Raw genomic sequence first — 111,528 nt, forward strand, 5'->3', positions numbered from 1 at the left:
CCAGGCGCGGACGATGGTGACAGCGCGAGTCCTGTGAAGCCTGGGGCCTCGCAGACGCCGTCGGTCGCAGATTCCGCCCGGGAACAGGCGACTAACGCCTACCTCGGAATGTGGCACGACATGGCACAGGCAGCGAAGACGTCGGACTGGGAGTCGTGGCGCCTCGGCCGGTACGCCGCGGGGGACGCACTCGGCGCCATTACGCGTGGCATGTACGCCGATCGCCGCAACGGGCTGGTCACGAAGGGAAAGCCGAAGAACTCGCCGAAGGTCTCCGGGATGAAGCCGTCGGCAGACCCCACCACCGTGATGATCTCTGACTGTGGCGACTCTTCGCACTGGCTGAAGTACCGCAAGAAGAGCGGGGAGCTCGCGGATGACAAGCCCGGAGGGCGGCAGGCGATCACGGCCGAGGTGAAGAAGCAGGGCGACGGCAGTTGGAAGGTCACGCGCTTCGCGGTCGAGGGAGTCGGGTCGTGTTGAGGCTGCGGCGTAATTGTTTGGTCGCGGGCATGGCCATGGCGATGGTTGTCGCGGGCGCCTTGCCAGCCCTGGCCGACGGGGGCTGGGGCTCCGTGGACTGCTCGCAGAATCCATATCCGGGGTGTGAACTCGGGGCAGGGAAGGGCGGAAAAGGTGGGAAGGACGGGCGGCAGCGTGGTGTGCCGCGCCCCCAAGACCCTCACAGCCCCTCTCATCCCTCGCGGCCCGAGGGCGGCGGCGGAAGCGGTGGCAATGGCGGCGGCATACAGCAGCGTGATCCGAACCGAAGCAAGTGCTCGTACGTGCGCAGCGACTACAAGGCGCCGCCGGATGCCGTTGCGGCCGCCTACCAGAAGCCGCGAGAACCGGGAGGCCTTACAGGATCCACAGCGGTACCTGCCGTGTTCAGCGGACGGCTTGCTCCTGGCGCGTCCATGGCGGCAGCAGATCCCAAGCCGGGTGAGCGAGGGGCCTGGCATCTCTACAAGTGCTCCTCGGGCGCGATCCGGGACGCGTTCTACCGGCCGCCGGTGTGGATTCCCGACGCGAAACCAGGCGATGGAGACGATGGAGGACCAGCAGAGCCCCCGCCGCCGTCACCCGCGCAAATGGCGCAGCAGGCCCGCGAGCAGCTGAGGCTTCCGTCGCCGGACATCTCCATGAGCCCGGCAGGAGAGCAGCTGGTGAAGCTCCCGACATGGCTGTGGTTGGCGCGCGGGAGTTGGGAGCCCGTGTCGGCGACGGCCGCGGTACCCGGGGTCTCGGTGACGGCCGTGGCCCGCCCGGCGAAGGTCGTCTGGAAGTTGGGCGACGGCAGTTCAGTCACCTGCCGGGGGCCGGGGACCCCGTATGACGAGGGCGTGCGCAAGAAGGGCCCTGAAGATCCTGGCCGCGCTTCCCCGGACTGCGGACACACCTATCGCTCCTCGTCCGCAGGGCAGCCCGCAGGGGCCTACACGGTGTCCGCGACCATCCACTGGACGGTCACCTGGGCCGGAGCAGGCGACAGCGGGACGTTTCCCGGCATGACCACGACATCGACCGCGCAGGTGCGTGTCGCGGAGAGCCAGGCACTGAACACCCGGTAGTGAGGGCACGCGTGGGAGGCAGCACGTGAGTACTCGATTACGTACGCGAACGGGTTCTGCGACAGCGAGCAAGAGCAGCGGCAGAAAGCAGTTGGGGCGGGGCATCGCCAGCACGCCTCCGCGTATGACCAGCCCGCCACGCCTGCGGAGAGTCCCCTATCTACTGGTCGGGGTGCTCCTAGTCCTCGGATGCGCGACCGGAGGTGTGCTGGTCACCCTCCAACTCGGTGACCGGGAAACGATGTTGGCGCTTGCCCGGCCGGTGTCTGTCGGGCAGGAGCTCACCTCCCGCGATCTGCGGGAAGTGAGTCTCGCAACGGACAGCGGACTCGACACGTTCCCGGCCCGCGCCCGCGGGTCCGTGGAAGGGCGGCTCGTGGCATACAGCCTGCCGGAGGGGGCGCTTCTGACCGAGAGTGTGCTGGGTAGCCCGGAGACACCTCCAGTGGGACACGCGGTCACGGCGATCGGCCTGAAACCCGGGTACATGCCTTCCGAGCTGCAGCCGGGGAACCACGTCCGAGTCGTTGCGGCACCGTCCGAGGTATCTGGAAAGTCGCCCGCGACCTCGGATGGTGAATCCTGGAGGGCCACGGTCGTCGACGTAGAAGCCGATCGCGATGACCAGTTGACCGTAGTGACCTTGACGTTGGACGAGGACGATGCCCGGCGGCTGGCCGCCGCTCCAGAGGGCGCGATCCGCGTCGTCGTGGTGCACGGAGGGGACACCTGATGGTGCTGGTGGCGATGTGCAGTTTGAAGGGCTCGCCCGGAGTGACGACTGCTGCCTTGGGCCTCGCGGGGCAGTGGCCGAGCGGTCATCAGCCCGTAGTGATGGAGTGTGACCCCGCTGGCGGCGATCTGCTGGCTCGATACCGGTTGGCGACAGCACCCGGCCTGGTCACCCTGGCTGCCGCCGGGCGACGGAACGCCGAGCCGGGTCTCATTTGGCAGCACAGCCAACAGCTGCCGGGTGGACTGCGGGTGGTGCCGGGACCGCCAAGTGCCGGACAGGCGCAGGCCGCACTCGAGCAGCTCACCGGCGAGGAGACGACGATGCCGCGACGAGCGGCGGACCGGGCGGGTGTGGTCGTCGTGGCGGACTGCGGGCGAGTCGAAACGGCGTCGCCGGTCCTGCCGGTACTCCGCCAGGCCGACGTCGTGCTGCTGCTCGCGCGAGCGCGTGACGACGCGCTCGCGCACGTCGCCACCATGGTCGCCACCGTGGAGCGGTGGTCGTCCGAGCTGTACTTCGTGCTGGCGGGCGACGGCTACCGGACCCACGAGGTGGCCGACGAGTTGGGCATCGAGGTGCTGGCCCGACTCCCTGAGGACGTAAGAGGGGCGGCGGCGCTCGGGGGAGCCATGGGGCGGCGTGCTGCGCCTGCGCGTTCGGCTCTGGGGAAGGCGCTGGCGTCGCTGGCGGTTCAGGTTGCCGAACGGTCCGCGATGCCCAAGCTCAGCGTCGGTGCCATCGAAGCCGCCGGCCCAGACGAGCACGTCAGCTTCCCGGCCGCCGGATGGCCGGTCGCTGCCGCATCCTCCAGCAACGGACCTCTGTGATGGCCGGGACGACCGGAGGAGGCCTGCCTTCGACACGTCGCCTCGGCTTTCCCACCACTGAATCGAGCAACGGAGGACCCGTGTCTGTTCTGGGGTCGGGTGTCCAAGAGCCGTCCGAGCTCCCAGGTATGGGGCTGTACGAGCATGCCGGTGCCGACCACTTGCGACAGCACCTGCGTCGTGAGTTCTTGAAGCGGCTGCCCGACCGTATCCGGGAGCACGACACCGCAGAACAGCACCGGTGGACGGACGCGGAGCGCCGAGCTGAGGCGGACGCGATCCTGGCCAACGCCGCGGAGGAGTTTGCCCGGACCCAGCTCACGCAGGGCGGACGTGTCGTGCCGCCTGAAGTTGAGCAGCAAGTGATCGCGGCCGTTCTGAACGAGGTTTTCGGCCTGGCCGGGCTTGAACCGCTGTTGCGCAACCCCGACATCGAGAACATCAACATCAACGGCGACCGAGTCTTCGTACGCTACTCCGACGGTCGCCGCGAGCGGCTTCCATCGGTGGTGGGATCCAACGCTGAGCTGATCCAGCTCATTCGTGATCTCGCGGCCCGCTCGGGGGTGGAAGAACGTCGCTTCGACCGTGGCAGCCCTGGCGTCAACTTTCAACTTCCCGGTGGGGAAAGGGTCTTCGCTGTCATGGCCGTGACCACCTGCCCCTCCGTCTCCATCCGCCGGCACCGCTACAAGACCGTCTCCCTCGACGAGCTACGCAAAGTCGGCACCATCGACCGGGACCTTGCATCCTTCCTCGCCGCGATCGTCCGAGCACGCAAGAACGTCCTGGTCACCGGCGGCACCACCATCGGCAAGACGACCATGCTGCGTGCGCTGGCCGCGGAGATCCCGCCTTGGGAACGCCTGGTCACTGTCGAGGACGTCTTCGAGCTCAACCTGGACGCCGATGTCGAGGCTCACCCCGACGTGGTGGCGATGCAGGCGAGGGAAGCGAACATCGAAGGCCAAGGGTCCATCAGTCAGGCGGAGTTGGTGCGATGGGCGCTGCGGATGTCGCCGGACCGTGTGATCGTCGGCGAGGTACGCGGCCCCGAAGTGATCCCGATGTGCAACGCCATGAGCCAGGGCAATGACGGCTCCATGGGCACGCTGCACGCCTCCACCAGCCTTGGCGCTTTCACTCGGCTCGCGGCGTACGCCGTCCAAGGACCCGAGAGGCTTCCGCTGGACGCCACCAACCTTCTCGTCGCCTCCGCTCTGGATTTCGTCGTGCATCTGGAGCGCCCACGTGGCGAACCCGGGAAGCGTGTGGTGTCGTCCGTGCGCGAAGTGATCGACGCTGACGGTCGGCAGATCGTCTCGAACGAGGTCTTCCGGCCCGGACCGGACCTGCGGGCGGTGCCCGGCGTGCCCGTTCGCGCAAAGACGCTCGAGGACCTGGTGGTCGCAGGCTTCGATCCCGATCGGCTGCAGTACACAGCCCAAGGGTGGCCGTCATGAACGTACATGTGCTGCTGTCGGCCTTCTTCGGGCTCGGCGTCGGGTTCGGATTGGCCCTTGTGGTGCGGAGCTGGCGGGAGCGCGGACAGCCGGGTCAGTCATCGTCGAACTCGGACCGCAAGCGTCAACGCGCGCGGCGAGAGCACGCCGGCCGATGGCTTGTTGCCTCGCTGGCCGCCGGAATGGCCGGAGGAGTGTTCACTGGCTGGGTTGTTGGAGGCGTGCTCGTCGCCCTGGCCGTGTGGAGTGTCCCTGGGCTACTTGGTATGGGAGCTGCCGACCTGCGGCGGCTGGCGAAGCTCGAAGGGATCGCAGGCTGGAGCGAAATGCTGCGTGACACTCTCGCCGCCGCCGCGGGCCTGGAGCAGGCCATCGTGGCCACTGCTCGGGCCGCTCCCAAGTCGGTACGTCCTCACATTCTGGAACTCTCCGCCTGCCTCGAACGCGGCGAACGCCTCGCGCCCTCCCTGCGGCGCCTGGCCGATGACCTGGATGACCCGACCGCGGATTTGGTGCTGGCTGCCCTCGTCCTTGCCTCGCAGCATCAGGCCCGTCACCTGGCTCTGCTGCTCGGCGAACTCGCGGCGACGGCCCGTGCCCAAGTGGCCATGCGTCAGCGTGTTGACGCGGCCCGAGCCCGTACCCGTACGACCATGCGCGTCGTCGTCACCACCACGGTGTCCTTCGCGGCTGGCCTCATCCTGCTCAACCCCGTCTTCCTCCGCCCTTACGGCACGTTCGCCGGGCAGCTCGTCCTCCTGGCCATCGGGGGATTGTTCAGTCTCGCCTTCCACTGGCTACGGCGCTTGGCACGGATCGAGGGTCCTGAACGCTTCCTGAGCGTCGCCGATGAGCACAGCGGCGACGCCGGCGCGGGCGACGCAGCGAGCGCGCGTCAGGGGGTCATCTCATGAGCACGATCGTGCTGCTGGGAATCGGCACGGGCCTGGGGTTGTGGGCGATGGTGGTGTGGGTTCTCCCGCCGCGCCCGACCTTGGGTGAACTGATCACTCTGCTCCACACGCAACCGAAGCCGATCCACCAACTGACCACGCAGGAGGGTGGGTGGTCGGTCAGGCTCGGTGCGCCTTTCGCCTCGCTCCTGCGTTCCCTCGGGCTGCCGCACAGGAGCATGGAGAAGCACCTGGCCGTCACGGCGCGCGCGGCCGACACGCACCTTGCGGAGAAGGCGGCGCTCGGCCTGATGGGGCTGATGTTGCCCATGGCGATCGAGCTTGTGCTCACGATCGGTGGCCGACCGCTGCCTTGGGCGCTGCCTGCCGGAGGGGCGTTGGGGCTGGCGGTGGGTGGCTTCCTGCTTCCTGACCTGAGCCTACGGGCCGAAGCAGCACGTCGCCGGGCTGCCTTTCGCCACGCTCTCAGCGCCTACCTGAACCTCATCCACATCCTTCTCGCCGGTGGCGCCGGTGTGGACGCTGCCCTGTACGACGCGGTAGGCACCGGCCAAGGTTGGGCCTTCCAACAGATTCGCCGGTCCCTCGATACGGCACGCCTGACACGGAGTTCGCCCTGGCACGCTTTGGGACAACTCGGCGAGGAGTTGGAGATCAGCGAGCTGACGGAGCTGGCCGCCGCACTGTCACTCGCGGGCACCGAGGGGTCCAAGGTCCGTGACTCTCTGGCCGCGAAGGCTGCTGCCATGCGCAGCCGGGACGGGGCCGAAGCCGAAGGACAGGCCAACTCCGCGACCGAGCGGATGGCCCTGCCCGGCATGCTCATGGCTTTCGGCTTCGTCATCTTCGTCTTCTATCCGGCCCTTAACCAGATCACCGCCTCGCTATGAACCCGCGACGACGCCGTAAGGAGCCCGGCCATGTCCTCGCGCATCCTCGCTCGATTCCTGCGGATCCGCCTCAGCAGACTGCCCCAGAAGCTCGCGGAACTGGCCCGCGACGACCGCGGCGTCACAACGGAGCAGGTCATCTGGATCGCCTTCCTTGCCGGACTCGCCCTGACCGTCACGGGGTTGTTCGGGCCGCAGATCCTGGAGGCGGCGCGCAGTGTCACCTTCCGTTGAGGCGGCCGAGCCGATGGTCCGCGGATGGCGGTGCTGTCACAACGGAGATGGTGATCGGCATGCCCTTGGTGCTCACCGTCGTGCTGCTCTTGGCGCAGGCGGCCCTGTATCTACACGCCGATCACATCGCCCAGGCCACCGCCTCACATGCGCTCGCCGCCACCCGGGTCCAGGACGGTACTGCGGGCGCCGGGCAGAACGAGGCGGACTACGTCCTGGACCGCCTCGGCCGGGGACCACTGCGCGACGTCCACGTCACGGTGAACCGTGGGGAGGAGCACGCCGAGGTGCAGATCAGCGGGACCGCCAGCAGCGTCCTGCCGTTCCTACATCTACCGGTACGAGCGCGCTCCGCAGGACCGCTTGAGGAGTTCAAGCCCGGTGGGGGAGCGGCATCGTGAGTACCGGGCGGCGCCGCTGGTGCGACGCCGGATCCATGACGGTCGAACTCGTGCTGCTAATCCCCGTACTGATCATGATGCTGTGGTTCCTCCTCTTCTGCGGGCGCTCGGCCGACGCCCGGTTGCGCATTGAGGACGCCGCGCATCAGGCGGCTCGTGCAGCGAGCGCGGAGCGCAGCAGTGCGTCTGCCGTGGCAGCAGCCCGCGCCACGGCTGTCGCGGCGCTGAGCGATGTGGGCATCACCTGCCGGTCCCTCGAGGTCGACACTGCCAGCACCATGCGACCGGGCGGAACCATCACTGCCTCCGTCGCTTGCCGCGTCGATCTGCAGGACCTGGCGCTCCTCCAGGTGCCGGGCGCGACAACGCTCAAGGCCGAGTTCACCGCACCGATCGACGAGCACCGGGGAACCACGACCACGGCTCAGGGAAGCGAGGCACGGTGATGACGGGCGGATGCACATCCGTACGAATAGGTATGCGTGCTGACCGCGACAATGGACAGATCTCGGTCTTCGTCGTTCTCATCACCACCGCCGTGGTGATGTTCGCAGCGCTGGTGCTCGACGGCGGTCTGGCACTCGCGGCAAAGGTCCGTGCCATCGGCGAAGCGCAGGAAGCGGCTCGGAGCGGAGCCCAGGCCATCGACCTTGCCGCCTACCGCCGCGACGGCACGCTGAGGCTGCTCCCTGATCAGGCCCGGCGACGCGCTCAGACGTATCTCGTAGCTACCGGAGACAGCGGCACCGTCACGACGGCTGACGACACGGTCACAGTGACGGTCGCGGCACACCAACGAACCCAATTCCTCGGCCTGTTGGGCGTCGGCACCCTCAGCGTCACGGCCACGAGCAGCGCGCACGCCGTACGCGGAGTTGAAGCCCCCGAACCGTAGGCAGGTCATGCCATGAATGGTGCGCGATCCGGCTCGGCTCGACCTCAGAGCGGCTCGTTGGCCCGCCTCGCACGACGGATTGTGCTGCTGGTGCGCGGCGCCCTTGCTGTGGTTCTCCTGGCGGCAATGACGGGTGGCGTCCCTTGGGGGCTGTGGCGCTACATCGGGTGGCCTTTGCCCGACCACGTGCCGGCCCTGCAGGAGGTCGTGACTGCCCTGACCTCCTCTCTGAGCGCGTCCCTCCTCCTGAACACCTTTGCCTGCGTGCTGTGGGCGACGTGGGTACTGCTACTGGTTGCCGTCGCCAGATCCGCAGCTTCTGGCGTGCGCGCAGTCTCGTGGCCGCCGCCCAGGTTGGATAGCACCGGCCCGCTCCACGCGATGGCGACAGCTTTGGTCGGCGCGGTGCTTCTCGCGCTCTTGCCGAGCCGCGGCCCACAGTCCGCGGCGGGACACTTCCGTCCAGCCGCAGTGAGCACGGCTCCGGCCCATCCTCGTCAAGCGTCCGATACGGCGACGACCGAAGCAGTGGTGCGGGCCCCCGAGCACGGCGTTCACGACAGCCTGTGGAAGATCGCCGAGCGATGCTTGGGCGACGGGCGGCGATGGACGGAGATCTATGCCTTGAACCGTGACCGACCACAGGCGGACGGTTATACGTTGACCGACCCCAGGCTCGTACGGCCCGGCTGGGTCCTTCGCCTGCCGGAGAGGCGTCCCGAGCCGCCCGACGACAATGACCACGATCCTGGCGGCGGTGAGAGCCCACCCGATCCAGCACCTTCCCCAGACGAACCCTCCGCGCCGGCCCCGCCCCCAAGCCCGCCATCCGACCGCGATCACGACGACGGTGACCCTGGCGCAGGTATTGAACTCCCAGGCGGCGTATTTGTCGGGTTCGGTGTCGCAGCCGCGGTGGTGGCGGGCCTGGCGGTGGTACGTCGACGCCGAAGGATCCGCTACCGGCCCGGGAGCGGGGAGCGGAAGGACGTTCACATCGCTCCCGTGGTGAGGGCGCTGCGCTTGGCTCATGGACAGACAGCACAGCCTGCGGCGGGCTCTCAGCCGACCACGCCACCAGGCGAGCACGTGGTTGGCGTGAGGGATGGTCGGGCCTTGGCATGGGGCCTGGCACGAAGCCGTGGTCTTGGTTTCGTCGGGCCTGGCGCGTTGGACGCGTTGCGGGCCCTGTTGATCAGCCTGTTGTCCGAGCAACACGCTGGGAGGCGACGTGAGACCGAACTTGTTGTGCCGGCGCCTGATGCCTGCCGCCTTCTGGGAAGGGACGTCTCCGATCTGGTCCGCCTCCGAGGACTGCGCGTCGTGGCGGATACCTCTGAGGCATTGCAGATCATGGAGGCCGAGCTTCTCTCACGTACGCGATTCCAAGACGAGGGCGGCGACGTCGGTTTCGGCAGCAGACCGGAGATCGTGCTCATCGCCTCCGCGGTGGGACCGGAGGAACGACGACTGCAGGCAATCCTCGACAACGGATCAGCCCTTGGCCTGGCCGGCATTCTCATTGGACAGTGGCGCCCCGGAGGAACTCTGGGCGTGCGCCAGGACGGAAGCGTCTCGGCCACCAGTCCGTCCCACGCGCAAGTCTTCTCCGGCGCCCGCCTGTTCACTGTGCCGACCGACGCTGCTCAAGCGCTCCTCGATCTCCTGGCCGAGGCGCAACCCGCTGATGTCGACGAGACCGTCCATCAGAGCGCTGTGACTCCTTCATCGGCGGGGACGGAGCCGATCACTACGTCGAGAACTCGCCGTGATGCGGCACCCGCACGCCGGGTTGAGGTTCCGCAGCCGAGCGGAACGAGCCATCATCATGACTGCCGGCTCCGGATCTCGGTGCTCGGCCGCGTACGTCTCACCTACAGCGGACTCGGATCGGCCTCTGAACCGGTGGACATCACGGAGGCGTTGGCCCCGAAGCAGCGCGAAGTGCTGGCCTACCTCGCCCTGCACCGTGATGGTGTCCGCCGCGAGACGCTGACGGCGACCCTCTGGCCCGACGCGCCGCATGATCGTCCGTCCAACAGCTTCCACGCCACCCTGAGCCACCTTCGTCGCGCTCTGCGTGCAGCTACAGACAGTGGCGTCAGCGATATCACCCACCGAAGCGATGGGCTGTACGGCCTCGACCAACACCACGTCAGCGTAGACCTGTGGGGATTCCGAGAAGCGGTGAAAGGTGCCAGAAGGAGTGGCGAGGACGAGGAGAGGCGCCGGCTACTCCTGTATCGCGCCGTCGGCCTCTACACCGGAGACTTCGCGGACGACGTCCCGGCGGAGTGGGCCGAGGCTCCCCGCGAGACGCTGCGCCGTGAGTATTTGGACTCCGTGAGTGCGTTGGTCCGAGCCCTGCGCGCCACTGACCCGCGTGAAGCACTCGATCTGCTGGAGAGAGCCCGCGAGTTGGATTGCTACAACGAGGCGATCTACCAAGATATCGCCCGCATGCAGGCACGCATCGGGGAGTATGACGCAGTCCCGCGCACCCTCGAGCTGCTCAGGCGAACCCTGGCTGAGCTGGATGAAGTTCCGAGCCGTACGACGGCATCCCTCTTCGAGCAGTTGCAACGCGGATCTGATGAAGCCAATTCGACGGGCGAAGCGGAGAGGTGACGATCCCACGACACAGTGGCGCGCGTTCTACAAGTCAGGCCCTCCGTTCCGTCGTTGCTGCGCACGGACAAGCAGGCCTGAATGAAGCTCAGTCCACGCTGCAGCAGGTGCCATGACGGCGAGAAGCTCTCGTGCGGGCGGCGCCAACTGGTACGTCGTAGTGAAGGGGAAGTAGTTCGCCCGCTCTCGTTGGACAAGTTCCCCCTGCGTGAGGCGCAGCAGGGTACGGCTCAACGTGCCTTCCTGGAGGCAACTGTGTGCCCGGCCCGGCCAGTTGTTCACCGGAGCCTGTGCTCGGACTGCATAGAGCAGCTCCGTGTACGACAACGGGCCGTCCTGGAGCGCGACGAACACGTCCCAGTCCCACTCGCCGTTCAGTAGATGCAGGAAGTCGTGGATCCGCTGCAGATATCGCTCATCGCCCGGCGTCGGCCCTGCCGGGGATCTCCTTCGGAGGGACGGCAGTCGGAGCGGACGTCGATGTGACCACCTCCCAGTCACGGGAACGCCATTTCCTGAGAGATCTCGATTTTCCGGCACGGTGACCCCTTGGTCGGCATTCGCAGGCCAATCGCAAGAGAGAGGGTTTTGTTTAACGGTCAATTGTTGAGTGACGGTTCCATCCAGATTCCATGCGCATGTCGTGCTGCTTTCGAGGGGGAGGGCCTACTTCTTGTGGGGGAATCGCTTCTGTGGGCCGATCTTGCGCACGTCGCGGGAGTGTGTCAATCAATCGAGGAGGGGGGTCTTGAGCGTTGCAGGTCAAAGCTTCGATGTGCCAGGAGGGCGATCAACTATCGTGTATATGGCGAGAATTGAGTGGTAGTGAGATGGCTCGCCCTGGACTACGATGCCGCCATGTCCACTCCAAAGCCGGACACGTCCACATCGTCAATCCCGCCTCCGGTCCAGGACGCGGTGCTGTTCGGCGTACGGTTCAGTCGTTTGATCGGTGTCGTTTATCCAACTGCCCTTGGACGTCCGTACACGGACACCGAGATCGCCAAGCGGGCCGGTCTGTCCAATCAGTACGTCGGGAAACTCCGCAAAGGGCAGTCCGTGCCGAGCCTTTCGAATGCCGGCCGGCTGGCCAAGCTGTTTGGTGTGTCAACGGACTACTTTCTCAACTCCCCAGATCACCCGGCTGTCCGGTCCGTCGAGCGCAATTTGCGCATGATCGAGAGGCATCGGGCAGGAAAGGCACAGCGCGTCGGGCATCGATCCGCCGGCGGGGCAGCGGACGCTGATGACATTGCCCTCCTCTCCGACGACGAGGTGCGGCAGATTGCCGAGGGAGCAGCCGAACTGCCGCCCACTATGCGGGATTCGGTGAGCGCGGTGATCGACCAGCTGCGCAAGGCCATCGGCTTGGGGAAGGTCGAGGGGGCGGACGTACTCGACTGACGAGCCGCCGGGCTCTCAGACACCAGCGCGTGTATGCGACGCGATCAAGCAGGGGGACGTGAAGGTGAGCACCACCGGTGAGCCCATCGGGCCTCTGGCGACCCGCTGGCGACTTCCTCAAGGACAGGAGAATGCTCTCGTGGGCTTAAGAAGAGCTCGGCGCAAGTGCCGAGCCCTACTGGAGCAGGCGAACCTGCCGCCGTACACCACAGCGCACGAGCTGTGCGAACGCCTAGGTGCGCAGCGAGGGCGTCCCATAGTTCTGATCGCCGCGGAGCCGGAACCGGGTCAGGTGTCCGGGCAGTTCGAGCAGTATCTGACCGAGGACCGGATCTACTACCCCCTGCACACCAGCGCCGCTCACCAGGCGCACATTATCTGCCATGAGGTCGCGCATCTCCTGCTCGCCCACATTCCTGAACTCGACGCCCTGGACCCAGCCGTGGCCCGACTTGTCCTGGGGCGCTCTCACTACAGCGACCCGGCGGAAGAGCAGGCAGAGGTCCTCGGCACGCTGTTGTGGCAGCAGCTGGATCTGGCGGTCCCGTCCGGGCCGACGAGTGCCGCGGTGATCAGTTCGCTGGAACATCGTCGGAGCCGTCATGTATGAACGCGTCGCCGACTACGTCTACCTGGTATTGAGTGTCCTTCTGATCACCCTGTCGGCTTTCAAATTGCGGGCTTGGCAGCGGCAGCCCGCGCCGGCGCTCCTGGTCATGGCAGTGACAGCTCTGGTCTCCGCTGTATCTTTCCTGTGCTCGGCACCAACGGTCACTGACGTGATCAATGAAGGTTCCGGTATCAGCTTCCTGAGCCTCCTGATCGTCTACGTCAGCAGGTTGTTGTTTGGCGCTGGTGCGATCACGCTCGTGTTGCTCTGGGCGCCGCCCTCCAGGAGGCCGGGCCGGCGCGAGGCGTGGGCTGTGCCCTTCGACACGGTGCGGACATCGGTGTGGCGGAGAGTGGTGTGGGTGTACGGGGCGATCGTTGCGGCCATCCTGCTTCTGTTCGCGACCTTCCCCTCAGGGATGGACAGCTCGGAATCGCTCGACACGAACTACGCCAACGAACCCTCAGTGCTTGTCTATCTGGTGATCTACCAGGCGGGATTCGCCTGGGCACTATGGCAGTTGGGGCGGACGTCGTGGAGACACGCAGCTGATTTGGTCGACGATGAGGTGCTACGGCGGAACCTGAGACGCCAGACGATCGGATGCGCACTGATCGGCGGCTACTGCATCACCAAGATCGTCGCCATTGTCGGTGCGGCGGCGGACCAGCACGCTCTGGACTGGATGGGGTCGGTTGTCGGACCCGTCTCGGGCTGTGTCGGCTGCGTCGTTCTCGTTGTGGGGTGGGCGGGCGCCGCGGTCACCGCGTGGCGGCAACGACGCGCCGATTACCGTGCCTTGCACCCACTCTGGATGGCGGCGATGCAGGTTGACGGGCGTCTGGCCCTGGGAGCCCCGCTGCGGTCCTGGGCCGAGTGGCTGGCCACACGTGACCTTGAGTGGCGCATCACCCGCCGCACCCGCGAGATCCGCGACGGCCAGCTGGCCTTGCGCCCGTGGGTAGCCGAGGGCGTCGTCGAAGTCGCGCGTCGCCGCGCGGCAGAGCAAGACAGGCTGGAGCCGCAGGAGAGAGCAGCCGCGGTCGCGGCAGCGGCCTTCGCGGGAGGTGTACGTGCTCTGCACGCCAGGCAGCGTCCGGCTCAGTACTGCGAGCACACTCCGGGGACGGAGGTTGCTCCCAGAGACGAGCGGCGCCATCTCGTCCTGGTCGCCCGACATCTCCACGGGGACTTCGTGGCTGAAGTCCTGGCCGAGACGCAGTAAGCAAGCCCGAAGCAGAAGAAGCGAGGGAGACTGCCATGACATCCGCCTCTGAGGCACGCGAGGCCTTGTCACGGGCGGAGGCCGCCTATCGCCATCTCGCCTTCACCGACTTCGGTGAGGATCTGGCCTTCGGCCTCAACATCGGCTTCTACCGGACCTTCGCGGTGCCGGAGATTGCTCAAGTCCTGGCCTCCACCGGACGGATGACCGGCCAGACCGAGCTGCGTGCCAAGGCGACCGGGCAGATGATGTACCGCCTGTTCCGCCACGGACTGGACAGCGAGCAGGGTGTACAGGCCGTGGCTGCCTTGAACCACATCCACGCCCGCTGGGCCATCTCCAACGACTCGTTCCTGTACGTCCTGGCCTGCTTCGACATCGCCCCGATGCGGTGGTGCGACACCTACGCCTGGCGACCCACCACGAGGGCAGAGAAGACCGCCTCTCACCTCTTCTACCGAGGCCTGGCCGAGCGCATGGGCATACGCCAAGTCCCCGCGACGTGGGACGAGTTTGCGGAATGGACGGACCGCTACGAGCAGAGCCGATTCTCCGCGACTTCGGAAGCCGCGGCACTGTGGAATGCCACCCGAGACCTCCTTGCCAACCGCTTCCCCGCCGCACTCAGCCCTCTGATCCGCACTGTCGCGGACGCACTCCTCGACGAGCCGCTGCGCCAGGCATGCGGGGCCCACAAGACATCTGCTCCCGTTCGAGCTCTGGTGTCCGGCGCCATGAAGCTACGCGCCCGTCGTATCCGGCGTGCGCACAGCCATCCTGACTACCGTCCCGTCCTTCCGCCCTCGGTGCTAGACCTCGAGTGAACGCGAAACTGACGCTGTCAGCTGGCGCTTGCGGTCGGACCTCGCAACCCAGCAGGAGGCTACAGGCTCCATGTAACCCAGCGATCCGGCTCTCCCTTCGGGGCCACGCCCCTTCACACAGCGATCGTGACCGTGCCCCGGGTAGGACTCGAACCTGCGGCCAAGCGCTAAGAAGGGACGCGGTAATTTTATCGCGGCCACGCCTGTGACCTGCACTGTAAGGGCCCAAAGAGCTCGTAACACGATCACGATCCGGGCCTCTTGAGGCGTGTCCTTGCACACGCGGGTCGTTGACGGTGCGCGCCCCGAAGACGCGATGTCCTTCGGGGCGCGCGGCAGGGGTTCGGCTTCAGGCGTTGTAGCCGCCGTGGGCGTCCAGCACCGCGCCCGTGACGTACGACGCGGCGGGGTTCGCCAGGAAGGCGATCGCCGCGGCGATTTCGTCAGGGTGCCCCATGCGTTGCAGGGACAGCGAGCTGAGCAGGGCCTTGAGGGTGTCGGGGTCCGGCGGTTGCATGCCGCTGTCCATCAGCCCGGCTTCCACGACGTTGGCCGTGATGTCGCGGGGCCCGAGGTCACGTGCGACCCCCATGGTGTACCTCTCGATGCCTGACTTGGTCGCCGAGTAGTCGGCAACGCCCGGGACGCCGACCCGGGAGCCCAGCCCGGAACTCACCGTGATGATGCGGCCGCCCGTGCGCAGCACTCGGGAGGCGGCCCGGATGACGGCGATCACGCCGAAGTAGTTGGTGGCGTGCATCCGGTCCAGTGCGGCGGTGTCGGCGTCCGGGTCGTCCACCCTGCGGCCCTGCTCCACCGAGATCGCCGCATTGTTGACGAGGATGTCCAGGCCGCCGAAGTGCGCGACCACGTCGTCGATCAGCGCCGGCGCCCGGCTCGTGTCCGCTTGGTCGGACTTGAAGGCGACGGCCTTGGCTCCCTTGCCGTGCACCTCGTCGACGACGGCCTGCGCCTGCTTCTCGGAGCTGACGTAGGTGAAGGCGACGTCGGCGCCCTGCTCGGCCAGCAGTCGTACGGTCGCGGCTCCCAGTCCGCGCGATCCCCCGGTGACCAGGGCGACCTTGCCCGTGAGTGGCTTGCTCATTCTTCTCACCTCGTTGATTGACCCTTTCCGGCTGTCGCAACATTATTTGTTACGACAGCCTGTTGCAACTTTCACTGTTACGACTGCCGTAACATGAAGCGTTGTGACCGAGAGGAGGAGCCCATGAGCGCCAACAGCAGGCTGACCATCGCCGCCCACGCGCTGGCCTGGATCGGCCTCTACCAGCGCCAGGGCCATGAGGTCGCCACCTCCGAGCAGATCGCGACCAGCGCGAACACCAACCCCGTGGTGATCAGACGGCTGCTCGGCGAGCTGCGCAGGGCCGGGCTCGTGGAGTCCCGGCGGGGCGTGGGCGCGGGCTGGTCGCTGGCACGCGAGCTGGAGTCGATGACCCTGCTCGACGTGTACGAGGCTGTGGAACCCGGCCCGCTGTTCGCAATGCACCGCACCACCCCGGACCAGGGATGCGTGGTGGGTCACGGTATCCAGCCGGCCATGCAGAGCATCTACGAGGGCATCGAGGAGACCGTGAGACACGAGCTGGCCCGCGTCACGCTCGCGAACGTACTCCGGGACGTACTCGCGGCACCTCGCTAGCCTCTCCGTTACGTCCTGACATCACCAAGATCCCCATTTAAGCCCAGGCCAGCGAACAGCCTGGCAACCAGTCACGCCGAAGACGTTGCAGTATCAGACCGTGGCCTGCGAGCTCGTAACTTGATCTTGTTGCAGTGCCCTGGTCCGGCGTGACCGATGTGACGATTCCGCGGTTCGGGAGGATGTGAGCACCCGGCCATGGATCGTGGACGACGACTTGTGGGCGCTGATCGAGCCGCTGCTGCCGCCCTGGCCGGAGAAGTCGCCGGGCCCGCGGCCGGTGGCGGACCGGCTGTGTCTGCAGGGCATCCTGTACGTCCTGCACAACGACATAGCCTGGCAACTCCTGCCGCTGGAGCTGGGATTCGGTTCCGGGCAGACCTGTTGGCGGCGCCTGGAGCGGTGGCAGCAGGCCGGGGTCTTTGACCAACTGCACCGCATCCTGCTCGCCGAGCTGAACGCGGCCGGCGAACTCGACTGGTCCCGCGCGTGCGTGGACGGCTCCCACATCCGCGCGAAAAAGGGGGCGCCGACACTGGTCCGTCGCCGGTCGACCGACGGAAGACGGGTAGCAAGCACCACCTGATCTGCGACGGACGCGGCACCCCGCTCAAGGTCATCACCACCGCGGCCAACGTCAACGACGTCACCCAGACCCTCGCCCTGGTCGACGGCATCCCGCCCGTGGCCGGACGGCGCGGGCGCCCGCGCCGCCGCCCCGACTCGCTCCTCGGTGACAAGGGCTACGACTCCAACCCCAACCGCCGAGAGCTGCGCAAGCGGCGGATCTTGCCGGTCATCTCCCGCAAGGGCGCCCCGAACATCAAGGGCTTGGGCAAGCTCCGATACGTCGTCGAGCAGACCTTCGCCCTGCTCCACCAGTTCAAACGCCTCGACGTCCGATGGGAACGCCGACCGAAACCCACGATGCCTTCGTCTCGTTGGCCTGTAGCCTCATCTGCTGGAGACGCCTCAAGAAGGCCCGCCCATGATCGTGTTACGAGCTCTAAGGACCGGAGCATCCGCATCGGCGATCAGTCAGTTGACGGCCCGTACGCGACTCCCGAGCTGCACATCGGACGCAAACCGGGACCTCTGTCGCTTGCCCGGTACAGAGCCATCCCGCAGGGTGGGAGCCGTCGGGACCTCACGGGCAAGTACGCCGACGACGACCCCAGCGTGTACCTGAGCACCGAGAGCTGGGACAGGCACCTGACGGGCGCTGGGGACGTGATGGGCCGCCTTCGCGCCGACCGCCCCTCAGTGACCATCCGGACGGAGTTCTACAAGCCTGAGAAGGGCCGATACCTGCATCCGACTCAGGACCGCCCGATCACTCACTACGAAGCCGCGCTCATCCAGGGCTTCCCTGACAGTTACCGCTGGTGCGGATCGAAGATCCAGATAGCCCGTCAGATCGGCAACGCCGTGCCCGTGGGACTTGGGCGAGCCTTGGCCGGCGCCATCCACCAGCGCCTCACTACCGCGACGGACCGTGAGGCGGCCTAGCAAGGCAAGGCCAGAAGCCGCCCGAACTGCGCATTACGAGTTGTCCGATCTCGTTCCGGCGCAGTCCGGGAGCGTCCACCAGATCCGCGAAAGCCAAGGTTAAGCGGTTCGCCGGATGCCTTCGGACTGCGCTGGATCACCGTGAATGTCAAGCGAATCGAGACCACAACTGAGCTCACGCGAAGTGTCCCGCGGAACAGAGCCGAGGCTCAGACGAGCCGGTACATCCGGGCGCTGGCCCCAACACGGGCGATGACCCCGAGCGCTTCGAGGCGCTTCAACTGGTAGTGCACGGCCGACTTGCTCGTGAGCCCCACCTTTGCCCCGATCTCTTCGAGGGTGGGGCACTCACCCATCTCGGCTATCGAATCGCTGATGCAGCGAAGGATCTGGGCCTGGCGCTCAGTGAGACTCACTGTCCGGTTCCATCCGAGCGAGCACGCTGCCGCAGCTCGGCCCGCTGGGCAGGTCTCAACGGATGCCGCGCCAGAGCTATGGAGAGCGCCAGCAACCGGCGGCGTAGCGCAGTGCGGCCCGGCTGCTGGGCAAGCTGCCCATAGGTCGCGCGCCACTCCCTCTGCGTGCGTACCAGGTCATCGGGAATCGAAGGTTCCATACATTCAACTAGATCATGCGTTCGATTCTTTCGGCAAAGGATGAGCGCCCAGCGCCGATCCGCGGAGGCTGTCTCGGCACGGCGAACCGTGTGGGGCTCTCGCCAGGCCAGTGGGATTTGAACCCATGACTTCCTCGTCCCGAATAATGTCTGGGGGAGGATCGAGACCAGACCGGGGAAGCGATAGTGCAGGTCAGGCCGTTAGTGTGGCCGGATTGATCACGGCGCGTTCAATTCCCGAGGTGACCGCTCAGCTATTTGACCACGGGTTCTGCTACAGCCGGGAATAGTGGCAGCGTCGACAGCGGACGGGGTCAGCCATTTCTCGATCTGCTTAACCTCTGCCAAAGAGGAACTCGCTTGCGCTGCTAGCCGTAAGCGCCTCTTTTTCCCATGCAATTCCTCTTGTGTGGACCTCGTTCATTGCCTGGGGTATGTCTCGGCCTTCAAATATGGCGCCGAGCGAGTACCCTAGCACCCTGCCGGCGAGCTTTCGTGAGAACGGCGATACGCTGGCAAGAACCTGTTCGGTGACGGGTCCGCCATGCGTTATCGCGTTCCGAACACGCTCAAGCCGGTTGAGGGCTCGACACCATCTACCATTAAGGACCCTTCGGTACTCGCCAAGTTGGTAGTGTGTTGAAAATTGCCGGGCAAGGGCGTTGACCCTGTATCCAGTTATGTCGCCACTGGTAAACTCGGCAGCAAGCTGATCCAACAGAGCGAGGCCTACCTCTGTGTCGCAGTAGACCATCCCCTTCTCGCTCTTAGAGACGGAATTGATAATTTGCTGCACCCGATCTTGCGAACCATTAGAAAGGAGCGCGCTGAGCGCGTCGGCCTCGTCAAACCCCTTGCGTAGGGACCACAGCATTTCATTCAGGATCCACGCCGGCCTGAACCTGCGGCAGAAGGTGACCCAATCGATCCCGGAATCATAGGAACAAACGAGTTCGATAATGCGAACATTCAGAAGGACGGCCGATGCTCCGTCTAGCCTCTTGGCTCTATCCCAGATGTCGAGGGCCTGCAGCAGCTCATCGAGCGACTGATCAACCAGTGGAAGATGTGAACTGATCTTTGGTAGAACCTCGTCAATCCCGAAGGCTAGAGGATCGAGGTCGAAAGTTGGCATCGGCGTGTCTGGCCTGCGTGAAAATGTTTCACTGACGATGGACTCATTCATTGCATGAATATGAGATCCGGTGTCCCTCCACGCCTTCCCCTTGCCTCCCGAATGCAAAGAGGCTGCCAGTAGAACGGCGAGTGCTTGTTTTCGTGCCAGCTCGGGCGCGTCGGAAGTGGAAATATTCCCTAGATCCACTCTGGCAAGTACGTAGTCAGCGGACTTAGGAAAGTATTTTTCGTTTCTGTATCCCTTGAGCTCCGCTGGGATATTCGCTTCATCTCTTTGTTCGATGTTCCGGCGAAGTGTAGGGCCGTCGTAAAACTCCACCGGTCCAATTTTTACAACGTGACTATTTATCCGTGCTGCATCATAAATCAACCACACGATATGGCTGGCCTTCCGTGGCGGGGAAGCTATGATTCGCCCGCAAAGCTCCTCTCGTTCTTTATAAGGCATGCCCGCAGTCTTTCGTGCTCGATCGCGGACGGCCTGAGGCATCTGAGATGTATCTTCACCTAGTACTGTACGGGCTCGAAAGATGTTGCTAAGGTCGTCCGTCAGGATTCCATTAAGGAGTCCTTTCATCTCTCGCGGATTATGGTTATTGAATCGCACCATTGACCAGAATGAATCCCTGGCCATGGCGAGCCTGCGCATTGAGTAGTCAGAATTCTTGCATACTCGGATTAGGTCGTGCCAGCACGCTAGAAGTGCAGTCGGCTCTGCGAGCCTCGTCAGCAGGGCTGATAGGTGACTCCGCAGAGGGTCAATCTCTGGTGCATCCGGATCTGAAAGGCAGCTCTCAAGAGTCGGAGTCACTGCCGCAGATTCAATCGCAATTTCCTTTGCGAGATTGGTGCAACAATTAGTCAGGCAGTATTTTAGATCCTCAATCGCGTATTGCCACGCTGCGTAGTGAAAGGATCTTTTGTACGGCCGCTTGTCTTCGCTCCAGGCGAGTAGCTCCCGGGCTGCCGTGTTTAGACTTACAGTGTCATCGCCTGACCAATTGCCATTCTCGTTAGCGAGGCAATCGCACAGTAGCTGAACGTAGCCCGGCACTTGCAGAGAAGCAGGACCTGAGCGTTCCATACAGCTCATTGTGACAGCTTGAATGAGGCCTGGCATGCGTATTGGCTTCGAGGGTGGAGGCGGCTGATCTCCGCAACGGGCCGCTGTCGCAGTTCCTTCAGGGCGGCGGACCATCACCGACAGGAGGGTCTGCCCGCGTCGGATTTCAAGCCCGGACAGTCTGTCCGGGCTCTCCCATGTTCTGAATAGCAGGCTGGCTCCATCGGAGAGGGTAAGGGTCCTCTGCCGACGCGCTTGCCTCATCGGTACCGTGAAAGCGCCCCTACTCAACAGCGGGAGGCGGCATGCATGCGTGGTCTTGGAGAGCGTCTCAACAGTCACGGCCAGGAGCGGCAGGGCGATGAACACGAGGCCCAGGTGCCGGCGGTCGACGGGCAACTGCGGGCCAACAGATCCGGCGGGACATGCGGCGCACCTAAGCCCACAACAGCCGTGAGCGCTCGGCCAGTCACAAACGGGGCGGGCGGCGGTGGGTTGTGCCGTTCTCAGCGCGGCGCAGCAGCTCTGCGAGGCCGCCCTCGTCAGGGGTCTCGGGCAGGGGTTCGCTGTGCAGGATGGCACGGGCGGTGGCGCGGAAGTGCGCGGTGGCGGCATCGAGAAGTTTTTGTTCGCGCATGTGGGCGGTGATGATGCCGAAGAATGGGTCGCCGTTGCATCCGAGGGCGTGGCCGCCGAGGGCATAGCGGATCAGGTCGGTTGCGGTGCGGTGGGTGATCAGGTGGCGGGCGGCAGCCTGGTGCAGTGCCCCGCGGGCGTAGACGACGTCTCGGCGCAGCTCGTCGATGTGGCCCTCGGTCCATGTGCAGGTGCGGCAGCGGCGAAGGCGGTGGCCGAGGAATCCAAGGCGTTCGGGGGCGCTGTGGGATGCCGTGAGGGCGGCATGAGTAAGGCAGTCGGCGCAGTAGGCGGCGAGGGCGTCGCCGCGGAAGAGGTGCAGGCCGGCGACGGCCGCCGCCGCGGGTTCCTGGTCGGCTTCGTCGAGCTGCCCGTCGTGATCGTTGAGCCGAGCCATGGCCGCATTGATGTCGGTGGCGGTGCGGGCCTTGCTGATGCAGACCACGGTTTGGCTGTGGATGGCGGCGCAGAGCGGCTCGAGGTCGGCGGGGCCCTCGAGCTCGACCAGGCCGCGGGCGGCCTCAAGGTCGCTGCGGGCATCGCTCCGCCGGTCGGACCCGGTGTCCTCGGGGTCGGTGATGGCGGCGGCGCGACGGGCTGCGTAGGCGGCGGTCAGGTAGCGGCTGTAGACAGCGCGGCGGGCTTCGGTGGCGGCCTGGGCGTGGTCGGCTGCGGTCTGCTCGCGGGCGGCGTCGAGAGCGGCTGCGGCCTGAGCCTGGGCGCCGTTGATGGCGGCGGTGGCCTGCTCGCGGGCGGCGGCGATGGCCGCCTCGGCCTGGTGACGGGCACCGCTCGCCTGTATGTGGGCGCCGATGACGGTTCCGGCGACACCGAGGGCGACGCCGCCCAACCCGGCGGCGGCGGTGATGAGTTCGGATGGCATTCGGTGAGCGTACGGCCCGCCACCGACGGGCGGGAACTTCCCTACGCTCGCCAAGTATGGGCCACTTCACACCACTTGGGGGACCGCGAGTTGGACCGGGATGCCTCATTTCAACAAGATGTTGAACGCGTCTCAAGCGGAGCTACCCACTAGTCAAGAAAGGAGCACCTGTTGGCCGGCGAGATCACCGTCCACGTCCCCGGTCAGGGACACGCCGAGATAACCCGCGAGCGGATCCTCGGCGCTACCGCCGGCCGAACTCCACGCTCGATCCGCACCTACGCCACCGTCATCGACGGCGTGATCTGGCCCCGCGTCAGATCGTTTTCGCCGCCCTCGGACATAACGGCGCCGACGTCGCCCCCCCAACTAGTCAGCGCTGCATGGAGGCCCTGCACCGGGTGGGCTTCGACACGTTCGAGCGCACTTCCTACAACGACGACGGGTACCTCATCCTGCCCGACGCCCGCAAACAGGGCGACGACGAGGGCTGAGTAGCCTCCGCAAAGAGCGGCCCGCCCTCACGCGAATTGGGGACGGGCCGCTCCTCCCCCCAACCTCACAGAAGGAACAGCAAGTTGACCAACCTCGCCGGATGCGCCGACTGCCGAAGCTGCGCCACCTCAGGTCCGAAAAAGCCCGGCAGTAAGACCCGCCGGGTCAGCACCGCCCTCCTCACCTACGGCGTATCGGAAGTGGGACGGGATGTGCTCCCCGGCTGCCCCGGCTGTGGGCACAAGATGATCTACCACGGGCCAGATCCCAAGCCGCTCAGCTCCAAGACGAAGGCCGTGATAGCCGTCACCGTGTGCGCCCTGATGGCCATCGGCGCCGTCGCCAACCAAGAGGAAGAAGAAGCCCAGCGACAGGCCGACATGGTGACGGTGCCGGACCTGGTTGGCGAGATCCTGCAAGACGCGCAGGATGAGGCACAGGCCGCCGGACTGTGGAACCTGGAATCCGAGGACGCCTGGAACCAGGGCCGCGAGCAGCTGTGGGACCGCAACTGGCACGTGTGCGAGCAGAACCCAGCGGCCGGCGAGAAGGTCGACGAGGACACGCAGGTCATGTTCACCACCGCCAAGTTCGATGAGACATGTCCTTGAGCCACTCGCGCCACTTCGCTGCAGACCGCCCCCCAACCACACAGAAGGCGCAAGCAGTTGAGCAAGCAGAAACAAGAGGAACCAGGGCCAGGGCGAGGGCCTCGCCGCCCGCTGCGGATGCCTGGCCGTCATAGCCCTCGCCCTCGGGCTCCTCATCAACAGCTGCAGCGGCGATGACGGAAGCGACAAGGCGGATCCGACGCCCAGCACCCCCACCGCAGCCGCCAGCCCGACGCCGACCGTCAAGCCGCTCGACCTGGACGACCTGATCATCCTCGACAGTGACAAGGCATACGACAAAGCCGCCGGCGCCGGATGCAAGGTCGTCACACGGCTGGCCACCGACCCCGACACCACCATGGACGCCGACAAGTGTGCGTCGCCAAGTAGAAGTACACGGTCACCCTGTACAGCCTCGCGAAGGCTTTCGGCTGCCCGCAGAAAATCGGCGGCGAGGCCACGATCCTGCTGTGGGACGACGACGGCGAGGCGGAGCGAAACTAAAGCTGGGTGACCCGACCAAGGACCCGAACCCGCCCAAGCCCGAACCGAAGCCCGAGCCGACGAGCGGCGGCAGCGGCTCCCGTCGGGCTGGTCGGGCGGCGACTTCTCGGGCGGCGGCGGAGCGACCCCCTCGGTCGAGTTCGGGCAGGCTTGCTCGCCGGTCGGCTCCCTGGACTGGTCTCACGACGGCCGCCCCGCCGAGTGCTTCATGGGCAGCGACGGACGCGCCCGCTGGGGCTGCGACTCCGACCGCGGCTGACCGCCGCACCAGCTAGCAGGCAGAGCGCGAACTACGTCACAACGGCGGCTTCGAGTACCCGACTTCGGTGACCCGTGTCGAAAAGTGGGCCGAATCGCGGCCTCTTGGAGTGACAGAGCACTTCATGCATGAGGACCGAGAGGGATCGAGGATGACGCGAGGCCGTCAACCGTCTCTGAGGCACCTCGGGAATGGCTGGCTGACCTATGTGGTCATCGTCGTTGCTACCTACAACTGCCAGCCCCACGAGAGTGTGCTTGCGCTCGCAGCACACAAAGATGAGTGTGGCAGGGCCCCACTCCGGACCGAAACCGGAGGGGGAAGGGCGGGGTACGGTCGATCGGCCGCAGGATTTCGGCTGGCAGCGATTGTCGGCTCCGAGCCCAGGATGAGTGCCGCCCCCGGCGAGCGCCGGGCTTGGATTGACGGTGGACAGGCCGGCCGTTTGCCGCACTCCAGAAGAGGCGTTCTGGGCGGGATACAACGAGCCTTGCGAGCACGGTCTGTTGGACCCGAACGAATGCCTGCGCTGCCGACTGATCGATGCAGAGGTAGGCCGACTCGCTGTGCTGCACCGCAACTACCTGAAGGTGCATCTCAACGAGTCAGCTGCGGCCTGATTCGCTGCATGGATTCTGCTTCACGGCTCCGTCAACGTCGGGTGCTGTAGCCGATCACTGCGGCGAGGGCCGCGAGCACCGCGACGCTGGTGAGGGCGATGGGCAGGGTGAACCAGTCGGCCATGAATCCGATGGCGGGCGGTCCCAGGAGCATGCCGCCGTAGCCGAGTGTGGAGGCGGTCGCGACGCCGCTGGGGCCGGCCAGGGCGCCGGCACGTTCCACTGCGACCGGGAAGATGTTGGCGAGGCCGAGTCCGGTGATGGCGAAGCCGAGGAGCGCCACCCATACGGACGGGGCGAGTGCGCCCAGGAGCATGCCTGCGGCGGCCGTGGTGCCGCCGGCGACGAGTATCGCGGTCTGGCCGAGGCGTTCGAGCAGGGTTGTTCCGGTGAGTCGGCCGATGGTCATGGCGAGGGCGAAGCAGGAGTAGCCGGCGGCTGCGATGCCCGGGTGGGCGCTGAGGTCCTGTTCGAGGTGGAGTGCGCCCCAGTCGGCTAGTGCTCCCTCGCCGTAGGCCGTGCAGAGGGCGATGAGGCCGAAGACGATCACCAGGCGGCGGGTCCGGCTGTTCAGGCGGCGCGGGCCACTGTCCTCGCGGTGGACGTCGCTCGGCGGGGTCGGGGGTTCGAGGCGGAGCAGGGTGCGTCCTGCCACGGCGGTGACGATCAGGCCGATGACGGTGAGGCCGAGCAGGTGGTGCGTGGGGGACAGCGAGTCGGCGATCAGTCCGCCGAGGCCCGCGCCGACCATGCCGCCCAGGCTGAAAGCCGCGTGGAAGCTGGGCATGATCGGGCGTCGCAGGGCGGCGACCAGGTCTACGGCCGCGCTGTTCATTGCGACATTTATCCCCCCGTAGCCCGCTCCAAAGATCAAGAGCACTGCGCCTAGCGCTGTCGCTGAGTGGGTCAGCGGAGGCAGCGCCACGCTCAGCGAGAGCAGTACGCCGCAAACGACCGTTACGGGATGGCTGCCGAAGCGGCGGCAGAGCCGTCCAGTGAGCGTCATGGTGATCACGGCACCGGCTGAGACGCCTAGCAGCGCAAGTCCGAGGTCGCTGGCTGATGCGCCGGTCTGTTCCTTGATGGCGGGGATGCGGACGACCCATCCGGCGAAGATGAAGCCGTCGAGCGCGAAGAAGGTCGTCAGGACGATGCGGAGTCGGGTGAGGTGGTTGCCCGGTGCGGTGCTGTGTGGTGGCGCGGACACGGAGGGCGAGGTGCGCATGGACGTTCTCCTGGGGTGTGCGTGACCGCGGTCGTTCGCGGCCGCCCATGGGACCTGGGCTGGGTGCGGGCGTCCTCGTTTCGAGCGGCTCAGCTGGGCTGCGCACGCGAGGTCGCAACGGCCATGGCTCCGCCCCGTACCGCCGGGGCTAGAGCCCTTCAGTCAGTGAGCGACCGGGAAAAGTCTTAGTGGCTGCCACTTGTTGATCCCGCCGTATGCCGCCCCGAAGATCAGCAGCACCAGGCCGAGCGCCAGTGCCGAATGCGTCAGCGGCGGCAGCGCGACGCTGAGCGGCATCAGCACTCCGCAGGCCACCGTCACCGGATGGCTGCCGAAGCGGCGGCAGAGGCGTCCGGTCAGGGTCATCGTGACGACGGCGCCTGCCGAGACTCCGAGGAGTGCGAGCCCGAGGTCGCTCGCCGAAGCGCCGGTCTGGTCCTTGATGGCGGGGATGCGGACGACCCATCCGGCGAAGATGAAGCCGTCCAGCGCGAAGAAGACGGTGAGGGCGACACGGAGCCTGCGCAGGTCCGGGGGAGTGGCCCGCGACGCTGCGGACGTGGTTTTGTTTAGTAGCGGCACAAAGTCAGAGTAGGGGTGCACCCCGGTCGCGTACAAGGTCGTTCTTGTGGGTTCGGTGTCCGCCGCCTCCTGTCGGAAGTGCCAGGCGAGGGCGGCGGAGAAGTCAGGCAATGCCGGCGGAGACGTCAGGGAATGGCAGGGGAAGGGCAGATGGCGACTGGACGGCGAGGCCGCGTACGGATCATGGGAGACTCGCCCTCATGAACGGCAAGGCTGCCCCCCGTGCCGAGGGGGATCTGTCCACGCGTACGCGCCTGGAGCGAGGGCGCGGCGCGCTCGGTCCCGCCCTTGAGCTCGTCCACACCGGACGGGCCCCGACGCGTGCCGTGCTCACGGCCGAGCTGGGCGTCACCCGCGCCACGGCGGGCGCCGTCGCCGCCGAGCTCGAGGCGCTCGGCCTGATCAGGATCGACGCGCGGCCGAGCGCGCCCGCGGGCTCGCAGGGCCGGCCGTCGCACGGCCTTTCCATCGCGGACGACGGGCCGGTGGCGCTCGCCGCGCAGGTGCACTCCGACGGCTTCCGGGCGGCGCTCGTCGGGCTCGGCGGCCGGATCGTCGCCACCGCACCCGGCTGCGAGACGATCGACGCCGACCCGGCGCAGGTCCTCGGGTCCGTCATCGACGCGGGTGCCCAACTGCTGCGGGAGACCGGGCGGCGGTGCGTCGGGGCGGGCCTCGCGGTGCCGTCCGCCGTCGCCGAGCCGGAGGGCACCGCGCTCAACCCGCTGCACCTGGCGTGGCCCGCGGGTTCGCAGGTCCGCCAGATCTTCGCCGACTGCGTACGCGACGCGGGGATCGCGGGACCGGCGTTCGCCGCCAACGATGTCAACCTCGCCGCACTCGCCGAGCACCGGCACGGCGCCGGGCGCGGCGCCCGCGATCTGCTGTGCGTGGCGACCGGCCACCGGGGCGTCGGCGGCGCGCTCGTCCTCGACGGCCGTCTGCACACCGGCAGTTCGGGCCTGGCACTGGAGGTCGGCCACCTCACCGTCAACCCCGAGGGCCGCCCCTGCCACTGCGGAAGCCGCGGCTGCCTGGACGTCGAGACGGACCCACTGGCCTTCCTGATGGCCGCCGGCCGTGAACCCGGGCCGGAGGGGCTGCTCCTGCAGGCCCGCGGTCTGCTCCGCGACGCCGCCGCGGATCCCTCGGTCCGCGCGGCGGCCGAAGAGCTGATCGACCGTCTGGGCCTGGGCCTCGCGGGCCTGGTGAACATCCTCAACCCGGACCGGATCATCCTCGGCGGCCTGCACCGCGCCCTGCTTGAGGCCGACCCCGAGCGGCTGCGCGCCGTCGTGGCCGACCGCAGCCTGTGGGGGCGCAGTGGTGGCGTACCGATCCTGGCCTGCACCCTGGACCACAACAGCCTGGTGGGGGCCGCCGAGCTGGCCTGGCAGCCGGTGCTCGACGACCCCCTCGGGGCGCTCGGCTAGACCTTCGCGGGTTCCGCCGTCTCAACTGCGGCCGTGGCAGCGGCAGTTGGCGCTTCTCGCTGCCGCCGCCGCTTCAGGTCGGGCAGCAGGCTGACGAGGCCGAGCGCGGCGAGGGCGGCGCCGATCCACAGGGGCGCCCGCAGTCCGAACGTATCGATGGCGGGCCCGCCCACGGACGTCGCGATGATGATGCCGAGCGTGATGAACGAGGAGTGGACGGTGTTGACCAGCGGCCGGGCGTTGCCGACGCGCTGGACGCGGGTCACAAGGGCGGGGTTCATGGTGACTCCGACCAGACCGATGCCCATCATGAACACCACGGCAGGGACGGTGAGTTGGGCGAAGGAAGCGAAGCCGACGAGGAACGCCAGGTTGAGTATCAGCCCGATGAGCAGGACGGGGATGGTGTGCTTGTCGGCGAACCGGCCCACGACGGTGTTGCCGATGACGGTGGCCGCGCCGTACGCGATGAGCAGCAGCGGAACGGTCCCCGTGGCAAAGCCGGTGACCTCCGTGAGGATCGGGTTGAGGTAGCTGAACGCGGAGAACGTCGCGCCGATGATGAAGGTGCTGGTGGTGAGCGTCAGCCACAGCCGGGGGTTCCGGAAGGCGCCCAGCTCCTGGCGGAGGTCGCCGCCGTCGTCGGCTCGTTCCATGTGCGGCACACCGGTGATGGTGGCGAGCGCGGCGAGGACGGTCAGCCCTGTGATTGCCCAGAACGCGGCGCGCCAGCCCAGGTGTTCACCGATGACGGTGGAGAGCGGGAGGCCGAGAAGGGTGCCGAGCATCAGCCCGTTGAGGGCCACCGCGATGGCCCTGCCCCGCACTTCGGGGCGGGTGAGCCGCGCGGCGAGGGAGATGGAGACGCCGAAGAAGGCCTGTGAGGCGATCCCTGTGATCACGCGGGCCACCAGCATGGTGCGGTAGTCCGGGGCGAGGGCGGCGAGCACGTTGCCCGCCAGGAAGACGGCGAACAGGGTGGCAAGCGCCGACTTCTGACGCATCTTCAGCACGGCGACGGTGAGGAAGGGCCCGCCGATGGCCATCGCCGCGGCGAAGGCGGTGATGAGGTAGCCGATCTCCGGGATCGTGGCGTCGAGGCCTTCGGCCATCTGCGGCATCAGTCCGGCGACCACGAACTCGCTGGTCACCATGGCGAAGATGCCGAGGGCCAGTACGTATACGGCGCGGGGCATGGGTCTGCTCCTGTCGGAGTTCGGTTATGGATAGATCAGTACAAAACAAAGGCGTGCGAAAACGTGCGAGGGCGTCCAGGGCGTGCGAAAGCGCGCGACGGCGTACAGGGAATGCGAGGAAGCCCAAGTCGGGCCGAAGGAAAGCCGGTTGGTGCTAGCGGGTCAGCGCTTCGAGCGCCGTCTCCGTGATGGCCTCCAGGGCGGCCCGGTCGGCGCCGCCCTGCGCGGCGACCCGCATGCCGCCGATGACGGCGTTCAGGAAGCGAGCCAGGTCGGCCGCGTCCCGCGGCGATGTGATGTCGCCGCTGCTCTGTCCGGCGCGGATGGTGTCCTGGAAGGCGGCCAGGCGTACCGAGAGGTCGCGTGCGAGCAGTTCGGCGGCCGCGGGGTCGCGCCCCGCGAGTTCGACGGTCGTGTTGACGGTCAGGCAGCCGATGCTGTGCCCGCCCTCGCGGCACTCGAACTCGGAGTCGACGATCCGCGCGAACAGGGTGCGGATGCGCTCCATCGGTGAGCGTTCCGTGTCCGTCATGATCTCGATCTGGGTGGCGGTCATGGTGTCCATGTAGCGGGCCAGGGCCCGTTGGAACAGGTCGTGCTTGCTACTGAAGGTGTTGTAGATGCTGCTGCGGCCCAGGCCGGTGGCGTCGCACAGATCCTGGGTCGAGGTGGCCTCGTAGCCGTTCGCCCAGAAGGCGCGCATCGCCGCGTCCAGGGCCCGTTCCTCGTCGAAGGTTCTCGGTCGGGCCATGTCGGTACCGTACAGGTTTTGGAACGGCCAGTGCAATACGAGCAATCGGTACTGCGTTACCAGTTAAATAGGAGTACTGGTAACGTCGGAATCCGGGACGAGGCAGTGCGGCACGAACCCCTACGCGCGGGAGGCATCCGGTGACCTGGCAACTGGCCGACAAGTTCGAGACGTCCGACGGATACGTGAGGTGGGCGTCGTTCGGTGAAGGGGACCCGCTCGTCCTGCTGCACGGCTCGCCCTTCTCGTCGTACATCTGGCGCGAGATCGCCCCCGTCCTGGCCCGCACACGCAAGGTCTACGTCTGGGACCTGCTGGGCTTCGGCCGGTCGGAGCAGCGGGACGGCCAGGACGTCGGCCTGGCAGCGCAGGGCAGGCACTTCGCCAGGCTCCTCGCGCACTGGGGCTTGGAGCGGCCCAGCGTGGTCGCGCACGACGTGGGCGGAGCGGTCGCGCTGCGGGCCCTGCTTCTGGAGGGCGCCGCGTACCGGGACTTGACGCTGGTCGACGCGGTCGGCGGCGGCGCGTGGGGGACGGGCTACTTCAAGCTCATCCGCGACAACGCGCACGTCTTCGAGCGGCTGCCGGGGTACGCCCATGAGGCGTTGGTGGCCAGCCACCTGCGCCACGCCACGCACACCGGATACGGTCCCGGCGTCCTGGACGCCTACCTCGCCCCATGGCGCGGCGCGCGGGGCCAGGCGGCCTTCTACCGGCAGTACCGACAGTTCGCCCAGTCCCAGACGGACGAGATCGAGCCCCTGCTCGGCGAGGTGTCCGTGCCGACCCGGATCATCTGGGGCCGTGAAGACCGCCTGCTGCCGGGGGAGTTCGCCGCATTCCTGCGGGCGCGAATCCCGCACGCCGGGCTGATCTGGCTGGACGGCGCGGGCCACACCGTCCAGGAGGACGCGCCGGCGCGGCTGCTTGCGCATCTGGAGGCGGACTTCGGGCGGGCGGTCGGCTGAGTGAGAGCAGCGGAGGGTCACATGCCGGAGGCATTCCCGTACCGATTCGCGCACGATGTACGCACGGGGTCCTCCCCGTCCTCCGGTGCGGGTTCACGATGAGCCTCCTCCCACTGGCACTTCCGAGGAGGCCTCGATGCGTCGTCTCATCGCAGCCACCGTCCTCTCTGTACTGGCTCTAGGCGCCGCGACGGCCTGCGGTGGTGGCGATGTCGTCACCGAGCCGAAGTCCAAGTCGAAGCCGAAGTCGGCGGACGTCACGTCCGGTTCGAAGTCCAAGAAGCCGGCCGCGGACGAGCCGCAGGATTCCTCGGAGCGCTCGGGCAAGGCCAAGGTCGGTGACACCCTCGCGCTCAAGGGGCTGAAAGGCGGGTCGCGGCTCGACGTGACCGTCGAGAAGTTCGTCGATCCGGCGAAACCCTCCAGCCAGTTCCTCGAACCGGCCACGGGCAAGAAGTGGGTCGCAGCGCTGTTCAAGCTGGACAACAAGGGCGGCGAGGCCTACGAGGACAGCCCCATCAACGGAGCGCAGGTCGCCGACAAGACGGGGCAGCGCTTCCAGGCCACCATCGCGGATGTGACGGCCGGACCGTCCATGGCCGCGGTCGTCAAACTCCCGCCCGGCGAGACCGCCCGCGGCTGGCTGGTGTTCGAGGTCCCCGAGGACTCCGCGATCACCAGCGCGCAGTGGACACCCGATTCGGGATTCGCCGACGACACCGGGCAGTGGCAGATCCGGTGACACCGTCGGCGGTGCCGATGCCGCCTGCGGGTGCCGAGGTGCGCCCGCAGGCAGCCAGGTCGCGCGCAGGACCGGCCGGGCAGGTCCAGGGGCAAGAAGACCGGGATCGAGGAATATGCGGACATCCGGCGTAGCTGGTAATGATCACGAACCCTGCCCCAATAGAGGCTGTGCACCGGCACCAGCCCATGAAAGGGAAGAACTTGTCCACCAAGACCCTGCGCATACCCACCACCGACGGTCACGCCGACGCCTTCGCCGCCTTCCCCGACGACGGCGAGCCGCACCCGGGGGTGCTGCTGTACATGGACGCCTTCGGTCTGCGGCCCGAGCTGGAGGAGAAGGCCCGTGAGCTGGCCGGGCACGGGTACTACGTACTCGTCCCCAACCTCTACTACCGGCAGGGCCCGACACCGGTGATCGAGCTTCCCGAGCACATCGGCGACGACGAACGCCCGGCGATCTTCGCCCAGTTGATGCCCTTGATCGAGGCGCACACCACCGAACGTGCCCTGAGTGACGCCGACGCCTACCTCAGGTTCCTCACCGCCCAGCCAGAGGTCAGTGCCGGACCGGTCGCCACGATCGGCTACTGCATGGGCGCCGGCCTGGCGATGCGCACCGCGGCGGCGCACCCCGACCAGGTGGCCGCCGTCGCCGGATTCCACCCCGGCTTCCTGGTCACCGACGCGCCCGACAGCCCGCACCGCCTGCTCTCCGAGCTCACCGCGGAAGTCCACATCGGCCTCGCCGTGAACGACTTGTCGCCCGAGGCCCTCAGTGACCTCAACGGGGCCTTGGACGCCGCAGGCGTCGACTACACCACCGAGACATACCCCGACACTCTCCACGGCTTCACCATGTCCGACACCGACGCCTTCAGCGCCGCCGCACTGCAGCGCCACTGGGACCGCCTGCTCCCCCTCCTCGAGCGCACCCTGACCAAGGGCTGAGGGCTGCCGTTACGTCCACTCCGCAGCGAACGCACGCGCCGGGTTCGTCGTCAGGATCCGCTCCACCACGCCTTCTCCTGCCGCTAGTTGGAGGCGTGGACGTACCCGGCGCAGCAGATTCGGCATCCCCGGTCCGCCGTTGACCGACCGCGCCCCCGCCGTCGTCGTGTCGCCGCCCAGGAGCAGCTGATCGGCGAACCCGGCATCGGCCAGGGCGCGTACGGCGTCCGGCATCCGCCAGTCCGTGGCGTGGTGGGCGCGGGAGGGGCCGTCGAAGGCGAGACGCGCGCCTGCCTTCGCGGCCTCCCGGTGGACGGTGAGGTCGGGGGAGCGGTTCAGATGGCCGAGGAGCACCCGGCCGGGCGGGACGCCCAACTCCCCGCACAGCACGTCGAGTACGTCCAGGGCGCCGGTGCCGAGTTCCAGGTGGACGGCGATGGGCGCACCCGTCACCCGGTGGGCCTCGGCCGCGGCTTCCATGGTCCAGCGGGCGTGCGCGTCCAGGCCGTGGAAGCCGCCCGCGACCTTGATGAGCCCGGCGCGCACGCCCGTGTCACCGATGCCCTGTGTCAGTTCCCGTATGAACAGGGCGCCGAGGCCGGCGGCGCGCAGTCGGGCGAGCAACTCCGGTGCGTAGTGCGCCGCTTGGTGCAGTCCCGTCGCGGCGACGACCTGTACTCCCGTCGTGCGGGACAGCTCGGGCAGGTCTCCGGCGTGCCGCCCCATGCCGTACGGAGTCCACTGGACGAGGCTCCCGCCGCCGGCCGCCCGGAACGCCTCGAGTTCGCGCGCCGCTTCAGCGGTCGAGTCGAGCTCCTGGCCGGGAAGTTGAGGGCTGGTCAGGTAGAGGTGGTCGTGGGCGTCGCAGATGCCGAGCGACTCGGGGGCGACGTCTCCGAGGACCGTGCGGACCGTGCTCACCACTGCCGGCCCCGGCGAAGCAGGTCCCGCTCGGGTGCCGACAGGTGCAGCACCTGGAACACATCGCCCACCCCTTTGGGGGATTCGTGGTCCCAGACGGAGAAGTGCAGTGCCTCCCAGGTGCGTGGATCGATGGACACGGCCGCGTAGATGTTCCCGTCCTGGCGGGCCAACCGCTCGGCCTCGTGGGCGAGTTCGGCGGCCAGGGGGCCCAGGGGAGTGCGGTCGGGGATCCGCATCCGGCGGCGTATCGCGGCGCGGGCGGGAGCGGTGGACGCGATCCCCTCCGCGAAGGCCAGACCCGTCCAGTGCTGCACCTCGGGGCGGCCGAAGTCGTCGATGATGCCCTGGAATCCGGGGCCCCAGAGGAAGGAGTTCATGCCCTCGGGGGTGTTCCACAGGTAGAACGGCGCGTACTGGTTCACGGGGGAGTCGTCGACACCGCGCTCGCGGACCAGGTACGCCTTGGCGCCGAGGCCCGGACAGTCGTCCAGGAGGTGCCCCTTGGTGGCCACGCGGTCGCGGATGATCCCCATGTCGTAGTCGGCCGGCAGCGTGATCTCGTACTGCATCGCATGCATGGTCAACGGGTCCTTGTCCGCAGGAGGGAGAGCAGGCCCCGTACGCCGGTGTCGAAGGCCGCGGGCGAGCCGTCGGCGCGGGCCAGCACATAGCCGCCCTGGACCGTCGCGACGACCGCCGCCGCGATCTCCCGCGGATCGAGCGAGGCCGCGAACTCGCCCTGCTCCTGGCCCTCTTCGACGATTCCGGCAAGACGCCCCCGCAGCCAGTCGAGCGTCTCGGTGACCGGCGCGCGCAGCTCGTCGCTCGCGATGACGTCGGGATCCATCGTCAACCGCCCGACCGGGCAGCCCCGCAGCACGTCGCGCTCGCGCAGCAGATACGCCTCGATGCGCCCGTACGCCGATCCCTCGCCGCCCAGGACCGCGTCGGCGGCAGCGCGCAGCTCCTCGGCCGTACGCCGGATCGCGGCGAGCGCGAGGTCGGGCTTCCCGGCGAAGTGGTGGTACATGCTGCCCTGCCCGGCCCCGGCGTGCTGCTGGATGGCCTTGGGGCTCGTGCCGACGTAGCCGCGCTCCCACAGCAGCTCGCGGGTGGACTCGATCAGGCGCTCCGGAGTGCTCATGAACGCACTGTACATACTAGTAGGTACAGAGGTCCAGACTTCCTCCGGGAGCAGCGCCGACGGCCGCTCGTACTCCCCGCGTGGTACGCGAGCTGCCGCTGGCCGTACGACGACTCGGACCGCCTCGGAGAGCGAATCTCGATACATCGCACAGACACCGCACAGACATCGCGAACCGCATCGCACAGACGTCGCGAACCGCATCGCGCGGACATCGCGAACTCGCTTCCGAGGAGATGGACACCATGCAGACCCTGGCTCACTTCGACGGCGGGCCCGGCCCGTGGATCCTGTTCTTCCCGCTCATCTGGGCGGCCGTCGTCATCGGCGGCATCACCCTGCTGCGCCGCACCGTGTGGCGCGGCCGCCGCGCACCGTGGACGCGTGACGTCGGCGACGGGAACGTACGCGTCGACGAGAAGTCGCCCATCGCCGTGCTCGGCCGGCGCTTCGCGTCCGGTGAGATCGACGAGGACGAGTACTGGCGGCGGCTCTCCGTCCTGAACGAGGAGTTCGGCCGCACCTCCAAGGGCGGTGCGGCATGAGCACCGCAACCGGACAGCGCACCGCCACGCTCGACGCGGCCCGCGTCACCGAGGCCGTCAAGGTCTACGGCAGCGGTGACACGGCCGTACGGGCCCTGGACGGGGTGAGCGTCGGCTTCCCGGCAGGACGCTTCACCGCGATCATGGGCCCGTCGGGCTCCGGCAAGTCCACCCTGATGCACTGCGCCGCGGGCCTCGACACCCTCACGTCGGGCACCGCCCACATCGGCGACACCGATCTCGGCGCCCTGGACGACCGGCGTCTGACGCTGCTGCGCCGCGACCGCATCGGCTTCGTCTTCCAGGCCTTCAACCTGGTGCCGACGCTGACCGTCGCCGAGAACATCACGCTCCCGATGGACCTGGCGGGACGGCGCGGCGGACAGGAGTGGACCGACGCCCTCATCGACGTCGTCGGCCTGCGCGACCGACTGCACCACCGGCCCGCCGAACTCTCCGGCGGACAGCAGCAACGCGTCGCCGTGGCACGGGCGTTCGCCGGGCAGCCCGACGTCGTCTTCGCCGACGAACCCACCGGCAACCTCGACTCGCGCTCCGGCGAGGAGGTCCTGCGCCTGCTCGGCCGCGCCGTACGCCAGATGGAGCGCACCGTCGTCATGGTCACCCACGACCCGGTGGCCGCGGCCCACGCCGACGAGGTCGTCTTCCTGGCCGACGGCCGGCTCGTGGACCGGATGGCGGCCCCGACCGCGGACAAGGTCCTCGACCGCCTCAAGGCCTTCGACACGAAGACCACGAAGACCACGAAGACCTCGTCCGCACCCGGTACCGAGGGGGCGCCGTCATGAGTTCCCTGAGCGCGTCCGCGCGCATCAGCCTGTCCTCGCTGCGCGGCCACAAGCGGCGCTTCGCGGGTACGTTCCTCGCGGTCATGCTCGGTGTCGCCTTCCTGGCGGGCACGCTCGTCATGGGCGACACCCTGCGCGGCAGCTTCGACACCATGTTCGGCAACGCGACCAGCGGCACCGACGCCGTGGTCCGCAGTGCCGGCACCATCACCACCCCCGACGACAGCCAGGGCACCCGGCAGCCCGTCAAGACCTCGCTCGTCGAGAAGATCGAGCAGACCGACGGCGTCGCTGCCGCCGCGCCCAGCATTCAGGGCGCGGGCCAGCTCCTGGGCAAGGACCGCGAGCCCATCGGCGGTGAAGGCCCGCCGACCCTCGCAGGCAACTGGATCGCGGACGACAAGCTGAACGCCTATCAGCTGGCCGACGGCCGCGCCCCCGCCAGGTCCGGCGAGGTCGTCGTCAACCGCGGTGCCGCCGAGTCCGGCGACCTGAAGATCGGCGACACGACCACGCTGCGCACCCCCGACCCCGTCAAAGTGACGATCGTGGGCCTCGCGACCTTCGGTGGCGAGGACGGCATGGCGCAGACCACCTTCACCGGCATGACGCAGGCCGATGCCGAGAAGTACCTCACGCCGAAGCCCGGCGAGGCGGCGTCCATCCAGGTGCGGGCCGGACCCGGCGTGAGCGAGCAGGAACTCGTCGACGCGCTGAGTCCCGTACTCCCCAAGGGAGTTGAGGCGATCACCGGTGAGGCGTCGGCGGCGGAGAACACCGACAACATCTCCGGCCAGTTCCTGACGCTCTTCACCAGCTTCCTGCTCGTCTTCTCCGGCGTCGCCCTCCTTGTCGCCACCTTCAGCATCCACAACACCTTCGCGATCGTCGTCGCCCAGCGCACCCGCGAGAACGCGCTGCTTCGCGCGCTCGGCGCCTCGCGCCGCCAGGTCACCGCATCCACCCTCGTGGAGGCGAGCGCGGTCGCCGTCGTGGCGTCGGTGGCGGGCCTCGCGGGCGGCATCGGCATCGCGGCCGGCCTCCAGGTGCTCTTCCCGGCCATCGGATTCCCCTTCCCCGAGGGCGACTTGGTGATCAGCGGCCTGTCGATGCTGCTGCCCCTGGCCGTCGGCATCGTGGTCTGCCTGGGCTCCGCCCTGCTGCCCGCCGTCCGCGCCGGTCGCACCGCACCCCTGGCCGCGCTGCGCGAGACGGCCGTCGACCACTCCGGGGCCTCGCGGGGACGCGCCGTCGCCGGCACGGGCCTTGCGCTCGTCGCCGTCGGCCTGTCCCTCTTCGGCGTCCTCGTCAGCCCGTCCGTGTGGCTGGCAGGGGCCGGGGCGGTCCTCGCGCTCGCCGCGTTCGTGGTCCTCGGACCCGTCGCTTCCTCGCGGGCGGTACGCATTCTCGGCGGGCCCCTGGACCGGCTGCGCGGCGTCACCGGCGGGCTCGCCCGGCGCAACGCCCTGCGCAGCCCCAAGCGGACCGCCGCCACCGCGAGCGCGCTGATGATCGGCGTCGCCGTCGTCTCGCTCTTCACGGTCTTCGGCGCCTCGCTGAAGGCGACCATGGACCAGACGGTGAACCGCTCCTTCGCGGGCGACCTCGCCATCAGCACTCCCGGCTTCGGAGCGGGCGGCAGCGGACTCAGCCCCAAGCTGGCCCCCGCGCTCGCCGAGCAGCCGGAGGTGGAGACCGCCGTCGGCCTGGGCAAGGGCGCGGCGGAGGTCGACGGGGAAGGGCGCGCCCTGACCGTCACGGACCCCGGCCCCTTCGCCAAGTCCTTCGACCTCGGCAAGATCGAGGGCTCGCTGGACCTCGGCACCAACGGCATCGCGATCAATCGCGCCGAGGCAAAGAAGCAGGACCTCAAGGTCGGCTCCAAGGCGGAACTCGCCTTCGCCGACGGCAAGAAGGCCACCTTCACCGTCCGCGCGCTGTTCGGACAGTCGGAGCTCGCGGGGGACTACGTCATCACCCGTGAGGCCTGGGCGCCGCACCGCATGCAGGACGCCGACAGTCTCGTCTCCGTCACCTTCAAGGACGGCGTGAGTGCGAGCGACGGCGAGGCCGCGGTCTCCAAGACCGCCCAGGAGTACGGCAATCCGGACGTGCAGACCCGGGGTGAGTACGCGCAGTCCGCGGCCGGCGGCATCGACATGATGCTCACGCTGGTCTACGCCCTGCTCGCGCTCGCGGTCCTCATCGCCCTGCTCGGCATCGCCAACACGCTGACCCTCGCGATCCATGAACGTACCCGCGAGCTCGGTCTGTTGCGTGCCGTGGGGCAGACGAGGGCGCAGCTGCGGGCCATGGTCCGCTGGGAGTCGGTGCTCGTTGCCGCCTTCGGCACGGCAGGCGGCCTGGCGCTCGGCGGCTTCCTCGGCTGGGTGCTCGTCAAGGCCTCGGACGGCGCGACGAGCAGTGCCTTCGCGTTCGCGGTGCCGCCGGTGCAGCTCGTGGTGGTCGCCCTGGTGGGCCTGGCGGCGGGAGCCCTCGCGGGCCTGCGTCCGGCGCGGCGGGCCGCACGCCTGGACGTGCTGCGTGCCATCGCCACCGAGTGACGTACGCCGTCACGGACGCGGGGCCTGTCACCGCCCGGTCAGCCGACAACGGCCGACCGGGCGGGAGCATGTCCGGGCGCGTCGGCCAGGACATCCGGCGCGCCGGTGTCCAGGTCCGCGAACGGGCCCGCCGTGGCCGCCCCGTACACCGGGTACGTGGGCAGCGCGGCCGCCTGGGACGGGGCCGGAAGGGTGAACCAGACGACCTTGCCCGTCTCGCCGTGCGGGCGTACGCCCCAGCTCTCGCTGACCGCGGCGACCATGGCGAGGCCACGTCCGCAGGTCTCGAACGGCTCGGCGTCGTTCACCTCGGGGAGGCGGGGGTCGTGGTCGTGCACGGAGACCGTGAGGCGGTCGAGCAGCAGCTCGATCTCCACGGTGCACACCTTGTCCGGCTGTGCGTGCCGGTGCACGTTGGTAAGCAGCTCGGTCACACCGAGCGCGGCCTTGTCTATCAAGGGATCGAGATGCCAGTAGCGCAACTGCGCCGATACGATTCTGCGGACCTGGCCGATCCGCGCGGGCAGAGCTTGTAGCTCCACCGTGCAATACCTGCTTGGCTGGCTGATCACGGCTGCGACTCCCCGAATTACGGTCCGGAAGAAGACGACGATCGGATCCAGCAGCGGCCGCGTGGTCTGCCGCCTGCTGTGTGGCCGGCGGGCTGGTTCGCAGCGTCATCGCCGGTAAACCCAGAGTGATGTGAGACCAGAGTGACTCAGGGGGTGCGGGCGTGCAACTCGCACCCTGCCCTGCGCGCGCTCCGGCCCCGCTCAGTCCCGGGGCTGACGGCCTGAGGCCCTGCGCACCGCGTCGATGAACTTGCGCACCGTCGGCGGACCCGCCGTGCCGGGCGCCGGATCGTGGTCGGCGAGCGTGAGCCGGTAGCGCGTGCCGTTCAGTTCGGCCAGTGCCCGGTCGTCCGCGGCGAACCACGGTTTGCCCGCGCGCACCGTCTGCACGGGGGCGCTGTCGATCTCCCTGCCGTAACTGGTCAGCAGCTCGAACCTGCCGTCGCTGATGCGGACTTGGCCGGCCCGGGTGAGGGAGCGCAGCCGCCGCCCGATCCGTACGCCTGTGGCCGTGAACTCCGGCTCCGCCATGACGTTCCGCCCCCTTGCGCCTCGGTGTGTCGCTCCGTACGGGACCGCCGTCCCGTGCGGTGCAGTCTGCACGCACCCGGCGTCGAGCACCAGTGCGTATGAAGACGCCGGCACAGGCCGGAACATCCTGCCTCCAGTGTGCCCCGCATGCGCGTCCAGTAACTGCGCCAGGTGTGCCTTTGAGGTGCTCAAAGGTGTGTTTATGCAGGTGAGAAGCGTGCGGAAGGTGCTTATGATCGAGGTGTCCGGCCGGCTGTGAGCGTGGCCGGCCCGACCCGGAGGAGCCGCGCGGTGAGCACCACACAACAGGATCGAGCCGACGAGCCGATGGCCACGCTCGACGTCGACCGCAGCGACGCGGAGTACCGCGCCTGGCTCAAAGAGGCCGTGCGCAAGGTCCAGGCCGATGCCAACCGCTCGGCCGACACCCACCTGTTGCGCTTCCCGCTGCCGGAACAGTGGGGCATCGACCTGTACTTGAAGGACGAGTCGACCCACCCGACCGGCAGCCTCAAGCACCGCCTGGCCCGCTCCCTCTTCCTGTACGGCCTCTGCAACGGCTGGATCAGGCCAGGGCGCCCGGTCATCGAGGCGTCCAGCGGCTCGACGGCCGTCTCCGAGGCGTACTTCGCGAAGCTGATCGGGGTGCCCTTCATCGCGGTGATGCCGCGCACGACCAGCGCCGAGAAGTGCCGACTGATCGAGTTCCACGGCGGCCAGTGCCACTTCGTGGACGACTCGCGCACGATGTACGCCGAGTCGGCCGCCCTCGCCGTCGAGACCGGCGGCCACTACATGGACCAGTTCACCTACGCCGAGCGGGCCACCGACTGGCGCGGCAACAACAACATCGCCGAGTCGATCTACCAGCAGATGAGGCTGGAGCGCTATCCGGAGCCCGCGTGGATCGTCGCCACGGCGGGCACCGGCGGCACCTCGGCGACCATCGCCCGCTACGTCCACTACATGCAGCACGACACCCGGCTGTGCGTCGCCGACCCCGAGAACTCCTGTTTCTTCGACGGCTGGACCCACCACGACCCGGACGCCACCAGCGACTGCGGCTCCCGCATCGAAGGCATCGGCAGGCCGCGCATGGAGCCGAGCTTCGTGCCCGGCGCGATCGACCGCATGATGAAGGTGCCGGACGCGGCGAGCGTCGCCGCCGTGCGCGCCCTGGAGCAGGCGATCGGCCGCAAGGCGGGCGGCTCGACCGGCACCGGCCTGTGGAGCTCCCTGAAGATCGTCGCCGAGATGGTGGCGGCGGGACGCACGGGCAGTGTCGTCACGCTCATCTGCGACCCGGGTGACCGCTATCTGGACAAGTACTACTCGGACGCGTGGCTGGCCGAACAGGGGCTGGACATCACGCCGTACGCGGCCGCCATCAAGTCGCTGCTTGCTACCGGGACCTGGGGCTGAGCGCTCCGCGGGAAGAGCGGTGCTTCGTCTGCAGGTCGCGTGTGGCTGGTCGCGCAGTTCCCCGCGCCCCCTTCGGGGGCTCAGGCGTTCGCCGCCGCCAAGCGCCGGTCCAGGGCCGTCACGGCGTCGCGGAAGGCGCGGCCCATGCCCGCCCTGCCCAGCTTCATGGCGAAGCGGAAGGGAGCCGCGCCGTCCGCGGCGAAGGTCCACTGCACGCGGGTGCCGGTGCCGGCCGGGGTGAGCTGCCACTCCTCCAGGAGGGCGCGCAGCCCCGGCGCGTTCGTCTCGTCGACCCGGTAGGCGTACCGCTGCGCCGGCTCGGCCGCCACGATCGTCTCCCGGAAGCGCGTGCCGCCCTTGAGCCGGACCTCGCGGCCAGCCCCGCCGTCGGTGGGGCGGCACAGGGTGACCGCGGTGAACCACTCGGGCCAGCCCGTCACGTCGTCGGCGAGGGCGCTGTACACCGCATCGGGGGCGGCGGCCACCTCACGCGCGAAGACCAGACGCAGCGGCGCGGACTCGGCGAACTCGAGCCCCACGGGCCTCAGTCGGCGTGCCATCGAACTCAGCCCCCAAGCGGAATCGGGTGGTTGACCGGGCACCGGCACCATAGCTGATGCGCCGTCAGATGTCTGCGGCGTACCCGCCGCCCTCCTCGGGCTCCTCGGCCTCGCCCGTGATCACCAGGCGCCGCAGATGGTCGGAGATCTCCGCCCGAGCCTCCGCGGGCAGCCCGGCGTCCGTCACCAGCGTGTCGACCTGCGCCAGCGTCGCGAACGAACTGAGGCCCACCGTGCCCCACTTGGTGTGGTCGGCGACCACGATGACGCGCCGCGCCGACTGCACCAGACGCCGGTTGGTCTCCGCCTCCGCGAGGTTGGGCGTGGACAGACCGGCCTCGGCCGATATGCCGTGCACACCCAGGAAGAGCACATCGAAGTGCAGCGCCCCGATCGCCTGGTCGGCGACCGGACCCACCAGCGAGTCCGACGGGGTGCGCACCCCGCCCGTGAGGACCACGGTGGCCGCGCCCTGGCGCTGGCCCGAGGTGCGCTGCGCGGAGTGGAAGACATCCGCGACCCGCACCGAGTTCGTCACCACCGTCAGGTCCGGCACGTCCAGGAGATGGTGCGCCAGCGCGTACGTCGTCGTGCCTCCGGAGAGCGCGATCGCGGTGCCCGGGGCCACCAGGGACGCCGCGGTGCGCGCGATGTCCTCCTTGGCGGTCAGCTCAAGGCCCGACTTGGCCTCGAACCCCGGCTCGTGCGTGCTCGCCTCGGCCACCGGGACCGCGCCGCCGTGCACCTTCTCCAGGACGCCCTGGCGGGCCAGTGCGTCGAGATCGCGGCGGACCGTCATGTCCGACACGCCGAGCTTCCGCGTCAGTTCATTGACCCGGACCCCGCCCCGGCGTCGTACCTCGTCGAGGATCAGGGCGCGGCGCTGCTCCGCGAGGAGGTTCTGATTCTCACTCACGTCAGGTCTGGCCCTTCTGCCTCGTCACATCTGTCGCGCCCGTCGAATGCGCTGTTCTCATCCTCCGCGCCGCCTCATCCTCGCATGTGCCGACGACAGCCTGCCCACCGCCCGACCGGCCGCGCTCACCCGGAACGGGGAGATTACGTGACGGGGGCTGCGCACGGGGCGACGAGCCGAGATCCTGGTGTCCTGACCACGCGCATCGACACTGACCATGTGCAACGGGGGATGCAGAACAGTGGAGCGCTCGACAACAGAAGACTCGACAACAGACGACTCTGCGACGGAAGACTCGACAACAGAAGTCCCGGCAACAGAAGTCCCGGCAACAGAAGTCCCGGCAACAGAAGACATGGCTCTCGAACTCCTCGTCCACGGAGTCGGGGGCACCACACCGGAAGAGATGCTGGGCGACCCCAGGACCGTGCGGGTCTCCGGCGACGAGACGGCGGCGGTCTTCCGCCGCACCGAGGACGCGGACGCGGAGCAACGCCCGGACGACTACCGGGGCAAGCCGGTCCCCGAGGCGTACGTATGGTGCAACCTGACCTCGGGCAACGGCTCACGGGCCCTGTGGCTCCTGCTGCTGCCCTTCATGGTGGTCAACCTCGCGCACTGGATGCGCCCCACCTCGCGGCGCAGGAAGAAGACCGTCCGCACCTACGGCCTCCTGGTGCGCCTGACCGGACTCACCCTCACCGTGCTGCTCGTCGCCGCAGCCTGCGAGGTCGCCATCGACCTGACGGCCTGGCAGTGCGCGGGCACGCCCGAGTGCGCCGAAGGCCGCTCCTGGCTCGGCTTCCTCGCGACCGACGCCTCGGGGCACGGCGGCTGGTGGTCCCAGCCGGGGCGGCGCCTCGCGCTCGCCGCCGTCGTGCCGATCGCCCTGACCGCCCTGCTCTGGTATCTCTCGCACCGCACTTGGAGCGCGTACGAGTCCCAGACGCCGCTGCCCCACCAGCGGGACCCGGAGGAGGACCCCGGCCGGACCGCGCTCGGCAGGCCCGGCTTCTGGTACGGGCGCCGCCTCGTGGCCCGGCTGCGCGCCGCGCACACGGCCGCGGGCTTCCTCACGGTGGCCGCCGCGGTGGGCACGTCGGCCGCACGCCACGACCGGCGGGGCGGCGGCCCCGCGCTGCTCGACATCCTGGGCTGGACCCTCGACGGCACGCTCGTCCTGGGGGCGGGCCTCGTGGTGTGGGTGGTGTGCCGCAGGGGCCGCAGCGAGAACAAGCTCGACCGGCACCTCGACGAGAAGCTGATCCGCCGCCTGCCGCTCGGCGCGCTCAGCCTGCTCGCCCTGACTCTCGTGTACGCGGGCTGGTCACGCCCCGAGTGGACCTCCCAGGGCCGGCTGCCCGGCGACGCGACCTTCGGCGGCATCGCCCTGGTCCAGGGGATCCTCGTCGTCGCCCTCGCCGTGGTCGCCCACATCCTGTACGGCACGGCCCCCGACTCCCGCACCGCGATCCGCGGCTTCGGCGGCCCCGCCGTCGCCATGCTGGCCTGCGCGCTCGGCGGAGTGATGTCCGGCGGCGGTGCCCAGCGTGTCGCCGACTGGCTCGACGGATCGGGGCAGCCCGGCGCCGGCGGCACGATCGACGGCCCGCCCGTCCTGCTGACCTGGCAGGCGTCCGTGATCCCGCCCCTTCTGGTGGTCGTCGCGGTGCTCTGCGGCTGGCTGGGGGCGCGCACCGTACGGCTCAAGCGCCGCGAGACGGTGAAGGTGACCGACGACTACGCGGACGAACGGGAGGACGCGGCACGCACCCGCCGCATCGCGAGCACGCGCGCGCGTGCCTCCCTCACCGACCGGGCGCCGCGGATCGTCGGCATCACATCGGCCGTGACCCTGTTCCTCGGCGCCGCCGCGCTCGTCGGAGCCTGGCTGACAGAAGAGGTACCGGGGGAGGCCGCCCAGGGTCTTCCGGCCTTCTTCGAAGGGGCCGCGCAGACCTCCCAGTCGCTCGGCTCCTGGCTGATCGGCCTCGGCTTCATACTCTTCGTGACCTGGGGCCGCCGCGCCTACCGCGACCCGTCTGCCCGCCGGACCATCGGCATCCTCTGGGACGTCGGTACGTTCTGGCCGCGCGCCGCCCATCCCTTCGCGCCCCCCTGCTACGCCGAGCGCGCCGTGCCCGACCTCACCTGGCGGATGCACACCTGGACCCGCCAGACGCGCGCCGAGGGCGGCAGGCTCGTCATCTCCGGGCACTCGCAGGGCAGCGTCCTGGCCGCGGCCGCCGCCTGGCAGCTGTGGCCATCCGTACGCAAACGGGTCGCTCTGCTCACGTACGGCTCGCCCCTGGAGCGCCTCTACGGACGGTGGTTCCCGGCCCACTTCGGTCCTGCCGCGCTGAGCTCCCTGCACCGCGAGGTCGACTGCTGGCGCAATCTGCACCGCACCACCGACCCGATCGGCGGCCCCGTCCGGGTGCCCCCCGAGGACGAAGGACCGCAGGTCGACCGCGACGCCCTCAAGGACCCCCTGGCCTACGGACGTACCGAGGAACACCCGCTGCCCGCACCGATCCTGGGCCACTCCGACTACCAGGCCGACCCGGCGTTCGCCGAGGAGAGGGCCCGCCTCCTTGCCCGGCTCAAGTCGGGCGTCCCCGGCCAGCGGCCGGGTCCGCAGGTCACGGCAGCTCCGGCAGATCCTCCGGATACAGCAGGGTGAGGTCGTCCGTGCTCGGCTCGTCGAACTGGGCGACGCGCCCCGCGTGCCGCTCCACCATCGCCTCGAAGGTCTGGCGCGCGGTGCGGCCGTTGCCGAAGGCGGGGCCCTTGGGGAGGGCGGTGAAGTACTTCAGGAGGGCCTCGCCGGTGCCCGAGTCGAGGCGGTACTCGTGCTCGTCGGCCTGCTGCTCGACGATCCGAAGGAGTTCCTCGGGGGCGTAGTCGCTGAAGGTGATGGTCCGTGAGAAGCGGGACGCCACACCGGGGTTCACGGAAAGAAAACGCTTCATCTCCGCCGTGTAGCCCGCGACGATCACCACTACCGCCTCCCGGTGGTCCTCCATCAGCTTCACGAGCGTGTCGATGGCCTCGCGGCCGAAGTCGCGCCCGGAGTCCTCGGGCGAGAGCGCGTACGCCTCGTCGATGAACAGCACGCCCCCGCGCGCCCGGTCGAAGGCCTCCTGGGTGCGGATCGCCGTAGACCCGATGTGCTCACCGACCAGGTCGACGCGCGACACCTCGACGAGATGCCCGCTCTCCAGGACGCCGAGCGAGGCCAGGATCTCGCCGTACAGCCGCGCCACCGTCGTCTTGCCGGTGCCGGGCGAGCCGGTGAAGACCAGGTGGCGGCGGACGGACGCGGCCTTGAGCCCCGCCTGCTGCCTGCGCCGCCCGACCTCGATCATGTCCGTGAGGGCGCGCACCTCGCGCTTGACGCTGTCCAGGCCCACCAGCGCGTCCAGTTCACCGAGCACGGCCTTGGATGTGCGGGACGGCTGCTCGGGGAGGGCGCTCTGCTCGGGCTCCTGCTTCGTGGTGCGCTGCCCGGGGACCGCGCCGAGCAGACCCACGGACTGCGTGGCCGTCTGGACGGCCGGCGCGGAATCCCGCGCGGTGGTCCGCGGGCCGCCGCTCTCGTCGCTGGTGCAGTCCTCGACGATCGGCCCGTCCTCGGAGAACTCGAAGCCGCCGCGTCCGCACCGCTCCGTACGGCACTTCTTCAGCGTCGTACGACAGCCGTCGATCACATGGAAGCCGAAGCCGCCGCTGTCGGTCACCCGGCAGCCGTACAGGCTGCCGCGGGCGCCCGCCGACACGTAGAAGCCCGCCTCGGCGGGCGAAGTGACCGTGCAGCGCTCGATGGTGGGGTCGGCGCCCTTGGTGACGATGACGCCCGTCTGGACGCCGTCGACGGTGCAGTTGGCCAGCGTGCCGCCGCTGCCGTGGTCGCGGAACCACGCGCCGGTTGCGGCCTCGCGGATGCGGCAGTCGTCCAACTGCGCGGTGGCGCCGTCGCTCACCGACACGGCGGTGTTGCGCACTTGTGAGAGATCGCTGTCGACGACGTCGGCGCGCGAGCCGCGGTCCAGGACGAACAGTGCGTCCGGCACGTCGTGCACCCGGCAGGACTCCAGGACGACGGTCGCGCCGTCGCTGACCCAGACCGCCGGATAGTCGCCCGTACTGTCGTGGATCTCGCACTGGTTGGCGTCCACGCGCGTGCCCGGGTCCCACACCGAAAGGCCGTTGCGCCCGAACCGCCGCACCGTGGACCGCGTCAGGGTCAGCACCGAGCGGGAGCGCAGATCGATCGCGTTCTCGGGGATGTCGTGGATCCGGCAGTCGGCGAGCGTCAGAACGGCGTCCGTGTCGAGCGTGACGCCGTCCGACGTCGTGCGGTGCACGTCGCAGTCCGTGAGGTGCGCCGTGGCCCGGCCGGTGATCTGCACACCGGCGCCCTTGACCTCGTACACCTCGCAGCCGATCGCCTCAAGTCCGGTGTGCTCGCCGGTCGCCGAGAGCCCGGCGCCCGATGCGTGATGCACCCGGCAGCGCTCCAGACGGGGGTGCGCGCCGCCGCGCACGGCGATGCCCGACTGGCCGGCCGATACGACCTCGCACTCCTCGAAGACACCGCCTCCGCCGTCGAGTACGGCGATGCCGATGCCGCCGGGGTTGTCGACCGTGCAGCGGCGCACCGTCGGGCGCGCGCCGCCGCGCACCTCTATCCCGGAGGCCGAGCGCGTCACCACGCGTACGTCGACGAGTTCGGGCGCTCCGTCCTCGACGAGCAGCGCGGGCGCCGCCGAGTCCTGGCCCTCGATGTGCAGGTCCTGCACCACGGCGGACGAACGGACCGTGAGCGGCACGCCGTCGGAGGGTGCGATGCGGACGGAGCCGGGGGAGTTCTCGGGGCCGCGCAGCGTCACCGCGCGCTGCACGACGAGGTTCTCGCGGTAGGTGCCGGGTGCGACGGTGAGGACGTCCCCGTCGGTCGCGGCCTCCAAGGCGGCGGCGAGCGATGCGTACTCGCCCGTGCGGCGCCGCCACCGCGACGTGCCGGTGTGCGTCACCTGGACCGTGCCCTGTGCCATGGAGTTGCTCTGCCCCCACCTCGTCGTACGCGGGACCTCACGACCTCGCGCAAGGAGCCGAAGAGTTCGGCCGGTCCACCGTAGCGCGCGCGGCGGGGGCGAGTTGACCCGATGGCCAGGCTCTCACCTGGTCATCGCCGGTCCCTCACCGGCTCAGGATCCGGTGCCGGTGCGTCCCCAGTCCGGGCCCGCCTTGTCCCAGGCCTGGTCCCAGCGGTCGTAACGCCGCCGCACCATCCGCCAGACGACGATCCGCCGGGCGCCCTCGACGATGCCGACGACCGCCGCGGCGGCACCGAATCCGGCCAACGCGGCGTGCGTGGCCGCGGTCGCGCCGTCCAACGGCCGGCCGACGACCTGGCCGTGCTCGTCCGTCCAGATCCGGAACCGGTCCCCGGGGCCCGGGGACTCGAGGGCGGCGACCACGGTGCCGGAGCGCGCGGTGCCGTCGGGAGCCGTCCAGTCGGCGAGCACACGGCTGTGTCTGTCGCGGGCGGACGAGGTCTCGGGATCGGGGTCGACCGGGGGTCCCGAGACCTTCTCGACCACGGTGGCGGAAATCGCGTGCCGGGCCTCGTGCTGTTCCCGGACCGACTGCAGCAGGGCTTCGCGCGCGAGGCCGCCGACGACGGTGCCGGTCACCGGCGCGGCGACGGCGATGAGCAGGAGGGCGGCGAGGGCCACCCACGCCTCCACGAGGTCGGTCTTCCGGCGCAGCGGATTGTGCCGCCAGCGCCAGAGTCCGACGAGTGCTCGCACAGTCCTGCACCCCCTTCCGCGTCCGTCTTAACCGCGAACGGCACGGCTCACGCGTCGGTGGCGAGAAGAGAGAGCGAAATCACCCTTCTCATCGACGCTCAACGTCCGCGCCTCGCCTCCGAGTTCCCCTCGCCGGGGACGTTCAACCGAGGACCGTGAAAGGGTCGCCGATCCGGACGGTACCAGTGGACTCGGGCACCAGATTCTGTCCGAATACCAGCTGGTCTCCGAAGCGGCGGTGCTTGGCGAGAGTGCGCAGCGGCTCCTTGCCGCGCTCCGAGGTCCGCTGGTCGGTGGTGGTCACGACGCAGCGCCCGCACTTCTTGGCGACCCGGAAGGTGACATCGCCGATCGCGACGCGCGACCAGTCGTCCTCGGCCCAGGGGGCGGTCCCGTCCACGACCACATTCGGCCGGAAGCGGTTCATGGGAAGCGGTCCCTCGTCGGAGTGATCGCCCTGGGCGATCAGCGAGTTCAGGGCGTCGAGCGAGGAGAGCGTGGTCAGGAGCAGCGGATAGCCGTCGGCGAACGTGACGGTCTCGCCCTCCTTGGCGTACTGCGGATCGATGGGGCGCCGCGTCGCGGGGTCGTCGAGATGGACGAGCCGCACGTCCACGTCCAGATAGGCGCTGAACCAGGCGTGCGCCGCCGCGTCGGCGGGAATTCCCTCGACCTTGTCGCCCCAGATCTCCACCGTGACGGTCGCGCCGGCCGGCGGCACGGCGACCGTCAACGGCTCCTGGCCGGGCGCGGACATGCGTATGCCGCCGCCGGGCCGGAGCTCGGCGGCGGCCAACGCCAGGCGCGGATGCGGCCGTTGCGTGACGATCCGTCCGTCGCTGTCCACCAGGACCCACCGCCGGTCACCCGCGAGCCCCCAGGGCTCGACGACGGCCTCACGCGGAGCGTGTCCCCCGACCGCCTTGAGCGGGTAGAAGTGGATCGAGTGCAGCGCTGGATTCGGCATGCGGCCATCCTGCCAGCAGCCACTGACAGGGACGCATGCGGGCGATTCAGTAGCCGCGGTAGGGGCGGTTGTACGGATCCTCGTACGTCGCGGGCGCGGGGCGGGGCGCCGCCGGGCGCATCGCCTCGTAGCCCGTCCCGGCCGGGGGGCGCTGATATTGCTGGGGTCCCGGGTAGCCGCGCGGCGCCGAAGGCTGCTGCGGGATGTACGGGGCGGGGGCCTGCTGCAGCGGAGCGGGCTGCGGGGCCGCCGCGTAGCCGTACGCGGGGTTGTGATGGGAAGGGGCGGCCGGCAGCGCGGGCAGCGGGGCGGCCGGAAGCGCGGGCAGGTGACTGCCCGTGTCGTACGCAGGGGAAACCCGGATCGGGGCGATCTGCGGAGTGCCCCGCTCGGCGACAAGCGAGTCGTAGATCGGAGTGTCCGGGAAGGACGGCGCGGAGTAGTAACCGCCGCCATAGGTGGAGCGGGGGGAGGTCATGAGACATAAGTTAAGCCCTTGATGTGCTGGTTGGGGAGACCGATAAGAGGGTTGTTTTACGTGTCGGTAGTGACTGGGCATCCCCAATGCGAGCGAACTTAGGAAAAATCGGTCGCGCAGCGCCGTACGGATCGTGTAAAAGCCAAGCTCCGAACGGGTTACCGGCGGTTGACGCATGGTTGACGGAAGGGCTGCGGGAAGGGGGATCCGCGGCGGACATGGGCCTCTTCGAGGTCCGGGTAATAGGTTGGTCATGAACGAATCGGCGGCCCGGCCGGATGTGGCGACTTGCGATGGGGGCGGACATGACAATGCCTAAAGGATCGAATGTTCCGGTGCCGGCACCTGCCGTGCGGATCGAGTTGGGGTGGTCCTCGGGGCCGGGGGTGCCGGACGCCGACGCGTCGGCGCTGTTGCTGGCTTCTTCGGGAAAGGTCCGCTCGGACGACGACTTCATCTTCTACAACCAGGCGGTCCACTCCTCCGGGGCGGTGCGCCACGAGGGCAAGAAGACCGAGGGCGGCCGGGTGACCGACGCGCTCGCCGTCGACCTCGCGCGCGTGGAGCCCGCGATCGAGACCGTGGTGCTCGCCGCTTCGACGGACGGCGGAACGTTCGGGCAGGTCCCCGGACTCTTCATCCGCGTCGTCGACGCGGCGAACGGCGTCGAGATCGCGCGCTACGACAGCGAGGACGCGACCGTCGAGACGGCGTTCGTCCTCGGTGAGCTCTACCGCCGCCAGGGCGCGTGGAAGTTCCGTGCCGTCGGACAGGGTTACGGCAGTGGCCTCGAGGGCCTTGCCACGGACTACGGCATCTCGGTGGACGAGCCCCAGCAGGCGGCCCCGCCCGTCGCCGCCCCGGCCCCGGTGCAGCCTCCGGCTCCCGCCGCCCCGGTCCAGGCCCCGCCGCCGCCCGCCCAGGCGCCCGCCGCGCCCGCTGCCCAGCCCGTACGCCTGTCGAAGGTCACGCTCACCAAGGACGCGCCGTCCGTCTCGCTGAAGAAGCAGGGCGGCACATCCGGCGCGATGCGCGTGAACCTCAACTGGGAGGTGCGCAAGCAGTTCAAGGGCTGGGGCGCCAAGCTCGGCCGGGCCGTGGCGATGCACGCCGACCTCGACCTGGACCTGTGCGCCCTGTACGAACTGGCCGACGGCCGCAAGGGAGTGGTCCAGGCGCTCGGCAACGCCTTCGGGGCGCTGGACCAGCCCCCGTACCTGCTGCTCGACGGCGACGACCGCACCGGAGCGGTCGCCACCGGTGAGAACCTCACCGTCAACCTCGACCACATCAACGACTTCAAGCGCATCGTCATCTTCGTGACGATCTACGAAGGCGCGCGCAGCTTCGCCGACCTGAACGCCACCGTGACGCTGCAGCCGCAGCACGGCGCCTCCATCGACTTCTCGCTCGACGAGTGCACGGTGCCCTCCACGGTGTGCGCGCTCGCGCTGATCACGAACAACAACGGCGACCTCTTCGTGAAGCGCGAGGCCCGCTACCTGGTCCCCGAGCGGGGCGTGAGCCCCCAGCGCACCATCGACTACGCCTACGGGTGGGGCATGAACTGGACGCCCGGCAGGAAGTGACCCTCAGCGCTGTTCGGGAGTGGGATCGGGGCGGGCGTACGTCCGCCCCTTCCACGCCGCACCGCGCCCCCTGTAGTGCTGCACCGCCGAGTCGACCGTCATCAGGAGGTAGAGGAAGGCGGTGAACGGCAGCAGGGGAGCGAGCCACGGCGGCTGCCGGTAGTAGCGCAGCATCGGGAGGTACGTGGCCGTCATCAGGAGCCACGCGAGCCCGCCGGGCACGGCCGTGGCCGCGTTCCCGGCCGCCAGGCCGGCCAACAGCGCGACGGGCGGCACCAGATAGACCAGCGCGAGCCCGAGGACCGTGCCGAGCAGCACCAGCGGGTTGTGCCGCAGCTGGGCGTAGGCGCTGCGCGAGACCATCCGCCACAGGTCCCCGAGCCGGGGATAGGGCCGCACGCTGTCGACGCGCTCCGCGAGCCCCAGCCAGATGTGGCCGCCCGTGCGCTTCACCGCCCGCGCCAGCGACACGTCGTCGATCACCGCGTGCCGGATGGAGTCGGGAATCCCCGCACGCTCGGCGGCCGCAGAGCTCAGCAGGACGCACCCGCCCGCCGCGGCGGCCGTGCGCGAACCCTTCCGCGCGATCCGGCGGAAGGGGTACAGCTGCGCGAAGAAGTACACGAAGGCCGGGACGACGAGCCGCTCCCACACGCTCACGACCCGCAGCCGCGCCATCTGCGACACGAGGTCGAAGCCGCCCGTCTCCGCCGCCGCCACCAACTGCCGCAGGCTGTCCGGCTCATGGGCGATGTCCGCGTCGGTGAGCAGCAGATAACGGGGTGCACGCGCGCGTGCCAGGGCGATTCCATGACGTACGGCCCAGAGCTTGCCCGTCCAGCCGGGCGGCGGATCACCGGGCGAGCCGACGGTCAGCGGCAGGCCGCCGTGCCGGTCCGCCAGCGTGCGGGCGAGCTCGCCGGTGCCGTCCGAACTCCCGTCGTCGACAAGGAAGACCTCGGCCCGCCCCGGATAGTCCTGGGCGAGGAGCGAGGGCAGGCTCTGGGGCAGCACCTCGGCCTCGTCGCGTGCGGGGACGACGACGCAGACCGACGGCCAGGCGTCCGGGTCGCGACGTGGCGGCAGCCGAAGGTCCGTACGCCAGAAGAAGCCCTGCCCCAACAGCAGCCACAGCCAAGCGGCAAGCGATCCGGCGGCGGTCCATGCAACGGCGCTCATCCGCCGCAGTCTGCCCCACGGCACCGGGCCGATGAGGCCGATCGACTATGGTGACCGGGTGAAGATCGCGCTCATGGACTCCGGTATCGGACTGCTCGCCGCCGCGGCCGCGGTACGTCGCCTGCGGCCGGACGCCGATCTCGTCCTCTCATCGGACCCCGACGGACTTCCCTGGGGGCCGCGCACCACCGAGGACATCGTCCAGCGCTCGCTCGCGGTCGCCGAAGCCGCCGCCGAGCACCGACCTGACGCACTGATCGTGGCGTGCAACACCTCCACCGTGCATGCGCTGCCCGCACTGCGGGCCCGGTTCGAACCCGGTCTGCCCGTCATCGGGACCGTGCCGGCGATCAAGCCCGCGACGGCGAGCGGTGGTTCGGTCGCCATCTGGGCCACGCCCGCCACCACGGGAAGCCCCTATCAGCGTGGCCTCATCGAGGAGTTCGCGGGCGGCGCCCGTGTCACCGAGGTCCCCTGCCCCGGCCTCGCGGACGCCGTGCAGTACGCGGACGAGGCGGCCATCGACCGGGCGATCGCTGCCGCGGCAGCACTCACTCCGCGGGATGTAAGCACCGTCGTCCTGGGCTGCACCCATTACGAGCTGGTTGCGGAGCGTATCCGTGCAGCCGTGCAGCAGCCGCAGCTGCCGCCCCTGGTCCTGCACGGCTCCGCCGGTGCGGTCGCCGGCCAGGCGCTGCGCAGGATCGGAGTGCTTCCCGGCCCGGGTACTGGTACGGACGGTGGTCTGACGGTGATCCTGAGTGGCCGTCTTTCCGAGCTGCCCGCAGCCGCCCGCACCTATGCGGAAGGCCGGCTGCTCGCGGCGGTCAGCCAGGCGCGCTGAGGCCCGCCGGGCTCGTCGAGGCCCGCATGGAGCAGTAACGCTCCGCGACGCGGTGCCTTCGGGCCGGAACCTGAGTAGTCTCATTCGCATGAGGGACCACACCCACGGCGAGTCGGACGGCGCGGCCGGCGCCCCGCCGGAAGTCTGGACCGGCAGCGCGACCAATCGTTTCCAGTGGCTGCTGGCGCTGGCAGGTGCCGCCTGCATCGCGCTCGGCATCGAGCTGGCCGTCGACAGCATGTGGACGTCCGGGATCGCGGCCCTCGCCATGTCCGTCGTGGGGTGCATCGCGGCCGGGCTCCTGATCCTGTTCGGCACCCTCGCCTTCGTCCATGTGGCAGTGAAGGTCGACAAGGAGTGCCTCGAAGTGCGCTGCGGCCACATCGGCCTGCCGCGCCGCCGCATCCCCCTCTCCCACGTGGTGGGCGCCGACTTCGCGCAGGCCGTCAGCCCCCGGCAGTGGGGCGGCTGGGGCTACCGCTCGCGGCCCGACGTCGGCACCGCGGTCGTGGTCCGGCGCGGCGAAGGCCTGGTCCTCAAGCTGTGGGACGGCCATACGTTCACGGTCACCGTCGACAACGCCGAGGCGGCCGTCCGGATCATCCGGGACCGGCTGCCCATGGCGGGGAGCCCGACGGCCTGACCTGCGACAGTTCGTCGCTCAGCGGCCGCGCGGTCGCGATGCCCGCCAGATAGCCCGCTCCTGTGGTCACCGCCGTGACGCTCAGCGCGTTGCCGACCGAGGCCACGGCGGCGAGCGCCGTCAGGGCGGCCCCCGCCGACAGGACGACCTGGGTCGAGCGCGGCGAGCGGTACAGCGCGTACAGAAGCCAGCAGAACACCGCCGCCAGCAGGGCCACGCCCGCGAAGCCCTGCTCGGCCGCCTGCTGCAGCGGCGCCGAGTGCGGAGTGCCGTCGATGAGGAGATTCTCGGCCACGGTCGGGCTGACGTCCCCGAACCGTCCCGGGCCCACGCCGAGCGCGGGCTCCCGGCCCGCCAGGTCGAGGGCGTCCTGCCACAGCTGTACGCGGTGCCCGTCGAGCTGGCCCTCCAAGGACGCGGAGAGCCCGTCCGGCAGTACGTCGTCCGCGATCGCCCAGGTCAGGCCGGTGACCACCACGGTGGCCAGGGCCAGGCCGAGCAGACCGAGGGCCCGGCGCCGCATCAGGGCGGCCGCCAGCGAGCAGAGCAGGATCCCGGTGCACGCGGCGACCCCGGCCATCGAGCCGAGCGCAGCGGCGGCGACCACCGTGCCCGCGGCCAGCAGCCGCAGCACGAGGCGAAGCGCCGGCTTCCGGGCGGCCCAGGCAGCGCAGCAGGCCGCGCCCGATGCCAGGATCAGGAGCGCGGCGGTGGCGCCGGTGTGGCCAAGGGGCGCCGTGCCCACGGGCCCCGGCGAGAGCCTCGGTGCGGCGGCCGCCAGGCCGATTCCGGCCAGCGCCCCGGCACAGGGCGCGGCCACCGGCAGCAGCGTCCCGCAGATCCGGCCGCCCGCGTATCCCGCGGCCACGGCGAGGACCGCGAGCAGGACGCCCTCCGGCTGACCGCCGTGCACACCCGCGGTGATCAAGGTCCAGGCGGCGCAGACACCGAGCAGGGCGACGCCCGGCGCGTCGGACGCGCCGCGTCGCTCGTACGCCCCTGGTGGACCGGCCGTCGCGGCCATCCCCGTTGCCCCCACCCCGTCGCCCCCCGTTGCGTGACGGGCCCCGATCGCGGTGGCTGGATCTGGCCGCACGTCGGGGACTCGGGCACACGGTAGTCGCTGCGGCCCCGCATTGGGGATGCCTTGCGCAGGAACGATCCGGCAAGCGGGTGCCGGAACCGCCCGCCACCAGCGCATCCCGCCAGAGCGGCCGATGCCGACCGAGCTGTCCGTGGGCAAGTCGGGCGCCGTAGACTCCCCGAGTGACCGCCACCACCACCCCCGTAGACGAGTCGGAGCAGCTCGGACCGCAGTCCGCGCCCGCCTCGCGCAAGGCCCGCGTCCTGCGCGCGCTCGTCCCGGCCGCCGCGGCCGCACTCTCCGGAGTGCTGCTCTACGTCAGCTTTCCGCCCCGCACCCTGTGGTGGCTGGCCCTGCCGGCCTTCGCGGTGTTCGCCTGGTGCCTGCACGGCCGGACCTGGAAGGCGGGCCTCGGGCTCGGCTACCTCTTCGGGCTCGGTTTCCTGCTGCCGCTCCTGGTGTGGACCGGGGTGGAGGTCGGCCCGGGACCCTGGCTCGCGCTCGCCGCCATCGAGGCGATGTTCGTGGCCCTGGTGGGAGCGGGCATCACCGTCGTCTCACGGCTGCCGGGCTACCCGCTGTGGGCGGCGGCCCTCTGGATCGCCGGTGAGGCGGCACGCGCGCGTGTGCCCTTCAGCGGGTTCCCCTGGGGAAAGATCGCCTTCGGGCAGGCGGACGGCGTCTTCCTGCCGCTGGCCGCGCTCGGCGGGACCCCGGTCCTCGGGTTCGCGGTGGTTCTGTGCGGCTTCGGCCTGTACGAGATCGTCCGCCAGGTGCGCGACGCACGCGGCACGCGTGGGGTGCGCCGTGGTGCCGCCGCCGCGGCCGTCCTGAGCGTGCTCGTCCCGGTCGTCGGCGCCTTCGCCGCGAAGCCGCTGGTCAGCGATGACGCCGAGGACGGCACCGCGACCGTCGCGGCCATCCAGGGCAATGTCCCGCAGGCCGGGCTCGACTTCAACGCCCAGCGCCGTGCCGTGCTCGACCACCACGTACGCGAGACGGAACGGCTCGCCGACCGGGTCGAGGCGGGCAAGGCGAAGCAGCCGGACTTCGTGCTGTGGCCGGAGAACTCCTCCGACATCGACCCGTTCACCAACCCCGACGCGCGCGAGGCGATCGAGCGCGCGGTCAAGGCGATCGGCGCCCCCATCTCCGTGGGCGGCGTCGTCGAGGCCAAGGACGGCAAGCTCTTCAACGAGCAGATCCTGTGGGACCCGAAGAAGGGCCCCACGGACACCTACGACAAGCGGCAGATCCAGCCCTTCGGCGAGTACATCCCGCTGCGCTCCGTCGTCGGCTTCTTCAGCAGCGACGTCGGCATGGTGCGCCAGGACTTCAGCCGCGGCACCGAGCCCGGCGTCTTCACCATGGCGGGCACCAAGGTCGGCCTCGCCACCTGCTACGAAGCCGCCTTCGACTGGGCCGTGCGGGACACCGTCACACACGGCGCCCAGCTGATCTCCGTACCCAGCAACAACGCGACGTTCGACCGCAGCGAGATGACCTACCAGCAGCTGGCCATGTCGCGGATCCGCGCCGTCGAGCACAGCCGCACCGTCACCGTCCCGGTCACCAGCGGCGTCAGCGCGATCATCCTGCCCGACGGCGAGGTCTCCCAGAAGACCACGTGGTTCACCGCCGACTCGCTCGTCCAGGAGGTGCCGCTGCGCTCCTCACAGACCCCGGCCACCCGGTACGGCGTCCTGCCCGAAGGCATCCTGGTGCTGATCGCGGCGGGCGGCATCGGCTGGGCGGTCACGGTGTCCGTACGGGCCAAGCGCTCCCGTTAGGGTCGACGGCATGGCTACTCCTGACTTCATCCGTACGATCCGGGCCGACGCCGGCCAGCAGCTGTTGTGGCTTCCCGGGGTCACCGCCATCGTCTTCGACGACGAGGGCAGAGTGCTCCTCGGACGGCGCTCCGACAACGGCAAGTGGTCGGTCATCGGCGGGATCCCGGACCCGGGGGAGCAGCCCGCCGAGTGCGCCGTGCGCGAGGTGTTCGAGGAGACCGCGGTGCACTGCGTGGCCGAGCGGGTGGTGCTTGTCGAGGCGCTGGAGCCGGTGACGTATCCGAACGGCGACACCTGCCAGTTCATGGACATCACGCTGCGCTGCCGGGCCGTCGGCGGCGAGGCACGGGTCAATGACGACGAGTCCCTCGAAGTGGGCTGGTTCGCCACGGACGCGCTGCCCGACCTGCACGAGTTCGGGGTCTTCCGCATCAAGCAGGCGATGGCGGAGGAACAGCCCACCTGGTTCGACCGCTCCTGAGAGCACCCTGCCGCACGGCGTTCCTCGCGTTGCCCTTTCGGACAATACCGATGAGCCGTCACCTCCCGTAATTTCGACGGGAGTTGACGGCAATCGTGAATTCACGGGGAGACGCTGTATGCAGATGAATCGCCGCGCGGGCATGGTGGTCAGCGCGCTTGCGGCCGCCGCGGTCATCGCGCCGGTCGGGCTGAACGGGCCGACGCCGGCCGCGGCCGCCACCCAGGCGAAGAAGGCGCCCGCGGTCGCCGCGGCCGACGGTTTCCATTCCAAGAAGGGGACGAAGAGCTGCGGACGCGGAAAGACCGCGCATGTCTTCGTCACCGCCATCGGGTGGACCCGCCTCTCGTGGCGTGTTCCGGGCGGAAAGCTGCACTCCGCGCGCTATGCGTTCGACCCCTCGGGCATGGCCACCCACCCCCTTCCCACCTGGCACCGCAAGGTGCAGTGGAAGGTCACCAGTGACTGGGGGCAGGGCAAGAAGAACCTCTTCAAGGTGTACGCCTACTGCAGCAAGGACGGCGGCGAGAAGAGGAGCGGCCGCTCCACGAAGGTCATGGCCAGGAAGAGCGGCACAAAGAGCTGTGCCCGCGGAAAGCAGGTCGTCATCCGCTCCTGGGGCATGGGCTGGGTCCGGCACAAGTTCAGGTCCACGAAGCCGGGCTCGAAGGTGTACACGCATGACCTCGCCCGGCAGGGATACCTGATGGACACCCGCCTCACGCCGACCGGAATGCGCAAGGTGAAGTGGGTCGCCAAGGCCCACGAAGGCGTTTACCACAATGGCGGCAAGCTGAGGGAAATGAACCTCTACTGCGGCAAGTTGTAGCCGTCCCCAGCGCCTCAGTTGCTCTTAGCGCCTCAGTTCCCCTTGATCATGTCCGCGCACTTCTCGCCGATCATCATCGTGGTGATGCACGGGTTGACCGCGGGCAGGAACGGCATCACCGAAGCGTCGGCCACCCGAAGCCCTGTGACGCCCTTGACGCGCAGCTCGGGGTCGAGCGGCGAGTCCGCGTCGTCCGGCGCGCCCATCCGCACCGTGCCCGCCGGGTGGTAGACGGTGTTGTGGGTCTCGCGGATGTACGCGAACAGATCGTCGTCGGTGGTGACTTCGGGGCCCGGCGCGAGTTCGGCGCCCGTCCAGTCCGCCATCGCGGGCTGCGCGGCGATCTCCCGGGCGAGCCGGATGCCGTACGTCATCACGCGGATGTCGTGCTCGTCGGTGAAGTAGCGCGGGTCGACCTTCGGCTTGTCCCGGAAGTCGCGGGTGCGCAGCCGCACCGTGCCCATGGAGCGGGCCCGCGTGACGTTCGGGGTGAGGCAGAAGGCGTTGTCGGTGGTCGGGTAGCCGCGCCGGTAGGTGTTCATGTCGAAGGGCACCGAGCCGTAGTGGAACATCAGGTCGGGGCGGTCGAGCCCCGGCTCGGTGTCCGCGAAGATGCCGATCTCCCACCACTGGGTGGACGAGGTGACCATGGGCTGCTTCGCCTCCCACATGATCACGCCCTCGGGGTGGTCCTGGAGGTGGGAGCCGACCCCGGGGGAGTCCACCCTGACCTCCACGCCGACCTCCCGCAGCTCCGCGGCCGGGCCGATGCCCGAGAGCATCAGGAGCTTCGGCGAGTCGATGGCACCGCAGGAGACGATGACCTCGCGGCGCGCGTGGACCGTACCGGAGTGGATGGTGTCGGGCTCCAGGTACTCGACGCCCGTGCACCGCCGGCTCTCGTCGAACAGGAGCCGCTTGGCCTGCAGGCCCGTGCGTACTTCGAGGTTCGGCCGCTTGCCCAGGATCGGGTGCAGATACGAGACCGACGCGGACGAACGGGTGCCGTCCGGACGGGAGTTGATCTGGAACCAGTGGGCGCCGCGCACCACCGTCTTGCCGGTGTTGAACGGGGTGGTGGGGATGCCCGCCTCGGCGCACGCGGACAACAGGGCCGAGCCGCAGGGGTCCTTGGGCGGCACGGAGAGGATGTTCACCGGGCCCGAGCGGCCGTGGTGGTCGCCCGGCGCGTCATTGGTCTCCAGGCGCCGGTAGAGCGGGAAGCAGTCCGCGGAGCTCCAGCCGGTGCAGCCGAGGGTGCCCCATTCGTCGAGGTCCTCGGCGGGTGCCCAGAAGGCGATGCAGGAGTTGTGCGACGAGCAGCCGCCGAGCACCTTGGCGCGCGCGTGCCGCATGAAGCTGTTGCCGTTCTCCTGCGGCTCGACCGGGTAGTCCCAGTCGTAGCCGGACTCCAACAGGGCCATCCACTTGTCCAGTTGGAGGATGTTGTCGTCGCCGACGTCGGAGGGACCTGCCTCAAGCACGCAGACGCGGACGTCCGGGTCCTCGGTCAGCCGGGCGGCGACGACGGCGCCTGCCGTACCGCCGCCGACCACCACGTAGTCGAACTCGGACAAGGGGCTCTCTGCGGGCATCACGTCTCCAGGATCTGCGGATTCAGGGGGCGGCGGCCGGGGGCGGCGGCATGGGGGTCGCGGACTGGACGCGGTGCTCCTCGAGCACGCCGGTCTTGTGCCGCTGCACGAACCAGTAGTAGGCGAAGCCGCCGAGCGCGACGACGCCGATGAACAGGAAGGCACCCCAGCGCAGATACCAGTGCTGCGGGCCCGTCGCGTTGTACACCTCGGCGCGCGGCCAGGCGAGGTTGAGCGACATGGCGGCGCCCCACAGCACGGCGACGATGTTGATCGGAAGACCCCACCGGCCGAGCGAGAAGTTCCCCTCGGCGGGCGTCCATTGACCGCGCAGCCGCTTGAGCAGCAGCGGTACGGTGACCAGCAGATAGGCCAGGTAGATCATGATGATCGCGATGCTCGTGATCACCGAGAAGATCTGCGGCTGGTTGATGTTGATCACCAGGATGACGACACCCACCACACCGATGAGCACGGCGGGCACCACGGGCGTCTGGAACCGTGGGCTGACCCGGGCGAGTGCCGAGCCCGCGGGCAGGTTGTTGTCCCGCGCCATGGCGAACATCAGCCGGATGCCGGCGGCCTGCACGGCAAGGACGCAGACAGTGATGGCGACGACCACGCACCACAGGAAGATCTCGCCGATGGTCGAGCCGAGCGTCTCGAGGACCACATACTGCAGTCCGCCCGTCGACAGTTCCTCGGCGTGCAGGTCCGGCACCGCCATCAGGGCGAAGAGCAGGATGAGACCGCCGATGAGGAAGGACGCGATGAGCGCCCGCAGGATGGCACGGGGCGCGTTCTGGCCGGGATTGTGCGACTCCTCGCCGAGCGACGAGGCCGTGTCGAAGCCGTACATCACATACGCCGACGCCAGGGACGCGGTCAGGAACGCGCCGAGGTACCCGAGGTTCTGGCCGCTGCCGAGTCCGTACGTCTCCGTCAGGACGCTGCTCGGGCCGCGGGTGATGTGCGCCGCCAGGAAGACGATCAGGGCGACGGCGGCGATCAGCTCGATGAACACGCCCGCGGAGTTGATCCGGGCCATGAGCTTGACACCGAAGGCGTTGACCACGGTGGAGAAGAGAATGAGCACGGCGCCGAGCAGTACGGCGTTCGCGGCCGCGTCGTTCTTGCCGGTGCCGTCACCGACGAACTGGAACCAGTCGTCGATCTGCGGCAGCGTGATCTGGTAGGCGAGCGCCACGGCCGACAGCGTCACCATCGTGGCCGTCATCATCATCCAGCCGCCGAGCCAGCCCACATGCGGGCCGCCCATCGTCTTGGCCCAGTTGTAGACCGAACCGGCGACCGGATAGCGGGCGGCCAGCTCGCAGAAGCACAGCGCCACCATCAGCTGTCCGACGAAGACCATCGGCCACGACCACCAGTAGGCGGGACCGCCGAAGCTGACGCCGAAGTAGAAGAGCTGGAAGGTGCCGGTGAGGATCGAGATGTAGCTGATGCCCGCCGCGAAGGTGTGGAAGTTGCCCAGGGTCCGCTTGAGTTCGGGCTTGTAGCCGAGCTCGCCCAGCGCGTCGTCGTCGTGCTCGCCCTGGGTCTTCTCCGGGACGGCGGGACCGGGGCCCGCTCCGGGTTCCGTACTCATTCGAACCACCTCTGCGGGGTCGCTGCAAGATTGCGCCAGATGTGCTTGGCCTCCTGGTACTCGGCGAGTCCCGCCGGTCCCAGTTCGCGGCCGAAGCCGGACTGCTTCATGCCGCCCCACTCCGCCTGCGGCACATACGGATGGAAGTCGTTGATCCATACGGTTCCGGCGCGCAGCCGGGACGCCACACGCTGGGCCTTGCCGGTGTCCTGCGACCAGACGGCCCCCGCAAGGCCGTAGACCGTGTCGTTGGCCAGCGCGAGCGCCTCCTCCTCGTCCCGGAACCGCTCGACGGTGAGCACAGGACCGAAGGACTCGTCGGCGACCACGGACATGCCGGGCGTGCACTCGTCGAGGACGGTCGGCAGGTAGTAGTAGCCGTCCTGCAGCGCCGGGTCGTCGGGGCGGGCGCCGCCGCAGCGAAGCACCGCACCCTCGGCGATGCCGGCCGCCACGTACGCCTCGACCTTGGCGCGGTGCGCGGCGGAGATCAGCGGGCCCGTGCGGGCGTTGTCGTCGAAGGGGCCGCCGAGCGGGATCCGCCGGGCGCGCGCGACCACCTCGTCGACGAACGCGTCGTGCAGTTCGTCCTGGACGAGGAGCCGCGCCCCGGCCGAGCAGACCTGCCCCGAGTGCAGGAAGATCGCCATCAGGGCGTAGTCGACCGCCGCCTCGAAGTCGGCGTCGGCGAAGACGATGTTGGGGTTCTTGCCGCCCAGTTCCAGGGCGACCTTCTTCACCGTGGGCGCCGCGGCGGCCATGATCCGGCGCCCGGTCACGAGCCCGCCGGTGAAGGACACCAAGTCGACGCGAGGGTCCTCGCTGAGCGGTGCGCCCGCGGTGGGGCCCGCGCCGAGGATCAGGTTGGCGGCCCCGGCCGGAAGCCCGGCCTCGGTGAGCAGCCGCATCAGGATGATGGCGGTGTGCGGGGTCAGCTCACTGGGCTTGAGGACGAAGGTGTTGCCCGCGCCGATGGCCGGGGCGACCTTCCAGGCCGTCTGCAGCAGCGGGTAATTCCACGGGGTGATCAGGGCGCACACCCCGACCGGCTCGTGCACCACCCGGCTGTCCACCTCCGGATTGCCTGCGTCCACGATCCGGTCCGGGCCACCCGCCGCCGTCAGGTTGCCGAAGTAGCGGAAGCAGTTGGCGATGTCGTCCATGTCGTACTCGCTCTCCACGAGCCGCTTCCCGGTGTCCAGGGATTCGGCGCGGGCGAGTGCGTCCTTGTCGCGTTCCAGCAGGTCGGCCACGCGCAGCAGCAGTCGGCCGCGTTCGGCGGCCGGGGTGTGCGGCCACGGTCCTGAGTCGAAGGCCTCGCGTGCCGCGGCGATCGCCGCGGCGGCGTCCTTCGGCCCTGCCTCGTCGACGGCCGCGATGTGGGTGTTGTCGGCGGGGCAGCGGATCTCCCGAACCTGCCCGTCCACGGCGGCGGTCCACTTACCGCCGATGAACAGCTCCGGCATGACGGCTCCTCCGGTCGGATACGCGGAGACGACCCGACCGAGGCCCGGCCGGTCACGCTCCGTCATCCTTGATCGGCGGAACGTGCTCCACCCCTAGACGGTAAGGAGCACACGCCGTACGCGCACTATGGGCGCCGCTGTCCGGCGGGTGCCGACGGGCGCCGGCGGTGACCGCGGCCGTCTGTCACCCGCCGACTGGGCCCCTGCGTACAGGGCGAAGATCGCACGGTCGTCACTCCGTTAGCCTGAAGGCACGATGAACCGGCTGACCACGTCATGGGGCGCGTACGACCTCACACGATTTCCCGAGGACCCTCGCGACCAGTTGCGGGCCTGGTCCGCGGCCGACGCCTATCTGCTGCGGCATCTCGCGGGCGAGACGGAGGACGCGGCGCAGCCCGTCGACCTCTCCGGCACGGTGGCCGTCGTCGGCGACCGCTGGGGTGCGCTGACCACCGTGCTCGCCGGGCGCGGGCACACGCCCACGCTGATCACCGACTCGTTCCTCGCGCACGAGGCGACGCGGGCCAATGTGGCGCGCGCCGGTCTCGCGTCGGACGCGGTGCGGCTCTCGACGACCCGGGACACCCCGCCGGACCGTATCGACGTCCTCCTGGTCCGCGTGCCGAAGAGCCTCGCACTTCTCGAGGACCAGTTGCACCGGCTCGCCCCCGCCCTGCACGCGGGCACGGTGGTCGTCGGCACGGGCATGGTGACCGAGATCCACACCTCCACCCTGGAGCTGTTCGAGCGGATCATCGGCCCCACGCGGACCTCCCTCGCCCGGCAGAAGGCGCGCCTCATCTTCTGTACGCCGGATCAGCGGACGGCCGCCGGCTCGAGCCCCTGGCCGCGCAGCTATGTCCTTGACGGCGACTCCGGAGCGGGCTCGGGACTCACCGTGGTCAATCACGCGGGCGTCTTCTGCGCCGAACGCCTCGACATCGGCACCCGCTTCTTCCTGCGCCATCTGCCGACCGGCAAGGGCGGCGCGCACATCGTGGACCTGGGCTGCGGAAACGGCGTGCTCGGCACGGCCGCCGCCGTCGCCGACCCTGAGGCCACGGTCACCTTCATCGACGAGTCCTACCAGGCGGTCGCGTCGGCGGAGGCCACCTTCCGTGCCAACGCCGAGGAGTCCACCAAGGCGGAGTTCGTCGCGGGCGATGCGCTGGCGGCCGTGCCCGCCGGGTCGGTGGACCTCGTCCTCAACAACCCGCCCTTCCACAGCCACCAGGCGACCACCGGCGCGACCGCCTGGCGGATGTTCAGCGGGGCACGCGCCGCGCTGCGCCCCGGCGGTGAACTGTGGGTCGTCGGCAACCGCCACCTCGGGTACCACGTGAAGCTGCGCAAGCTCTTCGGCAATTCCCAAGTCGTCGCCAGTGACCCGAAGTTCGTGGTCCTGCGCGCCGTGAAGGGGCACGCCAAGGGGCGCGAAAAGGGGAACGAAGAGGGGAACTCGTCCCGATGAGTGGCGAGTTGTTTCCCCGGACGCGGTCGGAGATCGCGCCCGGTGCCGTGCACGTGCCGGACTGGCTGACGCTCGACGAGCAGCGGAACCTGGTCGCGTCGTGCAGGGAGTGGGCCCGTCCGCCGGCCGGTCTCAGGACGGTGAGGACGCCGGGCGGCGGCGTGATGACGGCCCGTCAGGTGGGGCTCGGCTGGCACTGGTTTCCGTACGGGTACGCGCGTACCGCGGTGGACGGTGACGGCGCCCCGGTGAAGCCGATGCCGCCTTGGGTCGCCTCGCTGGGGCGGGCTGCCGTGGCGGCTGCCTATGGCGATGGGGGCGGGCTCGATGGGACGGCCGATGAGTACGACATCGCGCTCATCAACTTCTACGACGCCGAGGCCCGCATGGGCATGCACCGGGACGCCGACGAGGAGTCGCCCTGCCCGGTGGTCTCGCTGTCCCTCGGCGACTCCTGCGTCTTCCGCTTCGGCAACACGGAGACGCGGACGAAGCCGTACACGGACATCGAGCTGCGCAGCGGCGACCTGGTCGTCTTCGGGGGGCCTTCGCGGCTCGCCTATCACGGAGTGCCGCGGGTGTACGCGGAAACCGCCCCGCCGGACCTCGGTCTGACGGGGCGGCTGAACATCACGCTGCGGGTGAGCGGCCTCGAATGACTCAGGCTCGGGAATGACTCAGGCTCGGGAATGAAACAGGCTCTGGAATGACTCAGGCGTCGAAGGCCGTCGCCCGTGTCACCGGCTCCCACGCGGCGATCTCCGCGCGGACCGCGTCGAGATGCCCGACGACCGCGTCCACCGCGTCGTCGCCCAGCGGAAGCCGCAGCGGCGTCTCGTCGGCGTCGAGCGCGGCGATGATCGCGGCGGCGGCCTTCGCCGGGTCGCCCGGCTGGTCCCCGTCGCCGCCCGCGACCATCTTGCGGGTGGCGCCCGCCGTCTCGGCGTAGTCCGGTATCTCGACAGCGCCTGCGCTGGTGTTGCCGAACAGGCTGGTGCGGAACGCGCCGGGCTCCACGATCAGGACCTTGATGCCCAGCGGCCCCACTTCCTGCGCCAGCGCCTCGGAGATCCCCTCCAGGGCGAACTTGGTGCCGCTGTACGCCGAGAACCCGGCGAACGACATCTGCCCGCCCATGCTGCTCATCTGCACGATCGCCCCGGAGCGGCGCGCCCGCATGTGCGGAAGGACGGCGCGGGCCAGCGCCGCGGGGCCGAATACGTGCACATCGAACAGGGCCCGCAGCTCGGCGTCCGAGTCCTCCTCCAGGGCGCCGACGTGGCTGCGGCCCGCGTTGTTCACCAGGACGTCGATCCGTCCGTGGCGGTCGATGATGTCCCGCACCGCGGCCTCGATGCCCGCCGTGTCGGTCACGTCGAGGGTGAGCGCCTCGACCTGGTCGGGGTGGGCGGCGGCCAGGTCGTCCAGGGCCGCCACATTGCGGGCGGTCGCCACGACGACGCCGCCGGCGGCGACGGCCGCCTCGGTGATCGCCCGGCCGAAGCCGCTGTTCGCACCCGTCACGAGCCAAACCTTCGTCATCGCGAACTCCCTGGAGATGTAACGGACTTCCTCGCTCTTCTCTGTACGCGGATCAGCCTGCCGCCGGGGCGAGTGGCCCGTCCAAGACCTGACGTGATAGCTGATGGTTATGGACGTACACAGCAGGAACCTCCGCTACTTCGCCGCCGTGGCACGGGAGTTGCACTTCACGCGGGCCGCCGAGCGGCTCTTCGTCTCGCAGCCCGCGCTGAGCAAGCAGATACGCATGCTGGAACGGCAGCTGGGCGCGGACCTGTTCGTGCGGGACCGTCAAGGGGTGCGGCTGACGGCGGTGGGTTCCGCGCTCCTTCCGCACGCCCAACAGGTCCTGGAGGTCTGGGAGTCGGGCATGGCGGCGGTGGAACGCGCCAAGGCGCAGGAGCGGGCCACGCTCGTGGTCGGCATGAGCACGCGGCCGGGACGGGGAGGGCTGCTACCTGCCGTCCGGTCCCGCTTCACCGAGGCGCATCCGGCGGCCACCATCCGGCTGCGTCAGGTGAGTTGGGAGGATCCGAGTGCGGGCCTCGCGGACGGCGCGGCGGATGCCGCGTTCATCTGGCTGCCGCTGCCCGACATGGCGCGCTACGCATGGCTCGTGGTCGCCGAGGAGCCGCGCCACGTCGCCCTGCCGGAGGGGCACCGCCTCGCGGCCCGCGACGAGATCGACTTCGCCGACCTCCTGGACGAACCGTTCCTCGCGCTGCCCGAGAGCGCGGGGGCGCTGCGCGACTACTGGCTCGCCCTGGACGCCCGCGAGGGCAGGCCGCCACGGATCGGCGCCGAGATCGCCAGTACCGACGAGACGTACGAGGCGCTGGTGGACGGCCGCGGGGTCTGTCTTGTCGCCACCGGCAACGCGCCCCTGATCACCCTCGGCGGCATCGTCACCCGCCCGGTCCGCGGCATCACCCCAAGCCGCTTCGCCCTGGCCTGGCGCGCGGACGACCGGCGTCCGCTGGTGCGGGCGTACGTCACGGCCTGCAAGGGAGCGCTCGGCCCGGCGGCCCCCGGGGGCGGGCCGAGCTGAAGTTCCCGCGGAGCTGAAGTCTCCCGCCGATTTCCGCTTTCCTCGTCGGCACCGTTGACCCCGCCGTAACACGCCCTTACCGTTTCGGCGTTCGAGATTACAGATGACGTACGAAATATCGAACGTCGCGTGTGGGGAGGCCCGTTGATGGAGAGCAGGGTGCTGCGCAAGGCGGCATGGCGGCTGTTGCCGTTTCTCGGCCTGCTGTATGTGATCGCCTACATCGACCGCTCGAACGTCGGCTTCGCGAAGCTGGAGCTCCAGGCCGAACTGGGCGTCGGCGCCACGGCGTTCACCCTCGGGCAGGTCTTCTTCTTCACCGCGTACGCCCTGTTCGAGGTGCCCAGCAATCTGCTGCTCCACCGTGTCGGCGCGCACCGCTGGATCGCGCGGATCCTGCTGACCTGGGGCCTGGTCACCATCGCCACGACCCTCGTGCACAGCACCTGGCAGTTCTATCTCGCGCGGTTCGCGCTCGGCGCCGCCGAGGCCGGGTTCTTCCCCGGAGTGCTCTACTACCTCTCCCGCTGGTTCCCCGGCAGCCATCGCGGCCGCGCCATCGGCGCGTTCATGCTCGCCGCGCCGGTGTCCTTCATCGTCGGCAATCCGCTGATGGGCGTCCTCATGGACCTCGACGGGACGTGGGGTCTGACGGGCTGGCAGTGGGTGTTCCTCGCCACCGGCATCCCGGCCGTGCTCGTCGCCCCCGTCGTCCTGCTGCGCCTGCCCGCCGGACCCGAGGACGCGGGCTGGCTGGCGCCGGACGAGCGGCGGTGGCTCACCGACGCCCTGGCCGCCGACCGGGCCGACGCGGGCGAGCAGCCGCGGCACGCCCTCGGGGTCCTGCGCGACCGCCGTGTCCTGACCGCGGCCGTCTTCTTCCTGGCCTTCCCGCTCTCCACCTACGGCCTGTCCTTCTGGCTGCCCACGATCATCGACGGCTTCGGCGACCTGACGAGCACCGAGGTCGGTTTCGTCTCCGCGATTCCGTACGTGTGCGTCGCCGCGGGCCTGGTGATCGTGCCGCGCCTGGTGGCCCGCCGCGACACCCCCTACCTCTGGACCGCGGCGATGCTCGCCCTGACCGTCGCGGGGTTCACCGTCACCGCGCTCTTCGGCTCGCCCGTCGTGCAGATGCTCGGGCTGTGCGCGGCCGCCGTCGGCGGATACGCGGCACAGCCCGCCTTCTGGGCGCTGATCCCGCGCTTCCTCACGGGCGCCGCCGCTGCGGCCGGCATCGCCGCCGTCAACGCGGTCGGCAACCTCGGCGGCGGCTTCGGGCCGCTCGGCATCGCGGCGGTCGTCGACTCCACGGGCAGCGCCCTGACCGGCCTGCTCTTCCTCCTCGCGGTGGCGGTGCTCGGCCTGCTCGCCGTGCCGCTGCTACGACGCGCCCTGAACACGCCGCCGCCCGCCACGCCCTCGGCGGGGCTGCCGTCGGCCGCCGAGAAGCTCACCTCGTAGCCCGCATCCGTTCCCGTACCCAAGGAGTCGCATGAGCCGGAGTGATCTGCCCAGCCGCAGGGGTGTGCTGCGAGGGACCCTCGCCACCGGCGCCGTCATCGCCGCGCAGGGCCTCGCCCAGGGTCCGGCCCACGCCGCGTCGGGGCCGCGTGCCTACCGCAATCCGCTCGTCGAACAGCGCGCCGACCCGCACATCCACCGGCACACCGACGGCCACTACTACTTCACGGCCACCGCACCCGAGTACGACCGCATCGTGCTGCGCCGCTCGCGCACCCTGCGGGGTCTCACGCAGGCCGACGAGTCCGTCATCTGGCGGCGGCACACCAGCGGTGACATGGCCGCGCACATCTGGGCCCCGGAGCTCCACCGCGTCGACGGCGCCTGGTACGTCTACTTCGCCGCGGCCCCCGCCGACGACGTGTGGAAGATCCGCATCTGGGTCCTGGAGAACACCAACGCCGATCCGTTCAAAGGCAGTTGGACCGAGAAAGGACAGATCGCCACCGCCTGGGACACCTTCTCCCTGGACGCCACCACCTTCACGCACCGGGGCGGCCGCTACCTCGCCTGGGCGCAGCACGAGCCCGGACAGGACAGCAACACCGGAGTCTTCCTGTCCCGGATGGCCAACCCCTGGACCCTGACGGGCTCTCAGATCCGGCTGACCACACCGGAGTACGACTGGGAGTGCGTCGGCTTCAAGGTGAACGAGGGGCCGTACGTCATCCAGCGCAACGGCCGGGTCTTCCTCACCTACTCGGCCTCCGCCACCGACTTCAACTACTGCGTCGGTCTGCTCACCGCCGACGACACGAGCGACCTCATGGACCCCGCCTCCTGGTCCAAGTCGCCCACCCCGGTCTTCACAAGGAACGACACGACCGGCCAGTACGGTCCCGGCCACAACTGCTTCACCGTCGCCGAGGACGGCCGCACCGACGTCCTCGTCTACCACGCACGCCAGTACAAGGAGATCGAGGGCGACCCCCTCAACGACCCCAACCGCCACACCCGCATCCAGCAGCTCGGCTGGAAGGCCGACGGCACACCGGACTTCGGGGTCCCCGTGCCCGACGCCCGGTAGGGGAACTCAGGCCCGCATCACAAGCCGGTCCACGGCGGCGGTCCCGGAGGTGTAGGTCCCGGAGGCATAAGGGACGGGCAGTCCGCCCGCCGCACCCGACGGCAGCGTCTGTTCGAGAGCGCTGAGCAGCCTCTGCACATCGGCCGAGGGGCGGACCACCAGACGCAGAAAGCGACTTGAGCTGCCGATCTTGTTGCCGCACTCACGGATCAGGATGCCGTGCTCCTCCAGGAGCCGGTCCCGCAGCTCGGCCCCGTCGACGCCGTCGGGGAGCCGGACGTACACGAAATTGCCGTGCGAGGGATAGGTGACGAGGCCGGGCAGGCGGGCCAGGTGCCAGATCATCTCCTGGCGGTCCCGGCGCACCTGACGCAGGCTCAGGTCGTAGGCGTGGCGGTGCTGCTTCAGCATGAACACCACGGTTTCCGCGAAGGAGTTGAGGTTCCACTTCGGCAGCGCGGCGCGCACCTTGCCGGCCAGGCCCGGGTTGGCGACGAGATAGCCGAAGCGCACGCCGTGCAGCCCGAAGTTCTTGCCGAGGCTGCGCAGCACGATCACATTGGGGCGCAGCACCGCCTCGTCCACCACGGTCGGCTGCGGTTCGGCGTCGGCGAACTCCAGGAACGACTCGTCCACGACCACCAGGTCCAGGTCCTGCAGCGCGTCGAGCAGCGCGAGCACCGAGTGGCGCGGCAGCAGGCCGCCGTCCGGGTTGTTGGGGTTGCAGATGACGGCAGTGCGGGAGCCGCGGGCGCGTACGAAGTCGACGAAGGCCGCCGGGTCCAGGGCGAATCCGGCGGCCTGCGGCAGCGGGAACATGTCGACCCGCTTGCCGGTCTCCATCGGCTGATCGGTCCACCGCCCGAACGTCGGCACCGGGACGGCCAGCGCGTCACGGACCAGCAAGTGGTCGATCCAGGTGATGAGTTCGGTGGAGCCGTTGCCCATCGCGACGGTCTGCGGATTGAGCCCGAGCGCCGCGCTCAGCTCGGCGGTCACGGTGTCCGCGCTGCTCGGGTAGTAGGTGAGGATGTCCCGGAGGCGACCGCCGAGCTCCTCGAACATCTCGGGCGTGGGGAAGTACGGATTGCACGGGATGCAGAAGTCGACGAGCAGCCGCCCGCCCTCCGCCGCCCGGCTCAGCGTGGAGTACGAGGGGCTGTGCGCGGTGGACGCGCGGAAGAGGGCGGTGACGGTGCCCGCGTCTGCCATGGAGGTTGCCTTCGGGTGCGCCGGATGGGGGAGGTGCTGTCTCCCGTACATACGGACGCGGGGCGGGGCTTGCTCAACCGGCACATCAGCGCGCTGTTGATGACGAGGATCACCAGCGCCTGCATGCAGTTGTGACATGGGTGAGCCCCCGCCTCGCGGGGCGGGGGCTCATGCCAGGTGCTTAGAGGACGCCGGAAGCCGAGATGGTGATCTTGGCCTTGGTGGCGCCGGACTGCGAGCCGAGGGCCTCGATCTTCTTGACGAGGGCCATGCTCTCCTCGTCGGCGACCTCGCCGAACACCACGTGCTTGTTGTCCAGCCAGCTCGTGACGATCGTGGTGATGAAGAACTGCGAGCCGTTGGTGTTCGGGCCCGCGTTGGCCATCGAGAGCTGACCCGGCTTGGTGTGCTTGAGCGTGAAGTTCTCGTCGGCGAACTTCTCGCCGTAGATGCTCTTGCCGCCCGTGCCGTCGCCCCGGGTGAAGTCGCCGCCCTGAAGCATGAACTCCGGGATGACGCGGTGGAAGCTCGAGCCGGCGTAGCCGAAGCCCTTCTCGCCGGTGCAGAGCGCGCGGAAGTTCTCCGCGGTCTTCGGCACGACGTCGTCGAACAGGTTGAACGTGATCCGGCCCTCGGCCTTGTCATTGATGGTGATGTCGAAATAAGCCTTGATGGTCATGCGCCTCATCCTGTCATTGCCCTGTCCCCACCCGCCAACCGAACCCCCCGAAGAGCCCTCAGCGACCCCGGTGACCAGGCATGATGTCGTCGATCTTGATCCTCATGAAGGTGATCGAGTTCGCCGGGAAGGTGTACGAGAAGGCGTCGGACACCCCCTCGAACGTCGATTCGACTGGCCTGACGGGAGTCGCGTCCTTGGTGTTCTCGGCGGCCGGGTCGGCGGCGAGGGTCGTCACCTTCGCGCTCGGCGCGACCCGTGCGCCCGAGCCGAGATCGATCTTGGCGCGGGCAGCTGAGCCCTGAGCATTGACGACCTTGAGGATGACGTCACCCCTGGCCTTGTCGCGGGTGACGACCTGGCGGAACGGTTCGGCGGTCTTCTCGACGGCCGACTGCGTGTTGTTCCAGCCGCCCAGGTTCCACCAGTAGTGGTTGCCGGTGTCCTTGACGCCGAAGGCGACCATGAAGCCCTCCTCGCCGGACTTCTTGGTGGCCCTCACGTTCAGGTCGTAGTTCTGCCAGCCCTTGTCGCCCGCCGTGACCAAGGTGTTCTCGGCGGCCTCGTCGGACTGGACGTACGCACCGTCCCGGACCGCCCAGCTGCCCCTGTCCGCCGCCCGGGTCCACTGGCCGTCACCGGCGGAGAAGTCGTCGGAGAGGAGCGTGCCGCCGTCCTCGCCGGTGACCGACACATCGTCGTACGCCGCGCTGGTCGCCCAGGTGGGCAGGCCGACGGCGCCGGTGATGGGCCCGGACGTGGCGGGGGTCGTTTCTCCTCGTTGCCGACTTCGAGGTGGGTCAGGCGGAAGGGCTTCGGTAGGAGCGCTTGCGCTGCCAGTCGGACTTCTCGTCGTACGCCTTGTGGGAGCCGGTGTTGACCAGGCAGCCGCCGGGGAAGCGCAGGAAGCCGGGCCGCAGGTCGGCGATCTTGCTGGGCGAGGTCCTTGCGCAGGCCGTTCGGGCGGCCCTTGAAGGTGTCGCGCGGGAAGAGGGAGATCTCGTCGAGGGCGACGGGTGCGCCCGACGTGACGGTGAGGCGGCCGGTGGCGGAGGTGCGGCCGGCGGTGAACACGGCCTCGTACTTCGCCCAGCCGCCGCGCGCGGTGACCCGGCGGGCCGGGGCGAGGTCGCCGGAGGCGTCGCGCAGGGTGAGGGGCGCGCTGTCCGCCGCGCCGGTGCGGGCCCAGACGGAGAAGTCGTAGCGTTTTCCCTTGGTGACCGCGATGCCGGTGTTGTAGCCGGAGTTGGTGACGGACGAACCGCCGTCCAGGGAGAGGTAGTTGCGGTTGCGGGCGTTGAGGCGGCCGTCGTTGTTCACCACCACGGCGGAACCGGAACCGGACGTCTCCCACGAAGTCAGCGGCTTGTAGGACGCGTTGTCGGCGGTGCTGTACTCGAAGGAGCGGTTCTGGACCAGCTCGGCGTACAGGCCGCCGTCCGCCGCGCGGTTGATGTCCTCGTAGAAGACGCCGTACATCGAGTCGTCGATCTTCGCGCCGGTGCGGGTCGGGTCGACGTCGATCGTGTAGTCGGTGGGGTCGGCCGCGGCGGTGGGTCCCGTGGCGAGCGTTCCGGCCAGCAGTGCTGGTGACTTCGGCCACCGTGCCGTCCGAACCGTTGACGCGCCCGGCGTTCGACCTGCCCCTGGTCATCGTCTTCGTCTTCTTCCAGCGCCAGATCATCAGCGGCGTGGCACATACCGGTCTGGCCGGGCAGTAGCGGGCCGGGAAACGGTGGGACCTCATCGCTCCGGCGGGCGCCGGGCGGTGGTCTCCCGGGGGACGAGCCGATGGCTGAGCGTGGTGGTCGCGGCGCCGTCGGTGGCGGCGCCCGGCGCGGACTCGATGATGTGGCGGGCGGCCAGGGAGCCCATCTCGTACAGCGGGAGGCTCACCGTGGTCAGGCCGACGTGCTGGGCGACCCTGAGGTCGTTGATGCCGGCGACGGAGATCTCGCCCGGTACGTCGATGCCCGCCTGACGCAGGGCGCCGAGCGCACCGACCGCGACCTCGTCGTTGGCCGCGAGTACGGCATCGGGCAGCGGCCGGCGTGCGATGAGGCGCAGGGTCGCGGTGTGACCGGCCTCGTAATCGAAACCGCCCGGCACGCAGTGCGCGCCGCTGCCGAGTCCTGCCTCGCGCATACGGGCGATGAAGCCCTCCCTGCGCTGCCGGGTGACGGTCATGCCGGCCGGACCCTCGATGAACGCGATCCTGCGGTGGCCGAGCGCGACGAGGTGGTCCGTGATGTCGTGGGCGGCGGCGTGGTTGTCGACGGTGACGGTCGGGCAGCCGAGGTCGCGGTCGGCGAGCGACACGGCCCGGATGCCCTGCTCCTGCGCCTGGCGGACGGCCTTGAGCAGGGCCGGTCGCTGCGGGTCGTCGACGTAACCGCTGCCCGCGAAGACCACTCCCGCGGCGCGGTAGTCCCGCATCGCCTGCAGCCGGCTGATCTCCGTGGCGGTGCTCCGGTCGACGTTGGACAGCATGGTCACGTAGCCGGCCCGGGTCGCCACGTCGTCCACGCCCCGGGCGATCACGGCGAAGTACGGGTTGACGATGTCGCTCACCAGAACGCCCATGAGGCGGCTGTTGGGCGAGACCATCGCCCGCGCCAGGGCGCTGGGCGAGTAGTCCAGCTTCTCGGCGGCCGCGACGACCTTGGCGCGTGTCTTCGCCGAGACGGGATGGTTGGACCCGCTCAGCACCCGCGATGCGGTGGCCACGGCCACCCCCGCCGCGCGGGCGACATCCACCAGTGACGTCATGACCCACCTCCACGGGAAACGTTTGCCTCAACATGGCACAGGACGCCGCAGGTTGGCAACGGCATGCGGCAACTCCCAGTCCAATGACCTGAGTTGACCTCTTGACGATTGCCCGCTCCGGCTCGCTACCATCCGAGGAAGGAAGACGTTTTCCTAGGCGATGACCTTGGAGAACGTACGAGAACGAGCAGGCGACCGAAGCAAGTACGGAAGTAAGTGGAGGAGAACGAAGGGGGAGATCATGCACGTCTGGACTCGCGCGAAACGGCTCGCCGCTGTCGCGCTCCTGTCCGTCGTCACCGCGACCGCCTGCGGCGGCCCGGGCACCCACATCCGCGCGGACGGGAAGCTCTCGTTCACCGTGGCGCTCATCGAACCGGACCTCACGACCGTGCCGCTCCTTGCGGCCGTCGACACCCTGCGCGACCAGGGCCACGAGGTCGATGTCGTGGAACTGGCAGAACCGGAACTGGCCGTCGAGGGGCTGTCCAAGGGCGACTACGCGATCTCCGCCGAGGCGACGGGCCCGGCGCTGAGCGCCATCGAACAGAACGCCCCCATCAAGATCATCGCCGATGTCGTCGGCAACCAGTGGGCGCTGTACGGCAGGTCCGCCGTCTCGTCCTGCGACGACCTGAACGGACGCCCGTTCGGGATCTTCAGCGAGGGCGCGGTGGCGACCGCCATCGCCAAGGACTGGGTGGCCGCCGAGTGCGGTGCGGGCAAGCGCCCCGACTACCTCACGATCGGCGGCTCGGACGTGCGCGCACAGGCCCTCGCCTCGGGGGAGATCGACGCGACGCCGCTGGAGATCTCCGACGCGGTCGCCCTGGAGTCGTCGGGCGCCGCCGGGCTCACCAAGGTCGTCGACTTCGCCGAGAGCCTGCCGGACCTGCATCCGCAGACCGTGTACGCGAACGCCGCGTTCCTGACCCGACACCGCGAGGTGGCCCAGGAGTTCGTCACCGCGCTGGTGCGGGAGCACGGCAGGATCAACGCCGATCCGCGGCACCTGGTGGCCCTGGTGAAGAAGTACCTGCCGGAGGAGGACCAGGAGGACGTGGCCACGACCGCACGGCGCTACCGCGACGCGAAGCTCTTCGACGCGGCGGCCCTGACGCGGCGCAACGTCCAGGACACCATCGACTTCTTCGCCCGCGCCGGCGTGATCGAACGGGGGATGACCACGCGGGACGCGGCCGACCTCAGCTTCATCGAGGGGGCGTCATGACGGTTCATCAGGGAGGCGTCGCGACGGCAGCCGTGGCGGCACGCCGGCGGATCCTGGACGCCAACTGGCCCTACCAGCTCCTCACGTTCGCGCTCTTCGCCGCGGCCTGGGAGCTCTACGCCCGCGAGCGGGGCGGCCTGCTGCTTCCGGGCTTCGCCGAGACGGTCCGGGCCACGGCCGGGCTTCTCGCCGACGCGGAGCTGTGGCGTGCCCTGTACGTCAGCAACCAGGCGCTCGTCCTTGGCTTCGGCCTCGCCCTCGTCGTCGGTGTCCCGGCGGGCATCCTCCTCGGCCGGTTCCGGCTGCTCGAGCGGTACACGGACGTCTATCTCAACATCCTCCTCGTCACGCCGATGGCCGCGATCATTCCGCTGCTCGTGATGTCGGTGGGCGTGGGTCTGGCCTCGCGGGTCCTTCTGGTCACGGTCTTCTCGGTCGTGATGGTGGTCGTGAACTGCCGGACCGGCGTACGGCAGGTGGACCCCTCGCTGATCGAGATGGCCCGCTCCTTCGGCGCCGGAGAGAGGCAGATCTGGGCCCGGATCCTGCTGCCGGGTGCCCTCCCCGCGATCATGACCGGCGCCCGGCTCGGCATCGGCCGCGCGGTCACCGGCATGGTCATCGTCGAACTGCTCATGGTCTCCGACGGGTTGGGCGGGCTGATCCTGAGGTACCGCGGCCTGCTCAAGGCGCCGCAGCTCTACGGCACCGTCGTGATCATCCTGGCGGAGGCGCTGCTCCTCATCTCCCTCGCCCGGTGGGGCGAACGCAAGCTGACCCGATGGGCACGGACACAGACGGCAGGAGGCGCTCGATGATCACGATCCAAGGCCTTGGCAAGAGCTTCGTCGGACAGGACGGCACCACCGTCCAGGCACTGCGGGGCGTCGACCTGGACGTGGCCGCCAACGAGTTCCTGACCGTGCTCGGCCCCAGCGGCTGCGGCAAGACCACCCTGCTGAAGGCCGTCGCAGGGCTTACCCCCTGGGACACCGGCGACATCCTCATCGACGGCGCACCGGTGCGTGGCCCCGGCCCCGACCGCAGCGTGGTCTTCCAGAACTTCGCGCTGCTGCCGTGGGCGACCGTCCTCGACAACGTCGCCTTCGGTCTGCGGATGCGCGGTGTCGGCCGGGCAGAACGCGAGGAACGCGCCCGCTCGTTGATCGGGACGGTGGGACTCGCGGGCTTCGAGAGCAAGCTGCCCGGCGAGTTGTCCGGCGGCATGCAGCAACGCGTGGGCATCGCACGGGCCTTGGCGGTGGAACCCCAAGTCCTGCTCATGGACGAGCCGTTCGGAGCGGTGGACGAGCAGACCCGGCGCCTGTTGCAGGAGGAGCTCCTGTCGCTCTGGGAGGAACACCGGCTGACCGTCGTGTTCATCACCCACAGCATGGCGGAGGCCGTGCTCCTCGGCGACCGCGTCGTCCTGATGAGCGCCAGGCCCGGGCGGATAGCGGACGTCGTGCCCGTGGACCTGCCCCGGCCGCGCTCCGGCGACGTCGGCTCCCTGGAACGGTCCGGCAGGTACACCGAGATCACGGCGTACCTCTGGGACCGGCTCCGCGAGATGCACACGGAGCACCGGCCGTCGAAGGCGGTCCGGTGAAGGCGCCGGCCGCACCGATCAGCCTCGCCGTCGGCGCCGCCGCCTGGGAGTTGACCGGGCGCCTTGCGGGTGCGTCGTTCTTCCCGCCGCTGAGCACGGTCCTTGCCCGGCTGCGTGAGCTTGCGGCGGACGGACTGATCTACGCCAGCCTGCGCGACAGCCTGGTCAACCTGGCCCTGGGGTTCGCCGTTTCCCTCGTCGCGGGGCTCGGCACCGGCATGGCCATGGGCCGCTCACGAAAGGTCGAGGCCGCGCTCGGCGTGTATGTGTACGCGCTGCTCACGGCCCCGTCGCTGGTCTTCGCGCCGGTCTTCTTCGCCCTGCTTGGCGCGGGCCGCGCCTCGATCGTCGCGGTGGTGGTCATGTACGCGATGTTCGTCATCATCGTGAACACGGCGTCGGCCGTGCAGTCCGCCCCCGCGCACCTGGTGGAGATGGCGCGCTCCTACGGCGCGGGCGAGGGGCAGCTGCTGCTGCGCGTCGTGCTGCCGGCGGCCGCTCCCATGATCCTGGCCGGGGTGCGGCTCGGTGTCGGCCGCGCCGTCACCGGGATGATCAACGGCGAGATGTTCATCGCCGTCGTCGGCCTGGGGCACGTCGTCACCGAGGCGGGCGGGCGCTTCGACAGCGCGGGCGTCCTCGCCGTGCTCCTGGTCGTGATCGCGGTCGCGCTCACGGCCACCGCACTGGTCCAGGCCGTCGACCGCAGGGTCACCCGTTGGGTTCCGAAGACGTCGAGGGGATTGCGATGACCGCCCGCAAGCTGGATGCATACAGCCACATCCTGCCCGCGCCGTACTTCGCGCGCATGCGCGAGCTCGCCGTCGACACGGGCGCCCTCAAGCGGTGGCTCGACCTGTCCGCGCTGCACGATCTCGACGCGCGACTGCGGATGATGGACGAGTTCGGCGACGGCTACCAGCAGGTGCTCACCCTGTCGTCGCCGCCGATCGAACTGCTCGCGGGACCGTCTCAGTCCCCGGCTCTGGCAAGGCTGGCCAACACATCGCTGCACGAGCTGTGCGAGCGCCACCCCGACAGATTCCCGGCGTTCGTGGCCGCCCTGCCGATGAACGATCCGGATGCCGCACTCGCCGAACTCGCCTTCGCCATAGACGACTTGGGCGCGCGTGGCGTGCAGGTGTTCACCAACGTCAATGGCAGGCCGCTGGACGACCCGGCCTTCCGGGCCGTGTTCGCCGAGATGGCGGCGCGTGACCTGCCGGTCTGGATGCACCCGACCCGCGGCGCCGCCTTCGCCGACTACGCCACCGAGGACACCTCCGCGTACGAGATCTGGTGGGCGCTCGGCTGGCCCTACGAGACCAGCGTCGCCATGGCCCGGCTCGTCTTCTCCGGCCTCCTCGAGCGGCACCCGGACATCAAGATCATCACCCACCATCTGGGAGCGATGATCCCCTACCTGGAAGGCAGGATCGGCCTGGGCTGGAGCGATCAGCTCGGCAGCCGCACGGCCGGCGAGGAGTACGAACGGCTGCGCCGCGAGCGGTTGCCGAAGCGGCCGCTGGACTACTTCCGTCGCTTCTACGCCGACACGGCGTTGTCGGGCTCCGTCATCGGCACCCGCTGCGGCCTGGACTTCTTCGGTGCCGAGCACGTCCTGTTCGGCACCGACTGCCCCTTCGACCCTGAGGGGGGACCCCTGTACATCCGCGAGACGATCCGCGTCATCGACGCGCTTGACCTCACGGACGCCGCACGCGACCAGATCTACCACCGCAACATCCGGCGTCTGATGCGGCTGCGTGACGAAGGGGCGTGACGAAGGGGGTCTGACGAAAGGGGCGTGACGACACATCGTCTCGGGGTACATGTGGGAGGACTCCGTCGGCCCCGCCGAGGAGTACGGGCGCCTGGCCGCCGAGACCGTCCGCGCATGGAACGTGCTCAGGCTGACCTGAGTAGTCCTCAACTCCCATGTGGTGCAAGGCAGTCGAAGCGATTCGATGCAACTATGGACAGCTGAAGGACGCACTTCTAGGGTCGACGCGCCTGCCCATCGAAGCGCTTCGCCATCGCGCCCGCCCTCACGACTGCCCAGGAGAGCCGAATGGTCAACCTCGCCGAGGTCGCCCAGCATGCCGGAGTCTCGGCCAGCACGGTGAGCTACGTCCTCAGCGGCAAGCGGTCCATATCCGCCTCCACCAAGGACCGCGTCCAGCAGTCCATCCGCGAGCTCGGCTACCACCCGAACGCCGGCGCCCGCGCCCTGGCCAGCAGCAGGACCAACATCATCGCGCTGATGGTGCCGCTGCGCACCGACATGTACGTACCGGTGGTGATGGAGATCGCCGTCGCCGTCGCCACCACCGCGCGCACCCACGGGTACGACGTGCTGCTCCTGACCGGTGAGGAGGGCCCCGAGGCGGTCCGCCGCATCGAGGGCAGCGCGCTCGCCGACGCGATGATCCTGATGGACGTGGAGCTGCACGACGAGCGCCTTCCGCTGATCCGCGAGGCCGACCGGCCCGCCGTGCTCATCGGCGTGCCCGCCGATCCAACGGGCCTGACCTGCGTCGACCTCGACTTCGTGGAGACCGGCGCGCAGTGCGTGGAGCACCTCTCCGGGCTCGGACACCGGGAGATCGCCGTGATCGGCGAGGCGCCCGCGGTGTACGAGCGGCACACCGGCTTCGCCGAGCGGACCCTGGACGGGCTGCGTACGCGGGCCCGGCAGCTCGGCGTGCGGGTGCTGCACCGACCCTGCGAGGGGACGTACGACGCACTGGCCGCGACCCTCGCCAGGATCTTCGACGAACGCCCCGGCACCACGGGCTTCGTCGTGCAGAACGAGTCGGCGGTGGAACCCCTCCTTGGCCTCCTGCGCCGGCAGGGCTGCGCCATCCCCGAAGACGTCTCCGTCATCGCCGTCTGCCCCGACCAGGTCGCCACCCAGGCCTCGGTGCGCCTCACCTCCGTCGGTATCCCCGCGCAGGAGATGGGACGCGAGGCGGTGGAGCGTGTCGTCGCCAAACTGCGGGGCCAGGGCGTCGATGAAGTCTCCTTGTTTACCCCGGAGTTGATGGTGCGCGAGAGCTCGGGCCCGGGCCCGGCGAAGGGCTGAGGCGAGCAGAGCCCACCCCTCCCGTACGTCTCAAGGAGCCCCCATGGGTCAGGACAACAGACACCGGCAAGTCGGCGCGGCATGCTTCAACTCTCCGGCGGCCTCGTCGTCGCGGACGGCGCCCCCGCGTCCTTCGCCCACCCCGGCATGCTGCACAACGCGGGTGACCTCAATCGCGCCAAGGTGAAGGTCGCGCGGGCGCTGCGCCCCGGACGGCCGGCAGAAACTGACCGCCAGCGCAGAACGCCCTGCGGTGGCGGATCGGCGGCTCGGCCGCCCACGGCGGCACCGCGCGCGACGTCCTCAACGCCTGGTCGGCCGCGCTCACCCAGATGGCGGGCAACCCCGACCGATTCCCCGCCGCCGCGATCTACGGCTACCAGTTCGCCAACACGGCCGAACTCATGCGTGGCTACGCCGGGTTCGATCTCGACCGGTTCAAGACGATGCTGCTTCCTCTGCGACGACAAGGCCAAGTACGACCAGGCCGTCGAGTACTTCAAGAACGGCGCGGGCAACGGCTCCATCAAGAAGGCCGTCCCCTTCGTGTACGACGGCGAAGGCCTCGCCCAGTGGCAGGAGTCGGGCCGCGACCAGGGCCACACCGTGATGGGCATGGGCCGCTATGGCTCGACATCGAAGAGAGCGATGGAGGGTGGCAGCGGGGCAAGTACGGATCTGCGAACGCCAGGGCATCCCGGTGCTCGCCGACCACGCCTACCTGGGGGCAGGGCCGTGGGTGACGACACCCGTCAGACGCCCACCCGGCCGCGGGTTGCCGCCGACCCAGCAAACGGTCAACCGCGCACTCTCGGTGGCACGGGCACCGGTGGAGCGGGGCGTGGCCCGTCTGAAGTCCTGGCACATCTTCCGCCGGTCCCGTCCGGTCGGCGAGCCGCCCGTACGCCGAGTTTCCTTGCAAGCAACAGCGGGCCTAAGCCTCAGCGTCCTGTTGTTCCCCTGTGGCTGGGGGCGGCAGGCCCTCACGACTTTAGCCACCTCCCCGGATCGGGGCCCGCGTCGGGCAAGGCCAGGGGGCCACTCGTTCATATTCCGGGCAGGGACAAAGCCTGCTCGAGTTGCCCGGAAGCGTACGGCCCCCTGACCATGCCCGACCCCAAACCGGGCAGGACACCGGCCAAAGCCGTGGGTGCCGGCCGCGTGGGTCAGCGTGCCATTCATCGGGTTGAGAACGACAGATCAACTGACCAATGCCGGAGGCGCGATCGTCCGGGCGCGGTCGTACAGATCACGGGCCGACGCGTTCCGCAGATGCGGGCGGATGAGGCCGAACATGGCTTTCACGCGGTCGTCGGCCCGCCCTGACTGGACCATGGGGTAGTCATCGAGCGCTTGGTGCCAGGTGGTGCAGGCAGCTTCCAAGTGCCCTATCTCCAACTGGCGTTCAGCGAGCAAGCCGCGTCGATGGACCCGCGTACGGCGGTAGACGCTTGGGCGGAGATCATCTGCATGGCGCATGGCCTCAACTGCCCCTGTCCTGTCGCCGAGTTCGTAGCGCACTTGGCTGGCGTGGTAGTTGAGCGAGGAAGGGTCATACGAGCCGAAGGCTTTGCCCCGTGATTCGGCGCGGTCCATGGCCGCCTCTGCCTCTCGGATATATCGCAGCGCGCTCGTACGGTCGCCGGTTTGGGCAGCCGTGTGCGCTTGCTGTCCGGCGAGGAAGGCCCGCATCCGAGGCCCGGCTTTCGGTGATGCTGCGGCAGCAGCATCCGCCAGCTCCATGGCTTTGGGCCCGTGGTGCAGGTCGACCGCTTGCACGCTCATGCCCCGCAAGGTCGTGCAGTACGTGAGGTGATCCTCAGCAGCCCCGGCCAGCTCCAAGGCCTTCACGTAGTAGCGCTGAGCGAGCCCGTGGAGCCCTTCATCCACGGCCATGTAGCCCGTCAGATACAGCAGATCCGAGGCCGCGGACTGCATCGCTTGCCGGACATCCTCAGGCGCATCGGCCCGCAGGTACGAGGCGACCGTGTTGACCATGAAGGAGGCCGCCATGGGGCGCGCGTGACGTCCGCCGAACTGGTCATCCAGCTCTGACACCCGCTCGGTCATCGCTATGACCATGTCTACTTCGTTCATGCCGATGCGCGATGTGCGGCCGGACTGCACGGCCTCAGCGCGTCCGATGACGTCGGTCCATCCGGGGATCGTCAAGGCGACCGAGAACAGGCCCGCACCGAGAACTCTGCGGCGGGACGGGTCCATATCTTGCCTCCCCAGGTCGATCAGCCCTTCCACGGTATCCGTGGACGCAGGGGAGTGATCGAGGGGAACGGGCAGGCCCGCTTCAGCATGCGTGACCGGACGGCCGAGCCGCCGGGAGAAGGCTTCGAGGATGCAGCCCCGCACGGCATCGCGCGGAACGGTGCCGCCAAGCCAGTGGCTCACGGCCGATTCGTCGTAGCGCAGGGGCGTGCCGGTTTCCGTACCTATGCGGTTCACGGCCCGTGCGAACTGGTGGTACGTCCAACGGCTCTCGGCGAGCAGGTGGCCGAGCCCTGCGTTCGGTTCGCGCTGCGCCATGACTCTCAACTCCCCACGCTCTTGCGCGCTTTCAAGGCATTCAAGTCCTGAGGGTGCTGCAACGGTACCGCCGTGCGTGGTCGCGCGGTTGCGTAGAGCACACGAAAGATCGGCGAACCGCTCGCCACAGACATCCCCCGAGGGGCTGAGTCATGAGAAGCGACGCGCGGGCAGAACTTGCCCGGATGACCGAGGAACAGGGCACCGATGGCGTGCTGAAGGTCGACAACTTGGATGCGTACGAGCTGTCCCCTGGATCCATGAAATACCCGCCGTGCCAGTGCCCCCAGCACCGAGCCGCCCAGGCCGAAGAGGGCGCCAGCGACGGGCACGGCGCCAACGCCGGTGAGGCCGACGACCGCAGTTCGGCCGAGCAGCCGTGAGCCGGTTAGCCGCACGCGTGACGAGCTACGCCGGACCACTACTGATCATCGCCATCTCGGCATCGATCGGGTTCGTACTCGGCGTGACTGCCACCAGCCCGACCACCCCATGAACTCCCGTCCGACTGCCGTTGCGTGACGGCGGTTGGCAGCCGGACGGGTCCCGCCGATGCACCAACCAATGAAGGAGAGTGCAGCAGTGTCCGCAACGCTAGTACGACCCGCCCCGGAGGTCGTGGCGCGACGAGCCCGCGAGATCCTCGCGATCGTCGAGGGTGATCGGGAGTTCGACCGCTTGCGCACGGCGTGCGCCAAGTACGACGAAGACTGGCAGTGCTTCATGGGCTACGCCCTGGTGGACGGGTTCGACGTCACGAAGGACACCGAGCCCCTGTTCCCCGAGGCCATGCGCGCCATGGCCATCAAGTCGGCCATCTACGAGATGACGGACGGCGAGGAGGCAGCCGAGATCCCCGTCTCAGTCCCCGTGGACGAGATGGTCCACGCACTCGCCGCTCAGTTCACCGTGCTCTGCCGCATCCAGGCCCGCACCGGGATCAAGTTCGTGCACGCCACGGATCGCGAAGCCATCGGCGAGTGGGACCACGGCGACTACACCCACCAGGTGTACCGCTCGGCGTGGGGGCCGATGAACGAGCGCTACTGGTTCGACAAGGACGAGACCGCCAGGCGCAAGGCCATCGTTGCGGCCAAGTACGAGCCGCTCGGCATCCTTGATGGCGGCCGCCGTTTCGCCCCCGGATTCCCCACGGCCAGCTAGCGGGGGCTAGTTGAAGGCACGGCGCAGTGCCAGGGTCGCGTCGACGTCCGGGAAGGTCCGCCGGATCTCACGGTCTGCCAGATCGATCAGCAGCTCCAGCGCGCCCGGTGCTGCGCCGTGCACCAACTCACGCAGGTACCCATCGAGTTCGGCGACGTCATCGGGCAACGCGACGTCCGCCAGCAGAGCCACCCCGTCCGTCTTGTACGGCGCGGGCGGGAGCCCCACCTTTTCTGGGTGAACGCAGACGGGCACACCTTGCAGGGTGTACCGGTGGCCGTCGTGAGGATCGAACGGACAGTCACGCGAGGGGCGTTCGGCCACGTCGAACTCACCGAGCAGGAAGCGGCGTGAAGGGCAGATGCCGCACGCCCGATGGCCGTCACCGGAAACGAAAGCCTCGACCATGCGCAGAGAGTAGCGCTTGGTCACGTACGAATGGACGCTCCGGAGCCTGCGCCGATGACAGCAGCCTCAAGCCCAGCCCGGGACGGTCTTGCCCTGCATCGGACGGTGCTCACAGGTTCCAGCTTCGCTTCTGTAGATCGGACTGTGCGAATCGTCCTTCCCAGTTAGGCTGAGTGTGTGCCGCGCACATACCGGGATCAGACGATCAAGTTGCTCTTTGGGACAGCAACCCATTGCGCATATCCGGAGTGCACCACCAAGTTGATCTTTAAAGATCGTGAGCTGTACACCACGACGGCGCAGATCGCCCATATTCGATCCGAGAAATCGAATGGGCCGCGATATGACTCGGCGTACGATAAATCAAAGATCAACGAATTCGAGAATCTGCTTCTCCTCTGCGGTGAGCACCATCCCCCTGTAGATCAGCATGCGTCCGTGTATACAACGGCAGAGCTGCTGGGATGGAAAGAGCAACAATCGCAGCAGAGCGAACGGCAGGTTGCGGGTGCAGAACTTGCAGCGATTGAGCGCAAACTATATCGAGAGACGCCGATCACGTCAGATTCTGTACTGAGAGGGCCAGTTGCTTCTCTTGGGCAGGCTGAGCGACTACAACAGGCTGAGGACCGCCTAGCTGAGAGCCCGTTCGAAGCGGCTGTACTATTTGGTGAAGTCGCCAGCACCCTGGAGCTTTCTCAGTTTGTTCACCATGCCTCTATAATTCGTAGTCGCCAATGTGTGGCTCTGGAAAAAGGTGAAAACTACGCAGAGTCCGCAAGGATGCGTGTAGACCTTGGGTGGCGATACTATTTCGCAGGAGACCCATTTGCCATCGGTCAGCAACTCAGGATGGCTGAGGGATATGCATCGAGCCTTTCTGGGGACGTTCTCAGAGCGATCAACGGGCTATCGTATGCTGCAGCATTCGGTTATGAGCGGCAAGTATCTATCGATGATTTGGCTGCAGCGTTCGATCAAATGCAGCCATCGGATCAAGGTGTCCTTCACCTCGCGGTCGTTTTCGCAGAAGAGGCGATCGCGTGGCGTCGTCCAGAACTGATTAGCTCCCGCATAGACGCATTGTCGGCATTGGCAAGCGCTACTACGAGCGATGAAACAGGGCTCACGACGAAGGCGCGTATTTCTATGTGCCTGGCCGAGGCTAACGACGATTGGTCCGACCTAGTAAGAGATTCCCGCCTGAGCTATTCTCCTTCTGTGACGGCATGGATCGCAGCTCGCCATGCCAGATATCTCGCTCTTACCGGTAAGCCTGGCGAGTCAATTGAACGATGGCTGGACGCTATCGACGGTGCTGTAACGGCCCGACTAAATGATTCTGCGGCTGACTGGCTTTACGCACTTCGCGCAACCCGTGTGCTGTATTGGATAAGAGATGGCGATCTCGATGATCTGCATCGCTTGGCTCAGGCCCTCAGGGCCGCTGGAAATGGATCAGTACTACCCGAGCCTTATCCACTCGCCGAGCGAGCCGCATCTCATATGCTTGACCACAAGTGGCCGGACGCCCTGCAAAGTCTCCATCAACAACTCAGGCACACCGTTGTTTCCGCCAGCCTGGCGGCAGAGGTTACAGCGCACGAGCGCTTCGGAGATCTGTTTGTAGCGACTGAAAAGTGGCAGGATGCGTTGCCGCACTACATTTTCAGTGGACGTGGAAAGAAACTCAAGAAGTTGGCTAAGGCGTGGCCTGACGAGCCACTAAACCTAAGCCCGCTCGCAGAAAAATCCCCGTTCTGGGAACGAATCGCCGCGTATGACTTCGGTGCCATTGCTGGAAAATCTCTTCCTCGAGAGATTGCCCGGGTTTGGGCTGGGAGCGCATGCCGAGAGCTGGCCAGCACTGCTGAGTCGTATTCGCAGACAAGCACTTGGATGTCAGCATTCAAGTGCTTCGCAGCTAACGCGGATGAAGCGACAGTAGGGGCGGCAGAGAAGTTTCTTGACCTCGCTTCCAGATTCTTTTGCCGGGAGCCAGGAACGCATCGACGTACCGATGAGCCGCTAATCAAGGCGCTTGCGAAAATTTTGGATCATCACGAGAGCCTGCAGGATCGCGCGCTTGGGATGCTCTGTGACGCAATTTTGATCGGAAATGAAGTCGGTCAGCAAGCACTTTTTGAGGGCGAAGAGGCCCTGCAGAAGAATCCGGATCTCGTGTGGTCTCGACTGAGTCAGGCAGCGTCTGATAAGAATGTGTATGCCGCGATTTCGCTAATTCTGGCGCAGTGCGACGTTACTCCCGTAATCGACCTCGCGCTGGAAAAGCTAGAGCAGTACACTCAGCCGCTAAATATTCGACCAGGTGTCATGAACTTTGAAGTCGGACTGGAAGATGCGGCAATTCTGATTACCGCATTGGAGGAGTCTGACAGGCAGGCTTTTGCCGACGCGATGCTTGCCCGAGCCCTGGAAGTCAGTGACATTGAATCCAATCGCGCTAGTGCAATTGAGGCAATAGTGACTGTTGGGCCTACCCTCTCTGACGACTCGAAAACTGCAATGTTTGATGCATTGCTCGACTTTTCTCGTAAATCCGTCGGCTAGTGTTGCTTCGATGAGTTACGGAAATGATCCGTTTAGCCGTTTCAAGGTAACGGTTGGCGAATTTCCCCTTGATTCCATTGCTGCGCGCGCTGCCGGGAAAGTGGCGCACACGCAAAATCAGTACAAGGCTCTCCAAGAGTTCGCTCTGACGCTTCTACCGGCGGCGAGCAATTCTGCATGCCGGGCGCTGGCCTTGATGTTCCGCAGTTTGCCCGATGGTGAATTGATTGTGGACATTGGAATGTTGGCAGTCCACCCTAACCCGTGGCCTCGGTGTTTTGCGGCAGTCGCTTGGTCGCGCAATCCTCGGAGGTGGCCCGGTCTTGGAGAGCGGCTAGCTGCTGACAGTGATCCTGGTGTGCGATTGGCGCTTGCCAGGGCCCTGAGCGAAGATGGCCCGGAACGGGAATCAATTATTCGTCTGTTGCGTGAGGACTATAGGCGCGATATCCGAAGAGTGGTTGAGCATATTTCGGATTCAGTTGTGCAGTGAACCTTGATCCGATAGATTTCCTGCTCCGCCGTTTTCCTAGTTATGGAGAACGAACGAGGTCAGTGTCCGTGCTGACGGCAACGCTGACGGCAACGACAGCACACGAGGGCGGTCGATCACGTCTCCCAGCGACCGCTATGAAGAGCGGCGGAGCCCTCTCGCACGGCACCGCCCCAACCTACGGATCAGAAGGTTGGGGCCGAGCACCGGAGACCCGCACCACAGCCGCACCGGATCGAGCAGGGAACCACGGGGAATCACGGTTCCATGATGAGCGCCAACACGGGCCTGCCCTGCTGCTTGCTCTGGTCCGCGAGCACAACGGTCACAAATCTCATGCCCATCGGGGCGTTGCGCACCAGTCTCCGGCTATGGCGAGCACGACATGCGGATGGTGCGGACGGCTGGCTCACATGACACCGGTCGCCAACTGCCGCCGGCTGGTCCTCGCCCACGGGTGGACCGACTTCAAGCCTACGAATGATTGGGACGACGCACCTTCTGATCTCTGGGACCATCCTCAGGCCCAGCAGCCACGATGGCTTCCCCCGGCGAAGTCCAACAGAACGTTCCCAGATGTCCCCGCAGCGATCGAGTCGCTCGCGGTTGAGGCACACGACTGTCTGACCATCATGGCTGACCGAGCTGCGGTGGCACTTGCCCGTGCAGTGGTCGAGGCGTCCGCGAAGGAAAGGGGTGTCACCAGAGGGAGCCTGATCGCGAAGATCGATGAGCTCCACCAACTAGGGCTGCTACGCGGGCACATCAAGGAAGCAGCACACGAGGTGCGCTTCGGCGGCAATGAGGTAGCCCATGGCGATCTCACCCCCGTTGATCACGAGGCGGCCGAAGAAATCTTGACACTCATGGATGAGGTGCTGAACGACCTATTTCAGTCCCCGGCTCGCGTGGCCCGTGCCCGTCAGCGGCGCCTGGAACGGTCCCAGGCAGGCCCTGCGTCGGTGAACACCACCGCGTCAGAAGGACAGCCCAGCACCTGAGCTCCTGACGCAGCGCTCACGGCAAGGCTCCACGGACCATCGCAGCCGCTCAGTGGTGCAGAGGTCGCGTGCCACAACCGTGCCAGATGCAGGGGCCCCAACAGTTGCGGGTTCGACCAACTGGGCTTCGGGGCGCTGCTGTACGCGAAGTAGAGCGCGTCTCGCCGTTGCCGCTCGTGCGGATCTCGCCTGGCTCAGATCTGACTGGGATTCCGGACGCTGTTCGATGACTCGCACAGCCGTTGCTATGCTCGCGCACCGCACTTCGTCGGCACGGGGGCCACCAGTGCGTGTGCGGAGCCGCGCAAGGACAGAGAGAGGTCACCCGTGGGGACAGCCGTCGACGACGCAGCCGCCGCGGAGTTCCATGACTTCTTCGAGCGGCACTACGCCGAACTCGCCCGTCTCGCCCACCTGTTGACCGGCGAGAAGGACGCCGCGGACGATCTGGCGGCGGACGCCCTGGTCGCGCTCTGGCACCGCTGGGACCGGGTGCGGGCCGCCGACCACCCGGCCGCGTACGCCCGCGGTGTCGTCGCCAATATGGCGCGCAGCCGCATCCGCAGCGCCGTCCGGGAGCGCCGCAGAGTGGCTCTCTTCTGGGGGAGGCGCTCGGAGGACGTGGACGACCCCGACGTACCGGCGGTCGTTGACGTCCAGGAGGCGCTGCGTACGCTGCCGTTCCGCAAGCGGGCCTGTGTGGTCCTGCGGCACGCCTTCGACCATTCGGAGAAGGACACCGCCCTCACCCTCGGCATATCGGTCGGTACGGTGAAGAGCCAGACGTCCAAGGGAATGGCGGAGCTGCAACGGCTCCTGGGCGACCGTGCCGCGGCGCAACTCGTGGGAGGGAGGCAGTGATGGACGACGTACGCAAACAGCTGCGCGATGCCGCGGCCGAGCATCGCCCCGACCGGGAGCGGATGCTCGCCCGGGTCGAGCGCGGCATGGAACGCGACGCCGCCCCGGGTGCCTCGTCCCGCGGCAGGCCGCCGCGGCCCGCTCCCTGGCTGCGCATCGCGGGCGCGACGGCCGCCGTGGCCGGAGTCCTCGCGCTCGGCGGTTACGCCGTCGCGTCCGTGGTCGACGGCGATGAGCCGTCCCGCACCGTCGGCACACCCGCCGCCCCCGACACCCCGGCCGACCCGCGGCCCTCCGTATCGACGCCGGACGACGCCACGGCCGAACCGGACTCGCCCGCCGAGCCCACGCGCCCGTCGGACAAGCCCACGAAGAACGCGCCGGACGGGGAGGAGGGCTGGGGAAACACGGACCAGTCGCCCAAGAAGACTGAACCCCCCGCCGCCACACAGCCGTTGGCCCCCGACGCCAAGGGTGTCGAGGACGGCTACCTGTGGAGCGACGGCTCCATCGACCCGCAGAGCAACGACGTCTGGGCGCGGAGCACCCTCACCTTCAAGACGGAGAAACCCCTCACCGCGCTCTCCGTCGAACTGCGCGTCGCACAGACCGGCGGCGTCGCCGACACGGGCAACTGGTGCTCCCTGCCCGCCGATGACTTCTCCGTCTCGGTACGCGAGACGGGCGGCGACCTCGTCTACAGCTGGACGCTGAAGGCGGGCCGGACCGTGCCGGCGGGAGAGCATGTGTTCGCGGGCCAGTACGACCACGCCGAGGGTGGCAGGGACGCGGGCGACGACAGCTACGCCGCGGAGGCGACCGCGTCGAGTCAGCAGGCGGCGGTGCGCGGCGACTTCGCCCGCACGTCGTAGGAGGCTTCGCCCGCACCTCGTAGGCCTCGGCAGGAAATTCCCGCACAGCGGCAACCTTCTTCAGCCGGGCGGAGACCACCAGACGCAAGGTCATCCCCCCAGTGAAAGAACGGTCCCCATGACCACGCAACGAGCCGAACTGCGCAAGAGCCGCAAGCGCCGCCTCACCCGCCGCCGCGTCGTGGGCGCGGCGAGCGGCGCGGTCCTGCTGACCGGCGCCGCCGTCGGCGCCAATGTGATGCTCTCCCCGGCGGGCGCGGCCACCGCCGCCGCCGCCGACTGGCCGACCCCCACCGGCGACAAACCCGTCACCGAGACCATCGAGGTGTCCAGCACCTTCGACGGTGAGCTCCAGCGCTTCTACGGCAGCGGAGACCTCGGCGGCGACGGACAGGAGGAGGGCCAGGACCCGATCTTCAAGCTGAAGGACGGCGCGGTCCTGAAGAACGTCGTGCTCGGCAAGCCGGCCGCCGACGGCGTGCACTGCTCGGGCAGCTGCACCATCGAGAACGTGTGGTGGGAGGACGTCGGCGAGGACGCGGCGACGTTCAAGGGCACATCGGCGAGCTCGACGTACACGGTGACCGGCGGCGGCGCGAAGCAGGCCGACGACAAGGTCCTCCAGTTCAACGGCGCTGGCACTCTGAACATCACCGGATTCCAGGTCGCGGACTTCGGCAAGCTGGTGCGCTCCTGCGGCAACTGCTCGACCCAGCACAAGCGCACGATCACCATCGACGACGTGGACGTGACCGCGCCCGGCAAGTCCCTGGTCGGCATCAACACCAACTACGGCGACACGGCAACCCTGAGCCGGATCCGCATCCACGGCGACGACGACAAGAAGATCGAGCCGTGCATCCGCTACACCGGAAACGACTCGGGCGACGAGCCCGAGGAGACGGGCAGCGGGCCTGACGGGACGTACTGCAAGTACAGCGCGTCGGACATCAGCTACCAGTAGCCGGTTGGACTCGGGCCACCAGCGACCGGACGACGGTCACTGGTGGCCCGACGGGCGTCACGCCGTCTGCGAACGGAAGCCGTGGCCGAGTTCCGCACCCCCGAGGCCGAAGTAGTGCCGGAAGTTGTAGATCAGGGGACTCCAGGCCGCGGGGTCGATGTGCTGGGTGCCGGGGACCACGATGGACGGGGCGGCGTGTACGCGGACGACCTCGCACTCCACGATCCGGAAGCCGGCGTCGGGTCCCGCGGGTGCGATGCCCCGCACCCTGGCCTCCAACTGCAGCGGGCACTCGGCGACGCGCGGCGGCCCGACCGCCTCCGAGGCCCGCGGGTGCAGTCCGGCGGCGGCGAACTTGTCCGGCTCGTGGCGGTAGACCCCGCGCTTGGCGGCCGGTACCGGGTCCGCGCCGGTGAGCGGGGCGAGGCGCTCCACCGCCGCCCAGAGGTCAGGGGAGGGGAGGTTGATGACCAGCTCCGGGCGGTCCGCGAGATTGGCGGCGGTGTGTCCCTCCGCGCCCAGGCCGAGGACGACGGTGTGGCCGAGCGCCCAGGCCGAGGAGATCGGCGCGAGGTTCGCCGTGCCGTCCGGGTTCTCGGTGGTCAGCAGGGCCACGGGGGTGCCGAAGTAGAGGATGCTCGGGGATATGGAGAGGTGGTCGCCTGCGGCCGTCATGGCTGTGGGCTCGGCGGGCGCGGCCGGTTCCTGAGTCGTGGTGCTGTTCATGCCGCAGAACGCTAGGGCGCCGACACCTCGGTGGGCGCCGAAGTGTCGTCCCGCGACAATGGCTGCCATGAGCCAGCCCGTACCCCAGCCTCAGCACCGCCCCCAGAGCCTGTCGGCGGACGGCGTCGTCGCCCCCGACCTCGCATCGCTGGCCGGTCTCCTTGCCGATCGCACCCGCGCTTCGATGTGCCTGGCCCTGCTCGACGGCCGCGCCTGGACGGTCACCGAGCTGGCGCGGCACGCCGGGGTCGCGCCGTCGACGGCGACCGGGCACCTGCATCAGCTCGTCGCGGGCGGGCTGTTGGCCGAGGAGCGGCAGGGGCGGCACCGGTATGTGCGCCTCGCGGGATCGTCCACCGCGGAGATGATCGAGAGCCTGGCCTCGCACGCCCCGCTGCGGCCGGTACCGGTGCGCTCGCTGTCCGACGCGCACCGCCGCCGTGCCCTGTCCTACGCCCGCTCCTGCTACGACCACCTGGCGGGCACCGTGGCTGTCGCGATCACCGACGCGATGACCGAACGGTCACTGCTGACCTGGGACTACGGTCCTTCACTGAGTGAGTCGGGCAAGGCGTGGCTGCGCGACATCGGCGTGGACGACCACCGGCCCCGCGGCTCCCGGCGCGCCCATGTGCGCACCTGCCTGGACTGGACGGAGCGGCGCCATCATCTGGCGGGGGCGGTGGGTGCGGCCTTCTTCCAGCGCGCACTCGACGACGGCTGGCTCGCCCGCAGGGGCACCACCCGCGTCGTCACCGTGACGGACAGGGGACACGACGTGCTGCGGGAACAGCTGGGCATCAGCCCCGACACCCTTGCTCAGGGGGAAGTCGCCGACGTGACCTCCGCGAGCAGCCCGGCAACGAACGCGCGGAGCCCCTGGGGGTAGATGTCCCGTGCGGCCAGCGCGGCCCATCGCACGCCGATGGCGGCCAGGCGGGGCACCTGGGACGGGTCCAGGTCGTCGCGGTAGGCGAAGGGATGGCCTGCGGCATGCCGGCGGGCTGAGTGGGCGCGGACGAGCACCTCGCCGACGGTGTAGTACCAGAGGCTGCGGAAGACGTCGACGCTCTGCTCGGGTGTGCATCCGTGGTCCTCGGCTCCGGCCACGATGGCTTCGACCATCCACATCGCCGATTCGTCGAGCAGGCCGACGAAACCGTCGGCCGACAGGACTTCCGCGGCCCATGGCCAGGCGGCGAGCGCGTCGTGCAGCGCGGTGGCGGCCACGACGATGCGCTCCCGTGGGGCGCCGGGCAGTTGGGGGCGCTCGATCCGGGCGACGTGGTGATTGAGCAGCAGGAGCAGCAGATCGTCCTTGCTCTGGATGTGGTGGTACAGGGTCGTCGCCCCGATGCCCAGCTCGGCGGCGAGCCGGCGGATGGTCAGCTTCTCCCAGCCGTCCCGGTCGATCAGCTCCCGGGCCGCCGTCAGGATCTGCGCACGGGACGTCACGGGCGGGCGGCCGGTGCGGCCCTGTGGTGCGGGAGAACGCGGTGATGCGGGCGATGCGGGCATGGCCCCATCATGCCGTCCCGCCGCCTTCCGTCGCGCGGCCGGTGCGGGTTCCACCCCTTGCGAGCCCTTGCGAACCCTTGCGAACCCTTTCGAGGTCGACAGAGGGCACCCTCGATGTTACTTTCGGAACGCGTTCGGAAAGTCTTGGAACAGTGTCGACAGCAGTGCCGAGAAACGGGGTCCGTGATGACGAACAGAGCGAGAACAACAGGGAGTTCAGGTGCCGGACCAGGCCTTACGCTCGCCGCGGTGGCCGTCGTGCAGTTCATGGTGTCCCTCGACCTGTCGGTCGTGAACCTGGGACTCCCGCAGATCGCCGCAGGACTCGGCTTCAGCGCGACGGGCCTGACCTGGGTGATCCACGCCTACGCCCTCACCTTCGGCGGGCTGCTCCTGCTGGGCGGCAAGGCCGCCGACCGCTACGGCAACAAGCGGGTCCTGCTGCTCGGGCTAGGCCTCTTCGGCCTCGCCTCGCTCGCCGGGGGCTTCGCCCAGGAGCCCGGCCAGCTCGTCGCCGCCCGGGCCGCGCAGGGCATCGGGGCCGCCGCGCTGGCACCGGCCGCACTGGCGCTGCTGACCTCGACGTTCCCCGCGGGCCGGGCCCGCATCCGGGCCTTCGGGGTATGGAGTGCGATGAACGCCGCCGGAGCCGCCCTCGGTGTCCTGATCGGCGGCCTGCTCACCGAGTACGCCGACTGGCGCTGGGTGATGTTCGTGAACGTACCGATGGCCGCGGGCGCGCTGGCCGTGGCCTGGCGGGGCGTCGCCGCGGGAGAGCCGGCCGCGCGCGGAGGGCGTCCGGACGTGCTCGGCGGCGTCCTGGTCACGGCGGGCATGACGCTGCTTGTGTTCGGCGTCGTCCGCACCGATCGGTACGCGTGGACCTCGTCGGTCACCCTGACCACGCTGGCGGCCGCCGCCGCGCTCCTCGCCGCGTTCCTCCACGTCGAGCGGACCACCACCCGCGAACCGCTCGTCCGTCTCGGCCTGTTCGCCAACCGCTCGGTCGCCGGCGCGAACGCCTGCACCCTGCTGATCGGCGCGGCCATGGCCTCGTCCTTCTACTTCGTGTCCCTCTACGTCCAGCAAGTCCTGGGCAAGGGCCCGGCGTCGACCGGCGTCATGTTCCTGCCGCTGGCACTCGGAGTGATCGCCGGATCCGTGCTCGCCGTGAAAGTCGGCTACCGTCTCGCTCCCCGCACCCTGCTGGCCTGCGGCGGCCTGCTGACCGCGACCGGGCTCGCCTGGTTCGGCCTGATCAGCCCTGACGGCGCCTTCCTCACCGATGTCCTGGGGCCCTCGATCGTCGCCGGCGTCGGCTTCGGGCTCTGCCTCGGACCGGCCGTCTCCCTCGCCACGGCCGGTGTCGCGCCCCACGAGGCCGGAACCGCGTCGGGGCTGCTCAACAGCGCACGCCAGATCGGCGCTTCGCTCGGACTTGCCGCCCTCGGCGCCGCGGCGCACGACCGCACCGGCGCGACCACCACACCCGAGACGCTCAACGACGGATACGCGCTCGGCCTCACCCTCGGCGCCGTGCTCCTGGCCGCCGCGGCGCTCGTGGCCCTGGCCGTCCTGCCTCGCCCCGTCGCACCGGCACGCGTCGCGGAGACCGACGACCGCCTGACCAAGACAGGAGGACGATGAGCACCATCGGAGAGGGACAGAACCTGGCGGGGCTGCTTCGCCCGCACGCCCGGAGTTTCGCCGCCGTGGTGATCCTCCAGGTCATCGGCGCCGTCGCGGGCCTTGCGCCGCTCCTCGCGGTCGTCGAGCTGGGGCGCACCCTGTTGTCGCAAGGGCCGGTCGACCGTGGTCATGTCTGGACCGTCGTCGTCGCGGGTGCGGCCGGACTGTTCGTCCGGCTCCTCTTCACGGCCGCGTCCTCGGGCATCGGGCATGTCGTCGACGGCCAGGTGCAACTGACGTTCCGCCGCCAACTGGCCGCGCGCCTCGGACGCGTACCGATCGGCTGGTTCTCGCGGCGCCGCACCGGCGAGCTCGCCAAGGTGGTGGGGGAGGACGTCAGTGCCGTGCACCCGTTCATCGCCCACACCCCCGGCGAACTCGTCTCCGCGTTCGTGGTGCCGCTGGTGTCGCTGATCTACCTGTTCACCGTCGACTGGCGGCTCACCCTGATCACGCTGATACCGGTGGTGCTCGCCGTGGCGCTGGTTCCCCTGATGATGACGCCGAGGCGGCTGCGCGAGCAGGAGGAGTTCGACGCGGCCATGGGGCGGATCTCCAGCTCCGTCGTCGAGTTCGTGCGGGGCATCTCGGTGGTCAAGGCGTTCGGCGGATCCCGGCGCGCCCACCGCACGTTCCGCACCGCCACGGACGATTTCGTCGGTACGTTCCACCGCTGGGTGCACGGCATCTCCCGGATCGCCGCGGGGATGCAGCTGGTGCTCTCGCCGCCGTTCGTCCTGCTCGTCGTGCTCATCGGCGGCACGGCGCTGATCACCGGCGGTGAACTGGCCCCGGCCGACCTGCTGCCCTTCCTGCTCCTCGGCCTCGGCCTGACCGCCCCGGTGGCGGCCCTCGGCCACGGCTTCGACGAGTTGCAGGCCGCCCGCCGCGCGGTCGGCCGGATCCGGGACGTGCTCGCGGTGCCTTCGCTGCCGGAGCCCGCGCGGCCGGTCGCACCGCGGGGACACCGCGTGGAGCTGCGTGACGTCCGGTTCGGCTACGAACCCGACCGCGAGGTGCTGCGCGGGATCGACCTGGTCCTTGAACCCGGCACGGTCACCGCGGTCGTCGGTCCCTCGGGCAGCGGGAAGTCCACGCTGGTCCAGCTCCTTCCGCGGTTCTTCGACCCGACCCACGGCGCGGTCGTCATCGGCGGCGCCGATCTGCGCGAGCTCGGCAGCCGGGAGCTCTACCGGACGGTCTCCTTCGTCTTCCAGGACGTACGCCTGCTGCGCGCCTCGGTCGCCGACAACATCGCCCTTGCCGTACCGCACGCCGACCGCGACGACGTGGTGCGCGCCGCCCGCCTCGCCAACATCCACGACCGGATTCTCGAACTGCCCCGCGGATACGAGTCGGTGATCGGCGAGGACGCCGGCCTTTCGGGCGGCGAGGCACAGCGGATCTCGCTCGCACGCGCCCTGCTCGCCGACACGCCCGTCCTCGTGCTCGACGAAGCGACCGCCTTCGCCGACCCGCAGACCGAACGCGCGGTGCGCCAGGCCCTGGCGGCGCTTGAGGGCGAGCGGACCATCCTGGTCATCGCCCACCGCCTGGAGACCATCAGGGACGCCGACACCGTCGTGCTGCTGGCCGACGGTGAAATCGTCGAGCGCGGCAGGCCCGCCGAACTACTGGCGCACGGCGGGCAGTTCGCCGACTTCTGGCAGACCCGCCGATCGGCCGTCGCCGACGGGACCGAAGCCCTCGCCGGCGTACCGCAAGGAGACGAACCCCGATGATCCGCATGCTTCTGCGCGTCCTGGGACGCGAGTACGCCCGGCCGGTCCGACGCACCGTTGCCCTGATGACCGCGACCGCCGTCGCCGAGGGCCTGTCGTACGCACTCCTGGTCCCCGTGCTGCGGGCCCTGTTCGGCGGCACGCCCGACGACGCCTGGCCCTGGCTGACCGCGTTCGGGGTCGCGATCGCCCTCTACGGCGCACTGCGCTACCTCAGCGATCTCTCCGGCTTCCACGTCGGGACCACGCTGCTGCGCGGCATGTACCACCGGCTCGGCGACCATCTGGCCCGGCTGCCCATCGGCTGGTACGGCGCGGGCCGTCTCGGGGAGGTGTCGGTCCTGGCAAGTCGCGGCGTCCTGCAGGCGATGGCCGTGATCGCGCATCTGCTCGCACCGTTCATCTCCGCAAGCGTGACCCCGCTGACGATCGTCGTCGTGATGCTTGCCTTCAACTGGCAGATGGGGCTTGCCGCGTTGGCCGCCGTACCGATCGTGGCGGCGATCCAACTCTGGACGGGACGCTCGACGGCCGCGGGCGACGCGGAGCGCGCCGAACGCGACGACGAGGCCACCGGGCGGGTCATCGAATACCTTCAGGTCCAGCCGGTGCTGCGGGCAGGCGGCCGCACCACGGAACGCTTCCGGCTGCTCGACGACTCGCTGCGGGACGTCGAGCGCGCATCCCGCCGCTCCACGCTCGCGGCGCTGCCCGGCGCGGTGGGCCTGACCCTCACGGTGCAGGCGATGTTCACCGGCATGCTGGTCCTTGCCGCCTACCTCGCGCTCGACGGGGCCACCGGCGTGCCGGAGATCCTGACGATCCTGGTCCTCGCCGCCCGCTGCGCGGATCCGCTCCTCTCCCTGACGGACATCGGCGGCAAACTCCGCGGCGCGCGTTCCGTGCTGGTGAAACTCGACACGGTCTTCGGAACCGAGCCGCTGCCGGAGCCCGTCGATCCGGTTCAACCGGCGGGCCACAGCCTGGAGCTCGTGACCGTCAGCTTCCGGCACGGTGAGCGCACCGTGTTCGACGGCGCGTCCCTGTCCGTGCCCCAGGGGCAGCGGCTGGCCGTCGTCGGCCCCTCGGGCGCGGGCAAGAGCACCTTGCTGCACCTGCTCGCGCGCTTCTACGACGTGGACGCGGGCGCGGTGCGGGTGGGAGGCGTGGACGTGCGCGCCATCGACACGGAGGTGCTGATGGCGCAGATCGCCTTCGTCTTCCAGGACGTCTATCTCTTCGACGGCACGATCGAGGAGAACGTACGCCTGGGCCGCCCCGACGCCGACGCGTCCGAGGTCCGTGCCGCCGCCACCGCCGCGCGCCTCGACGAGGTGATCGAGCGCCTGCCCGGTGGCTGGGCGACGAACGTCGGCGAGGGCGGCGCACTGCTCTCGGGCGGTGAACGCCAACGAGTCTCGATCGCACGAGCACTCCTGAAGAACGCGCCCATCGTGCTCCTCGACGAAGTGACCTCCGCACTGGACCCGGTCAACGAGGCCGCCGTCCATGAGGGCATCGAGCGGCTGATGGCGGGCCGCACGGTCGTGATGGTGGCGCACCGGATGCGGACCGTCGAACGCGCCGACCGCGTCGTCTTCCTGGACGGCGGCCGCATCGTGGAGGAGGGCAGCCACGACGAACTGCTGCGCGGCGGCGGCCGCTACGCCGACTTCTGGAACATCTCCCTGGCGCCGGCGGCGATGGAATGAGCCGGGCGCGCCGTCACTTGTTCTGTTCGTTCCACTCGGCCTGAGCCTCGTTGAGCTGCTCGGCGAGGGTGTCGAGGAAGTCCTTCGCGGACATCTTGCCGAGCAGGACCTTCTGGTAGTTCGGCTCGTTGTCGGCCTTGCTGATGGTGTTCCAGTCGGGCAGGTGGTACGGCAGTTGCACGATCTTGAGGGAGCCGTCGTTGAGCGCGGCCGCGGCCAGCTTCGTGGGCTCGGCCTCGTTCACCCAGGCGTCCTTGGAGGCCGCGGTGTTGGCGGGGATGGCCCCCGCCGACCTGTTCCACTTGCTGTTGGCCTCGTGCGAGGCCGCGAACTCGATGAACTTCCAGGCGGCCGCCTTCTTCTTGCTGGACCTGAACAGGCCGAGCCCGTCGACCGGGTTGGACACCTGGACGCGTACGCCCTGGTCGGTCATCGGGTTGGGCAGGCCGCGGAACTTGCCCTCACCGAGCGCCTTCACATGGTCCGTGTAGGAGCCGAGGTTGTGGCTGAGCATGCCGATCTGGCCCGTGTCCCACTGGGCGTTCATCTTCTTGAAGTCGTTGTTGACGTCGGCCGCGGGGGTGTTGTTCTCGTAGAGCGCGACGTACTTCTTCAACGCCGCCACGTTCTTGGGGTCGTTGACGGTGGTCTTCTCGCCGTCCCAGAACGAGCCGATGCCGGACTGGCCATAGGCCGCGTCGAGCGCCTGCGCGATGGAACCCTCACCGCCGCGCATGGTGTACCCGAACTTGTTCTCGCCCTTGGCGGTGAGCTTCTCGGCCGCCTCGTAGAACTTGCCCCAGGTGGTGGGGGCTTCCAGTCCGGCCGCCTTGAAGAGATCGGTGCGGTAGTACAGCACGCCGTTGCTCGCCGACGTCGGCACCGTGAAGAGCCGGTTGCCGCCGCCCGCCGCGCGGACGCTGTCGACCATGCCCGGATTCAGCCTGCCGTCCAGGGAACTGCCGCTGAGCCGCTCGTCCAGCGGTTCCAGGGCGTTCTGCGCGGAGATCCCGGCGAGCATCGCGGCACCGACGCCGCCGACGTCGGGCAGGCCGCCGCCCTGGATGGCGGTGTCGTACTTGGACTGGACGCTCTCGGCGGGGATCGGCACGTACTTGACGTGGATGTCCGGGTTCTTCGCCTCGAAGTCCTTGATGATCTCCTTCCAGACGTCGGTGCGGACACCGCCGTTGTTGTCCCAGAAGGTGATCTCGCCCTTCCCCGAGCCTTCTTGGCCCTTGTCCCCTCCGGCGCCGCTGCCGTTGTCACCGCAGGCGGTGGCGGTCAGCGCGAGCGCGGCGGTGAGGGCGACGGCGGCCATTGCACGTCGGCTTCTGTTTCTGCTTCTGTTTCTGCTTCTGGGGATGCTGATGTCCATGTCGGCTCTCTTCATTGAGGTGTCTTGAGATGTCCGGGTGTCAGGTGATCCGGAAGCGGGTGAACAAGGCGGTCCCGGCCCCGCCGCGGCCGGCCGGGGCCGTGGCGAACAGGCCGAGCCGTGCGCCGACCCACCGCCACGGCGTCGCCGCGAAGACCTGGCCCGATGGGCGGAAGCCGTCGCCGGTGTCGGCGGAGAAGCGGCAGCGTGCGCCGTCAGCGATGGAGATGCGCAGCCGCGCGGTGCCGTCGGGGGCCGGGCGCGGACGCTCGGCGTCGCGCTCCCGCTCGGCGACGGACTCGGCGAACCGGTGGACGAGACGGACCGCCCCGGCACCGTCGCGTTCGAGGCCGATCCAGCTGAACGCGTCGCCGAGGACGGCAAGACCGGCCCTGGCGTCGGCCGCCGTGCCGTCGAGCCGCAGGCCGACCTCGACGGTGCACGGCACGAGCGGAATGCGCTGGGTCAGGACATGGGGCAGGCGGCGCAGGTCGTGGGCGTCCGCGGACCGTACGCAGGCCAGCCGCAGACCGTCCGCGGCGTGTGAAGTCGCCCAGCCGTCACGGGGGTTGGCCGACCACTGCCACTGGCGGCCGTGGCGTCCACCGGGGAAGTCGTCGTCGGTGGGGGGAGCGGCGAACGGCTGCGGGGGCAGGTCGGGCTTCTTGTGTACGTCGACGGGGGCGCCGTCGGCCCCGATCACCGGCCAGCCGTCCGCGCCCCAGCGCAGCGGCTGCAGGTGGACGACCCGGCCGTACGCGCCGCGCTGCTGGAAGTGCAGAAACCAGTCGTCGCCGGACGGCGTGCGCACCCAGCCGCCCTGGTGGGGGCCGTTGACGGGGGTGTCGCCCTGCTCCAGGACGATCCGCTCCTCGTAGGGGCCGTGGAAGGTCCGGGAACGGAAGGCGCCCTGCCAGCCGGTCGCCACCCCGCCGGCCGGGGCGAGGATCCAGAACCAGCCGTCGTGGCGGTACAGCTTGGGCCCCTCCAGCGTGAACCAGCCGGGGATGTGGTCCGCGTCGACCAACACCCGCCCCTCGTCGAGGAGTTCACGGCCGTCGGGGCTCATGCGGTGACCGGTGAGGCGGTTCTTGATGCCGGAGCGCGACTTGGCCCAGGCGTGCACGAGATACGCCTCGCCGCGCTCCTCGTCCCACAGCGGGCAGGCGTCGATGAGTCCCTTGCCGGCCTTGACGAGATGCGGGGAGCTCCAAGGGCCGCGTATGTCGGGCGAGTTGACCTGGAAAACGCCGTGGTCGGGGTCGCCCCAGAAGATCCAGAACCGGCCGTCGTGGTGCCGGATCGACGGCGCCCACACCCCGCAGTCGTGCCGCGGCGCGGCGAACGCCTCCGCCGGTTCGAGGCGCTCAAGGGCGTGCCCGATCAGGGTCCAGTTCACCAGGTCGCGGGAGTGCAGGAGAGGCAGCCCCGGGGCGCGCCCGAAGCTGGACGCGGTGAGGTGGAAGTCGTCGCCGACCCGGACGACGTCGGGGTCGGGCCAGTCGGCGGCGAGGACGGGGTTGCCATAGGTCCCGTCGCCGAGGTCACCGAGCCCGCCTGCCCCCGTCGCGTTCACGCGGTCACCGCCTTGCGGACGAGCCCCGCGGCCTCGGCACGGCTGGGGCGGCCGTCCGCGACGACGGTGACGACACGGCGTACGACGGTCTCGCCCGGCCCGATCGGCAGGCGCCGCTCGGGCGCGAGCGAGGAGCCGACGCCCGGATACTCGGCGGTCCGTACGAACCACGGGTCGCGCCGCGTCTCGGGAGTCGCCCCGGCGAAGACGAGGGTCCAGCCGTGGCCCGCGAGGGCCAGCCAGTCGGCCGGGGCGCCGTGCACGGCGGCCTCGCCATCGGCGTCCGCGGTGAACACCTCGGGGGCCTGCGCCTCCTTGGGGGCGCGCCAGAAGAATCCCCCGTAGGCGGCGCCGGGGCGGCCGTTGGTGGCGGGGCTGCCGATCGAGATCTCCGCGGCGGCCGGGTTGGTGAGGGAGAACGTGAAGTCCAGCGCCCAGGCGGACGTGGTGAGCGGCGTGACGGCGACGGTGCGCCGCTCGCGCAGCAGCTCGCGCTCCCCGTCGAGCCAGCCGATCTCCTCGACGAAGCCGTCCGGGTCGCGCAGCTTGTACTCCAGGTGGCGCTGTTCACCGTGGTTGTCGAGCTCGGTCGGCCCCTGACCGCGTACGTAGGTGCGCCCGCCCCAGAAGTTGCGGCCCGCGACATCGGCCACGGCGACGCCGACCCCAAGGTGGTGCGGGTGGTCGGCGGGACCGAACTCGGTGACGGGAAGGCCGCCGAAGGTGCGGACGGGATGGAGACAGGGACGCGGGGCGAGCCGCGGGCCGACCGAAGGGTGGATGACGTAGCGGGCGACGGGGCGGCCCGAACAGCGGAGCATGAGCGAGGTCTCGATCGAGGTCCGGTCCATGGGGGTCTTCACCTCGGTGGGTTCTCGGCGGGGGAGGGCTCGGGGGTGGGGGTGTGTGGGGCGGTGGGGTCTGGGGTTAGGGGCCCGTCGGGTGCGGAGTGCGGGGCGGGGCTCCCGTCGGCGGTGGGATGTGTGGTGGGGGTCTGTGGGGCAGGGCTCCCGTCGGCGGAGGGTGCTTTGGTGCGGGTTTGCGGGGTGTGGCCCTCATCGGCGGTGGGCTTTGTGGCGGCTTGTGGGGCGGGTGTCCCTGATGCGGGGTCTGCGAGGGCAGGGGTTTCAGAGGCGGTGGACTCAGCTGCGGAGATCTGATCGGCAGGGGTCCCAGGGTCAGGGGCCGAGGTCGGGGCCGGGACGGCAGGTTCCTGAGGGGCGGCGGGCTGAGCGGTGGAGGGTCCCGCAGCCGGGAGCCGGGCTGCGGGGTTCCCGTCGGCGGAGGGTGCTTTGGTGCGGGTTTGCGGGGTGTGGCCCTCATCGGCGGTGGGCTTTGTGGCGGCTTGTGGGGCGGGTGTCCCTGATGCGGGGTCTGCGAGGGCAGGGGTTTCAGAGGTGGCGGACTCAGCTGCGGAGATCTGATCGGCAGGGATCCCAGGGTCAGGGGCAGGGGCCGAGGTCGGGGCCGAGGTCGGGGCCGGGACGGCAGGCTCCTGAGCGGCCGCGGGCTCAGGGGTGGAGGGGTCCGTAGCCGGGAGCCAAGCTGCGGGGTTTCCGTTCGGCAGTGCCCAGAACGTGCCCAGCTCCGCGTAGCCGCACAGCGTGTCCGCGCTCGCCGCGACGAGGCCGTCGATGCCGTGCACGATCCGGCGCCGCACGCCCTCGTACGCACCGGGCACGGAACGCCACGCCTCGACCGGCAGCGGGCGCGGATCGGGCGCCCGGCGGATCGACTCGACGACCTTCATGAAGGCGCCCGTCGACGCCGGCGGAACCAGCAGCTCGGCGCGGCCCGCGAGATGGTCGACGAGGTTTTCGAGGAGGTCCGTCCGCGCGTGCAGGACCTCCTCGGACCCGTGCCCGGCACGCTGCACGAGCACCCGGTCCTGCTTGTACCAGAGGGTGATGCGGCCCTCCGCGCCGTGGACGATGACGTACGGCTCGGCAGGTCGCTCGGCGCAGAGGGTCGCGGCGACACCGACGCGGCCGCCACGCGCAGTGGTGATCCCCACGAACGACGTGTCGTCGGACTCGATGGCGTTGGCGCGGAACAGCTCGGGGTCCACCCGCACGATGTCCTCCGCCCGCATGGACCCGTCGACCGCAAGGGCGGTGGCGACGGCGTGGGCGAGTGGATTGGTCAGGACCCCGTCCACGACGTCCACGCCGTCCAGGCGGCGCCGCCCGGCCCAGGGCGCGCGCCGGTAGTACGCCTCGTCCCGCACCCAGGCACCCGCCGCACCGACCCCCATCGGCTCGCCGATCGCCCCGTCGGCGACCAGCGCACGCACGGCGGGCACGGCATGCGAGCCGAGCGACTGGAACCCGATCTGGCAGGCCACGCCCGCGGCGGCCACCGCGTCGCCGATCCGCTGGAAATCGGCGTACGAAGGAGCGGGAGGCTTCTCCAGGAGCAGGTGCACGCCGCGCGATGCGGCGGCGACGGCCAGGCCGGCGTGGGCGGGAATCGGGGTGCAGATGACGGCGACGGCGGCTCCGGTGGCGTCGAGCAGGCTCCCGAAGTCGGTGGACTGCGCGGGATCGCCGAGGCCGTCGAGCTCGGCGGGGCTCAGCGGCTCGACCTCGCAGATGCCCACGAGCCGTACCAGACCCGCCTGTTGGAGTCGGCGGATGTTCTCCAGGTGCCATCGGCCGTGCCCGCGCGCACCGGCGAGGACGAGAGGCAGGGGAGCGCTGCTCATCCTTTCACCGCCCCGGCGCTGAACCCCGTGACCAGCCACTTCTGGATGAAGGCGAAGACGATCACGACGGGCAGGGCGGCGATGACGCCGCCCGCGGCGAGCGCCCCGAGGTCGACGCTGTCGGCGCCCATCAGGGTGGCGAGGCCGACCGGGATCGTCTGCTTGTCCTGGTCGGAGAGGAACATCAGGGCGAAAAGGAAGTGGTTCCAGCTGTGTACGAAGGCGAAGGAGCCGACCGCGATCAGACCGGGCCGAAGCAGCGGCAGGACGACGGCGCGGAAGGCGCGGAAGCGTCCGCAGCCGTCGACCCAGGCGGCCTCCTCCAGGGAGTACGGCACGTTCCTGATGAACCCGCTGATGAGGATCATCGAGAGCGGCAGCTGGAAGACGGCCTCGGCGATGATGACGCTGCCGAGCGAGTTGATCATCTGGAGGTTGGCGAAGATCTGGAAGAGCGGCACCAGCATCAGCGCGCCCGGGATGAACTGCGAGCACAGCAGCGCCAGCAGGAAGCCGCGCTTGATCCTGAAGTCGAAGCGGGCCAGGGCATAGCCGCCCGCGAGCGCGACGACCGTCGTCATCAGCATCGACAGGACGCCGACGATGAGGCTGTTCTGGAAGAACAGCCCGAAGCCCCGCTCGGTCCACACCTTGTCGAAGTGCTCGAACGTGATCGGCCACGGCAGCAGCGAGGTCGAGCCCGCAGGGCGGAACGCGAAGAGCAGCATCCAGTAGAAGGGGATGAGGGTGAAGAGGAGATAGAGGCCGAGCGGCAGGTAGATCTGCCGGCGGGGTGCCTCGTCCCAGGCGCGGTGGTGCTGAGTGGCCGTCATTTCTCCTGACCTCCTCCGAACTTGCTCAGGCGCAGATAGACCATCGAGCAGAAGAGGAGGATCACGAACGCGATGGACGTCAGCGCGGAGGCGTAGCCGAAGTCGTGCGAGTCGACGGCGATGGACGCGATGCGCAGCGGCAGCGTCGTCGTCTCACCGGCGGGGCCGCCGCCGGTGAGGGTGTAGAGCAGGTCGACGTTGTTGAACTCCCAGACCGCGCGCAGCAGTGTGGAGAGGATGATCGCGTCCTTGAGGTGCGGCAGCGTGATGTGGAAGAACTGCCGGAAGCGGCTCGCGCCGTCGACCTCGGCCGCCTCGTACAGATCCTTCGACACGGACTGCAGATCGGCGAGGATGAGGATCGCGAAGAAGGGCACGCCGCGCCAGAGTTCGGCGACGACGACGGCCGGGAAGACGGTGCCGGTGTCCGAGAGCCACGATGTGCCGTACGAGCCGATCCCCAGGTCCGCGAGGTAACGGGTGATGCCTGTCTGGGAGTTGAAGATCAGCAGCCAGATCGTCGACGTGAGCACGCCGGAGACGGCCCACGGCGAGAAGACCAGGGCGCGGGCCATCGCACGGCCGATGAAGGTCTGGTTGACGATCAGCGCGAGCCCCAAGCCGAGCAGCAGTTGCAGGACGACCTCGACGGCCACCCACTGGAGGCTGAAGCCGAGCGTCTGCCAGAACTGCGGGTCGTCGGTGAACGCGGTCACGAAGTTGTCGAAGCCCGCGAAGCCGTCGCGCCAGGGCTTGGTGGGGTTGTGGTGGCGCAGGCTGTAGTAGAAGACGCTGACGACCGGGTAGGCGATGAAGCCGAGCATCAGGAGTACGGCCGGCGCGATCAGCAGATACGGGAGGCGGCGCGGGGTCGCTCCCGTCCGGCGCGGGGTAGCTCCCGTCCGGCGCCGGGGCGCACCCGGCGTGCGGCGCCGGGACGGTGGCTGCGGTGGCGCCTTCGCCACAGCTTGGGCCATGTCTGCTTCTCCGTTCTCAGGGTCTGCATGAGGCGAAGCGCTTCGCAGACGTCGTTCGAGATCTCGTACAAAAAAGAAGTCGACGGAAAAGAAGTCGACGGAGGAGCGGCGGGATCAGCCCGCGTACGGGTCGGGGACCTCGCCGTCGCGGGCCAGGAAAGCGAAGTCGCAGCCGGTGTCGGCCTGCGTGATCTGCTCGCTGTAGAGCGCGCCGTAACCGCGCCCGTAGCGCGCGGGCGGCGGCGTCCACGCGGCGCGCCGCCGCTCCAACTCCTCCTCGGACACGGCGAGATGGAGCGATCGCGCCTCGACGTCCAGGGTGATCAGGTCGCCCGTACGGACCAGGGCGAGCGGCCCGCCGACGTGCGACTCGGGCGCGATGTGCAGCACACAGGTGCCGTACGACGTGCCGCTCATCCGCGCGTCGGAGATCCGTACCATGTCGCGCACCCCCTGCTTCAGCAGGTGGTCGGGGATCGGGAGCATGCCGTACTCGGGCATGCCGGGACCGCCGATGGGGCCGGAGCCGCGCAGCACCAGGACATGGTCGGCGGTGATGCCGAGCGCGGGGTCGTCGATGGTGCGCTGCATCGTGCGGTAGTCGTCGAAGACCACCGCCGGGCCGGTGTGCCGCAGCAGCCGCGGCTCGGCGGCGATGTGCTTGATCACGGCGCCGTCCGGGCAGAGGTTGCCGCGAAGGACCGCCACCCCGCCCTCGTCGGCCAGCGGCCTGTCGCGGGGGCGGATGACCTCGGGATTGTGCACGGTGGCTCCCGCGAGCTGCTCGCGCAGGGTGTCGTGCGCGACGGTGGGCCGGTCCAGATGGAGTACGTCGGTCAACTGGGCCAGAAACGCCGGGAGTCCGCCCGCGAAGTGGAAGTCCTCCATGAGGTACTGACCGCCGGGGCGCAGATTGGCGAGCACCGGCACGTTCCGCGCGATCCGGTCGAAGTCGTCGAGCGTCAGGCGTACGCCGCTGCGGCCCGCCATCGCGATCAGGTGGATCACGGCGTTGGTGGAGCCGCCGAGCGCGAGCACGGTGGCGACCGCGTCCTCGTACGCCTCGCGCGTGAGCAGCTTCGACAACTTCACGTCCTGGTGGACGAGTTCGACGATCCGCATCCCGGACGCGGCCGCCATCCGGTCGTGCCCGGAGTCCACCGCGGGGATCGAGGAGGCGCCGGGCACCGTCACGCCCAGCGCCTCGGCCGCGGCGGTCAGCGTGGAGGCCGTACCCATGGTCATGCAGTGGCCGGGGGAGCGGGCCAACCCGCTCTCCAGCTCGGCCAGTTCGCAGTCGCCGATGAGCCCGGCACGCTTGTCGTCCCAGTACTTCCACATGTCGGTGCCCGAACCGAGCACCTCGTTGCGCCAGTGCCCCGGCAGCATCGGCCCGGCCGGCACGAAGACGCCCGGCAGATCGGCGCTCGCGGCCCCCATGAGCAGGGCGGGCGTCGTCTTGTCGCAGCCGCCGAGCAGGACCGCGCCGTCCACCGGATAGGACCTGAGCAGCTCCTCGGTCTCCATGGCCAGGAGGTTCCGGTAGAGCATCGGGGTCGGCTTCTGGAAGGTCTCCGACAGTGTGGAGACGGGGAATTCGAGCGGGAAGCCGCCCGCCTGCCACACCCCGCGCTTGACCGCCTGGGCGCGGTCGCGCAGATGGACGTGGCAGGGGTTGATGTCGGACCAGGTGTTGAGGACCGCGATGACGGGCTTGCCCAGATGCTCATCGGGCAGATACCCGAGCTGGCGGGTGCGCGCCCGATGGCTGAAGGACCGCAGGCCGTCCGTGCCGTACCACTGGTGGCTGCGCAGCTCGTCCGGTCTCATATCGCCCACGCCTTCACAAGCGCCGCTATCTCATCGCGCCGCTCGATGGGCAGCACCCGGCTCGGCGGGCGCACCTCGCGGCGGCACAGGCTGAGCGCGGCGAGTGCCTCTTTGACGACGGTGACGTTGTCCGCGGACTGGTCGGCGGCGCGCAGCTCCTCGAAGCGCCGGATCCGCTCCCACACCTCCATGGCCGCCGGATAGTCGCAGGCCCGCAGGGCGTCGCGCATCCGCAGCGACACCTCGGGTGCGACATTCACCAGACCCGATGTGAAGCCGGTGGCGCCGACGGCCCAGTACGCGGGCGCGTACAGCTCGGCGAGCCCCGCCACCCACACGAAGCGACCGAGCCCCGCGTCCCGCGCGAACGCGGCGAAGGCCGCGGCGTCCGGCGTCGCGTACTTCGCGCCGATCACATTGGGGCACAACTCACCGAGCTCCGCGAGGCGTTGACCGGCGAGACGGGGATTGCGGATGTAGGGGACGACACCGACCTCGGGCACGGCGTCGGCGACGGCACGGTGGTAGTCGACCCAGCCATCCTGGGACACGTACGGATGCACCGGCTGATGGACCATCACCATGTGCGCCCCGGCGTCCCGCGCGTGCCGGGCGGCGGCGACCGCGGTCGGCAGGTCATGGCCGACGCCGGCCAGGACGGTGGCGCCGCTCTCGCCCGCCTCCTCAAGGGTCAACTCGGTGACCAGACGCCGCTCTTCGGGGTCCAGGGCATAGAACTCGCCCGTGTTGCCGTTCGGCGTGAGCGTGCGTACGCCACCGTCGGTGAGCCGCCGTATCAGCGCGCGATAGGTGTCCCGGTCCACGGAACCGTCATCGGCGAACGGCGTCACGGGGATCGCGACGACATCGGCGAGCGCGGAACGCACCCCGTCGAAACGGGAGTTGTCGCTCGGTCCCGTCATGAAGGCTCCCCCTCCGGGAACGCCCGCCGCACGAACGAGGCGATGTGGTCATGGAGTCCGCGCGCCGCGGCTTCGGCTTCTCCCGCGAGCGCGAGCCGCAGGATCTCCCGGTGCTCGGCCGCCTCCTGCTCCCAGGAGTGCAGGGTCGCCCAGGCGACGGCGGAGACCAGGGCCGCCTGGTCGCGCACGTCGTCGAGCATCCGGGCGAGCAGTGGATTGCCGCACGGTGCGTAGAGCGCGCGGTGGAACTCCCGGTTGGCGAGGGAGCGTTCGGCCGCGTCCGCCGCGCCGTCCGCCCGTTCCAGGGCGTCGCGCGCCTCGTCCAGTTGGGCCGCGCCACCCCGGACCGTGCGCCGCAGCGCCTCCGGTTCGAGCAGCAGGCGTACGTCGTAGACCTCCCGCGCCATGGCCGCGTCCACCGTGCGCACGGTGGCGCCCTTGTACTGGCTCATCACCACGAGCCCGGTACCGGCGAGCGTCTTCAGCGCTTCCCGTACGGGTGTCTTGGACACCCCGAACTGGGCGGCGAGCTCGGTCTCGACGAGGGCCTGTCCGGGCGCCAACTGCCCGGTGAGGATGCGGTGTTTGACCGCTTCGAGCACGTACTGCGTGCGCGAGGGGATGGGGTGGGGCGCAAGGTTCATCGATGCTCTCAGTCGTCGTGCAGCCATCGCGTACAGCCGTCATGCACGGCCCTCATGTACAGCCGTCATGTATCGCGTCTCATATATGACGTACGAAGTACGACGCGATGAAGCTAGGGCGCCGACAGATCCGCGTCAATGCCTCGCACAGGAACGCCCGTTCAGGAGCGCGGAGTTGGGGGCGCGCAATTGATCCTCTCCGCGCGGCAACCCTTCGCCGGGCGGCGGCGACAAGGACATGCAAGCCGTCCACTACTGACTGAAGGAAAGAACCGAAGCAATGAACCGGGACATGACTCCACGAGCGAGCCGGCGCGCCAGCCATCGCCGGCGCCTCACCAAGAGCCGTGCCGTCGTCGGCGGCATCGCCGCGCTCGGCGTGACCGCCGCCGCCCTCGTCACCACCTCCATGATGTCGACCGCGGGTGCGGCCACCGCCTGGCCGGAGGCCGAGGGGCAGCAGCCGACCGCCAAGACCATCGAGGTCTCCGGCACTCTCGACGGCGGCCTCAAGCGCTACTACGGCACCGGCGACCTGGGCGGCGACGGACAGGACGAGGGCCAGGACCCGATCTTCAAGCTGAAGGACGGCGCGGTCCTCAAGAACGTCATCATCGGCTCCCCGGCCGCCGACGGCATCCACTGCCAGGGCAGCTGCACGCTGCAGAACGTGTGGTGGGAGGACGTGGGCGAGGACGCGGCCACCTTCAAGGGGACGTCGGCGGGATCGACGTACACGGTCCACGGCGGTGGCGCCAAGAAGGCCGACGACAAGGTCTTCCAGTTCAACGGCGCGGGCAAGCTGGTCATCACGAAGTTCCAGGTGTCCGACTTCGGGAAGCTGGTGCGCTCCTGCGGCAACTGCTCCAAGCAGTACCAGCGGAACGTCATCGTGAACGACGTCGACATCACCGCCCCCGGCAAGTCGATCGTCGGCATCAACACCAACTATGGGGACACGGCCGCGCTGCGGGGCATCCGCATCCACGGCGACAGCGGCAGGAAGATCGCCACCTGCGACCGCTTCACCGGCAACAACACGGGCGCCGAGCCGCCCAAGACGGGCTCGGGCCCCGACGGCAAGCACTGCAGGTTCACCGCCGGGGACATCAGCTACAGGTAGGCCGCGGCTCAGCGCGCCGAGAAGCTGTGCACCGTGCTTGACCGGTAGGTCTCGCCGGGGCGAAGGACCGTCGAGGGGAACGAGGGCTGGTTGGGGGCGTCGGGGAAGTGCTGGGTCTCCAGGCACATCCCGTCGCCCTGCCGGTAGGTGCGCCCCGCAGTCCCGGTGAGTGTGCCGTCCAGGAAGTTCCCGGAGTAGAACTGCACGCCCGGCTCGGTGGTGGCGATCTTCAGGGTGCGGCCCGACTCCGGGTCCCGCAGCGTCGCGAAGTGTTCGGGGCGCTGCGTGATCCCCTTGTCGAGGACCCAGTTGTGGTCGAAGCCCTTGGCGGTCACCAGCTGCTGGTGCGCGGCACGGATGTCCCGGCCGACGGTCTTCGCGCGCCGGAAGTCGAAGGGCGTGCCCGCCACCCTCGTCAGCTCGCCCGTCGGGATGAGACCGGCGTCGGTGGGCGTGAACCGGGCGGCGGCCAGGGCCAGTTCGTGGCCGTAGATGTCGCCGCTGCCCTCGCCGGCGAGGTTGTAGTACGTGTGGTTGGTCAGGTTCACCACGGTGGCCTTGTCCGTGGTCGCCGCGTAGTCGATCCGCCAGTCGCCGCGGGCGTCGATGGTGTACGTCACGGTCACCCGCAGCGTCCCGGGATAGCCCATCTCGCCGTCGGCGCTTGTGTAGTGCAGGCGCAGGCCGACGCCCGAGGGATCCGCGAACGGCTCGACGTCCCACACCCGCTTGTCGAAGCCCTTGGCCCCGCCGTGCAGGCTGTTCTCCCCGTCGTTGACGGAGAGCTGGTGGTCCTTGCCGTCCAGGGTGAAGCGGCCCTTGGCTATGCGGTTGCCGTAGCGGCCGATGAGGGCGCCGAAGAAGGTGGTGGCGGTGAGGTAGCCGTCCAAGTTGTCGAAGCCCAACGACACGTTGGTGTACCGGCCGTGCCGGTCGGGGAGTTCGAGGGACTGGACGATCCCGCCGTACGAGAGGACCTTCAGCCGGGTACCGCCGTTCTCCAGCGTCCAGCGGTACACCTTGGTGCCGTCGGCGAGCTTTCCGAAGAGCTCCTTGGTGGGAGTACGGCCGCCGGATGCGTACGACGTGCCTGCCGCGGCCACGGCGATTCCCGCGGCGGCGGCCGCGGCGAGAACGGTGCGTCTACTGGTTTCCATTGCGGCTCCTAAGAGGGGAGGGGCGCGCCCCGAAGGGGCGCGGGGCTGTGACATGTGCGGCTCCGCCGCGTGGGCGCGACCAGCCAAAGACGGCCCGCAGGTTCTTAACAGCCA

At 69.1% G+C, this 111,528-nt stretch carries 100 protein-coding genes and 6 pseudogenes; 62 read left to right on the forward strand and 44 right to left on the reverse strand.

Translation table 11 applies throughout. The features are described 5' to 3' along the window. The first annotated feature begins 120 nt into the window (after window positions 1-120). From AB0G47_RS34880 to AB0G47_RS34955, 16 genes are all read left to right on the forward strand, one after another. Window positions 121-483, forward strand: a complete 363-nt coding sequence (locus AB0G47_RS34880; RefSeq protein WP_360778160.1) for a hypothetical protein — start codon at window positions 121-123, stop codon at window positions 481-483. Window positions 484-1,091: 608 nt separating this feature from the next. Further along, entirely contained in the window at window positions 1,092-1,571 is a 480-nt protein-coding gene (locus AB0G47_RS34885) for a hypothetical protein (protein WP_360778162.1), read from the forward strand. A 124-nt stretch (window positions 1,572-1,695) separates the two neighbouring features. Then, complete coding sequence (locus AB0G47_RS34890; protein WP_360778164.1) at window positions 1,696-2,304, forward strand: hypothetical protein; 609 nt, start codon at window positions 1,696-1,698, stop codon at window positions 2,302-2,304. Further along, window positions 2,304-3,134 carry a hypothetical protein gene (locus AB0G47_RS34895; RefSeq protein ID WP_360778166.1) on the forward strand — a complete coding sequence of 277 codons (831 nt, stop codon included), beginning with the start codon at window positions 2,304-2,306 and terminating at the stop codon, window positions 3,132-3,134. The genes AB0G47_RS34890 and AB0G47_RS34895 overlap by 1 nt, the downstream gene beginning before the upstream one ends. A 128-nt stretch (window positions 3,135-3,262) precedes the next feature. Further along, on the forward strand, window positions 3,263-4,597 hold the full coding sequence (locus AB0G47_RS34900; protein ID WP_360778168.1) for an ATPase, T2SS/T4P/T4SS family: 1,335 nt from the start codon (window positions 3,263-3,265) through the stop codon (window positions 4,595-4,597). Beyond that, window positions 4,594-5,511, forward strand: coding sequence for a type II secretion protein F (locus AB0G47_RS34905; protein ID WP_360778170.1), 918 nt, complete (start codon window positions 4,594-4,596; stop codon window positions 5,509-5,511). The genes AB0G47_RS34900 and AB0G47_RS34905 overlap by 4 nt, the downstream gene beginning before the upstream one ends. Then, window positions 5,508-6,401: a type II secretion system F family protein gene (locus tag AB0G47_RS34910; RefSeq protein WP_360778172.1), complete on the forward strand. Its 894-nt coding sequence runs from the start codon at window positions 5,508-5,510 to the stop codon at window positions 6,399-6,401. The genes AB0G47_RS34905 and AB0G47_RS34910 overlap by 4 nt, the downstream gene beginning before the upstream one ends. Window positions 6,402-6,431: 30 nt before the next feature. After that, a complete protein-coding gene (locus tag AB0G47_RS34915; RefSeq protein WP_360778174.1) occupies window positions 6,432-6,635 on the forward strand; it encodes a hypothetical protein in 204 nt (67 codons plus the stop codon). Beyond that, the gene (locus AB0G47_RS34920; RefSeq protein WP_360778176.1) at window positions 6,632-7,036 is read left to right on the forward strand and encodes a TadE/TadG family type IV pilus assembly protein; all 405 of its coding nucleotides are present in this window, start codon (window positions 6,632-6,634) and stop codon (window positions 7,034-7,036) included. The genes AB0G47_RS34915 and AB0G47_RS34920 overlap by 4 nt, the downstream gene beginning before the upstream one ends. Window positions 7,037-7,071: 35 nt before the next feature. Then, window positions 7,072-7,482, forward strand: a complete 411-nt coding sequence (locus AB0G47_RS34925) for a TadE/TadG family type IV pilus assembly protein (protein ID WP_360778178.1) — start codon at window positions 7,072-7,074, stop codon at window positions 7,480-7,482. A 32-nt stretch (window positions 7,483-7,514) separates the two neighbouring features. Beyond that, window positions 7,515-7,931 carry a hypothetical protein gene (locus AB0G47_RS34930; protein ID WP_360778180.1) on the forward strand — a complete coding sequence of 139 codons (417 nt, stop codon included), beginning with the start codon at window positions 7,515-7,517 and terminating at the stop codon, window positions 7,929-7,931. 1,323 nt (window positions 7,932-9,254) lie between these two features. Continuing rightward, window positions 9,255-10,559: a BTAD domain-containing putative transcriptional regulator gene (locus tag AB0G47_RS34935; protein ID WP_360778182.1), complete on the forward strand. Its 1,305-nt coding sequence runs from the start codon at window positions 9,255-9,257 to the stop codon at window positions 10,557-10,559. Window positions 10,560-11,417: 858 nt separating this feature from the next. After that, a complete protein-coding gene (locus tag AB0G47_RS34940) occupies window positions 11,418-11,963 on the forward strand; it encodes a helix-turn-helix transcriptional regulator (RefSeq protein WP_360778184.1) in 546 nt (181 codons plus the stop codon). A gap of 58 nt (window positions 11,964-12,021) precedes the next feature. Next, window positions 12,022-12,573 (forward strand): hypothetical protein, encoded by a 552-nt coding sequence (locus AB0G47_RS34945; RefSeq protein WP_360778186.1) that lies wholly within the window; start codon window positions 12,022-12,024, stop codon window positions 12,571-12,573. Continuing rightward, window positions 12,566-13,798 (forward strand): MAB_1171c family putative transporter, encoded by a 1,233-nt coding sequence (locus tag AB0G47_RS34950; protein WP_360778188.1) that lies wholly within the window; start codon window positions 12,566-12,568, stop codon window positions 13,796-13,798. The genes AB0G47_RS34945 and AB0G47_RS34950 overlap by 8 nt, the downstream gene beginning before the upstream one ends. 35 nt (window positions 13,799-13,833) lie before the next feature. After that, window positions 13,834-14,622 carry an oxygenase MpaB family protein gene (locus tag AB0G47_RS34955; RefSeq protein ID WP_360778190.1) on the forward strand — a complete coding sequence of 263 codons (789 nt, stop codon included), beginning with the start codon at window positions 13,834-13,836 and terminating at the stop codon, window positions 14,620-14,622. A gap of 349 nt (window positions 14,623-14,971) precedes the next feature. On the opposite strand, the gene AB0G47_RS34960 is transcribed toward AB0G47_RS34955, so the two are convergent. Beyond that, complete coding sequence (locus AB0G47_RS34960) at window positions 14,972-15,727, reverse strand: SDR family oxidoreductase (protein ID WP_360778192.1); 756 nt, start codon at window positions 15,725-15,727, stop codon at window positions 14,972-14,974. Between the two features lie 123 nt (window positions 15,728-15,850). Between AB0G47_RS34960 and AB0G47_RS34965 the strand changes: the two genes are divergently transcribed. From AB0G47_RS34965 to AB0G47_RS34975, 3 genes and pseudogenes are all read left to right on the forward strand, one after another. Continuing rightward, window positions 15,851-16,285, forward strand: coding sequence for an Rrf2 family transcriptional regulator (locus tag AB0G47_RS34965; RefSeq protein WP_121785998.1), 435 nt, complete (start codon window positions 15,851-15,853; stop codon window positions 16,283-16,285). Between the two features lie 184 nt (window positions 16,286-16,469). Beyond that, window positions 16,470-17,277: pseudogene (locus AB0G47_RS34970) on the forward strand (IS5 family transposase). A 241-nt stretch (window positions 17,278-17,518) separates the two neighbouring features. Then, the gene (locus AB0G47_RS34975) at window positions 17,519-17,794 is read left to right on the forward strand and encodes a DNA cytosine methyltransferase (protein ID WP_360778398.1); all 276 of its coding nucleotides are present in this window, start codon (window positions 17,519-17,521) and stop codon (window positions 17,792-17,794) included. A gap of 209 nt (window positions 17,795-18,003) precedes the next feature. On the opposite strand, the gene AB0G47_RS34980 is transcribed toward AB0G47_RS34975, so the two are convergent. From AB0G47_RS34980 to AB0G47_RS34995, 4 genes are all read right to left on the reverse strand, one after another. Further along, window positions 18,004-18,210 carry a winged helix DNA-binding protein gene (locus tag AB0G47_RS34980; protein WP_360778195.1) on the reverse strand — a complete coding sequence of 69 codons (207 nt, stop codon included), beginning with the start codon at window positions 18,208-18,210 and terminating at the stop codon, window positions 18,004-18,006. After that, a complete protein-coding gene (locus AB0G47_RS34985; protein ID WP_360778197.1) occupies window positions 18,207-18,410 on the reverse strand; it encodes a hypothetical protein in 204 nt (67 codons plus the stop codon). The genes AB0G47_RS34980 and AB0G47_RS34985 overlap by 4 nt, the downstream gene beginning before the upstream one ends. A 334-nt stretch (window positions 18,411-18,744) precedes the next feature. After that, the gene (locus tag AB0G47_RS34990; protein WP_360778199.1) at window positions 18,745-19,866 is read right to left on the reverse strand and encodes a hypothetical protein; all 1,122 of its coding nucleotides are present in this window, start codon (window positions 19,864-19,866) and stop codon (window positions 18,745-18,747) included. A 1,213-nt stretch (window positions 19,867-21,079) separates the two neighbouring features. Further along, entirely contained in the window at window positions 21,080-22,129 is a 1,050-nt protein-coding gene (locus AB0G47_RS34995; RefSeq protein ID WP_360778201.1) for a hypothetical protein, read from the reverse strand. Between the two features lie 578 nt (window positions 22,130-22,707). Between AB0G47_RS34995 and AB0G47_RS35000 the strand changes: the two genes are divergently transcribed. Continuing rightward, window positions 22,708-23,235: a PASTA domain-containing protein gene (locus tag AB0G47_RS35000; protein WP_360778203.1), complete on the forward strand. Its 528-nt coding sequence runs from the start codon at window positions 22,708-22,710 to the stop codon at window positions 23,233-23,235. Window positions 23,236-24,649: 1,414 nt separating this feature from the next. Here the strand turns inward: AB0G47_RS35000 and AB0G47_RS35005 are convergent. Together AB0G47_RS35005 and AB0G47_RS35010 are read right to left on the reverse strand one after the other, a co-directional pair. After that, on the reverse strand, window positions 24,650-25,843 hold the full coding sequence (locus AB0G47_RS35005) for an MFS transporter (protein ID WP_360778205.1): 1,194 nt from the start codon (window positions 25,841-25,843) through the stop codon (window positions 24,650-24,652). A gap of 201 nt (window positions 25,844-26,044) precedes the next feature. Continuing rightward, window positions 26,045-26,425: pseudogene (locus tag AB0G47_RS35010) on the reverse strand (MFS transporter); the annotation flags it as partial. 200 nt (window positions 26,426-26,625) lie between these two features. On the opposite strand from AB0G47_RS35010, the gene AB0G47_RS35015 reads away from it, so the two are divergent. Next, a complete protein-coding gene (locus AB0G47_RS35015) occupies window positions 26,626-27,858 on the forward strand; it encodes an ROK family protein (protein ID WP_360778207.1) in 1,233 nt (410 codons plus the stop codon). Here the strand turns inward: AB0G47_RS35015 and AB0G47_RS35020 are convergent. Both AB0G47_RS35020 and AB0G47_RS35025 read right to left on the reverse strand, forming a co-directional pair. After that, window positions 27,855-29,054 (reverse strand): MFS transporter, encoded by a 1,200-nt coding sequence (locus AB0G47_RS35020; RefSeq protein WP_360778209.1) that lies wholly within the window; start codon window positions 29,052-29,054, stop codon window positions 27,855-27,857. The genes AB0G47_RS35015 and AB0G47_RS35020 overlap by 4 nt on opposite strands. A gap of 154 nt (window positions 29,055-29,208) precedes the next feature. Continuing rightward, entirely contained in the window at window positions 29,209-29,805 is a 597-nt protein-coding gene (locus AB0G47_RS35025; RefSeq protein WP_360778212.1) for a TetR/AcrR family transcriptional regulator, read from the reverse strand. A gap of 140 nt (window positions 29,806-29,945) precedes the next feature. On the opposite strand from AB0G47_RS35025, the gene AB0G47_RS35030 reads away from it, so the two are divergent. The 3 genes from AB0G47_RS35030 (at window position 29,946) to AB0G47_RS35040 (ending at window position 32,468) form a co-directional block, all read left to right on the forward strand. Continuing rightward, window positions 29,946-30,773 (forward strand): alpha/beta hydrolase, encoded by an 828-nt coding sequence (locus AB0G47_RS35030; RefSeq protein ID WP_360778215.1) that lies wholly within the window; start codon window positions 29,946-29,948, stop codon window positions 30,771-30,773. 136 nt (window positions 30,774-30,909) lie between these two features. Beyond that, complete coding sequence (locus tag AB0G47_RS35035; protein ID WP_360778217.1) at window positions 30,910-31,515, forward strand: DUF4352 domain-containing protein; 606 nt, start codon at window positions 30,910-30,912, stop codon at window positions 31,513-31,515. 203 nt (window positions 31,516-31,718) lie between these two features. Next, window positions 31,719-32,468, forward strand: coding sequence for a dienelactone hydrolase family protein (locus AB0G47_RS35040; protein ID WP_360778220.1), 750 nt, complete (start codon window positions 31,719-31,721; stop codon window positions 32,466-32,468). A 9-nt stretch (window positions 32,469-32,477) separates the two neighbouring features. Here the strand turns inward: AB0G47_RS35040 and AB0G47_RS35045 are convergent, their stop codons facing one another. Genes AB0G47_RS35045 through AB0G47_RS35055 form a run of 3 tightly spaced genes read right to left on the reverse strand, consistent with a single transcriptional unit; the run spans window position 32,478 to window position 34,551 of the window. Continuing rightward, window positions 32,478-33,389 (reverse strand): phosphotriesterase, encoded by a 912-nt coding sequence (locus tag AB0G47_RS35045; protein ID WP_360778401.1) that lies wholly within the window; start codon window positions 33,387-33,389, stop codon window positions 32,478-32,480. Continuing rightward, window positions 33,386-33,970, reverse strand: coding sequence for a DUF4865 family protein (locus AB0G47_RS35050; protein WP_360778223.1), 585 nt, complete (start codon window positions 33,968-33,970; stop codon window positions 33,386-33,388). Before AB0G47_RS35050 ends, AB0G47_RS35045 begins: the two co-directional genes overlap by 4 nt. A 2-nt stretch (window positions 33,971-33,972) precedes the next feature. Further along, complete coding sequence (locus AB0G47_RS35055; protein WP_360778226.1) at window positions 33,973-34,551, reverse strand: TetR/AcrR family transcriptional regulator; 579 nt, start codon at window positions 34,549-34,551, stop codon at window positions 33,973-33,975. 230 nt (window positions 34,552-34,781) lie between these two features. Between AB0G47_RS35055 and AB0G47_RS35060 the strand changes: the two genes are divergently transcribed. From AB0G47_RS35060 to AB0G47_RS35070, 3 genes are read left to right on the forward strand one after another with little or no spacing between them, the layout of a single operon-like run. Further along, window positions 34,782-35,081, forward strand: a complete 300-nt coding sequence (locus AB0G47_RS35060; protein ID WP_360778229.1) for an SHOCT domain-containing protein — start codon at window positions 34,782-34,784, stop codon at window positions 35,079-35,081. Then, window positions 35,078-35,890 carry an ABC transporter ATP-binding protein gene (locus tag AB0G47_RS35065; RefSeq protein WP_266869483.1) on the forward strand — a complete coding sequence of 271 codons (813 nt, stop codon included), beginning with the start codon at window positions 35,078-35,080 and terminating at the stop codon, window positions 35,888-35,890. Before AB0G47_RS35060 ends, AB0G47_RS35065 begins: the two co-directional genes overlap by 4 nt. Before the next feature lie 5 nt (window positions 35,891-35,895). Continuing rightward, the gene (locus AB0G47_RS35070) at window positions 35,896-38,454 is read left to right on the forward strand and encodes an FtsX-like permease family protein (RefSeq protein ID WP_360778404.1); all 2,559 of its coding nucleotides are present in this window, start codon (window positions 35,896-35,898) and stop codon (window positions 38,452-38,454) included. 38 nt (window positions 38,455-38,492) lie between these two features. Here the strand turns inward: AB0G47_RS35070 and AB0G47_RS35075 are convergent, their stop codons facing one another. Both AB0G47_RS35075 and AB0G47_RS35080 read right to left on the reverse strand, forming a co-directional pair. Next, window positions 38,493-39,026, reverse strand: coding sequence for an ATP-binding protein (locus AB0G47_RS35075; RefSeq protein WP_360778232.1), 534 nt, complete (start codon window positions 39,024-39,026; stop codon window positions 38,493-38,495). A gap of 201 nt (window positions 39,027-39,227) precedes the next feature. Then, window positions 39,228-39,557 carry a hypothetical protein gene (locus AB0G47_RS35080; RefSeq protein ID WP_266869486.1) on the reverse strand — a complete coding sequence of 110 codons (330 nt, stop codon included), beginning with the start codon at window positions 39,555-39,557 and terminating at the stop codon, window positions 39,228-39,230. Window positions 39,558-39,884: 327 nt separating this feature from the next. Here AB0G47_RS35080 and AB0G47_RS35085 point away from each other — a divergent pair, with 327 nt between their 5' ends. Further along, window positions 39,885-40,979: a PLP-dependent cysteine synthase family protein gene (locus AB0G47_RS35085; RefSeq protein WP_360778407.1), complete on the forward strand. Its 1,095-nt coding sequence runs from the start codon at window positions 39,885-39,887 to the stop codon at window positions 40,977-40,979. 80 nt (window positions 40,980-41,059) lie between these two features. On the opposite strand, the gene AB0G47_RS35090 is transcribed toward AB0G47_RS35085, so the two are convergent. Both AB0G47_RS35090 and AB0G47_RS35095 read right to left on the reverse strand, forming a co-directional pair. Further along, window positions 41,060-41,539: an SRPBCC family protein gene (locus AB0G47_RS35090; protein ID WP_360778237.1), complete on the reverse strand. Its 480-nt coding sequence runs from the start codon at window positions 41,537-41,539 to the stop codon at window positions 41,060-41,062. Between the two features lie 64 nt (window positions 41,540-41,603). Continuing rightward, entirely contained in the window at window positions 41,604-42,455 is an 852-nt protein-coding gene (locus AB0G47_RS35095; protein WP_360778240.1) for a DeoR/GlpR family DNA-binding transcription regulator, read from the reverse strand. 355 nt (window positions 42,456-42,810) lie between these two features. On the opposite strand from AB0G47_RS35095, the gene AB0G47_RS35100 reads away from it, so the two are divergent. Next, window positions 42,811-45,138 (forward strand): hypothetical protein, encoded by a 2,328-nt coding sequence (locus AB0G47_RS35100; RefSeq protein ID WP_360778243.1) that lies wholly within the window; start codon window positions 42,811-42,813, stop codon window positions 45,136-45,138. Here the strand turns inward: AB0G47_RS35100 and AB0G47_RS35105 are convergent. The 4 genes from AB0G47_RS35105 to AB0G47_RS35120 all read right to left on the reverse strand — a co-directional run bounded on the left by AB0G47_RS35105 (window position 45,098) and on the right by AB0G47_RS35120 (window position 49,716). Further along, on the reverse strand, window positions 45,098-47,512 hold the full coding sequence (locus tag AB0G47_RS35105; protein ID WP_360778247.1) for a right-handed parallel beta-helix repeat-containing protein: 2,415 nt from the start codon (window positions 47,510-47,512) through the stop codon (window positions 45,098-45,100). The genes AB0G47_RS35100 and AB0G47_RS35105 overlap by 41 nt on opposite strands. Before the next feature lie 153 nt (window positions 47,513-47,665). Beyond that, window positions 47,666-48,271, reverse strand: a complete 606-nt coding sequence (locus tag AB0G47_RS35110; RefSeq protein WP_360778250.1) for a hypothetical protein — start codon at window positions 48,269-48,271, stop codon at window positions 47,666-47,668. A gap of 142 nt (window positions 48,272-48,413) precedes the next feature. After that, the gene (locus AB0G47_RS35115; RefSeq protein WP_360778252.1) at window positions 48,414-49,238 is read right to left on the reverse strand and encodes an MOSC N-terminal beta barrel domain-containing protein; all 825 of its coding nucleotides are present in this window, start codon (window positions 49,236-49,238) and stop codon (window positions 48,414-48,416) included. Window positions 49,239-49,284: 46 nt separating this feature from the next. Next, window positions 49,285-49,716, reverse strand: coding sequence for a DUF6643 family protein (locus AB0G47_RS35120; RefSeq protein ID WP_266869493.1), 432 nt, complete (start codon window positions 49,714-49,716; stop codon window positions 49,285-49,287). Between the two features lie 293 nt (window positions 49,717-50,009). On the opposite strand from AB0G47_RS35120, the gene AB0G47_RS35125 reads away from it, so the two are divergent. Continuing rightward, on the forward strand, window positions 50,010-51,305 hold the full coding sequence (locus tag AB0G47_RS35125; RefSeq protein ID WP_360778256.1) for a TerD family protein: 1,296 nt from the start codon (window positions 50,010-50,012) through the stop codon (window positions 51,303-51,305). Window positions 51,306-51,308: 3 nt separating this feature from the next. On the opposite strand, the gene AB0G47_RS35130 is transcribed toward AB0G47_RS35125, so the two are convergent. Further along, window positions 51,309-52,484, reverse strand: coding sequence for a glycosyltransferase (locus AB0G47_RS35130; protein WP_360778259.1), 1,176 nt, complete (start codon window positions 52,482-52,484; stop codon window positions 51,309-51,311). A gap of 31 nt (window positions 52,485-52,515) precedes the next feature. Here AB0G47_RS35130 and AB0G47_RS35135 point away from each other — a divergent pair, with 31 nt between their 5' ends. Both AB0G47_RS35135 and AB0G47_RS35140 read left to right on the forward strand, forming a co-directional pair. Beyond that, window positions 52,516-53,328: an aspartate/glutamate racemase family protein gene (locus AB0G47_RS35135; RefSeq protein WP_360778262.1), complete on the forward strand. Its 813-nt coding sequence runs from the start codon at window positions 52,516-52,518 to the stop codon at window positions 53,326-53,328. 88 nt (window positions 53,329-53,416) lie between these two features. Next, window positions 53,417-53,971 (forward strand): hypothetical protein, encoded by a 555-nt coding sequence (locus tag AB0G47_RS35140; protein WP_360778265.1) that lies wholly within the window; start codon window positions 53,417-53,419, stop codon window positions 53,969-53,971. Here the strand turns inward: AB0G47_RS35140 and AB0G47_RS35145 are convergent. After that, a complete protein-coding gene (locus AB0G47_RS35145; protein ID WP_360778268.1) occupies window positions 53,928-54,995 on the reverse strand; it encodes an O-antigen ligase family protein in 1,068 nt (355 codons plus the stop codon). The two genes, AB0G47_RS35140 and AB0G47_RS35145, sit on opposite strands and share 44 nt — an antisense overlap. Before the next feature lie 242 nt (window positions 54,996-55,237). Here AB0G47_RS35145 and lnt point away from each other — a divergent pair, with 242 nt between their 5' ends. The 3 genes from lnt to AB0G47_RS35160 all read left to right on the forward strand — a co-directional run bounded on the left by lnt (window position 55,238) and on the right by AB0G47_RS35160 (window position 58,158). Further along, a complete protein-coding gene (lnt, locus tag AB0G47_RS35150) occupies window positions 55,238-56,845 on the forward strand; it encodes an apolipoprotein N-acyltransferase (protein WP_360778271.1) in 1,608 nt (535 codons plus the stop codon). Window positions 56,846-56,855: 10 nt separating this feature from the next. Next, complete coding sequence (locus AB0G47_RS35155; protein WP_266869501.1) at window positions 56,856-57,329, forward strand: NUDIX domain-containing protein; 474 nt, start codon at window positions 56,856-56,858, stop codon at window positions 57,327-57,329. A gap of 118 nt (window positions 57,330-57,447) precedes the next feature. Continuing rightward, window positions 57,448-58,158 carry a hypothetical protein gene (locus AB0G47_RS35160; protein WP_360778275.1) on the forward strand — a complete coding sequence of 237 codons (711 nt, stop codon included), beginning with the start codon at window positions 57,448-57,450 and terminating at the stop codon, window positions 58,156-58,158. A gap of 32 nt (window positions 58,159-58,190) precedes the next feature. Here AB0G47_RS35160 and AB0G47_RS35165 read toward each other — a convergent pair whose 3' ends face one another. Genes AB0G47_RS35165 through AB0G47_RS35175 form a run of 3 tightly spaced genes read right to left on the reverse strand, consistent with a single transcriptional unit; the run spans window position 58,191 to window position 62,828 of the window. Continuing rightward, entirely contained in the window at window positions 58,191-59,753 is a 1,563-nt protein-coding gene (locus AB0G47_RS35165) for a GMC family oxidoreductase N-terminal domain-containing protein (RefSeq protein ID WP_360778278.1), read from the reverse strand. Between the two features lie 22 nt (window positions 59,754-59,775). Then, on the reverse strand, window positions 59,776-61,362 hold the full coding sequence (locus AB0G47_RS35170) for an APC family permease (protein ID WP_360778281.1): 1,587 nt from the start codon (window positions 61,360-61,362) through the stop codon (window positions 59,776-59,778). Further along, the gene (locus tag AB0G47_RS35175) at window positions 61,359-62,828 is read right to left on the reverse strand and encodes an aldehyde dehydrogenase family protein (RefSeq protein ID WP_360778283.1); all 1,470 of its coding nucleotides are present in this window, start codon (window positions 62,826-62,828) and stop codon (window positions 61,359-61,361) included. Before AB0G47_RS35175 ends, AB0G47_RS35170 begins: the two co-directional genes overlap by 4 nt. Window positions 62,829-63,084: 256 nt before the next feature. Here AB0G47_RS35175 and AB0G47_RS35180 point away from each other — a divergent pair, with 256 nt between their 5' ends. Then, a complete protein-coding gene (locus tag AB0G47_RS35180; protein WP_360778286.1) occupies window positions 63,085-64,302 on the forward strand; it encodes a methyltransferase in 1,218 nt (405 codons plus the stop codon). Then, entirely contained in the window at window positions 64,299-64,961 is a 663-nt protein-coding gene (locus AB0G47_RS35185; protein ID WP_360778288.1) for an alpha-ketoglutarate-dependent dioxygenase AlkB, read from the forward strand. Before AB0G47_RS35180 ends, AB0G47_RS35185 begins: the two co-directional genes overlap by 4 nt. A 52-nt stretch (window positions 64,962-65,013) precedes the next feature. Here AB0G47_RS35185 and AB0G47_RS35190 read toward each other — a convergent pair whose 3' ends face one another. Continuing rightward, window positions 65,014-65,844, reverse strand: coding sequence for an oxidoreductase (locus AB0G47_RS35190; RefSeq protein ID WP_360778291.1), 831 nt, complete (start codon window positions 65,842-65,844; stop codon window positions 65,014-65,016). 103 nt (window positions 65,845-65,947) lie between these two features. On the opposite strand from AB0G47_RS35190, the gene AB0G47_RS35195 reads away from it, so the two are divergent. From AB0G47_RS35195 to AB0G47_RS35205, 3 genes are all read left to right on the forward strand, one after another. Continuing rightward, the gene (locus tag AB0G47_RS35195; RefSeq protein ID WP_360778294.1) at window positions 65,948-66,871 is read left to right on the forward strand and encodes a LysR family transcriptional regulator; all 924 of its coding nucleotides are present in this window, start codon (window positions 65,948-65,950) and stop codon (window positions 66,869-66,871) included. Between the two features lie 147 nt (window positions 66,872-67,018). Further along, window positions 67,019-68,335 carry an MFS transporter gene (locus AB0G47_RS35200; protein WP_360778297.1) on the forward strand — a complete coding sequence of 439 codons (1,317 nt, stop codon included), beginning with the start codon at window positions 67,019-67,021 and terminating at the stop codon, window positions 68,333-68,335. Between the two features lie 31 nt (window positions 68,336-68,366). After that, window positions 68,367-69,422 (forward strand): glycoside hydrolase family 43 protein, encoded by a 1,056-nt coding sequence (locus AB0G47_RS35205; protein WP_360778299.1) that lies wholly within the window; start codon window positions 68,367-68,369, stop codon window positions 69,420-69,422. A gap of 6 nt (window positions 69,423-69,428) precedes the next feature. Here the strand turns inward: AB0G47_RS35205 and AB0G47_RS35210 are convergent, their stop codons facing one another. The 3 genes and pseudogenes from AB0G47_RS35210 to AB0G47_RS35220 form a co-directional block, all read right to left on the reverse strand. Further along, complete coding sequence (locus tag AB0G47_RS35210) at window positions 69,429-70,634, reverse strand: histidinol-phosphate transaminase (RefSeq protein WP_360778302.1); 1,206 nt, start codon at window positions 70,632-70,634, stop codon at window positions 69,429-69,431. A 181-nt stretch (window positions 70,635-70,815) separates the two neighbouring features. Further along, the gene (locus AB0G47_RS35215; RefSeq protein ID WP_360778305.1) at window positions 70,816-71,313 is read right to left on the reverse strand and encodes a peptidylprolyl isomerase; all 498 of its coding nucleotides are present in this window, start codon (window positions 71,311-71,313) and stop codon (window positions 70,816-70,818) included. Between the two features lie 58 nt (window positions 71,314-71,371). Next, window positions 71,372-72,897 (reverse strand): annotated as a pseudogene (locus tag AB0G47_RS35220) (carbohydrate binding domain-containing protein). 5 nt (window positions 72,898-72,902) lie between these two features. Between AB0G47_RS35220 and AB0G47_RS35225 the strand changes: the two are divergent. Continuing rightward, entirely contained in the window at window positions 72,903-73,034 is a 132-nt protein-coding gene (locus AB0G47_RS35225) for a hypothetical protein (RefSeq protein ID WP_360778413.1), read from the forward strand. 22 nt (window positions 73,035-73,056) lie between these two features. Here the strand turns inward: AB0G47_RS35225 and AB0G47_RS35230 are convergent, their stop codons facing one another. After that, a complete protein-coding gene (locus tag AB0G47_RS35230) occupies window positions 73,057-74,082 on the reverse strand; it encodes a LacI family DNA-binding transcriptional regulator (protein WP_360778309.1) in 1,026 nt (341 codons plus the stop codon). A 241-nt stretch (window positions 74,083-74,323) separates the two neighbouring features. Between AB0G47_RS35230 and AB0G47_RS35235 the strand changes: the two genes are divergently transcribed. From AB0G47_RS35235 to AB0G47_RS35270, 8 genes and pseudogenes are all read left to right on the forward strand, one after another. Next, complete coding sequence (locus AB0G47_RS35235) at window positions 74,324-75,313, forward strand: ABC transporter substrate-binding protein (protein ID WP_360778312.1); 990 nt, start codon at window positions 74,324-74,326, stop codon at window positions 75,311-75,313. Next, window positions 75,310-76,131, forward strand: a complete 822-nt coding sequence (locus AB0G47_RS35240) for an ABC transporter permease (protein ID WP_360778315.1) — start codon at window positions 75,310-75,312, stop codon at window positions 76,129-76,131. The genes AB0G47_RS35235 and AB0G47_RS35240 overlap by 4 nt, the downstream gene beginning before the upstream one ends. Continuing rightward, a complete protein-coding gene (locus AB0G47_RS35245; RefSeq protein ID WP_360778318.1) occupies window positions 76,128-76,922 on the forward strand; it encodes an ABC transporter ATP-binding protein in 795 nt (264 codons plus the stop codon). The genes AB0G47_RS35240 and AB0G47_RS35245 overlap by 4 nt, the downstream gene beginning before the upstream one ends. Continuing rightward, complete coding sequence (locus AB0G47_RS35250) at window positions 76,919-77,674, forward strand: ABC transporter permease (protein WP_360778321.1); 756 nt, start codon at window positions 76,919-76,921, stop codon at window positions 77,672-77,674. Before AB0G47_RS35245 ends, AB0G47_RS35250 begins: the two co-directional genes overlap by 4 nt. After that, entirely contained in the window at window positions 77,671-78,705 is a 1,035-nt protein-coding gene (locus AB0G47_RS35255) for an amidohydrolase family protein (RefSeq protein WP_360778324.1), read from the forward strand. The genes AB0G47_RS35250 and AB0G47_RS35255 overlap by 4 nt, the downstream gene beginning before the upstream one ends. A 288-nt stretch (window positions 78,706-78,993) precedes the next feature. Continuing rightward, window positions 78,994-80,007, forward strand: a complete 1,014-nt coding sequence (locus AB0G47_RS35260; RefSeq protein ID WP_360778327.1) for a LacI family DNA-binding transcriptional regulator — start codon at window positions 78,994-78,996, stop codon at window positions 80,005-80,007. 81 nt (window positions 80,008-80,088) lie between these two features. Continuing rightward, window positions 80,089-80,640, forward strand: a pseudogene (locus AB0G47_RS35265) (cell wall anchor protein); the annotation flags it as partial. 37 nt (window positions 80,641-80,677) lie between these two features. Continuing rightward, window positions 80,678-80,890, forward strand: a pseudogene (locus AB0G47_RS35270) (transposase family protein); the annotation flags it as partial. Window positions 80,891-81,207: 317 nt separating this feature from the next. On the opposite strand, the gene AB0G47_RS35275 reads toward AB0G47_RS35270, so the two are convergent. Next, complete coding sequence (locus tag AB0G47_RS35275) at window positions 81,208-82,548, reverse strand: tetratricopeptide repeat protein (RefSeq protein ID WP_360778329.1); 1,341 nt, start codon at window positions 82,546-82,548, stop codon at window positions 81,208-81,210. Between the two features lie 185 nt (window positions 82,549-82,733). On the opposite strand from AB0G47_RS35275, the gene AB0G47_RS35280 reads away from it, so the two are divergent. Beyond that, entirely contained in the window at window positions 82,734-82,931 is a 198-nt protein-coding gene (locus AB0G47_RS35280) for a hypothetical protein (protein ID WP_360778332.1), read from the forward strand. A 199-nt stretch (window positions 82,932-83,130) separates the two neighbouring features. After that, window positions 83,131-83,712, forward strand: a complete 582-nt coding sequence (locus tag AB0G47_RS35285; protein ID WP_360778335.1) for a hypothetical protein — start codon at window positions 83,131-83,133, stop codon at window positions 83,710-83,712. Window positions 83,713-83,718: 6 nt separating this feature from the next. Here the strand turns inward: AB0G47_RS35285 and AB0G47_RS35290 are convergent, their stop codons facing one another. Beyond that, window positions 83,719-84,144 carry a hypothetical protein gene (locus AB0G47_RS35290; protein WP_360778339.1) on the reverse strand — a complete coding sequence of 142 codons (426 nt, stop codon included), beginning with the start codon at window positions 84,142-84,144 and terminating at the stop codon, window positions 83,719-83,721. A gap of 153 nt (window positions 84,145-84,297) precedes the next feature. Here AB0G47_RS35290 and AB0G47_RS35295 point away from each other — a divergent pair, with 153 nt between their 5' ends. The 6 genes from AB0G47_RS35295 to AB0G47_RS35320 all read left to right on the forward strand — a co-directional run bounded on the left by AB0G47_RS35295 (window position 84,298) and on the right by AB0G47_RS35320 (window position 90,882). Continuing rightward, window positions 84,298-86,691 carry a hypothetical protein gene (locus AB0G47_RS35295; protein WP_360778342.1) on the forward strand — a complete coding sequence of 798 codons (2,394 nt, stop codon included), beginning with the start codon at window positions 84,298-84,300 and terminating at the stop codon, window positions 86,689-86,691. Between the two features lie 10 nt (window positions 86,692-86,701). After that, a complete protein-coding gene (locus AB0G47_RS35300; protein ID WP_360778344.1) occupies window positions 86,702-87,184 on the forward strand; it encodes a hypothetical protein in 483 nt (160 codons plus the stop codon). Window positions 87,185-87,597: 413 nt separating this feature from the next. Continuing rightward, the gene (locus tag AB0G47_RS35305; protein ID WP_360778347.1) at window positions 87,598-88,185 is read left to right on the forward strand and encodes a DUF4145 domain-containing protein; all 588 of its coding nucleotides are present in this window, start codon (window positions 87,598-87,600) and stop codon (window positions 88,183-88,185) included. A 327-nt stretch (window positions 88,186-88,512) separates the two neighbouring features. Next, on the forward strand, window positions 88,513-89,046 hold the full coding sequence (locus AB0G47_RS35310; protein ID WP_360778350.1) for a SigE family RNA polymerase sigma factor: 534 nt from the start codon (window positions 88,513-88,515) through the stop codon (window positions 89,044-89,046). Continuing rightward, the gene (locus tag AB0G47_RS35315) at window positions 89,046-89,918 is read left to right on the forward strand and encodes a hypothetical protein (protein ID WP_360778353.1); all 873 of its coding nucleotides are present in this window, start codon (window positions 89,046-89,048) and stop codon (window positions 89,916-89,918) included. Before AB0G47_RS35310 ends, AB0G47_RS35315 begins: the two co-directional genes overlap by 1 nt. 118 nt (window positions 89,919-90,036) lie before the next feature. Beyond that, window positions 90,037-90,882, forward strand: coding sequence for a pectate lyase (locus tag AB0G47_RS35320; RefSeq protein ID WP_360778356.1), 846 nt, complete (start codon window positions 90,037-90,039; stop codon window positions 90,880-90,882). A 57-nt stretch (window positions 90,883-90,939) separates the two neighbouring features. On the opposite strand, the gene AB0G47_RS35325 is transcribed toward AB0G47_RS35320, so the two are convergent. After that, a complete protein-coding gene (locus tag AB0G47_RS35325) occupies window positions 90,940-91,557 on the reverse strand; it encodes a flavin reductase family protein (protein WP_360778410.1) in 618 nt (205 codons plus the stop codon). Between the two features lie 118 nt (window positions 91,558-91,675). Here AB0G47_RS35325 and AB0G47_RS35330 point away from each other — a divergent pair, with 118 nt between their 5' ends. Continuing rightward, window positions 91,676-92,497 (forward strand): winged helix-turn-helix domain-containing protein, encoded by an 822-nt coding sequence (locus AB0G47_RS35330; RefSeq protein ID WP_360778359.1) that lies wholly within the window; start codon window positions 91,676-91,678, stop codon window positions 92,495-92,497. On the opposite strand, the gene AB0G47_RS35335 is transcribed toward AB0G47_RS35330, so the two are convergent. After that, window positions 92,428-93,126 carry a helix-turn-helix domain-containing protein gene (locus AB0G47_RS35335; protein WP_360778362.1) on the reverse strand — a complete coding sequence of 233 codons (699 nt, stop codon included), beginning with the start codon at window positions 93,124-93,126 and terminating at the stop codon, window positions 92,428-92,430. The genes AB0G47_RS35330 and AB0G47_RS35335 overlap by 70 nt on opposite strands. A 249-nt stretch (window positions 93,127-93,375) precedes the next feature. On the opposite strand from AB0G47_RS35335, the gene AB0G47_RS35340 reads away from it, so the two are divergent. The 3 genes from AB0G47_RS35340 to AB0G47_RS35350 are packed head-to-tail and all read left to right on the forward strand — an operon-like array spanning window position 93,376 to window position 98,269. Next, window positions 93,376-94,773: an MFS transporter gene (locus AB0G47_RS35340; RefSeq protein ID WP_360778365.1), complete on the forward strand. Its 1,398-nt coding sequence runs from the start codon at window positions 93,376-93,378 to the stop codon at window positions 94,771-94,773. Then, window positions 94,770-96,557, forward strand: coding sequence for an ABC transporter ATP-binding protein (locus AB0G47_RS35345; RefSeq protein ID WP_360778367.1), 1,788 nt, complete (start codon window positions 94,770-94,772; stop codon window positions 96,555-96,557). Before AB0G47_RS35340 ends, AB0G47_RS35345 begins: the two co-directional genes overlap by 4 nt. Beyond that, on the forward strand, window positions 96,554-98,269 hold the full coding sequence (locus AB0G47_RS35350; protein WP_360778369.1) for an ABC transporter ATP-binding protein: 1,716 nt from the start codon (window positions 96,554-96,556) through the stop codon (window positions 98,267-98,269). The genes AB0G47_RS35345 and AB0G47_RS35350 overlap by 4 nt, the downstream gene beginning before the upstream one ends. 13 nt (window positions 98,270-98,282) lie before the next feature. Here the strand turns inward: AB0G47_RS35350 and AB0G47_RS35355 are convergent, their stop codons facing one another. The 9 genes and pseudogenes from AB0G47_RS35355 to AB0G47_RS35395 all read right to left on the reverse strand — a co-directional run bounded on the left by AB0G47_RS35355 (window position 98,283) and on the right by AB0G47_RS35395 (window position 109,134). Beyond that, complete coding sequence (locus tag AB0G47_RS35355; RefSeq protein ID WP_360778371.1) at window positions 98,283-99,647, reverse strand: sugar ABC transporter substrate-binding protein; 1,365 nt, start codon at window positions 99,645-99,647, stop codon at window positions 98,283-98,285. A 40-nt stretch (window positions 99,648-99,687) separates the two neighbouring features. Further along, entirely contained in the window at window positions 99,688-101,223 is a 1,536-nt protein-coding gene (locus AB0G47_RS35360) for a family 43 glycosylhydrolase (RefSeq protein WP_360778374.1), read from the reverse strand. Then, window positions 101,220-102,074: a PmoA family protein gene (locus AB0G47_RS35365; protein WP_360778376.1), complete on the reverse strand. Its 855-nt coding sequence runs from the start codon at window positions 102,072-102,074 to the stop codon at window positions 101,220-101,222. Before AB0G47_RS35365 ends, AB0G47_RS35360 begins: the two co-directional genes overlap by 4 nt. Window positions 102,075-102,790: 716 nt before the next feature. Further along, window positions 102,791-103,927 (reverse strand): annotated as a pseudogene (locus tag AB0G47_RS35370) (Gfo/Idh/MocA family oxidoreductase); the annotation flags it as partial. Further along, window positions 103,924-104,760 carry a carbohydrate ABC transporter permease gene (locus tag AB0G47_RS35375; protein WP_360778379.1) on the reverse strand — a complete coding sequence of 279 codons (837 nt, stop codon included), beginning with the start codon at window positions 104,758-104,760 and terminating at the stop codon, window positions 103,924-103,926. The pseudogene AB0G47_RS35370 and the gene AB0G47_RS35375, both read right to left, overlap by 4 nt. Next, entirely contained in the window at window positions 104,757-105,737 is a 981-nt protein-coding gene (locus AB0G47_RS35380) for a sugar ABC transporter permease (RefSeq protein WP_360778381.1), read from the reverse strand. Before AB0G47_RS35380 ends, AB0G47_RS35375 begins: the two co-directional genes overlap by 4 nt. 114 nt (window positions 105,738-105,851) lie before the next feature. Next, window positions 105,852-107,567, reverse strand: a complete 1,716-nt coding sequence (gene araD, locus AB0G47_RS35385) for an L-arabinonate dehydratase (protein WP_360778384.1) — start codon at window positions 107,565-107,567, stop codon at window positions 105,852-105,854. Next, entirely contained in the window at window positions 107,564-108,490 is a 927-nt protein-coding gene (locus AB0G47_RS35390) for a dihydrodipicolinate synthase family protein (RefSeq protein WP_360778387.1), read from the reverse strand. The genes araD and AB0G47_RS35390 overlap by 4 nt, the downstream gene beginning before the upstream one ends. Continuing rightward, on the reverse strand, window positions 108,487-109,134 hold the full coding sequence (locus AB0G47_RS35395; protein ID WP_360778390.1) for a GntR family transcriptional regulator: 648 nt from the start codon (window positions 109,132-109,134) through the stop codon (window positions 108,487-108,489). Before AB0G47_RS35395 ends, AB0G47_RS35390 begins: the two co-directional genes overlap by 4 nt. A 292-nt stretch (window positions 109,135-109,426) precedes the next feature. Here AB0G47_RS35395 and AB0G47_RS35400 point away from each other — a divergent pair, with 292 nt between their 5' ends. Next, window positions 109,427-110,257 carry a pectate lyase gene (locus AB0G47_RS35400; RefSeq protein WP_360778393.1) on the forward strand — a complete coding sequence of 277 codons (831 nt, stop codon included), beginning with the start codon at window positions 109,427-109,429 and terminating at the stop codon, window positions 110,255-110,257. A gap of 8 nt (window positions 110,258-110,265) precedes the next feature. Here the strand turns inward: AB0G47_RS35400 and AB0G47_RS35405 are convergent, their stop codons facing one another. Continuing rightward, complete coding sequence (locus tag AB0G47_RS35405) at window positions 110,266-111,414, reverse strand: aldose epimerase family protein (protein WP_360778395.1); 1,149 nt, start codon at window positions 111,412-111,414, stop codon at window positions 110,266-110,268. Between the last annotated feature and the right edge of the window lie 114 nt (window positions 111,415-111,528).

This window comes from Streptomyces sp. NPDC021622 (genome assembly GCF_040640795.1).
Classification (GTDB): domain Bacteria; phylum Actinomycetota; class Actinomycetes; order Streptomycetales; family Streptomycetaceae; genus Streptomyces.

Coding starts and splice junctions, on each gene's coding strand:
- AB0G47_RS34880 (WP_360778160.1), top strand. CDS start 121: ATGGCACAGGCAGCGAAGACGTCGGACTGGGAGTCGTGGCGCCTCGGC.
- AB0G47_RS34885 (WP_360778162.1), top strand. CDS start 1,092: ATGGCGCAGCAGGCCCGCGAGCAGCTGAGGCTTCCGTCGCCGGACATC.
- AB0G47_RS34890 (WP_360778164.1), top strand. CDS start 1,696: ATGACCAGCCCGCCACGCCTGCGGAGAGTCCCCTATCTACTGGTCGGG.
- AB0G47_RS34895 (WP_360778166.1), top strand. CDS start 2,304: ATGGTGCTGGTGGCGATGTGCAGTTTGAAGGGCTCGCCCGGAGTGACG.
- AB0G47_RS34900 (WP_360778168.1), top strand. CDS start 3,263: ATGGGGCTGTACGAGCATGCCGGTGCCGACCACTTGCGACAGCACCTG.
- AB0G47_RS34905 (WP_360778170.1), top strand. CDS start 4,594: ATGAACGTACATGTGCTGCTGTCGGCCTTCTTCGGGCTCGGCGTCGGG.
- AB0G47_RS34910 (WP_360778172.1), top strand. CDS start 5,508: ATGAGCACGATCGTGCTGCTGGGAATCGGCACGGGCCTGGGGTTGTGG.
- AB0G47_RS34915 (WP_360778174.1), top strand. CDS start 6,432: ATGTCCTCGCGCATCCTCGCTCGATTCCTGCGGATCCGCCTCAGCAGA.
- AB0G47_RS34925 (WP_360778178.1), top strand. CDS start 7,072: ATGACGGTCGAACTCGTGCTGCTAATCCCCGTACTGATCATGATGCTG.
- AB0G47_RS34930 (WP_360778180.1), top strand. CDS start 7,515: ATGCGTGCTGACCGCGACAATGGACAGATCTCGGTCTTCGTCGTTCTC.
- AB0G47_RS34940 (WP_360778184.1), top strand. CDS start 11,418: ATGTCCACTCCAAAGCCGGACACGTCCACATCGTCAATCCCGCCTCCG.
- AB0G47_RS34950 (WP_360778188.1), top strand. CDS start 12,566: ATGTATGAACGCGTCGCCGACTACGTCTACCTGGTATTGAGTGTCCTT.
- AB0G47_RS34955 (WP_360778190.1), top strand. CDS start 13,834: ATGACATCCGCCTCTGAGGCACGCGAGGCCTTGTCACGGGCGGAGGCC.
- AB0G47_RS34960 (WP_360778192.1), bottom strand. CDS start 15,727: ATGAGCAAGCCACTCACGGGCAAGGTCGCCCTGGTCACCGGGGGATCG.
- AB0G47_RS34965 (WP_121785998.1), top strand. CDS start 15,851: ATGAGCGCCAACAGCAGGCTGACCATCGCCGCCCACGCGCTGGCCTGG.
- AB0G47_RS34975 (WP_360778398.1), top strand. CDS start 17,519: ATGGGCCGCCTTCGCGCCGACCGCCCCTCAGTGACCATCCGGACGGAG.
- AB0G47_RS34985 (WP_360778197.1), bottom strand. CDS start 18,410: ATGGAACCTTCGATTCCCGATGACCTGGTACGCACGCAGAGGGAGTGG.
- AB0G47_RS34995 (WP_360778201.1), bottom strand. CDS start 22,129: ATGCCATCCGAACTCATCACCGCCGCCGCCGGGTTGGGCGGCGTCGCC.
- AB0G47_RS35005 (WP_360778205.1), bottom strand. CDS start 25,843: ATGCGCACCTCGCCCTCCGTGTCCGCGCCACCACACAGCACCGCACCG.
- AB0G47_RS35015 (WP_360778207.1), top strand. CDS start 26,626: ATGAACGGCAAGGCTGCCCCCCGTGCCGAGGGGGATCTGTCCACGCGT.
- AB0G47_RS35020 (WP_360778209.1), bottom strand. CDS start 29,054: ATGCCCCGCGCCGTATACGTACTGGCCCTCGGCATCTTCGCCATGGTG.
- AB0G47_RS35025 (WP_360778212.1), bottom strand. CDS start 29,805: ATGGCCCGACCGAGAACCTTCGACGAGGAACGGGCCCTGGACGCGGCG.
- AB0G47_RS35035 (WP_360778217.1), top strand. CDS start 30,910: ATGCGTCGTCTCATCGCAGCCACCGTCCTCTCTGTACTGGCTCTAGGC.
- AB0G47_RS35050 (WP_360778223.1), bottom strand. CDS start 33,970: ATGCATGCGATGCAGTACGAGATCACGCTGCCGGCCGACTACGACATG.
- AB0G47_RS35055 (WP_360778226.1), bottom strand. CDS start 34,551: ATGTACAGTGCGTTCATGAGCACTCCGGAGCGCCTGATCGAGTCCACC.
- AB0G47_RS35060 (WP_360778229.1), top strand. CDS start 34,782: ATGCAGACCCTGGCTCACTTCGACGGCGGGCCCGGCCCGTGGATCCTG.
- AB0G47_RS35065 (WP_266869483.1), top strand. CDS start 35,078: ATGAGCACCGCAACCGGACAGCGCACCGCCACGCTCGACGCGGCCCGC.
- AB0G47_RS35080 (WP_266869486.1), bottom strand. CDS start 39,557: ATGGCGGAGCCGGAGTTCACGGCCACAGGCGTACGGATCGGGCGGCGG.
- AB0G47_RS35085 (WP_360778407.1), top strand. CDS start 39,885: ATGGCCACGCTCGACGTCGACCGCAGCGACGCGGAGTACCGCGCCTGG.
- AB0G47_RS35090 (WP_360778237.1), bottom strand. CDS start 41,539: ATGGCACGCCGACTGAGGCCCGTGGGGCTCGAGTTCGCCGAGTCCGCG.
- AB0G47_RS35100 (WP_360778243.1), top strand. CDS start 42,811: ATGGCTCTCGAACTCCTCGTCCACGGAGTCGGGGGCACCACACCGGAA.
- AB0G47_RS35105 (WP_360778247.1), bottom strand. CDS start 47,512: ATGGCACAGGGCACGGTCCAGGTGACGCACACCGGCACGTCGCGGTGG.
- AB0G47_RS35115 (WP_360778252.1), bottom strand. CDS start 49,238: ATGCCGAATCCAGCGCTGCACTCGATCCACTTCTACCCGCTCAAGGCG.
- AB0G47_RS35120 (WP_266869493.1), bottom strand. CDS start 49,716: ATGACCTCCCCCCGCTCCACCTATGGCGGCGGTTACTACTCCGCGCCG.
- AB0G47_RS35125 (WP_360778256.1), top strand. CDS start 50,010: ATGGGGGCGGACATGACAATGCCTAAAGGATCGAATGTTCCGGTGCCG.
- AB0G47_RS35130 (WP_360778259.1), bottom strand. CDS start 52,484: ATGAGCGCCGTTGCATGGACCGCCGCCGGATCGCTTGCCGCTTGGCTG.
- AB0G47_RS35135 (WP_360778262.1), top strand. CDS start 52,516: ATGAGGCCGATCGACTATGGTGACCGGGTGAAGATCGCGCTCATGGAC.
- AB0G47_RS35140 (WP_360778265.1), top strand. CDS start 53,417: ATGAGGGACCACACCCACGGCGAGTCGGACGGCGCGGCCGGCGCCCCG.
- AB0G47_RS35145 (WP_360778268.1), bottom strand. CDS start 54,995: ATGGCCGCGACGGCCGGTCCACCAGGGGCGTACGAGCGACGCGGCGCG.
- AB0G47_RS35155 (WP_266869501.1), top strand. CDS start 56,856: ATGGCTACTCCTGACTTCATCCGTACGATCCGGGCCGACGCCGGCCAG.
- AB0G47_RS35160 (WP_360778275.1), top strand. CDS start 57,448: ATGCAGATGAATCGCCGCGCGGGCATGGTGGTCAGCGCGCTTGCGGCC.
- AB0G47_RS35165 (WP_360778278.1), bottom strand. CDS start 59,753: ATGCCCGCAGAGAGCCCCTTGTCCGAGTTCGACTACGTGGTGGTCGGC.
- AB0G47_RS35170 (WP_360778281.1), bottom strand. CDS start 61,362: ATGAGTACGGAACCCGGAGCGGGCCCCGGTCCCGCCGTCCCGGAGAAG.
- AB0G47_RS35175 (WP_360778283.1), bottom strand. CDS start 62,828: ATGCCGGAGCTGTTCATCGGCGGTAAGTGGACCGCCGCCGTGGACGGG.
- AB0G47_RS35180 (WP_360778286.1), top strand. CDS start 63,085: ATGAACCGGCTGACCACGTCATGGGGCGCGTACGACCTCACACGATTT.
- AB0G47_RS35185 (WP_360778288.1), top strand. CDS start 64,299: ATGAGTGGCGAGTTGTTTCCCCGGACGCGGTCGGAGATCGCGCCCGGT.
- AB0G47_RS35190 (WP_360778291.1), bottom strand. CDS start 65,844: ATGACGAAGGTTTGGCTCGTGACGGGTGCGAACAGCGGCTTCGGCCGG.
- AB0G47_RS35195 (WP_360778294.1), top strand. CDS start 65,948: ATGGTTATGGACGTACACAGCAGGAACCTCCGCTACTTCGCCGCCGTG.
- AB0G47_RS35200 (WP_360778297.1), top strand. CDS start 67,019: ATGGAGAGCAGGGTGCTGCGCAAGGCGGCATGGCGGCTGTTGCCGTTT.
- AB0G47_RS35205 (WP_360778299.1), top strand. CDS start 68,367: ATGAGCCGGAGTGATCTGCCCAGCCGCAGGGGTGTGCTGCGAGGGACC.
- AB0G47_RS35210 (WP_360778302.1), bottom strand. CDS start 70,634: ATGGCAGACGCGGGCACCGTCACCGCCCTCTTCCGCGCGTCCACCGCG.
- AB0G47_RS35215 (WP_360778305.1), bottom strand. CDS start 71,313: ATGACCATCAAGGCTTATTTCGACATCACCATCAATGACAAGGCCGAG.
- AB0G47_RS35230 (WP_360778309.1), bottom strand. CDS start 74,082: ATGACGTCACTGGTGGATGTCGCCCGCGCGGCGGGGGTGGCCGTGGCC.
- AB0G47_RS35235 (WP_360778312.1), top strand. CDS start 74,324: ATGCACGTCTGGACTCGCGCGAAACGGCTCGCCGCTGTCGCGCTCCTG.
- AB0G47_RS35240 (WP_360778315.1), top strand. CDS start 75,310: ATGACGGTTCATCAGGGAGGCGTCGCGACGGCAGCCGTGGCGGCACGC.
- AB0G47_RS35245 (WP_360778318.1), top strand. CDS start 76,128: ATGATCACGATCCAAGGCCTTGGCAAGAGCTTCGTCGGACAGGACGGC.
- AB0G47_RS35255 (WP_360778324.1), top strand. CDS start 77,671: ATGACCGCCCGCAAGCTGGATGCATACAGCCACATCCTGCCCGCGCCG.
- AB0G47_RS35260 (WP_360778327.1), top strand. CDS start 78,994: ATGGTCAACCTCGCCGAGGTCGCCCAGCATGCCGGAGTCTCGGCCAGC.
- AB0G47_RS35275 (WP_360778329.1), bottom strand. CDS start 82,548: ATGGCGCAGCGCGAACCGAACGCAGGGCTCGGCCACCTGCTCGCCGAG.
- AB0G47_RS35280 (WP_360778332.1), top strand. CDS start 82,734: ATGACCGAGGAACAGGGCACCGATGGCGTGCTGAAGGTCGACAACTTG.
- AB0G47_RS35300 (WP_360778344.1), top strand. CDS start 86,702: ATGAGTTACGGAAATGATCCGTTTAGCCGTTTCAAGGTAACGGTTGGC.
- AB0G47_RS35305 (WP_360778347.1), top strand. CDS start 87,598: ATGACACCGGTCGCCAACTGCCGCCGGCTGGTCCTCGCCCACGGGTGG.
- AB0G47_RS35315 (WP_360778353.1), top strand. CDS start 89,046: ATGGACGACGTACGCAAACAGCTGCGCGATGCCGCGGCCGAGCATCGC.
- AB0G47_RS35320 (WP_360778356.1), top strand. CDS start 90,037: ATGACCACGCAACGAGCCGAACTGCGCAAGAGCCGCAAGCGCCGCCTC.
- AB0G47_RS35325 (WP_360778410.1), bottom strand. CDS start 91,557: ATGACGGCCGCAGGCGACCACCTCTCCATATCCCCGAGCATCCTCTAC.
- AB0G47_RS35330 (WP_360778359.1), top strand. CDS start 91,676: ATGAGCCAGCCCGTACCCCAGCCTCAGCACCGCCCCCAGAGCCTGTCG.
- AB0G47_RS35335 (WP_360778362.1), bottom strand. CDS start 93,126: ATGCCCGCATCGCCCGCATCACCGCGTTCTCCCGCACCACAGGGCCGC.
- AB0G47_RS35345 (WP_360778367.1), top strand. CDS start 94,770: ATGAGCACCATCGGAGAGGGACAGAACCTGGCGGGGCTGCTTCGCCCG.
- AB0G47_RS35350 (WP_360778369.1), top strand. CDS start 96,554: ATGATCCGCATGCTTCTGCGCGTCCTGGGACGCGAGTACGCCCGGCCG.
- AB0G47_RS35355 (WP_360778371.1), bottom strand. CDS start 99,647: ATGGACATCAGCATCCCCAGAAGCAGAAACAGAAGCAGAAACAGAAGC.
- AB0G47_RS35365 (WP_360778376.1), bottom strand. CDS start 102,074: ATGGACCGGACCTCGATCGAGACCTCGCTCATGCTCCGCTGTTCGGGC.
- AB0G47_RS35375 (WP_360778379.1), bottom strand. CDS start 104,760: ATGACGGCCACTCAGCACCACCGCGCCTGGGACGAGGCACCCCGCCGG.
- AB0G47_RS35380 (WP_360778381.1), bottom strand. CDS start 105,737: ATGGCCCAAGCTGTGGCGAAGGCGCCACCGCAGCCACCGTCCCGGCGC.
- araD (WP_360778384.1), bottom strand. CDS start 107,567: ATGAGACCGGACGAGCTGCGCAGCCACCAGTGGTACGGCACGGACGGC.
- AB0G47_RS35390 (WP_360778387.1), bottom strand. CDS start 108,490: ATGACGGGACCGAGCGACAACTCCCGTTTCGACGGGGTGCGTTCCGCG.
- AB0G47_RS35395 (WP_360778390.1), bottom strand. CDS start 109,134: ATGAACCTTGCGCCCCACCCCATCCCCTCGCGCACGCAGTACGTGCTC.
- AB0G47_RS35400 (WP_360778393.1), top strand. CDS start 109,427: ATGACTCCACGAGCGAGCCGGCGCGCCAGCCATCGCCGGCGCCTCACC.
- AB0G47_RS35405 (WP_360778395.1), bottom strand. CDS start 111,414: ATGGAAACCAGTAGACGCACCGTTCTCGCCGCGGCCGCCGCCGCGGGA.